Consider the following 91,088-nt stretch of genomic DNA (forward strand, 5'->3'; position numbering starts at 1 on the left):
CAGCACTGATGCAGACTTTTTGAGACCCGGAAATATTCCGAATCCACTAATGTATTCTTTTAGATGCTTTTTCCATTTTGTGCTGTATTCATTTTCAATTAAAGAAAAATATTCCTTATGAACAGTAAGCCTCGTTTCCCAATTATTGTATACTAGACCCCTGAGTTTTCTTTGTTTATTATTAGGATAATTTTTAAACTCTTCAAATCTTTCAGATATTTCATTTAGAAGTAATTCCATACCATGCAATGAGATAGAATCAGGCACAATGGGGATTAAAATACTATCACAGTAATAGAGAGCATTTATATTTAGGAAATTTATATTTGAAGGCGAATCAATTATAATGTAATCATAATTTTCTTCAACATCTTTCAAGCAATCTTCAAGAAAACTATAAATGTAAACAGGATCTTTTTTAGTTTTGATAGAAACTTTACTATCCTTAAAGCCTCTCTGAAAAATATCAATTTCAATTTTACTCAATTTGGGATGCGATGCTAGTAAATGGAGTGTTTCATAAGATTGCAAACCTTTTCCGGAAAATATCGGACTTTTTTCATTCATGCCTATAATGACATCTTTTGCGTGTGCAGGAGCCGATCCATCAATTCGAGTTTTAAAAAGATGATATAAAGTTAACGATGAATTTTGAGCGATATTATTTAAGTAATACTTTTCGCTGAGTAAATAAGTAGAAGCTGACTTTTGAGGATCAACATCAACCAATAAAACTCTTACTTGTTTACCTTTAGAGTTAATTTGAAGCGAAAGAGCTGCGGCAAGATTTACAGAAAAAATAGTTTTTCCTACCCCGCCCTTACTATTAGCTATATGAATTCTATGTGCTGGCATATTACGGTTAATCCCTCCATATTATAATTTTACATCTAATAATTTCTATAGATTTTTTCTTTTGAAATTACTTTTTCCATCTCAATTCTCCTTTTTATTCTCTGGAGCTTAGCTTAATTTTGCTACCCTAAAATTCCGGTTTCATCTGAACTGGAATACTTTAATTTAAAAACTTTTAATCAATCTTATGTTTAGGATTTCGATAATATTGTAACTCTAGATCATACATTGGCTGTAATCTAGACTTAATTTCTCCAATTTCTTTTGTAATGGAATTTTCTTTATTCATGGCATCCTCATACTTTTCATTATTTAATTTTATTCGATTTATTTCTTCCTTACTAATTTGATTCTTTGGAGGGTTCTTTGAATAGAAGTTAAAATATCTTTTCTGACCGTTCTTCATTACAAAAGGCACTTCCCCATGAAAATACATTTCTGTGATTAATAACATTGGCATTTGTGTAACGACTAAATCTTCTCTACTAATGATATAATAATTTTTACTTATTATCGCTCCATCAGTATTAAAATTACCATTATCAGGAACTGCAAGTCCATACATGTAAATTTCATTCTCACCTTTAGAGTCAATTTCACAATATAGTTTAAAAGTTTTTAATGTTTTTTTATTCCTTTCTACAATTTTTTCCAATTCCATTCTTTCATCTTGTATATGTAATAGTTCTTCTTCTCTTTGCTCCAAACGATTCATTAAATTTGCATTTTCTAATCTAAGTGAGTCGATTCTCTTTTTTAAATCTTTGAAGTATTTAATTTCATTTTTGAAAGGTGGAAGATTGCTGCCACATACGTGTGAGTAGTGCATTATAAAATCCGAATAGTCATTATAATTATTTATTTCGGAAACTGCATTTTGAGCCACATTTAAAGGTTCCTTGTGAGGAATAAAAACAATTCCGACTTTACTCTCTGAAAAAATATATTCTAAACCTTTTCTGTTATCAATTGTTTGTTTTCTTTTTAATAAAACACTTAGCACCTTTCTATTTCCTTCATTCATTATATTGCTTTCAGGAATATTTTTTAAATTACCAAAATTAGGGCAAGCATCACTATTTTTCATCGGTGAAGAAGTGCTACATTTTAAAAGTAATACTAAGGATAATATAATGATTTTTTTCACAGTATTCAGTATGTTTAGCTATTATTAACATATGTCAACTATTAATTTGATTTTTTTTTCTAGGAATTTACCGGATCTTCTTTAATCCAAAAAATCTGATTAAATGTATTCGTTCTAAATTCAAGGATTAGAACATAAGGACTAATTGTCTGCAAACAATAAAAGGCTTACTTGCTGTGTAAGAAATTTTCATTGAACAATGATTATCTATCATAATAGAGGATTGCCTTCGTTTTCTGTTGAAATTAGATACAAAAAACCTTATTACCATCATTCAATATTACACATTGATAAGCTCTCGCGAAGGTTAACTTTGAGAGAGCATTTGGAAGAAAAAAGAATAGTGAAGGAAAACAAAAAATAGTCAATCCCAACAACATCGAGGATGTTTTTAAAAATCCCGATTTTTTACCCCTACCCAATACCTACCTTCCGATACATCAAAGACACTATCTATGATACTATCAAGGATACTATCAAAAATACTGTTTTCGCCTTTTTGAGTATGTTTGATAGAAGACCTGACAGTGTAATTGATAGTAACATAGATGCATCGTCAATAAGAATCATCCAGAAGCTAAAAACACGGATAACCTTAAAATCCCAAACCTTCTATCGGTGTCCATCGGTGGTAATCTTTGAAAGTTTTCTCTAACCTGCTAGCAATGTCATTAAGTTAAGAAAAACCAAGAAAAATTTAACCACGAAGGGCACGAAGAACGCGAAGAAAAGACAGGATTTCTTCATAAACCCCTTCGTGAACTTCGTGCTCTTCGTGGTGAAAAATTCTTATCTTAATGACATTGAACGTGCTAGCATCCGACACACTATTATTACCTAACAGGAAAAAGAGTGGAATTTATTTACAACAAATGATTTATTGAGTCGATTGGACATAATGGGGAATAATTGAAATGATAAGCCAGGAAATTGATTACTATGAGGACATGAAATACCAAGATTTTCTTTTGTCTTCTAGACGAAAAATAATTTGCCCTCATGAAAAAATCATGAAGTATATTGAAATCAAAGACGCGATGAATGTGGCTGATTTTGGAATGGGAAAAGGTTTTTTCATTCACCATTTGAAAAAGAAAATGGATAAAGATGCACATCTCTGGGGAATTGACTACCAACAAGAACTCTTGGACTTGGTGTTGAAGAGGAAAGTAGAAGAGAGTATCGCAAACTTCACTGTAGTTCATATTGATAAAACAGAACATCCGCTTTTACCAAATTGGATTCCTTTGCCAGATGTAATATTTACAGCGATGTGTCTTTCTACTTTTCCTGATCCTGGATTTGCAATGGATGGACTCATTCGTTCTATGAAGCCAGAAGGTAGACTTTTTGTGATTGATTGGGCTAAGGTCGAGTTTCCGGAAGGTCCTGCTATTAAAGATAAAATTTCTTTCGACAAAATGAAATATCTAGCAGAGTATCATAAACTCAAAGTTGTAAATGCATTTACAGTCAATGAGTTTGTATATGGAATGGAAATTGTTGCAGGTCCTGAATTTAAAACACAGTTTTATGATTATAGGGAGTAGACATGAAAGAAAATAGAATCCTCGAATTATTAAATCAGAAAGATTGCACCATTGCGATTATTGGAGCGACTAACGACTCTAGCAAATATGGCAATATCATTTATAAAGATTTAAAAAGAAAAAATAGAAAGGTTTACGGCATTAATCCCCGCGCGACAACGATTGATGGGGATAAGGCGTATCATGCGCTAGGTGATCTTGGTTTTATTCCTGATATCATTGATATGGTTGTTCCTCCTAAGATTGGACTACAAACTATCAAAGAAGCAGTGGCTAATGGCTACGATAATTTCTGGTTACAACCAGGTGCGGAAAGTGATGAAATCATTCAATACTTAGAAGACAATAAAAAAAACTACCTGGCTCATGCTTGCGTTATGGTAGAGTGCAGGTAGAGGCAAATTATGAGTAACTTCACTGAGTCCATATTAAATGAACTTGAGAACAAAGAAAACGGTTCCTTTCAAATCAAGAACGAAAACAATCATGCAGTTCTTGCTGTGTTTAAGCCCGGAAAGAATGGTAGACATGTCACCAGACAGGATGTATTTCAAAGGTTAAAGCTTTTTAATATTGATGGGTATGATAGAGCACAGGTAGAAGTTATTGTTGCCAATGCGGATGGAAGAGACCATCAGATTGCCGTTTGGACTGGTGGAAATCCAGTTGATTCTAAATTAGAATTAGAAGTTACTCCTGATAAGATGCAGGCATATATCATTGTTTATCCGGCGCTTCATGGAGGAAAGACTTTACGAAAAGAAGAAGTCGTTGAATCCTTGCGGACAAACGGTGTTATCTTCGGACTCAAAGAAGAAGTAATCGCTCACTTGCTTGACAATCAAAAGTTTTTCATGAAGACTCTTGTTGCAGAAGGAATTGCTCCAACTCCAAGTCTAAACGGATATATAAAAGTTTTATTTGAGCCTCATAATAAACCAAATCTTCATGAAGATGCTCATGGAAGAGTTGATTTCAAAGATATTCAAGTCATTAAGAATACAAAGCAAGGGGATGTCTTAGCAGAGAAAATGGATCCAAAGATTGGAACTGCGGGTAAGAATATTTTTAGCGAAGAGGTATTACTTGAAAAACCCTTAGAGGGAGAATGGAAAGTAGGGGCTAATTGCAAGTTGTCGGATGATTCTAAGAAGCTATTAGCGTTAATACCGGGAAGACCTATTCTTGAAAGAGATGGAACGATTCGTGTGGATGAAGTTTGCTATTTAGAGAACGTAGATTATTCTACGGGTAATGTTGATTTTCCGGGAACGATCATTGTAGATGGAACGGTAGCGGATAATTTTACTCTCCGCACAAAAGGCTCTCTCATGATTAAGAAAAGTGTTGGTAGAGTATTTTTATATGCCGAGAGAGACATTGTATTATCCGGAGGGGTTATGGGACGAAACGGTGGAGTCATAGAATCCAAGGCAGACGTATATGCAAGGTTTGTAGAGCAGGGAAATATTAGAGCCGGTAAAAGCATATTCATCGAAGAAGCATCTCTTCACTCTGAACTTGTAGCAGGGGATTCGATTACAATTAAAGGGGGAAGAGGAGAATTGATCGGAGGAGAAGCCATTGCCGGGAAAATGATTTCTGTCAGTAAACTAGGCGCGGTAGTGGAAACGAGAACAGAGTTAATTGTTGGTTTGCCTCCCGAAATTTTAGATGAATTAAGAAAGATGAAAGAAGAAATTGCTTCTCACGCGGATGTTCTAAAAAAAGTAAAGCAAAGCATGGCAAGACTCATTGATCCTAAAAAAGAAAACACTCCAGACGAGAAGCAAATGCTCCTTAAACTCTATGAGGTAGAAAAAAAATATATAGACCTACTTGCCAATACAAAGACTCAATATGAAACGTTAGTCGTAAGTTATGAGCCTGAAGCCTCTGCCTATGTAGAGATTGAGAAAAATTTATTTCCAAAAGTAAGCGTCAATTTAGGAAAAGGAAAAATCTATAACTCTGAGCTAAAAAATTATAATGGTCACTGTTTTATCTATAATAACGATGAGGGAATTCCTTCTAGAACATCTCTACCACCTAAAAAGAAGGATAATAAGGAGTAACTGTTGAAGGACTCAAAGGGAAATATCTAAACTATGAAGCTATCCATTTCACTCTTTTCCATTCTATTCTTTCAGTCGTGCATTTCTTTCTTTCTGGATGCACTATCCCCTGAAAAATCCAAATACAGTTTCGGTTTTATGGATAGGACTGGAAAAGTCTTGATATTGCAAGAATACGAAGGGGCAGATAGATTTAGTCATGGACTTGCGCCCGTAAAAAAAAATGGACTTTGGGGATACATTGATACTAAGGGGATAGTTGTAATTCCATTCCAATTCCAATCCGCAAAGCCTTTTTCCGACAATCTAGAATTAGCCCCAGTTGAAAAATTCGATGCAGGTGAGAAGGCATGGGGTTATATTGATCTAAAGGGTAATTGGATTATACCCCCGTCTTATTATAATGCGACTCCCTTTTATGATGGAGTAGCGGAGGTAGCCACAGAAAAATTTAAATACAAATCTGTTTCCAAAAGATACGATAAATACTTTCTTACCAAAGATAAAAAATATATTTATCATAATGGCTTGTATTCGTATGGTTCAGGTCCGGGAAGATTTTCAGAAGGATTAATGCCTTCTTGTAAAGATGGGAAATGGGGATTTAAAGACAGTAGTAATAAATGGATCATTGAGCCTAAGTATACAATTGTAGGAAATTTTGAAAATGGACTTGCCCGTGTGCAGCTAACAAAGCCTAACCCCTATAATGATTGTGAATGGATTTCAGAAGAAGAGCCGAGTGGACTTTGGGGTTATATAGATAAATCAGGAAAAGAAGTTATACCATTAAAATTTAAAGCGGCAAGTAACTTTAGCAAAGAGGGATTGGCACTTGTAGATGATATGTTTGCAGCAAGGACATTTCAACGAGGGACTGTCTTTTCACGTTATTTCATTAACCGAGATGGAAACAAAGCATTTGATTTAAGTTTCCAAAAAGCAGAACCTTTCTCTGATTTTGGATATACGATAGTAGGTCAGGATGAAAAAAATACTTTAAACATCGAACCAAATAAAACTGCTTTTATAGATAAGTCAGGTAAGAAAAAAGAATTTATCCTAGGAAGTGGAGAAGAAATTTTCAATCTACGAATGGGAACAAACGAGATGTTTCGAGTTACCATACAAATTAAGCCTGATCCAAACAAATACGAGCATAAATATGTTAGCCGCTACTATTCTTCCAAAGATTTAACTCAGAGTATTTCGCAAGACTTCCCTCCTTGCTTTGGTTCCTTTGCATCTCCTCCGAACTGTATGTCTGATAACTTCTATGAAGGTCTTGCATGGATTGCAAAAGAAGCACCCGATAGTAATAAATGATATTTTAGTTTTGACTAAAAAGCGTGTAGAAAAGGAAATATACAAACTGTGGAAAAACTTAGATACGAAGTAATCATCTCCGGCACCGATTTTGGAAAGCGAAAGACTGATGTAATTCCAGGGCTTTATCGTGACACTGACGGCAAGTTATACTTAGACGCTTTAGAGCTAGAAAATCTAAGCCAACAAGCTAGAAACCTAAACTTGCTCATTGACTCTGCTAGATCTATCATGGCGGAAATTAGTTTAGATGCACTTCTTGATTTAATTATCCAAAATGTGAAAAGCGTCATGAATGCAGATAGAGCTACTTTGTTTTTAGTTGATAGAGAAAAACGAGAACTCTTCTCAAGAGTAGCGATTGGTAGCAAAGAAGAAATACGAATTGCATTTGGGGCAGGTATTGCAGGCTTTGTTGCACAATCAAGGGAAACAGTGAATATCCGCGATGCTTATTCCGATGCAAGATTTAATTCAGACAACGATCAAAAAAGCGGTTATAGAACAAAGTCAATTCTTTGTATGCCAGTATATAATTCTCAGCAGGAGATAATAGGCGTTATTCAGGTGTTGAATAAAGTGTATACAGACCATTTTACTGAAAAGGATGAAAAGCTACTAAGTGCCTACGCATCCTTAGCCGGTATTTCTCTTGCCAATGCGCAAGCCTATGATGAATTACAAAAAGAGAGAAATACTCTCGAAGCAAGAGTTAAAGAAAGAACAAAAGATTTGGCACGTGCTTTAGAAAAATCAGATAGTCTTCTTTTAAATATTCTTCCTTCGGAAGTAGCAGAGGAACTAAAAGAAAAAGGAGAAGTGACTCCTGTGCATTTTGACAATGTTACAATCATGTTCACTGACTTCAAAGATTTTACTCATATAGCAGAAGGAATGTCACCTTCTCAACTCATCCGCGAGTTAGATGGATATTTTACTCAATTTGATAAGACAATAGATCGTTATCACCTAGAAAAACTAAAAACAATAGGTGATAGTTATATGTGCGCTGGCGGTATACCACGAATAGGCGACACACATCCGATTGAGGCTTGCCTTGCTGCCTTAGAAATTCAATCCTTCATGGATCAAATGAAAAAAGTAAAAGAAAAAATGAATGAGCCTATCTGGGAGTTACGACTTGGTATCCACACAGGCTCTGTTATGGCTGGAGTTGTAGGCGAAAGAAAATTTGCTTATGATGTTTGGGGGGATACTGTAAACATAGCCAGTAGAATGGAATTTTCGGGAACACCCGGCAAGATTAATATTTCGAATGCAACCTATGAACTAGTGAAAGATTTTTTTGATTGTGAGTATCGCGGGGAAGTGGATGCAAAGAACAAAGGCAAAGTCAAAATGTATTTTGTGAATCGAATCAAGTCAGAATACTCTCTCGATTACGATGGCTTTGTTCCCAATCAGAAATTATTAAACCATCTAGAAAATCAAAGAAACAAAGACTAAGTTTATTCTTTTGTTGTAATTTGAATTTGGCGATAGAAATATCATAGAGGTAGACGATGGGCAAAGAAAAAAAGAATAAACCTTTCTCGGAAGACTATGAGAAAATATACAACGCAATTATAGACGATATGACAGAAGAGTTAGAGTCTTTAAACGATGATGAACAAAATCGTGACAAAGACAAAGAACTATTAAAATTTCCAATTGGGGGAGACATTACTCATCACACTCAATCGTATTTAAAAGAGTTACTTAAGCTACAGATTCAACTTGTTAAACTCCAAGACTGGGTAAAGGAAACAGGTTATAAATTAGTAATTCTATTTGAAGGAAGAGATGCAGCAGGAAAGGGGGGAGTCATCAAGCGGATAACGCAAAAATTAAACCCGCGTATTTATAAAGTAGTAGCTCTCACAGCTCCATCCGAAAGAGAAAGAACTCAATGGTATTTTCAGCGGTATATAACTCATTTGCCGGCGGCGGGTGAGATTGTAATGTTTGATAGAAGTTGGTATAATAGAGCTGGTGTAGAAAAAGTAATGGGCTTTTGCACAGAGAAAGAATACCAGGAATTTTTAAGCACAGTTCCTGAATTTGAAAGAATGATTTGTCAATCAGGAATTCATTTAATCAAGTATTGGTTTTCGATTTCAGATAAAGAGCAGGAGTTTCGGTTCAATTGTAGAATTCATGATCCTTTAAAGCAATGGAAATTAAGTCCAATGGATTTGCAATCTAGGATTCGTTGGGAAGATTATACAAAAGCAAAAGAAGTCATGCTCGAAAGAACCCATATTCCAGAAGCTCCCTGGCATATCGTTCCCGCGATTGATAAAAAATTGGCTCGTTTAAATTGTATCTCTCATCTACTTTCTGAAGTTCCGTATAAAGAAATTAAAACAAAACCAATCACACTTCCGCAAAGAAAACGAAATGAGCATTACAGGCGTAATCCTACACCGAAAGATTTAATCATTCCACAGGTGTATCTGTAAGAATTTCTTTCTCGTATCGTAGAAATACTTCGTTGTCTATTTTTTCGCAGTGAGTTAAATTCCATTTATCCTCTGCGAAGTTAGGAAACTCGAATTCACCATCTACGATAGAGGGAAGATTTTTTTTGCCGATAAGAAATGGAACTATTGTGAGATTGATTACATCAATAAGTCCTGCTTTTTGGAAGCTATAATTTAAAGTAGGACCGCCTTCTAATAATACTCGGTTCAGATTTCTATTTTTTAAAATGGAAAGGATTTCTTTCGGTTCAATTGTGTTTCCTTCTAAGACTAGAATTTCTGCAACGCCAGATAATTCTGCTTTGACTGAAAATTCATTTTCTTTGAGGCAAATCACAAGTGGTCGAACGTCTGGATTGGAAAACACTTTTCTATTTTTAGAAACAATTCCCTTTCGTAGCAAAATTACGGGTAACGGGTTTTTGCCTTCTACATATCTGAGTTTAATTACGGGATCATCATTGATAAGTGAATTCTTTCCAAGAATAAGAGCATCTGCTTGGCTTCGAATTCTGTCCATTTGTCTTTTGTCTTGCCTTGAGGAAAGACCATACCATTTCCCGTCCGGTCTTGCTACTTTACCGTCGAGGGTCATAGCCATGTTAATCGCTAATTGAAATTTCATTTGGTTTAAGAAATCCTCGATTTCTTCTTATCCATCTCTCTTTGGAAGATTACAAGAACCGAGCCTGCGCAGTTCCCACAATTTGTAGATGCTCTGGTTGTATCGATTAGCTTTTCCATTGTATCGCATCCATTTTCTATTGCTGTCACTAGCTCGGACTCTGTGACTGACTTGCAAAGACAAACTTTTTTAGGACGCATCATTGCATAAAGACTGGAAAGATCTATTTCTTCTGACATGAAGGACTCCTTGTATATTAGATAGGACACCAATATAAAATTTAGTAAATTTCTTTCCAAGCTCAGGTGTGATTGTAATGTAGCAAAAAAGAAACATCAAATACAGTAAATACTTCTTGCTATTTGGCAAGTAAATTTATGCGATACAGAAAGGTATTCTTAGTTTAAAAAATGAGGTCAGAATGGAAGTAAAAGAAAGGGTTTCCTTCAAGGAACTTTTCGGGTGGTGTATGTTTGATTTTGCAAACTCCTCCTACACAACGGTAATTATTAGTGTAATCTATTGCGATGTATTCAGTCGTCTTGTCGTTCCAGCAGGGACTAATCCTGATAATCCTTATCAGGAAGGAAATCTACTTTGGGGTATTGCTCTTTTTATTTCTTATATGCTAGTGGTAGTTACAGGACCTATTCTTGGGGCAATCACAGATTTTTCCGCTCGTAAGAAAAAATTCTTATTAGGAAGTTTTCTAGGATGTATCAGTGCAACGGCACTTCTCTGGTTTGTTTCTGAGCCAGGCTTTGGTTCTATCGGTCTTGCATTCTTCTTAATCGTTGCATCTAATTTCTTTTTTGCTTCAGGAGAAAATATTGCTTCTAGCTTTCTTCCCTTTCTTGGACCAAAAGATGATTTAGGAAAGATTTCCGGTTATGCTTGGGGGATTGGATATTTTGGTGGTGTAGCAAGTGTCGCAATTGTGTCTGGATTGGGTGAGATCACAACAGAAAATTTCCAAGCTCTACGGATGGTTGGACCTTATACCGCAGCTTTCTTTTTAATAGCAGGACTTCCTACTTTTTTATTCTTAAAAGAATACGGTGCAGCCGTTAAAAAGCCACCAGGAAAATCCTATGTTCGAATCGGATTTGATACTGTGGTTAGAACGTTAAGAGATATTGCAAAATTTAAAGATATGCAGATTTATCTACTCTCTCTTTTCTTTTCGATGGCAGCCCTTGGCGTAGTAATTAGCTTTGCTTTCATCTATGGAGCACAAGAAATTCATATCGAAAATAAACACCGCCAAGCCATGTTCATCTTGATTCAAATTTCAGCAGCATTAGGAGCAGTAGCATTTGGATTCTTACAAGACAGGATGGGTGCAAAGAAAACGTTTAACGTTACTCTTGTCATTTGGATTATTTGTCTAATGGCGATTCACCAGGTTGTCAATATTACAAGTTTACTGAATTCAACTTTGTCTGTAGGAATTTCGGTTCAGTGGATGTTTGTGATTATTACTTCTCTTGCAGGAATGGGGCTTGGGTCTACTCAGAGTTCTAGTCGTGCCATTGTGGGAATGTTTGCTCCTGAATCTAAAACGGGGGAGTTTTTCGGATTATGGGGATTATCCGGTAAACTCGCAGCAGCACTTGGAATATTCTCTGTCTCTCTTCTTCAGACAATGTTTAGCCTTCGAAATTCTTTTATTGCCATTGCAGTCTTCTTTATTATTTCTTTAGGAATAAACTTTTTTGTCGATGAAGAAAGAGGAATCGCCACAGCGAGAAACTATAAGGATTAAGAATGCTATTAACCGAAGATGAAGTAGAACTCTATCAGAACCAACGAAATTTGGCGCTGTCTACAATTGATGATTTGACTGATTTAAAAATATCCCTTTTAGAATCAGGAATGCCAGTCCCTCAATTTGTAAATAATTCTATCGGTTATTTAAAGAAGAAGTACCTGATCCAGGATCATACGATTGGTCAGGTACTTAGGACTCATGCAGGTGGACCTGCAAGCACTGGTTCTGGGTTTTAGAAATTAATCTCTGTCATCTTTCTGATGATGGTTCTTTGGTTTAATTCTATCGCTTTTACTTTTTTCTCAATCTCTCTATTCAACACCTTCAATACAACTCTATATGTATCAAATATATGCTTTTGACTTGCAAAAGGCAAAAGCTCATTTGGGTCATTGAGTCTGTTGTTCATGGAAGCAAGATTTGTCATATCGGGAGAATCATTCACCCAGGGTAAATCTTTTGCTTTGTATGATGAATCGCGCGGCTTACTTGGAGTTTCTTTTACTTGCGGTGTTGTTTCTGGTTTTACATCCTTTGCTTCTGGCTTAGCTTTGTTATCCGCTGTAGGAGTAGGAGCAAGCTTTGGTGCTTCTAAGGCAGGAAGATTTTTATCATGTCCGGAATAATACTCAATCACTATATCGTTATTAGTATCAGGGGCAACGTTATCGTCTGTAATATTTTCCTCTTGGATTTTCTTACTGCCATTTTCTTTTTCTCCCTCTCTTTTTACAGGCTCAGTGGTATAGGGTGTTGGATTGATAATACGACGAACTTCTTTTACATAAGTTGTCCCTGTGTAATTAACTTTTGAGAATTGAAAGATAACTTTAGAGAGAGACTTTCCATCTTCACTCAAATAGACAAATGCTTTTGTGTCGTAGATATGTCGATTCGGATAATCCTCGTAAGTTACACCTTGCCCTAAGTCCAATTTTAAATACGGTTTGTTGTCTTTGTCTTTGAAAAAGAGTTCATTTTTATTGATGATGGATTCATCTATTGGTTCATGTTGAATGTATCTATACCCATTCTTCAAATAATTCTGATCAGCAAGTGTTTTGATTCGGGTTACGTTTAGCGCAATTGAATTGTGAAGTCGATCTAAGATTCGATCTGCAAATCCATGTGTCCGAATCGCGTCTATATATTTTAATTCGTCGATTTCAGATTGCTTGGGTGTGGTAGGTTCCGCAAATATTCCAAGAGCGGATACTAATAGTATGGCGATAAAAAATTTCATTTCATTCTCCTTTATGTATTATCGTTTTTCAGAGAGGCAAAATTAATAAAACTCACCAAGATATTTCTTTTCAAGTGTTTTAAAATCTTCTGCTTCGACTACTTTGGAAGATTCTAGCTTTCCTTTAGTCAAAATTTGAAAGATCATCTTAGAGCCAACTTCTTTAGAGACTACACTTACTTCTTCCAATTTGCCTTTATTATCTTTGAAAATCTTACCCGGTAGAGAGCGAAGAACTACAAACTTTTCAATATGCTCTTTATTTACGAGTTCTATGTTCAAGCGTTTTCCAAAATTCAGATAAGTAAGAGTCAATGAATCACTGTCTTTTTGGAAATTCTTTACATAGATTCCATCTTTATCGAATTCATTGAGTCCAATTAAATTATTATCCGTCCAGTATTCGATTAAGTTAAATACGAGTGCATCAGAGAATAATACGACATAGACAGGAAATATAAAATAAACATAAGCAACTACAGTTCTGAGTGTTTTTCCAAAGAAACCTTCGCCGCCTAACGTTTCATTGAATGCATATGCCTTTCGGGTCAATGCAAATTTACCGAAACAATTTGCAGTGGATGTGAATGTAAAAAGAGTGATGAGTAATAATAACGTTAGCCGTTTAATGTTCTTGGTCATGATTGTATTCCTTGTTGTAGTATCGAAAAAAGTTGGCACTTTAAATGATGTCACCCAGATTGTCATTCCCAGAATCTCTGTCCCCGAAATCGCTCAATGCTGCATAATTAAGAATTTTTCACCACGAAGGAAACGAAGATCACGAAGGAGTTTATTATAAAACTCTATCTTTTCTTCGCGTTCTTCGTGCCCTTCGTGGTTACTCTCTTCTTGGTTTTCCGACAGCATTGGACATCGCTTGGAGGCAGTGTGTGATTCAAAAAGCTAACTCACCATGACATCATTTATAAAGCTAAAAAATTTATTAGTAAATTTCGCCAGCGTATTTTTGTTCTAGTTGTTTGTAATCTTTTACTTCGATTACTTTGGATGATTCTAACTTGCCTTTTGTTGCCATACGTAAAATCATTTTAGAACCAATGTTTTTAGAATCGACTGTAATCTCTTCTAGCTTATCATCTGTTTCTTTAAAGAATTTTCCTGGCTCAGATCTAAGAACCACAAACTGATCTGATTTTCCGTTTTTGGAAACATCGATTACAAGTTTTTGTCCAAAGTTTAGGTAGGTTAGTTTTAATGACTCTCCTTCTTTTTGGAAACTCTTTACATATTTGCCTTCTTTATTGTATTCGTTTAGTCCGAGTGGATTTGAATCTGTCCAGAATTCAATCAAGTTCAAGATAACTACGTCAATAAACCAAACGATACCTGCAATGATTGGAATAAAGAAATAAACATACATAAGAATTGTTTTAACAATCTTACCTGCCCAATCATTTCCCATAAGCCCTTCATTTAATCCATAGACTTTTCTAGTTAACGCAAATTTTCCAAAGCAATTTGCAAACGAAGTCAAGCTCACTCCTACAATTAAAAGTAATAGAGTAAGTTTTTTAAACAATTTATTCATATCGAAATCTCCTATATTATGTTACAGTTGGATAAATTCCCTATTCAGACAAGAAAAAAACTTTTTTAGGAAAAGAGAAAAACTATTTTGCCACAGAGGCACAGAGAAATTTCTAGAGAGTCTTATTCAAAAAAAATTGCTTATTTTCGTTATTCAGGTTAACAATATTCAGTTACAGCTTGCTTATTTGCTCCAACTCTTTTTGGCTTTCCTTTATATGATGCACATGAATAAAATTGGCACAATTCCATAACCCTCTGTGACTACTCTGCGCCTCTGTGGCAAAACATTCTGATTAGATACAAATACATTGCACTTTTTTCCTTGACTGTAAATTTTCAGTGAAACAAGTAGTAAGGCATGAACTCAAAAAAAATTGACATCAAAGATTTTCTTCTCGGATTTTTAACTTGCCTTTGCCTATTGCTACTCACTAGCATATCAGGCTGTGGACGAACACTCTCAAGACTCGGACTGGGAGATCAAAAACTCAATTTACCGAAAGATTTTAAATCCATGGTGAGCGTTAGCTTACACAAAGACTCAACAGGTGACACGGTCAAAGATTTAACCTACGAAACCTTAGAGGGAAAATTTAGATCCGTCGAATACAGAGATAAAATCTGGCACTTAGAAGGTGGAATTGTCTGGGAACAGGATAAGTAATAGTAGCCGATGCTGGAGAATCGCAACTGCGTCGGGAGTAGCTAATCTATGTTATTCACAAGTGTAGAATTTTTTATTTTCTTTGGGCTAGTCTTTTTTTATCAATGGTATGTGCATCCGTTGTTTACCAAAAAAGACGGAGACGAAGCTAGCACTTCCCTTCATGTATTCTTACTCATAGCTAGTTATTATTTTTATATGAGTTGGGACTATCGTTTCGGTGCCCTGATTCTAATTTCTACACTCATAGATTATTTTCTAGCAATCGAAATTGGTAAGTCAGAAGACCAAAAGAAAAGAAAGTTTTTTCTAATACTCAGTCTTTTTTTAAACCTAGGTTGTATCTTAGGATTTTTTAAATATTACAATTTTCTCGCTCACTCTTTTAATACGGCAGGGGAAACTCTCGGTTATTCTCCCTTCGTTCCTATTTTAAATATTATCCTTCCCGTAGGCATTTCTTTTTTTACGTTTCAGTCTTTGAGTTATACGATTGATGTATATCGAAGAGTAATTCCAGTAGAGAAGAGTCTAATTAAATTTGCACTCTTCGTTTCTTTTTTCCCGCAACTAGTAGCGGGACCGATTGTAACGGCTAAGACATTTATGCCGCAATTATTCAAGAAAGTAAAATTAGAAGATGTAAATTTCAAAAAAGCAATTCGGTATTTTCTCATGGGTTATTTTAAGAAAGTAATCATCTCGGATAATATTTCGCCTATTGTAGATGTTATCTTTAAAAATCCAGAGAGTTATGGAACCTCTGCTCTATGGCTTGCCAATGCACTGTTCGCCGTTCAGCTTTATGGAGATTTTAGCGGATACACTGATATGGCATATGCTTCTGGACTTCTACTGGGATACGAACTACCGGAAAACTTTCATTTGCCGTTCAAGGCAACTAGCGTGACTGACTTCTGGCGAAGATGGCATATCTCTCTTTCTACCTGGCTTAGAGATTATATTTATTTTTCCCTCGGTGGAAGTAAAAAAGGCTACGTGCGTCACAAATACAATTTATTTATGACGATGTTTCTTGGCGGTATCTGGCATGGAGCGAACTGGACTTTTTTCTTGTGGGGAACTTTCATGGGATTCTTCCTAGCAGTAGAAAGTGTATTCAGTGATTTAAAAGAAAAGTATTTTAAAGAAACCTTTTTGAAATACAATGTAATCGTAAATATATTCGGTTTTATTTACGGAATTGGAGCGGTTACACTTGCTTGTGCGCTCTTTCGCGGCGAGAGCATTGAAAAATCTCTGCTGATGATAAAGAATATGCTTACCTATGTAGCAGGAAGTCCAAGACCTTATATGATAAAGACGGGGGCTACGATGTTTGCAATCATTTTCATAGGTCACTACTTTGGACATTGGATATATGAAAATAAAAAAGATTATAAAATTCCTTATTGGCTTGAAGTTGCAAGTTATCCAATTATTATTTTAGGAATAGCTTATTTCACAAATGATAACGAAGCTCCATTCGTTTACTTTCAGTTCTAGTTCTATCTCGTCTAACGTATCGGTTGTGGCAAACCAGTAGTATTCGGCGTAAGACTTGTGCCGCCTGTGGTGCCAGTTGGACTTGTTGGATTTTGAGGAGTATCCGCAGGTTTAAATTTAGACGGTGGATCTTCTCCAATGAAGGTTAATTTTGTTTTCTCTACACGCTCATATAATTTATCCTGAATGTTTCTAAACACAAAAGAACATTTCTCTGGATTAGAATAATCTTCTTTATAAATAAACATTGTGTCAAGAAACCAAGCAAATTCTCCGCGATTGACGAGAGGATTTTGAGATTTGGTAGTTCCTTTTATTTTTTTATCGAAAATACTTGTATCGTCGGGGGAAGTTGATTTTGCTTCACTAAGGGATTTTTTGAACTCATCGCTTTTCTGTTTTGCTTTCTCGGAGTCGCTAGCTCCTTCTTTTTCAAAATCTCTTTGCTTCCTATTCCAATCGTCTTCCATTGCGATTTTTTTTAAGAGTGGGAGAATAATTCCATCTCTTTTTTTGAGTGCTTCTCGCTGACAGGATTTTCGCTCTTCTAAAATTGTTAGCTCGTCTTTGGTAAGAGGCACTTCCACAACAGCCTGAAAAAAATTACGCGAAATGAAACCGGTGTAATCTGTGTTCTGTAGCGGCTTAGAACGATAATTCGGATCAGCCGGTTTGCACAAAGAAAATAAAAAGAAAAGAAAAAATACAAGTTTCATATTCTTGCATCATCAAATTTGTTTTGAGTAGGTCAAGTTTTAAATCAGAGCAGTTAAATTCGCACCTCATTGCAGTTCATCTTGCAGTTTATGTTGCAGTCCAAATATACTTACAAATTTTTGTGGGTAAAGATAAACTGCAAGATGAACCGCAACATGGACTGCAAGTTGGTGTATCGGTTGTAAGAATTTAACACGCTTACGCTAAAGCGCACAAAGTAAAAAGCCACAAAGGGCACTAAGGACTTAGTGTTGGAAAAAGAAACTTTGTGAGCCTTGTGAAATCCTTTGTGTTCTTAGTTTTAAAAAAAGTGGAATAAAAGATTCGGAGACAAGTTTCGGAAGTCATGGAGCGATAATTCTTTTAGTTTACAAAATAGTGTTATCCGATTACAATTGAAAATTATGGAAACTACAATGTCTTTAAAACAAATATCTAAACAGGCACTTTCTTTAAATGGAATACAAAGAGCAAAGCTCGCAGAGATGTTAGTCATTAGCCTTGATGTAAAAACATTATCTTCTATTGATAAATCTTGGATACAAATTGCATCAGATAGAAGAGAGGAGTTGACTTCTGGGAAAATAAAGAGTATAGAAGGAAAGAAAGCTCTCGCTCAAGCTAGAAAGCGATTAAAATAATGAGATTTGAATTTCATCCTGAAGCTTTACAAGAATATGAGGAGGCAATAGATTATCATTTACAAATAAACAAAAAGCTTGCGAATCTATTTGTTAGCGAAGTAGAGAAAAAAATAAAACTAATTTTAGAAAGACCCAAATCATATCCAATTCTTAGAAAAGACGTTAGGCGATGTCTATTGAATATTTTTCCGTATTGAATTCTCTATTCATTGGAAGAACATAATCCTGATTCAACAATCTTAATTTTAGCAGTAATGCATTGTAGTAGAAAACCAAGTTACTGGAAAAGTAGAACGAAAAAATGAAAAAAATATTCTCAAGAAATAAATCAATTGCGCTCTTGCTATTTTTGTTTGGGTATAATAATTTATTTGCGGTTAGTGTGATGACAAGTGCTACCTGTCAAGCACAACAAAGATTGACTCGAGAAATAGAAACTGCTCGTGAACTAGACATTTGTAAGAATAGAACTAGAACATTTGAAGAGCGGCTAAAGGATAAACATGCTTTCTTATATTTAAAAATGCCGGAGTTAGGCGATGAGTATTTAGATTACGATATTGACTATAGCCCTGAAGGTAAATCAAGAAAAGAGCGAGCCTTACCAATTTATATTGAACTAACCGGCGGGGCAGTGCTATTAAACCCTCCGAAAGAAGATAGAGAAAAATATCAGGTAAGTTCTGAAATAAAGGAAAGAATAATTTCAGAGAATTCTAGCATCACAAGAAGAAATTGCACCTTTATGGCAATAGGGTCTGAGTATTTATTTCCAATTCCAGCGAGAGAGGGAATACTCAGTGTTAAACTCTATTTCGATTATACGAATGATGAGGCGAGATACTCGTATTTGAAGAAAAATCCATTTTATAAAAATAGAATTCCGGAGAAATACTTTGATCAATTTGTTCACAGAGGCTTACAGACCCCCGTTAATTTTGAATCTGGTAAAATTTATCAGTTAGAAATACTTATTGACCCGAACTCATCAATTCCTCGCGGATCTTATAACGCAACTGCCCATTCTCCTTTTGAATGGAAACAGGAAACAGTCCCCGGCTTCACAATCACCCTCAAAGAACTACCGCCTAATACCAAGTTTGCGTTCGATGGGAAGGATGATGTTGGGAAAACTTATGAGCAAGTGAAAAAGGAATTTATTTTGTATGATAAGAGTGCAGAGGAAAAATAGGTTTAGCCTGAGCTTGAAAATAGAAAAAGATTTTAACACGCTTACGCTAAAGCACACAAAGTAAAAATCCACAAAGGGCACTAAGAGCTTGGTGTAAGAAAAAGAAACTTTGTGAGCCTTGTGAAATCCTTTGTGTTCTTAGTGGTATAAAAAGTGGAATAAGATATTCGGGTAATTTTGTATTAGCTGCTAAATGGAAAATCTTTTACTCCAATAACAATCTCTTTTTATTCTCATCGAATTGTTCTTTGGATTTATTTCGGATGGTTTTAAATGCATCGCCAGCGCTTTCGGATAATACAGAGCCTATCATGGCACCTACAGGACCACCGACTGTCATGCCTGCATAGACACTGGCTAACCATACTTTGTCGATACTCAGTGGAACGTAACTTGATTTAGAATAGACGAGTGGAATTTTTATACCTGCTCCGGCGATGCGTGTGGATACTGCTAAGTTGACTCGAATGTCTTCTGTTGGATTTTCTAAGCCAATATCAGCTGTTCCTTTTGTATTAAATACAAAGCCTTGCATATCTAAGTTTTTTACTTTGAATCTTTGGTTCTTTAGAGCGAAGTCAATGTCGATCGAATTAAACTTGGAAATGTTTGAGTTTAATTTGTCGTCTGTTGGAATGATTTTATTTAAGAATCGAATTGGGTAAAGAATATCAGCTTGTTCGAGTAGCACTCCTTCTTTCATTTGACTGTAACCGCTAAGGGTTAGATTTTTTAGGAAGTCTTTTTCGCCGTATTTATTGTCTGTTTGGAGTTTTACGTAGGTAGATAGAGTTCCTTCGGCAAATTTCTTTTTTAGGATTTGCTTTGTTATTTTTTCTAAGTTTACTCCTTCGATTTCTAGATAGGCACTTGTCGAGACTCCATCTCTTAAATCTGCTTCCCCGGATAATAGCAAATTGCCTTCTGCTAGCTTTCTAAGCCCTAGATTGTAATTGAGAGAAGTATTCTTTAAAATTGTATTTGCATAGAAATTATATACGTCAATATTTTCATAGCTGATATGATTTGCTGTATACTTTAAGTCAATGAATGCTTCTAGGTTCTTTTGCTCGGATTGTTTTTGTTCTGATTTTGGCTGTTCGGTTTTAGTTTCTGGATTGGAAAGAGAATTTACTAATTCTAAAATCGGCGTGATGTGAACAAACGAAGAGTTTGCGCTTGCACGAATATTAGGACGATAAGTAAAATCCAAATCAGAATCAAGCTTTAAATCGAGTAGAGTCGGAAGAGTTAATCGTAAATCTTTCGTTTTTACTTTTTTAGAAAGTAGGGGATAGTCTATATTACCTGCTAAACTAATCGGAGCAATTCGTTTTAAAAGGTTTTCTTTTGTTTTATACAAAATTGAATTTATTTTTAAATCTAGATTGTTTACTAAAAGCATTTGCTCTTTTTCTTTTTTTGTTTTGGCTTTTAGATTTAGATTTGAACCTACCACGCTTAGCGAAGGAATACTCTTTAGATAATGAGCGTATTCTTGCAATGGCAGGTTACTTAGAATTAGCTCCGCATCGAAGAATAAAGATTCTAAGTCTAGCTTATCTGGAGAAATCCCTGCATTGCCTGTGAGGATAATATTCGTTTTCCCATAATCTACATTGAGCGAAATTGTAGCTTCTTGAAAAGATTCGTAGCTTAGTTTGATTTCTTTAGCAATTGGTTCATGGAGAATTTCTCTAGAGAAAGTTTTTACTTTTACTTCTACATTTTCTAGTAGAATCTGTTTTACTCTTAGGCGTGTATTTAATAAATCAATGATTTCTTTTGGATCAGTTTCTGTTTCTTCTTTTACTTCCTCTTTTGTTTTGGGAAATGAATTGAGCAAAGCAGCTATATCGATATACCCATTTTTAAAAGAGAGATCGTCTACTTGTAATTTGCCGCCAGCAAATAAGGGAAGAAAAAATACAGCTAGATTTGCTTCTTGTAATTTTAAAATTTGTATTTCTTCTTTTTTTGTTTTTAGCTCTACTTCCTGTAGACCAAGTCGTAAATCTGGATAAACAGAAAGGTTTAATTGATTTAAGCTTAATTTATAATCAGAATAGTTTTCTACATTCTGCGTTATTAAGTCTTTGTAAAAATTCTTATCAAACAAAAGAGGAACATAGAGAACGAGTGGTAACGCAAGAAACAAAAGAAATAAGATTGCAAAGAATTTTAATAGTTTTTTAATAAACTTCATTGTTGTTAGTACCTAGTGGAAGGCTTGCTATCTAATGCTGTAAACTTAAGATTTTTTAACCACGAAGGACACGAAGATCACGAAGGGATTTTGTAATGAGATCCTGTCTTTTCTTCGCGTTCTTCGTGCCCTTCATGGTTAATTCTTTTTTTCTTTTCCTTAAGTCAACAGCATTAGGCATTCGCTACTACAGGCTAATGCATATAAAATTAAAGTTATAAGGAATATCAAATTGTTTTTATTTAAAAATATAGTGCATTTATTAATTATAACAGTTTTATTTTCCTGCCAGTTAGCTTCTAGATTGAAAAATCTAAATCAAAAAACTTTGCCTTCTATCAAAAATTCTATTTCGATGGAACTGGTTGAAATTCCAGAAGGAGAATTTCAAATGGGTTGTAGCAATGCGGATTCTAGCTGTGATGAAGATGAGACACCAGCTAGAAAAGTTTCCATTGATAAACTTTTTTTTATGGGCAAATACGAGGTAACCAAAGGTGAGTTTTCAAAATTCATTTTTGATACTGGCTATAAGACAGATGCGGAAACTCTTGGTTTTGCGAACTCCTGGAAGAGTTGTCATGGAATGAAACAAAAAGAAGATCATCCTGTAATTTGTGTAAGTTGGAACGATGCAAAAGAATTTACAAATTGGCTAAGCACAAAAGAAAAAAAGAAATACAGGCTACCTACAGAGGCAGAATGGGAGTATGCGGCGAGGGCTTCGATTGCTCTTTCTGTATCGACTAATCTAGTCGATACTCGATACTATTGGGGAATTGATATGAACGATAATTATGTATGGTATAATAAAAATTCAAATAAATCCACACACCCTGTAGGAACAAAAAAGCCAAACGGGAACGGACTCTATGATATGGCGGGTAACGCTTCTGAATGGTGTGAAGACGATTACGATCCAGACTATTTTAAGAAAAAAGAAGTGAATTCATCAAAAAAAAAAGAGGAAAATAATAAAGTCCTGCGGGGTGGAAGTTGGTTTGATTCTTATTTAATGCTGAGAGTATCTGCTAGAGTTTTTGCTCCCAAGGATGCGAGAGAAAACTATTACGGCTTTCGGGTCGTAATGGAAAAATGAACTCTGAATTTTCATATATTTATTTTGAAAACAAAAACTAAATGACTCTCAAAATTTCACAGGAATTGCAAACCGTGTATGAGCAAACGAATTATCGAGTAATCCTAGAACATAAAGAAATTTTACTGCGTGTTGGAGTGATTTCAGAAGAAATGAATTTACTTTTAGAAGAGTCAGAAAAAGAAACCTATGTATTCGTCACAGCGGCTAATCCATATTCCGTGCTAAAGTCCGAAGAGGAAAATGTAAGATTAACCCAGAAACTAGAAGATAAAATCAAAGAGAAAGAGTATTTTTATATCAAAGGAATCGGAGAGTCACCTGACGGCAATTGGAAAGAAGAATCCTTTTGTATCTTGGGAATTGATTTAGAAGAAGCCAAACTTTTATCAAAAGAATTTTCCCAGAATGCATTTTTATTTGGCAAAAAAAATACTGTAACTGAACTTATTTGGACTGTTTAAAAAACTTTTGAATCTCTTTGTCTTTCATAAATTCATAATCATAGTCGGGACCGTAGTCTACATAAAGCTCCTCACCGGCCTCTATTACGCGTAACGTTTTTATAAGAGCATAAGGAGGATCACATATCTTTTCAAATTTTACATTTTGGAATTTTACTGGAGCATAATTCATTCTAGTAAATACATTGCCTTCCTGCCTGCCATCAGCGCCTACATAGTTTTCGAGATAAGGCTTCGCACAGTCTTTAAACCACATTACATATTGCCATTGGTCTTTGTCTACTAACGCATTGTATTCCTCCTCTGTAATCAATTTACCCTTATACGATCCAAGAACAATTCCAGCCTCTAATCTCTGAGAGGTAAATACCCCTTTGCCTGACTTTGGAATCAGGGAGGTTTTAATCTCAAGAGAGGATTCTAGGTTTGGAATCTCTTTTTGTTTAGGAAAAGACGCACAAAATAAAAGGGGAGTGATTAAAAGAAGTAAGATTGTTTTTTTCATTGACTTATCCAATTGAAATTCCAATCTTTTGGGAATCATAAATTTGAAAACAAAAGAAGTTTTTTAAGTTAATAAATACCAAAATGAGATTAAAAAAAGACCTATTGGTTTTTCGAAGTTCATCTTGTAAATCTTCATAATCCTGTCAATAAGATATTTTTGGTTTAACCAGTTCTTTGGATAATCGATATTATCCGTTTCATATACTTTGATTTCTAGGATAAGAATAAAATCAGATTGATTTACTAGAATTATTATAAATTCTGGATATAGAAGTAGCGAGGAATAAAAATCATGATATTTGAACTGATACTTAAATTTTTTGGAATAGAAAATCATCAAGTCGGTGGAACAATCGAGACATTTCATACGATTCCAGAGATCATTGCTTTCTTTCAAAGAATATATCCAGAGGCAAACGTTGAGAAAACGCCCGAGGATTCAGAAGAGCTAGGAATTTATATCAAAAGAAAAGATGTAAATCGGATTTTTATACCGATTCGAGAGAGTCAAAAGAGTGGCTATTTCTTAATAGAAGTTCCCAGTGAATCGAGTTTGAGTTAGATTAGCTCTTACACGGAAATCGCAATGGATAAAAAGGATGAATTGCAAATTAAGATGGTAGAAGTTTTTCCTTGGAATACTAATTTTGAAACTGGTATTTCTAAAATAGATGAACAGCACAAACGTCTTGTTGAATTGCTAAATATGTTAGCAGGACATTTGGCATTCAGATCCGATACAATCGCTCTCAATTCAATTTTTGTTGAGCTAACAGAATATGCTCTCTATCATTTTCAATACGAAGAAGATATCTGGGAAAAATATCTCGGAGAGGATACTTTAAATTATGCGCACAAGCAAGAGCACTCTGACTTTGTAAATGATATTCTAAAACTCAAAGCAGAAGAAGGTTGGAAACCAATAGATGATATTTTAGAAGATGTCCTTTCTTTTCTAACTCATTGGTTAGCGTTTCATATTTTGCAAAGTGATAAGCGTATGTCAAAAGTTGCCTTAGCAGTAAAATCCGGGTTGACCCTAGAAGAATCTAAGAAAACGGCAGACGAAGAAATGAGTGGAGTATTAAAAGTGCTCATTGAAACTATTCTTTCTATGTATGATAGTCTTTCTAGTCGCACACTCGAATTATTACGAGAAGTCACTGAGCGTCAAAAAGCAGAGGCTAAGCTTCGTTTGGCGGCAAACGTATTCGACAATACCTTAGATGCAATCTGTATCACCGATTCAGATTTTAAAATCATGGAAGCCAATCCTTCTTTTTGTCAGGTAACAGAATTTGCCTTTGTCGATGTGATTGGAAGAGACTTGAGTGATATAAAGTCTGGCTTGCAGGAAAAAGAACAAATTGAAGGCTTCTGGAGTATGCTAAATGAGTCCGGTCATTGGAGTGGAATTATTAGCAATCGCCGTAAGACAGGTGAAGTAGAAGCAGAATGGCTTACACTATCGGTAGTGAAAAATGAATCAGCAGCTATTAGCAATTATGTGGCAGTGTTTTCGAACGTCAGCCATTTGATTCAACAACAAACTGTGCTTGAAAAAATCGCACATCACGATGCGTTAACCGGTCTACCGAATCGATTATTACTCAAAGATAGATTGAGTCTGGCTGTCGCTCATTCCGAAAGAACAAAGACTTCACTTGCAATCTGCTATATTGACTTAGATGGATTTAAACCAGTGAATGATAAGTTTGGTCATGCGGTAGGCGATATAGTCCTAAAAGAAATAGCAAATCGTTTTCGTAAAATTGTGCGTAGCCAGGATACTGTGGCTAGACTCGGTGGAGATGAATTTGTAATTTTAATCGGAGACTTAAAGAATACACAGGATTACAAAAGAGTTTTAGGAAAAGTATTGGAAGATGCAAGTAAACCAGTCGGCTTTGGGCAAAATCAATCAGTAAATGTAAGCGCAAGTATTGGAGTTACCGTATTTCCAGACGATGCGAGTGTTGCAGATACATTGCTACATCATGCAGACCAAGCTATGTATGAGGCAAAACGATTGGGAAAAGGTCGTTTTTGCTTGTATCAACTCAAGTAATTGGCTTTGAATTGCCCAAAAATTGAATTTACTCCATAGTCCCTTTTACAGCCATAGTATAAGAATAGAAATTTTAAAAAATACGCCCATAGGATTTCAGGGCAAGAGGTAGATTTATGGCAAAATTAGAACATCCACGTTCAGCATTATTTTCGGGAGAAAAACCATTCCCTATCATCCCAGCTTGCGAGCATTTCGCTGGTTCTGAGAAACTCATCACCAAAGCACTCGAGCTTCAAAATAAAATGGGCGGACTCTTTGACATCACTATGGATTGCGAAGACGGAGCACAAACAGGAAAAGAAAAAGAACACGCAGAAATGATCGTGCGAATTCAAAATTCTGATCTAAACGTTCACAAGATGAGTGGGGTTCGTATTCATGATTATTCAAACGCACATTGGAAATTAGATGTTGATATCGTTGTTCCTGGTGCTGGCGAAAAAATTGCCTATATCACAATCCCAAAACCAACAAAAGCTGCACAAGTAGCTGAGATGATTTCTTACATCCAAGACGTTGCTAAAAAAGCAAACATCAAAAGAGAAATTCCAATTCACGTATTGGTAGAAACACACGGAGCACTTCTCGATGTGGAAGCAATTGCCGCGCTACCTTGGATGCAAGTTCTTGACTTCGGGCTAATGGACTTTATCTCCGGTCACCATGGGGCAATTCCTGCTTCTGCAATGAGAAGCCCGGGACAATTTGAGCACGAATTATTACGTCAGGCGAAAGCGACAGTTGTTGCAGCAGCTCTTGCACACGGAGTGATTCCAGCGCATAACGTTACATTAGACTTAAAAAACCAATACCAAACTTATAGCGATGCAAGCCGTGCTAGAAACGGATTTGGATTCTTACGTATGTGGTCTATTTACCCAACTCAAATCCAGGCGATCTTAGATGCGATGACACCTGACTACAGCGAAGTAAAAGTTGCTTGTGAAATTTTACTCGCAGCACAAGACGCAGAGTGGGGACCAATCCAACACGCAGGCGAACTCCATGACCGCGCAACTTATCGCTACTTCTGGGAACTAGTCCAAAAAGCAAAAATCACAGGACAAAAATTACCAGACGAAGTAGTAAAGAGATTCTTCTCGTAATCTGCTGGGCGTTGCGGCGAAATCAATCGTCGTAGGGAACGGTTTCAAACCGTTCCCTACACCGTAAAACCGCCGCCGCGCTTTCGGCTACTGTCAATAAATCGCATCCGCGATTTAATTGCACCCGCCTCAATCGCTAACGCTAGTCCTAAAATGAAATTATAATTATTTACTAAAAATACTACAAAGGAAAATAAACATTACCCTCTAGGGAAGGGGGCCTCCGTGCAGGCCAACTGAGAGCGGGGTCGAAGTCAAAGGCAAAAACAACAAAACTATGAAACTATCCTATAACTGGCTAAATGATTTTGCGGATTTTAAATCCATACCGTTTGAAAAGATTTACGAAAAGATAAGTCTATCGATTTGTGAAATAGATGATGTTTCTGAATATAGAGAGCATCTGTCTACGATTGTATCGGCGAAAGTGGTCGAAGTAAAAAAACATCCCGATGCAGACAAACTAAGTGTATGCGTTGCCGACATTGGAACAAGGAAGATTCAAATTGTCACCGGAGCCCAAGTAGCAGAAGGAGAAATCGTTCCGCTTGCAATGATTGGAACTGTATTCCCCGATGGAAAAGAAATCAAAGAGGGAAAGCTTCGCGGTGTCGATAGCTTTGGGATGTTTTGTTCCGAAAAGGAACTTGGTCTAAGCGAAGAAGCAACTGGACTAATGAAATTAGCCGCTTCTACAAAGCTTGGAGTTAGTCTACGTCAACTACTCGATTCAGAAGATAAAATCATTTTAATCGATAACAAATCCATTACTCATAGACCCGATCTTTGGAGTCATTTTGGTTTTGCTCGTGAGCTTGCCGCCCAACTAGGAATTAAAATAAAATACGATCCATTTGAAACAGAGTTTCTATTTTCAAATGATCTAAGTCCTAAAGTATTTGAAAATGACAACGCACACTCTTATTTTGCCGCTAGTGTAAAGGGATTTACAATCAAAGATTCGATTCCTAAAATCAAAGACAGACTTTTGAAATGTGGGATTAAATCCATCAACAACGTTGTGGATATTTCCAATTATGTAATGCTTGAAATGGGACAACCAACTCATTTCTTTGACAAAGCAAAGTTAGGCGACGTTGCCATAGAAGTAAAATATGCAAAGAATAAGGATAAAATTTCCCTTCTAGATAAAACAGAAAGAGAATTGGATTCTGCTATATTAGTCATTTCTAATGCAGGAGTTCCTGTTGCCATTGCAGGAGTAATGGGTGGCGATACATCGGCGATTTCAAATACAACCATTGAGGCTATTTTAGAGTCAGCAGTCTTTAAACGAGAAGATGTTCGTAAGACTATTCGTGCGACAGGGATTAGAACTGAGTCTGCTGTCAGATATGAAAAGGGACTTGATTCCCATTCGAGTCTACCCGTTATTAACCGCTCATTGGAATTGTTAAAAGAAAATGGTTGTCCTGCATTGACAGCAAGTAAGCCGGCAGGCTTTGAGCATAAAAAAGAAAAACAGGAAATCAGAACTACATTTACTTTCTTAAATGCAAAGCTAGGAACTATTTTTGAAAAGAAAGTAATCGTAGATATTTTACAGAGACTAGGATTTCATGTTAGCACAAAAGAAGATGATATAGTAGTTATCGTTCCGCATTATCGTCATAATTATGACATTACCATCGAAGAAGATTTGGTTGAAGAAGTAGGTCGATCTCTAGGTTATGCGGCAATTGAACGTAAGCCACTACTTTCAGATGTGAAACCTGTAACAAAGAATTCCAAGCGAGAAATAGAACGTGCGATAAAGCAAATCTTTACGCATAATCTTGGTTATTCGGAAGTGTTTAATATTCCTTTGCTTCAGAAGAAGATACGAAATTTGAATCAGAAGATTCCACTGCATTGGGAATTGCGAATTCGATGCCGGATGAATTTAAGTTTCTTAGAACTTCCATTTACCCTTCCATTTTAAAACATATTGCTGTTAACGCAGACAGATTTGAAACTGTTAAAATATTTGAACTTGGAAGAACCTATCACAAGATTAAAAGCAGATGAGCTTGCTTCTGAAAAAAGATTTTTCGGATTTGGAGTTTTGCGCAATCGTAAGTCAAATGAGCTTGTCGATGCAGAGAATGATTTCCTCGCAGTTCGAAATGATATAGATACTTTGTTTCGATTATTCGGATTTAAGAATATTGTTTTAGAAAAAGGAAGCCTATCTTATTTTCATCCAAATGCTTGTCTACAATGGAAATTAAACGAAGAAGTAATTGCCGAGCTTGGCTTTCTTCATCCAAAATACAACGATGCCTATAATGTAAAACGAAGAGTTTTAATCGGCAAACTTTTTTTTGATGCCATTGAAAGACTTAACATTCCAGAGAATAAAAAATTTACCTTTGTCCCACCTTCTCATTTCCCGCAGGACCAAATGGATATTTCTCTTGTAATGGACAGAGCTGCGACTACTGAAAATTATGCGCAACTGGTAAGTAAGCTTGGAGTCTCCGAGATTCAATCTGTTTGGGTTCACGATATTTACACAGGACAAAATATTTCTCCTGATAAAAAATCAGTCACCTATCGAATTGCTCTTATGAACTACAAAGAAACTTTTACACAAGCAGCAATCAAAGAGATTACAGACAAACTAATAAATCTGGCAAAGGATAATGGATATTTGCTGCGGTAAATGAAATGTTTTATTCTAGCAGCCGGTTTTGGAAAGCGCATGGGGGATTTAACGGCAAATTTTCCTAAGCCGCTATTGCCTTATCGGGGTAAAACATTATTAGACCACACGATTGACTTTGCGGCTGAGTTAGGAATTACTGAATTCATTGTCAATACACATTACCAGGCAGATAAAATTCAGGAGCATCTAAAGAAGAACTCTAAGTATACTTTTCATATTTCTTATGAGCCAGAGATTTTAGGAACCGGCGGTGGCATTAAGCAGGGGATAAAAACAAGTATCCGCGAGGACGAAAACTTTCTTACTCTAAATCCAGATGTTCAATTGACCGCAAGACCAGAAGATCTAAGATTAACGATTCAAAATTATACAGGCGATTGTTTGCTTTTTTTGTCTCGTCTTGAAAGAGAAGCAGAGTATACCAGTTTAGATTTGCAAGACGGGAAGGTTTATTTTAAAGAGGGCAATTATTTTTATGTTGGGATGAGTCTGTTAAAAGCTTCTATCCTAAAAGAAATTCCAGAAAATAGTTTCTATGATTTGGCTCTCATTTTTAAAGCTTTGAGTAAAGAGAATCGTTTAGATGGATTTGTGCTTCCCGGGGAAGCCATTGACTTGGGTGACAAAGAGAAATACTTTAAATTAACCGCAGTGCAATAAAATAATATGGTTGCAAATAGCAACAAATTCTGTGAAAATGTAAGAAGTTCGAACTGAGGCGCACAATGGAAGATAAAAAAGAAAAACAAATCAAGAGAAAACATGTAGAAGAGTTAGTGCGTAAAAAATTGGATAGCCAAGGCTATAAGATGAATCACCACAAAGACATAGTTGGAGTGAGTCCCGACATTATTGCTGAAAAAGATGATGTCGTTCTCTATGTTGAGGTAATTGGCTATAAGTCGACAGCACGTGCGGCTACCCGTGATTTCTATGAAGTTTTCTTTCGAGCCTTTGCTCAGTTAGAGCAACCTGATTCAGATCATATCATCATTGCAATGCCTATTCAATATTTGAAAGACATGAAAAAAAGAATTGAATCCATGAAGAATGGTTGGGTTCGTCTTTGCATTGCCTTTCCCGAAATCACTGTCTACTTCGTTGATCTAAAACAAGAAAAGATTTATAAGAAGAGACTTCCAGAAATACTTCATACAGAAGAAGAAGTTTAGCCACAGAGGCACGGAGAAATAAAAATTAGGTTTTTCCTTGTCATCCCCGAAATTTTTTGTCGGGGATATCAATGAGTAGGAATTTTCAACAGAAAATTTTTAGAATGACAGCTTCAATGTAATGCCGATTATTAATTTCAAATATGAACTTTTTTATCCATTTACTCCCAATTCTATTCATAATTTTTACGTGTGCGGATACTCCTAATAAGCCGGTAATTCGAAAAGAACTTTTTGGATGGGCGGGTGCTCCTGAGGATATTAATAAGAAGCCGCATGAGTGTTTTTATGCTAAGTTTTATGGTAAGGTTGAAATACTTTCTTCTAAACTTAGAGCAGAAGATTATAAAAATAAATGTATTCAGTCTGCGACAAAGCAAGCGAAGGAAGAAATGCTTTTAATGGCATTGCATTACTCCTTTCTGGGAGGTAACGATATAGATGGAGTATATTTAGATTTGCCTATCTTTGAGAAAAATATGAAAAAAAAATCGATGCAAAATTACTCAACTGTAAGCCGAATGCTTATTCGTTCCATCAGATCGCAGTATCAGCATCTTCTTTTCCAAAAGCTTCGGAGGGGATAATATCGGGTAGTCCGTCAGGGTATCTAGTTGCTTCTGTTCTTAATTTTTCACTGCTCATAGAGAACAATACCTGTTTTATTGATGGATTGAATAAACTTGCGATTACTCATCATTATCCATTCAGACGGAGTATATAGGAGCAGGTCAAGTCGATCATTAAAGATTGGATATAAAGCAGAAAAGTCTTCGTATCTATCAAAAAATCTTTTTGCAGTTTCATATATTAAAACTAAGTCGAAGTCACTTTTTTTAGATTCATCATTGGTTGCATGAGAACCAAATAGAATTACTTTTTTAATATCTTTTACTGAACAGAAAGCCTTTAATTGGTTTAATTTTTCTGCGGAGATCATAGTTAAATATTAAAGTCAATTAAGACTCTGTCAAGTAGTATTTTACTCATACCAAACAAGCGGGTCTTCTTTGTATTTGAGATCGTCTTTTATAAGCTTATAACGTTTAACCGCAAGAGTGTTCTCTTTTAATTCTCCCACATGAAAGCCAGTCTTATGCTTGTTGCCGGATAATCTGGTGCTAGATGCAGAGTTGATGATATAATAGGGAGTATCCGCTGTTTTGTTTCGAATCCAATTGGAATGACAATGTCCATGAAAAAAAGCAAGCGGAGGTTGACTCAAAAGAGAGCTTGTTACTTCATCTCGATTTTTCATCTTGTGGTACTCGGATTCAAATCCGTCCGGGGGATTCCAGATAGGATGATGACAAACGATTGCATACTTTTTAATTTGATTTGCTTTGAGATAGTTCTGGGTTATATTGATTACTTTTGATTTTACAAATCCTGTGGCGATTGCGATGGGTGTAGGCTCGTTCGAATCCCAACCAATGAGAGTGAGGTCTTTGATTTTTTTTACTCGAATGTATTCGCCATCCGCATTTGGAATTACATTGCCTGAAAATTCACCGAAGTATTTCATATACAAGTCTACTGGTTCAACAGAACTTGTCATATAACGATCGTGATTGCCTGGAATTAAAAATGCCTTTTCATTGAGAATGGGGGCTAGAATTTTTCTAGTCTCAGCAAATTCTAATTCGTGCGAAACGTTAGTTATATCGCCTGACAATAGCAAGCAATCGTAATCAGATTTCTGAATGAATTCTATTAGTCTCTCAATGGCTTGAAATGGGTGCAGCTTGCGTCTTCTTAAAGCAAAATTCAAATAGCCACTGATCATTTTGCCTCTGAGAGCAAAAATCGGGATTTTGGTGGGAATATGTAAATCAGAAATATGGATGAATTTCATTAGGAGGTGAGTTCCATGACTCCTAAGATTTCATACTTTTGAACAACAGAGCCTTCTGGAACTCGAATTTCCGAAAGGATTCCGCTAACCGGTGCTTCCACAGGGAACGCTGCTTTGTCTGTGACTAGTTCGAGGATTTCTTGCCCTTCTTTGATATTTTCTCCTACTTGCGTATACCACTTGATAAGCTCAATCTTATCTGTGTCTCCCAAGTCTGGAGTTTTTAACTCAAAGTATTTTTTTATTTCCATAAATGTAAATCCTACTTGCAGTATTGGCGATACTATTTAAAGTATAGGAAATTTAATTTTGACCTAGTACTATAAAAACCAATGTAATGAACACGGGAATATGGCAAATCAGAAAAAATTCTTAAACAGCAAAGAGATTTCAGCCAATCTGGATGAAATCATTCAACGAAATCATATCCATTTGGAGCTTAAAGGGCTTACACGTGACACCAGGGATTTGATTTCAGCCATTATCAATGGAATTTTAGAGCGCATTGGTGCCGATCCGCTTTCATCGTTCCATCTTTTTAGTGGGCTCATGGAAGCTCTTCTCAATGCCATTAAAGGGAATATTCGCTTCACTATCTTTAAGAATGAGCTAGCGAACAAATTGAGAGATGTGGAAAATTCCGATAAGGAAATCGATAGACTCCTTCAAATTATTCTAGATACAAGTGCCCTAAGAGATGCAATGCAACGCTATGTTGTTCCTGAAAAAGTAAAAAAACTTGTTCAAAGCATTTTATCTTTAGAAGATAAGGTTCGAGTAAAAAAACAAGAAATTTCTGAATCAGACAAAGAACTTCTTTTTTCGATTCGGGAAAAAATGAAGTTAGAAAATCGCAAGATTTCTATGAAGATTCGTCTAGATGAGAAGGAACTTTATATTCGAATTAAAAATGATTCTCCCATTATGGAAGGCGATATGGATAGAATCAATGAGTCAAGAGAAAAGCATTACCAACTCTTTTTAGAAGGACGCTCTTCTGATTATTTCCGTCCAGAGTTTTTGGATGAAAAAGAATCTGCCGGGTTTGGAATTGCGATGATTGACGAAGGCTTTTACAATATGGGACTTAACCCAATCGAGCATTTTACTTATACGCAAGCTAAAACAACTACGACAGTTTATCTCATTTATCCGTTAGATAAATTGAGATCCGGTGCTTTCGGCTAATTGAAATTAGCTTCAATTTGTTAAAGATTTCTTTTTTAGTGCAAATGTCGTTTAGAAAAAGTTCTACTGGAAATGAAAAAGAATAGAGATTTAAAATTTCTATTCTGGAATCATATTCGCAACATCATGTCTAGTAGTATTAAAGTATTCTACAAAAGTTATATTGTTCAATTCTTAATTCTTTTATTTCCTACTTTTCTTTTTCCAATTGAGTTACTAAAGAACCTAGATTATGAAAATGAAGTTCTTAAAAAACTAAGAAGTGAAGTCAAATTTAACTTAAGAGTTTCCAAATCTAAGAGTCAATCGGATGATTATATTCCACTTGAGTTTTACAAATACACAGTAGTGCAAGGGGATAATTTCTTTCGCATCATGGCAAGAACTGGAATGAATATAGATACGATTTCATCGGTCAATGCTCTTAGTTCACCACAAGATATACGAGTGGGGATGACGCTTCTTATCCCCAATATGCGAGGAGTCTATGACACAGAAAATCTTGCCGAGTCAGAGCGTAGTCGCGGCAAGCTTGCAGAAAAATATAGTATGCCGAACCATTTGATTATCTTTGATAAGCGTCGGGATGAATGGTTTGTTCCAGGAAAGACACTTGGTAAAATAGAAAAATCTTTTTTTTATGGACTCGCTTTTCATCCTCCGCTCAATGAAGGCTATCTAACTTCTGGCTTTGGACATAGACTAGATCCATTTACAAAAAAGAAAACCTTTCACGGAGGGCTTGATATTGCTGCGCCAAAAGGCACTGATGTAATAGCCTCTGCGGACGGCGAAGTTATATTCATGGGACGAAAGGGCGGCTATGGCAAATTAATTGTTGTTAAACATATCATGGGCTATGAAACTAGATATGGTCATTTGGACAAAATGTCTGTTAGCCTCGGTGACCATGTAAAGAAAGGACAAAAAATCGGTAGCGTTGGTAACACAGGAAGAGCTACTGGCTATCATCTACACTATGAGGTTAGACGTTTTCAAAAAAATGAAAAGCCAGTTTTTTATCAACATATGTAACAGACTCAGCCTATGCTATTTCTATCCTGTTTCTTCCATTCTGTTTTGCTGCATAAAGTTTATTGTCCGCATCTTTAAATAAGTCTTCGACCCGAACTAAATTCTGATTGAAACTCGCTATTCCAATGCTGATTGTGCACTGCAAGTCTCCGTGTTTTTCTGAATGATATTTTTTTTGTTCTATATAGTTACGTGTTTTTTCGGCTATCGTCAAAGCGATATCTAATTTTGTATTGGGAAGTAGAACGCTAAATTCTTCTCCTCCATATCGACCTACTATATCTAATTCTCTACAACATTTAAGAATTCCTCTTGCTACAAGTTTAATAACTTCATCGCCACAATCATGACCATATGTATCATTAAATTTTTTAAAGTGATCTATATCAATCATCATTAACGATAAATCAAGATTACCCTCTTTTGCAATTTCAAATTCTTTATTCGCCTGCTCGAATAGAAAGCGTCGATTGTTTAAGCCAGTGAGTGCGTCTGTGTTAGCTAGCTTGGCATTATCTATGGCTTCTCTAACTGATTTTTTTAACGAGACTAATGTTCTCACTCTTGCTAAAAGTTCACTCTTTTCGAATGGCTTAATCAAATAGTCATTAGCCCCCATATCAAATCCGACAACTATATCCTGCGGCTGATTCTTTGCAGTGAGCATAATAACTGGTAAATCATAAAGAGAGTTTTCAGCGCGTAAATTATTGCAAACTTCATACCCAGACATCTTTGGCATCATTATATCTAAAAGCACAAGATCGTAGTCCATATTTCTTATTTTTTCTAATGCTTCAATGCCATCAGATGCTGTATCGACGCTATAATTTTGTAATGATAAATGATTGGTAAGAATTTGAACATTGATTCTTTCGTCGTCTACAACTAAAATTCGAATATTGGAATTGTTTTTCTCTTCTTCATTTAATGTCAAAGACTTTGTTAAATCAATATTATCCTCAACTTTCACTGGCTCTTCAACCGGAACGATAGGATTAATACTTGGTTCAATGGAGTTTTCTTTTTGCGTCTCTTTTCTTTGATTCTGACTTTTAGGAAGAGTAAAATAAAACTTTGTTCCTTTATCGACTTCTGATTCGAGCCATATTTTTCCTGAATGTAATTCGATTAATTTTTTAGTTATACTAAGTCCAATTCCAGTTCCTCCGTAACTACGAGCGATAGAACTATCAGCTTGTTCGAAAGATTTGAATATGATTTCGAACTTTTCTTCCGGTATACCGATTCCTGTATCTTCCACGCATAGCTCGATAAAGTCATCTTTTTCCAGAGCGAATACTTTGATGTAGCCCGTGCTTGTGAATTTTACAGCATTTCCGATTAGATTATAAATAATTTGCTGAATTCTATTTTCATCACCGTAGATGAGAGGAATTGAATCAGGAATTTCATTGTATAATAAAACATTATCTCGTTTAATAGTAGACTTAATGACGGAAATTACAACTTCAAATAATTGTTTAATGTCTGTCGGTTTACTTTGCAATTCGATTTCTAGATTTTTGAGTTTTGAGAAATCTAGAATATCATTAATTAAGTTAGATAGGCGTTTGCCGCTAGCTACGACCATTTGTAAGTTATTGATTGTTTCTTCTGTAAGCTTGCCAGTTGCTCCATCTATAAGTGATTCGCTAATTCCGATTATTCCATGAACAGGCGTTCTTAGTTCATGAGAAGTGTTTGACAAAAATTCATCTTTGATTTTATCAATTTTCATTAGCCTTTCATTTAGTTGCTTTTCTCTTTTTAGTTCTATATTGTTTATATGAATAAAATTTTTTCTATAATAATATTCAAAATAATATACTGCAAACATTCCAATGATATTTGAGCTTAAAAAAAAGAATAAATAATTTAGGAAAAGCGCGGGTGATGAATTGAGTATATTATGAATAAAAATGATCACAAAAAAATAGGAAGTAGTTACGATCCAAGCAGAGATAGTTGCTAAGACAAATCGCAATCTTGAAAAAGTATAAATCCACATGATGACCAAAAGTAAACCGGTAAAATAATAATTATGTCCTAACTCTTGTTCTTTGGCAATGCCGATCATGGCTACGATTCCAATTCCAAGTACAGTGCTAGTAAATGCAAATAGGAGTTGATTGATTGTTTTAAACAAAGGATAAAAAGTTGAAAAAAAAGTAAAAATCAAAATAGGAACTACGATTCCAAATCGAATGAACCATATCTTTTCTTTTGAGTTCGGCGACATCCATACATCTAAATATGCAAAAAGAGCATAGAGAATAATTGCAAGAATGATCGCAAATCTATGAATAAGAAGGGAGCCCCAATAATAATTATCCCGAAAACTTTCTTCAAAAAGTTTGTCATTAAAATTAAGATTAAACCGATTTATTAAAACTGGCTTAGTAAAAGTTTCATTAGTCATTTCCAATTACAAATTTGAATAAACGCGAAATTTACGATAGCAAAATTTATTGACGGAGAATTGAAAATATGGGACGTTAGTTTTTTATAAGGACATAAAAATGAAAGAACCAGTTTGCACTGCGCTATTATTTGCAGATCGAATTATTGTAGAGAACAATGGTAAGAAAGGAATCATTGGAACATTTAGTAAAATTTTTGCACAATCTTTTCCTGTTCAAACTGCACCGTGGGGGGTATATGCCGCCGCAACGAACGTTGTAGGCAAACATGAATTTGCCTTAACCCTGACAAATGTTGAAACAAATCAGGATGTGTTACCTATTACCGGTCAACTTCAATCGCAAAATCCAGAAGAAGTAATTGAATTAACATTTAATACTGCCGGAGTGACATTCACGTCGGAAGGAAAGTATTCTCTTTCTTTTACCATTGATGGTGAACTTTTAAGTTCAATTATTTTATATGCAGAAATTTTAAAACAATAGAAATGGAACTCAATTAAAAAAATTCTTAAAGGAGAATCAATATGATTCAAAAAATTTTAAAGTTGGTAGCAATTTGTGCTTTGTTTAGTTTCGTATATGCAGATGAAGCATTAGACACAGCTCAGCAAACAGAAATGGTTGCTGCACATAATAAGTATCGAAAAGAAATTGGAGCACCTGGTATGAAATGGTCGGCAACTCTTGCGGCAACTGCACAAGCTTATGCTATTAAACAAAAAGGCGAAGGATGCAAAATGAAGCATAGTGGAACCAAGGGACTTGGAGAAAATATTTATTGGGCAAGTGCAATTTCTTATTCCAATGGCACATCTAAACCACAAAATATTACATCTACAAAAGTAACAGATGCTTGGGGCAGCGAAAAAGCAAATTACACTTATAGTTCCAACAGTTGTGCTTCCGGTAAAGTTTGCGGACATTATACACAAATAGTTTGGAAAGATTCTACAGAAGTGGGTTGCGGCAAAGCGGTATGTGCCGACAATTCGCAATTCTGGGTTTGTAACTATACACCACCGGGAAATTATAACGGACAAAAGCCTTATTAAGATTAGTTCATAAATCTATGACTCACTCTAGCCGATACTAATAACATGTCATACAATGCTGTAAAACATTTGATCAGTTGGAGTGATTGGTCAGATGATGAAATTCAATCCATATTAGATTTTGCTGTTTATGTAAAACACAACCGCGTCTACTTTGCAGGCCATATGGCGGGACGCACAATGGCTATGCTATTCCAAAAGACTTCAACTCGCACACGAGTCTCATTTGAAGCAGGAATGACTGAGCTTGGAGGTCATGCGATTTATTTAGATTGGAGAGCTTCTAACTTTCAACTCTCTGATATCGACTTTGAGGCAGAATATTTATCGCGCAATGTTTCTATTATCATGGCACGCATGAAAAAAAATGAGGACTTACTTACTTTAAAGTCTGGCTCCCAAGTTCCTGTAATCAATGGCTGCTGTAATTTATTTCATCCCTGCCAAGCTTTAGCTGATATGCTTACCATATGCCTTGATCGAGGCAGTATAAAAGGGGCTACTCTTTGCTATGTGGGTGTTCACAATAACGTAGTCAATTCTCTTATTGGGATAACTGCCGCACTTGGAGTGCATCTAACACTTGTTACCCCGATTGCGCCAAAAGACGCTGTAATTGATCATATTGTAAAACGAGGAACAGATCACAAGACTCTCACTTGGGAAACTGATTTAAAACATGCAGTGAATAACAATGAGTATGTTTATACAGATACTTGGGTGGATATGGAATTTTTTAATGAGCCTTCTTATGCAAAAGAAAAAGAAGAGCGAATTGCTATGATGATGCCCTATCAACTTAATTCTGAGTTATTAAAAAATTCTAAAGCAAAAGTAATGCACGATATGCCAATACACGCCGGCTATGAAATTTCTAGAGAAATTGTAAAGAGCGAGCGCTCTATTATTTTTCAACAAGCCGAGAATCGTCTGGATGCTCAGAAGGCGGTGATACTGAGGCTTTTAAAGAGTTAGAATAGTCAGCCTAATCAATCTTATCCCCGACTCCATTAAAGGAAATATTTTTGCTATTTACTTTTACTTTGTATTTAATCTCTTCTTTGATGGAATAATATTCTTTTGGCGTAGGTTGGCTTTGTCTTAGATTGCGACTAATTGTCTTTGTTATTTTTTCGATCTTAAATTTCTCATCAAAGTCTGATTCTAGTTTTTCATTTATTTTTTTGAGGATAGTATTCGAATCTACTAGCTTGACTGGTTCTTTGATACGGATAATAACAGAGTCCTCGTAATAGTTCCATTCGAGTCCATCCGAGTAAGACTGAAAGGAAAAGAGAATTTCTCCTTTTTCTCTTTCGTTTTGATACATAACCTTATAATCAAAGTAATGGGTAACGGCTGTATTGCGATACCAATCTGCATCCTTTGCATTCGGGTGGTAATGCTGAATGTATTTGTATGCGAGACAATCTGCAAAGTTCTTTGTTTTGCAAATCGATGCATCCAATGGCTTCTTGTATTTCTCAAGCATTTTGTTGTCATCAGGGGAAATTGTAAGTGATAGTAATAAGAATAGGAGTAGAGATTTCATTAAAACTCTTTCCTATCTTTGATTCTTCTAAGAAGACTATTTATATAAACGGTTTCGTCTAATTTGTGTTCTTTAGTATAACCAAAAAAGTATTCCCGCAAATCCTCTTCTAGATAAATCGGAATATTAAAATCCTTGGGAGACTTGATTAATGGAGGACGAATCTTTGCATTCATAAAATCATAGTTATCTTTCATTTCGAAATCCATTTCTTTTCTATACTCCTCTTCAAATTCTTTTTAACTTGATTTAGTTTTTTGTATATTCCTTTTTAATTTTGCTCAATGTCAGTAAGATAAGGATTTTTCACCACGAAGGGCACGAAGACCACGAAGGATTTTATCAAGGAATCCTGCCATTTCTTCGCGTTCTTCGTGCCCTTCGCGGTTGATTCTTTTTTCTCTTTCTAAATTTAATGTTATTGCCCGCTCCTCCATTTCTAGAAAATTTCTTTATTTAAGAACAAAGATTAGCTATGAACCTAAATGATCCGATTATGAAAACGAAATGGGCAAAATGTATCAAAAATGACAATCACAAAGTATCGCTGACAGTTGCGGATTGTTACATTGTAGAGGCTTCTAAGAAGAATGATCCAGTTCATCGTATTCGGATTATAGATATACAGGAGAAGAGTATTTATTCCCTGAAAAATATTTTGAAATCTATTGGGAATAAACTCACCTAAATACATTTACATCAGAGGTTACGTTGACTTTACCGAATAACAATCCTTTTTCAGTAAATTCTTACTGGTTCCACTCTTTTATCTGCTCATATACTTTTGGATCATGCATGAGTTTTAGATGTGCGAAGCCCGGAAATTCTTTGTGATTTTCTTCTGGAATGGGTAATGTGTGTATGCCGCTTTTGTCTTTTCCGAGGACGCTTGGTTTACGAACCAAAGCATCTCCAAACCAAACAGAAAAAATACTCTCAGGATCTTCGGTGACTGTTCCTGAAATGATATAATAAGATACGCCTTCTAGAAGAGGGACTAAGTTTTTAGAATTCTTTAAGAGAGTATCTGGATCTTTCCCTTTCCAATCTTCGTCTAGTAAATAGCCATAGCGCAAATCTTTAATACCCGCACTGCGAAGATTGATTACGTCTTTAGTCATTTTTACAAATGTATTTGGTATATGCTCTAATACGTTAGTTACTACATTGCCAAATTTTTCTAATGGTGCTCCTAGATGGGGAGAGCCAAGGAAGAAAACTTTTCGAATTTTGTAAATCCAGGTTACATTTTGTTTGTCGCCATAATAGCAAGCACTGCGAACAACGAGTCCACCCATGCTATGCCCAATTAGGATTAACTCTTTTATATTGGTTGGATAATTTTTAAATAGAGTATGAATGAGAGTCGAGAGATGCTTTCCATTTTCAGAAATGTGAAGTCCAGAATTGTATCGTAGGTAAAATGGTGTATACCCCATCTCTTTTTGCAGCAAATTACCGTAATTCTCTTTGCTATTTGGAAAATTCCACATCATTTCATCGCAGGCAAGACCATGAACGAGAATGCAAATTTTAGAAGTAGGCTTTGGATAAGCTTTTATAATATCTTCTTTGGTCAGGTTAATCGGCTTCCCGCCTTTATAAAATTGCATCTTACGAGCTAGAGAGCTTGCATTTTCTTCCAATGCATCACCGACGACACCATGTAGAATCGTAGCTCCCTTAATAGCACCTGTTTTTACAACGGAAACTGTTTTATCGAAAGTCTCTTTTATTTTAATTGATTTTTCCTTGATTGAATTCTTTTTTTCTTCTGGTTTATTTGTATTTGCCGCAGAAACCGTTTTCTTTGAGTCTGAGGATTTTTGGGAGTTGGCAGTTCTTGATCTGGGATTTGTTTTCTGTTGTGGCATTATGCAAGTTTACGAATCTATCTTATCTCAGGCAAATCATATTCAAGGCAAGGAAAAATATTTCGAGATAGGATACAAAGAAAAATGAAAAGTCCAATGTGGAGCTTATCGGGATCGAACCGATGACCCTCTGCTTGCAAAGCAGATGCTCTCCCAGCTGAGCTAAAGCCCCAATGAATCGGGATATTGTTCCTGGGCCTGACAAGATTTGAACTTGTGACCCCTCGCTTATCAAGCGAGTGCTCTAACCAGCTGAGCTACAGGCCCTTAAGATTACTGTCAGTTTTTTTGAATTAGGATTTTTATCAAATGATTTTTACACAAAATCCAATTTATTTTTAATTTCTACGCTTTCCTTCTTTGTGATAATGAACGAGACGATCCAAGAGTGCCAAGTCAGAGCACATAAGAATTTCTCCATCGAGATGAATGAATTTATTATTGGTCATGAACTTCATAATTAAATTTGTATCTCTATCAGTTAGCCCTAACATTTTTAGAAGGTCAAAAATTCCCAGTTGAAAATTGTGCTCTGCTTTTGGAGCAATCTTTACGCGGTTCTTTTCGACTAACGTTAAAAGCATATCAGCAATGCGCCCGTTAATATCTTCAATCATCGAATTCGCAATTTTTTTATAGGCATTCCAAACTCGCTCGGATAGAACGGTGATAATTTTACTCATAAGTTGAGGCTGTGTTTGCACCATTGTTTCGAAATTCGCTTTATTGATTGCAAGAAGGTCTACATCTTCTGTGGCGATTGCGGAAGCAGAACGAGGCTTATTATCAAGAAGAGCCATCTCTCCGAATATATCTCCCGGTTTCATAATGTTTAAGAGAACATCATTGTCTTTGATAATCTTTGTGATCTTGACTTTTCCTTTCTGTAAAATGAATAAATCCTGACCGGGCTCATTTTCACTGAATATCATTTGATTTTGCGTATAACTTCTGTTAGCCCCATTGACTTTTTCCATTTCAAAGGGTTTGTGAAGCATTTTTAATTTCTCTTTTGCTTTGCCCGCAAATTCTCCTTTGGGAACATACTTTAAATAGCTTTGATAAAGATAAACCGCACTATCTGTGTTGCCTTGAGAAAAATAATTTTCCGCCATTTGGTAAAGAAGTGCGAGGTCTTCTTCTCCTGATACTTTAGAGCCAATTGTTTTATTTGTTTGTCCTTGGTCAAATTCGCGCAATTTTTTGGAAAAGAATCGAATGATTTTCATTGCAAGTGCAGCATTCTTTTGAATGAGTTCTCCAAAGCGATTTTGACCAACAGAAATAAGGGTTACATTGCTCATAGCGATTGCAGATTCAATTTGCGGATATTGACTCATAGCAGAAATGACGCCGAAAAAATCTCCAGGTCCGATTACTTCACTCGATTTTTCATTGGCGACAGGAAAGGTTCTCTTTAGATTCACTTTGCCTTCTTTGATGATAAAAAACTGAGTCGATGGTTTTCTTTCGCCTTCGAGCGTGATATAGGATCCGGGGGTAAAGGTTACAATTTTAAAAAGGGAGTTATCCATAAGGTGCCTTACATAACTTTAAACTATTCTGCCAGAAATTTTACAATCAAAACTTTTGTTTTTCGAAAATCAACTGGTCTTTGATGTGTATTGAACAATTTTTTTATAAAGAACATCGGGCTTGAATGGCTTTGTGATGTAATCGTTCATGCCTGAAAGCTTAACTCTTGTAATTGTTTCTTGGATAGCCGAGGCTGTGAGTGCTATGATCGGGACTGTTTTATATTTATTGTTTGGAAGAGAGCGAATTAAACGCGTTGCTTCATAACCATCGATAATCGGCATTTGTAAATCCATCAAAATGATTGTATACTCTTTTTTATCTGCCATTTCCACTGCGATCTTACCGTTATCCGCGATATCTACAGAAATATTCCAAATATTTAAAAATTCTTCTACCACCATTTGATTTAACTTATAATCTTCTACTAGTAATAGTTTCACATGAGAAAGAGAAGGTTCTATTTCTTTCTTCTCTTTCTCAATGCTCGAAAATTCTTCAACGGGTAAGTCAAAGTCAAGACCAAAATAAAAATTAGTTCCAATGTCTGGCTGGCTTTCGACAAAAATTTTACTGCCTTGCAATTCTAATAGGTTTTTTGTAATGGAGAGTCTTAATCCAATTTCTACATCTGTGTTTTGAATTTTCGACTTTGGATCCGTAAAATCGTCAAAGATGAAATCCAATTCATGGGAAGGAATTCCAATACCAGTATCTACAACCGAAAAATCTATTTTTACACTAGATTTAGACGAAGAGTTCAATTTCAAGAACAAATGAACGCCTCCGCTTGAAGTAAATTTTATTGCATTGAGAATAAGGTTATTAAGAATTTGATACAAACGAACAGGGTCACCTATAACTTTCTTTGGCAAGCGCTCATCTACCTCAACTACGAATTCCAAGGGCTTATCTCCTCGCATTAGAGCAAAAGAATCACGCATACTATTGACTAGCAGTGAAAGGTTAAACTCCTTCTTTTCAAATTCAATCGAACTGGTTTCAATCTTTGTATAGTCAAGGATGTCATTGATTATAACTAATAGATTTTCTGTTGAGAATTTAAGAATCTCCAAATTGGAAGTCTGTTCTTGTTTAGGCTTGTTTCTGAGTAAGAGATTGGTTGCTGCAAGAATGGAATTCATCGGGGTTCTGATTTGATGACTCATATAGGCAAGCAAATCACTCTTAGCCTTTGTAAGCTTTTCTACATTTTCTTTTACTTGTATATATTCTTCCGTTTTATTTTGTATTTCGAGTTCTAAGTTTCTCGCAAGTTCAATCGCTTTGTTCTTTGCTTGTAGTATTTCTGCATTTGTCTCGTGAATTGATTCAATGTAACGGATGGAAAAATTTGCAAAATAGAATGTAATGATTAGAGTAGAAATCAATGTAATAATAAACACTTTCGAGGCAGAATTGATACCTATTTCTTTCGCATCAGAAATATCTTTTTTAGATAATTCAGTTTTAATTATTTGATTTGCGTGGATTTTTTCTAAGTGAATATTGATAGAACTCTCATAAAAGAAAAATCCAAGTAGAGAAGAAATAAAGAGGGATAATAGCGTTATACCCAAGAAAAGCTTTATACGAATTGTTTTTTTCATACGGGTAACATCAATTAACTAAATACTTTTTTGTATTTATCCACTTTGGCTTTGACTACATAGGCACAATAAGAGTTGTAAGGATTATTGCGGAAGTAATTTTGATGATAGTCTTCTGCCGGATAAAAAATTTCAAGAGGGACAATTTCTGTAACGATGGGATTCGCCCAATTAGCCGCATTTGTAGAAATGGATGCTTCGGCGATTTTTTTTTGTGACTCATCCTGGAAGAGAATGATGGAGCGATACTGTGTGCCTGCGTCATTGCCCTGACGATTGAGGGTAGTAGGGTCGTGGACTGTCCAGAAAATATCAAAGATCTTTTCGAGTGAAATAATACTTGGCTCAAATTCAATCTGCACCACTTCCGCATGACCTGTTGTTTCATTGCAGACTTCTTTGTAAGTGGGATTTTTTGTATGACCACCCGCATAACCGGACGTAACCGCTTTTACTCCTTCTACTAATTGATATACTGCCTCTAAACACCAAAAGCATCCACCGCCAATCGTTATTGAGTTCATATTTATTCCACCTGTTACTTACATACCTGACTTACTGTTTATGTGCAAGATTTTTTCATAAGATTCCAATTAGTTTTTTAAGGAGTTGTGTTTCTGAAATCGTCGTAGATAAATACAGAGTATATATTCATTAACTCAGAATCACTTTTTTTTTCATCTCGATCTAGGAGTATTGACCTAAATTTTTCATAATCCTGTGTTAGATTGTTCGCTTTTGTAAAGTATAAAATTGCAATTAAAAATTCTCGATTGTTGTTAAAGTTAACTCTCAGAGAATTCCATTCAGCTAAATCTGGCTTGTCTTTTGTTTGAAAAATTTCTAATAGAGAAAGACAGGCTCGCACATCATTGGAAAGATTCAAATTTGCATAGCATTCTTTTAAGAATAAAATTGTTTCTGTGTCCAGGGCAAAACCATCTTTAGCAAGGGAAAGATAAAAGACCCGTCTGAATAAGTTCAATGCCTGCCAATACAATTTCTTTTCTTTGTAAAAATAGGCAAGACGTAGCGAATACTTTTGGTTATCCGATAGCAGAACCGCTGTGTCGATGAGAGCGGATTCCATGTCCTTTCCTTTGCTGTCAAAATTTCTTTCTGAGATTTGTAAATCATTGTGTAATTCTTCTTCCAATGGAAAATAGGGTAGATATTTCTTAGATTCTTCTTTTGCTTCTTTAAATTTCTTTTTAGAAATAAGGTTTTTTATATTTTCAAAAATCTTTTTCTTATCGTCGCCATAGGTATTCTGTGTTTGAATTTTCTTTAGCGCAAAACGAACGTATTCCTCGTTGCCCAATCTTTTCGCAAGAATCAATGCTCTGTATCGCATGGAAATATCTTTTTCATTTTGACTTAAATAGAGTCTTATATAATCAAAGGATTTTACTGGTCTACGGATTTTAAAGTTTAATTCATATAATTTTTTGAACACTTCGCTCTGTGCGGGATTTAATGCAATGCTGAACGTATAATGCTCAATAGCCGCATCTTCCTCTCCTAAAGCTTCATGAGTCTCGGCACGGATAGAGTAGTAGCGCCAATCTCTTTCTTCCTGTTTTGTAAAAATTAAATCTAGTTTTTGAATTGCGCGCTGGTAATTTTTTTCGGTAAAGGCAGCGTATGCGCGTGCAAGTGTTTCTTCATAAAAATCGTCAGCCAGGACTGGTAAAATAAATAGAAGAAATAAAAGTATAAATTGCATAGTAAAAGTATCGGCTTTTTCTTTTTTTAAACAACCCCACTTAAGCTAATGTTTTTTGCTCAACTGCGTAAATATTGTAAGAAAAACTGAACAAATTATTTTTTTTAAACCTAGTAATTTAGAAGCCCAAAGTTGGGAAGTGAGGATACAAAATGCCAGGCACTAAAACAAAAGAAAAAAAGCGAAAAGCAAAGAGCAAATCTGCATGGTTTGAGTTAGTCGAGAGAAAAGAGGATTTTAAACACATCGTTCATATTCTAAATCGGTATTATGATTTGCATTCACCGGTTAATCATCCTTCGCCGGCACATTTATTTCGACAGGATATCGTGAGTTGTGATTTGGAAAAACTGCATATCTATCTTAAAAAATTTGGAAGCTTTGAATTCTTAGTCGTAGTCGAGATTGGTTCTGAAGAAAGTAAACGAATGGATTCCTGGATTCACATCGATGGAATTGCGCAGGAAAGAATTTTTATGAAAGAGAAAGGAAAATTAGAACACCCCGTTTTTAAAATTACAAGTCTAGATGATTTATTTCAATCGCACACAAAAGAAGTAGAAAAAGGATTTCGACCAGCAGCAGAGGATGCATTAATATTATGATTAAAACTCCACAAATTATGTTTGACAAATACGATACCATATCGTATTTTAATAGAATGAAAGTAACCGCACTCATTCCTGATACTATTATTGATGAAGTAAAAAAGTATTCGAATGGCAAGAATATTACAGACTCCCTTATGATTGCACTCGAAGATTGGATTGCTTTGCAGAAGTTGAAAAAATTAAACTCTCTTGTCCTAGAGACTCCTCTTACCTTTGAGCGAAATTTTTCAGCAGAGAAAGTAAGAAAGCTAAACCAAAAAAGATAAATGGTGGTTCTTGACACAAGTATTTGGATTGAGTTTTTTAAAGCCAGAGATCCTTATTATAAAGTTGTAAAAAAGTTAATTGAAGAAAGAGAAGTTATCGCACTAGAAATAGTCTTCTCAGAATTAGCGCAAGGCTGTAAAAATGAAAGAGAGCAAAAAATAATAAGTGAGTATTGGAAGAATTTAACAAAATACTCCGAAGACAATCTTTTATTCAATGCGGCTAATTTATCTTATTCGAAGAAGCTAATCAGCAAAGGTGTTGGACTGATTGATTCAGTAGTTATTTACGCTGCTTACAAATTAGAATGCAAGATATGGACATTGGATAAAAAAATTCTTTCTGTAATTGATAAGAAGAAGAATCATTTTATTCTTAAGTGAGTTCTACAATTAAGAATTCAAAATTTTGAATTCTTAATTTGAGTTGTTGAAAAATTAGAAAAACGGTGTCATGGTGAGGCTCTAGAATCCATGACTTTATTGAGTAAAGTCGCCCTTCGAGAGCCTCAGGGTGACAATTTTTCAACAACTCAATTATTCATTTTAATTTAAATCTCGAATGCTTTGTGAATTTCTTGTAGTGCTTTTTTTGCATCTGCTTCTGTGATTACACAAGAAATTTTGATTTCAGAAGTTGAGATCATTTCGATGTTGATGTTGTTTGCAGCGAGCGCCTTAAACATAGTAGCCGCTACACCGACGTGAGATTTCATTCCAACACCGACTGCCGATACGATTGCTATCTTATCGTCGATGTCTACTTTTCCTGTTCCATGGTGTTGAGCAAATTTTTCTAGTATTGGTGTTGCATCCTTTAAAGATTTGCGCGAGATTGTAAATGAAATTGTATTTTTTCCATTGGCAGGCGAAGACTGAACGATTACGTCTACTATAATATCTGCGGAAGATAAATTTCCAAATAACTCAGCCGCCATACCGGGCTTATCCGGAACATCGGGAATGGTTACTCTTGCTTCTTCACTCTTGATTGTGACTCCACTTACTCTTACATTTTCCACTAATTTATCCTCACTTACAACTAACGTTCCGGGATTATGATTAAAACTTGATCTAACATGAATGACTACGTCATAATTTTTTGCAAACTCCACACTTCTAGAATGAAGAACACCAGCACCAAGGCTCGCGAGTTCTAACATTTCATCGTATGTAATTCTAGCATGTTTTTTTGCGCCTGCTACTTTGTTTGGGTCAGCGGAATAGACTCCATCTACGTCTGTGTAGATTTCGCATTCTTTTGCGCCGAGTGTTGCGGCTAACGCAACGGCAGACGTATCACTTCCACCACGACCAAGAGTTGTGATATTTTCATTTCGGTCGATACCTTGGAAGCCTGCGACAATTACTACTTTGCCCAAAGCAAGTGCTTCATCGATTCGAGTGCGATCAATCATTTCTATTTTGGCGTTTGAAAAATTTCCATCTGTGATAATTTTCACTTGAGAGCCAGTAAAAGATTGAGCAGGGACGCCAACCGCTTCTAAAGCCATTGCGAGGAGGGAAATCGAAACTTGCTCGCCCGTAGAGAGTAGCATATCCATTTCACGTTTGCTAGCATTTGGATTTACTTTCTCAGCTAAATCGACTAATTCATCTGTAGCATGACCCATAGCAGAGACAACTACTACAACATGAGAGCCGTTTTCATGATAACCTTTGATTCGATTTGCTACGTTTTTGATTTTATCCGTAGTTCCAACCGAAGTTCCACCGTATTTTTGAACAACTAGATTTTGCATAAATTCTAGTTCCATATTCTTACGAGAAGGCTAAGGGTCAAACCGAAAACTTGCTTTAGAAAAGGAAGGACTAAGAATCTTAAACGCAAAAGTGGAAAGGTTTTCTCCTTTTTACTTTAAAAGAGCAAGGTAAATAATCTTTAGTCTTTTGCGTTTAAGAAAGAATTAAATAATCTAATCTATTTAATCTCCGTAGACTATGATGCAAGTTTTCGAATAAACTGAGAAAAGAAAATTTTCTTGCTCAAAGTCTACTAAGCTAATTTGCGTGATGTTGCCATTGTCTGCTGCTGTTTTCACGGAATTATCTCCAATGATAAAAAAAGGAAGATACGATAATCCGACCATTAAACTACAGGTCTTCCCTACTTTTTTTCCTATTTTGTTTGGGAATACATGCATGGTTCCTTTGTTATTTCCATAAATCATAGAAAGGGGGAGTGGGGAAGTTACGCAGGCAGAGAATGTCAGAGCAAAGGAAATTAGGAAAAAGAGTCTTAACATTTTTTTCATGTTCTTACCCATCCTATTCTCCATATACAGTAATGCAATCTTTCATATAAGGTCCGATCATTAGTGTAAATGGAGTTGCAAATACCCTTGTCTTCTCATATGTAACATGATTAACTACCTTAACATTGCCCGCTGCCTTTGCTGCAGGCAACGAAGCATCGCCAAAAGCAAATAAATAAAGCACCATACTTTGGCAAGCTGTCCCTTTCTTTGTACCAATGCTGTCTGTCACGGATTCTGATCTTGAAGTATTTGAATAAATAAAACCACTATGGTCGTACCCATGCAATCCTTTGGTTGCACTCAAGGCATTAATAAAAGTTCCACAATTACCCGATGCAGAAACTGCAAGGAATAAAGCCAAAGTCATCAAAATTTTTCTTAACATAATTTGTCTCCTAGTTTTTTAACAAGCTAAAGCTCAAAACAGGCCTTTACTTATTATGCCTAATAGGATTTATTCAAGGAAAACTGTCAAACTTTTTTATAAATCTAGAACTTTAATAGGTTCTCGTTAGTTTACTTTTGTACCTTAGGAACACCAGATTGCAAGGTCGTTAAATTGAATACAAGACCTATCTGAACATGCGTTGTGTCCAACGTTTTCGAACTAAAATTAGTAGAGGATAGGTATTGTCTGTAATGTTCGAGTTCAAATTTAATTCCCATTTCTTCAAGAATGAAGAAATTAACTCCAGCACCAATCCCTACAATCTTACTAAGACCGGAGAAGTCACCAGTTTTTAAAAAGTATTTATCATCATCGTATAAATTTCTATGAGAGCTACTTAAAAAAGTACCTCCTCCTGCTTTTAAATGAACATACGGATCCAAGACTGATTTTGAAATGAAATGGTAACTGCCTGACAACATCATATTGGTTCCGCTGTACATTAAATAGCTACCTGGAACAGAATATAAAGTCTGATCCTTAGTGCGAACGTAATTCGAATTCCCGGAGGCTCCTGTATTTGAATAGTTTTGATACCTACTTTGCCCATTTCCGTGAATCGAAAACTGTAACATAGAAACACCTACCCCAATATTATCTGTGAGAGAATATTCTAAACTTCCACTATTTGACCCACTGGGTTTATACTTAAATGGAGTTACAAAGGGTTGTGTCTTGTTTTCTATTAAGCCTAATTGGGATTGTGTAGATAGAGTATCATTGTATGACCTATCAGTATCAATCAAGGATCCACTGGCAGTTAGCAAACCAGTTGACGCTGATAAATAGAACTGTCCTTTCTGGAAGCCTATGACTGCCTTCTTTGGAGGTGCAGCGTTGACGCTGGGCTGGGTATCCTGTGCAAAAGTCATGGTGGAAAAAAATGCTAATATTAGTATTAAGTAAGTCATAGGGAAACACTAGGTTGACATGGTTTTTTTGTCAAGGAATAAACGATTAAACAAGATATACCTTAAAAAGAAAGCAAGGGCGATTTTATAAAACCTAGCGATGTAAGGAATACAAAGAATCTAATTGGATATTAAAACGTCTTTTCTTGCTAAATCAAATATTTGAACTAAGAAATTGGATAGCTCTTCCCCGGCTTCTTTGGAAGGACGAATTTTATAATTAAAAACTTTTAGTCCGAAGCGGATAAAGAAGTTATCCACAAACTCACTTTCGGAACGAAGAGAGAAATTCCAAGCGGAAGGTTTCTTTTTCCAGCTTAGTTTTAGAAAACTTCCTTTCTCCTGATTGGCATGGACTAATACAGTGGTGAAATGATAAATCAACTCTTCTAAATTTCCGGGAATCGCAAGGTCAATTGCCCAAGAGGGAATTAAGTAAGAGAATCCACCGGAAACAGATGTCTTAGAAAAATCTTTTAGCGCAAAAGATAGATTACCCTCTCCTGGTTTGTTTGAAAAGATTCCATTTACAGTAATTTCTTTATTATCAAAATCAAGCCCATAGATGGTAGCTTGAAAGGAAATCAGAATCTTAAAATTATAAAGACTTAAAGTAGGAAGAGCAAATGCTTTTGAAAAATCTAATTCGTCGTTTCCGTCATTTGTGGAATAGGGAATAATTTTTCCGCCGGCAGTATAGAATTTACAATAGAGTAGAAGTGACTTACTCTCCATATTTATTTCCAAAATTCGACTACCCGAAGAATTATAGAAAAGCATTTTAATATTTCCCAATTCACTTATATCGTCGAAATACTCAGCCAGGTAGGGATATTGATTTTGCACATAACGATTGTTAATCCTTCCATTTAAGATAACCATTGTTACCCGCTTGTCATTTTTATTTTGATCTTTGAGAAGGGAGTCAGCAGCAAAGTATTGATTCAGGAATCGACTTACAGAAGGAAGATCATGCATGAGTAGATCTAATACCTTTCTATTTTCTGAATTTTTTAAATTCGAAAATGTCTTAGAGGCTGGTAGATTCACTTTATCTAAGTTTTCCATGTCGAGTAGGGATAATAAGGAGCCCAATAAGATTGCTCCTTTTTCATGCGATAAGACTCCGAGATATTGATCTAACTTTAAATCTCCTGAATAGGAATTTGACTTCGCATAAGATCCACTAGCCACAGAAGATGATTCATTCTTTCGAAGTGAAAACTCTACGCCAAAGTCACCGAATTTCTGGATAGGAATTTTTTCAAAGCTGCTATCTATTAAATCCACGTTAAAGCCTTCGGGCGAATTCACTCCTGCATATGTAACTGACTTATAGCCATTAGCCGATGATTTCATATACTTGGAATTATATAAATCTTTAAAGTCAAATTTATCGAGGGACTTACTTAGATAGCCGTGAAACTCCTCGGCTGATTTATTGAATTTAGTTTTGCTTGCGTAATTCACTAGAAGATTTAAAAAATCTCCAACTGATCCTTTGTCTTTTCCTTCTACTGATTTTACAGTTGTTAGAAATGTCACTGTCTCTGAAAAAAGAAAAATCGGAAAAAGTAAAATGACCGCGGTTAATAAATATTTTGCTTTCATTTTACTTATCTAACTTAAAGAAGCTCATTTCCTTTTTTAGCAAATCTGCTGTGTTTGCAATTCCCTGTGAGCTGGCATTTAGCTCTTCTACACCGGCTGCTGTTGACTGGGTAATTTCATTTATCCCGTAAATAGTCTTAGCCACTTCTTCAATAGCAATTTTCTGTTCTTGCATCGCTGTTCGAATTAAGGAAGTCATTTGATTTAAGCTGTTTACTTCTTCATTTGCAATCGAATTGATTGACTTTTGCATCTTTACTTGTAATTCCAGGGTTTCAGCCATTGACTGAAAAGAGTTTACTCCTTCAATAACTTTGTGGATAATCTGAATTGTATCCTGAATGATTTTACTACCCATTGCAATTTCAGTCTGGTTTGTGCTAACTAAAGAAGAAATGTCTTTGATACTTCGAGAGGTTTTATCTGCGAGTTTTCCAATCTCATCGGCTACTACTGCGAAACCTCTACCGGAATCACCGGCTCTTGCTGCTTCGATGGCAGCATTAAGTGAAAGCAGATTGATTTGTTGCGAAATGCTGGTGATTATTTCCATTACGTTTGTGATCTGCTTGGAGCTAGAACTAATATTCGAAATGCTTGCATTCATCTGATCGAGAGATTTTTCTCCCTTGCTTGCATCTTTTACAATTGTTAATACGTTTCGGCTAATGCTTGTTATCTCATCCGCCATCGAGGAAATAGTTTCTGTGAGTTCTGCCATTTTACCATCTAGAATTGTCACTTTAGAAAATTGATCTTCTGCTCTTGCGTTTACACTATCAATACCGGCAGAAATTTCCTCTATCGAAGCAGAAATTTCCTCAGACGAAGCTGCTTGCGTTTGCGTATTGCTCGAAAGATTATCTAGTGCTGAATGCATTTCATCGGCTGAGTTTGCTAGATTGTTTGCTATTTGAATATCACTGTGGATAATGGAAGATAGCTTATTGGTGAATGAATAGAGGCTTCTTTCAATGTTTCCTATTTCATCCATGGAGATAATATTAATTTGCCCTGTTAGATTTCCTTCTGCCATTTGTTTTAAAATAAAAGAGCTGTCTTCGAGTGGTTTTAATTTTAAATTCAAAAGATGATAGATAAAAAAGCCAGTGGCTACTAAAGTAAGCAGTGTAATGATAGAAATATCGCGTATACTTACTAGGGCAGGCTTTTCTAAGTCTTCTTGTAAAATAGTGCTGACCACAATAAAATTATACTTAGAGCTAATTTGTTTTAACATGGCTCTGATGTTTCCATCATCGGTATATAGGAATGATTTTTTATCTTCAAAGTCTCTAAGATAATCAGCAAAAAATTCAGTTTGTTTATTTTTCATAATTTGCTTTGGATCTTTGTGGGCAATGACTGTTAGGTTCTTTGTTAATACAAAAGGAAATCCATTTGATCCAATGTTTACATTTTTGATAATTTCCTGTGTGAAATCCCCAATCATAAAAGCAAATCCAACTCCAGCGATTACCTTTCCGTTTTCTTTGATTGGAGCGGTAATTAAAATATTTGGATGAAAAGTGATAGGAGAAATTTGTAAATCACTAAAATGAACTTTGCCATTTAGAACTGCTTCTATGTTTTTTTGGGAACTAAGGACTTGCTTCATTTGAAGACCAATGCCTTCTTTTTTTGTGGAGCTATTCGCAACGATTGTGTAGCTTGAGTCGAGGGTAAAAATAAATGTTCCTTCGTAGTAATTTTTGGAATTAACCATGTAAAGAGACAAATATTGATTTAATGCATTCCAGTTATTCTCTTTCACTAAATTTATAATTTCTGGATCTGTTGCAAATTTAGTTATATCTTGTTCTCTGGCACCGTAGAAATTTTCCAGAATTTGCACATTACTTTCGTTTATATTGTTCATTTGATTTTCAAATGCTTTTGTGAGAGTTTTGGAATTGAGATTGAAAGATACAATTAAAATGGAAACGGATAATAAAAATAGGGCAGAGCCAATTTGAATGCTGAGAGATATAAAGAGTTTACTATTGTTTTGTCCCTGATCTTTAATACTTTTGTTAAATATTCCTGTGCTTGCCACGCGAGCAATTAGATATTCGTTCACAGAAAAAGCCCAAAGTCCATTGAGGACTCCACCGAAAAGTCCGATTCCAATTAAATTAGTAAGTTGATAGATTCTGGTATCCGTAAATAAGTAGAGGCTAATGGAAACAGATATTATTCCTATGATCCATCGAATTAAAATTTCAAAAGCATGAAATTTTGGAATCAAGGTAAATTTACGTTGAGCAGTAGAATATACTTCTTCGGAAACTTGCTTTTCATCAGCAGAAAGATTCAAATATTCAATGAAAGGGTTTAGAGTTTTAATATTCAAAAAATATGATATCACTAGCGCGAGTAACGTTATGAAGGTAGAAACAAAGAGTATTATTTGAATTTGCAAAACGTTGAAGTCAATAAAGGCAATTGCGAATACTATGACAGTTGGAAGGATCATCGCTATTCCTAATGCCTCTGCGTATAACCAGAAATTTATTTTATAGTTTCGTAATAGTTTTTTATGTGTTTCATTCATCGTAGTTTCAATTTCTTTTTTGGCGTTAAGATTCCTAGTATTATTCGAAGTTAATCGATGAAACTTCTTTTTTTTCGTTTATGATTTTCGTTGAATTCGGATAGACTTTGCAAACTAAGTATGGGAAAAATCATTCGTGATAATCCCAAGCACTTTCATACGAATCGTGAAGCTCCACATGCTCTAAGAATTTTTTGTAGAATTCGTGGTTGCCGATTGTTCCACTATCCCCCAGAACGACTAATCGCAATTTGGCGCGTGTCATGGCTACGTTCATTCGTCGGATGTCGGAGAGAAAACCAATATCTGCTTCGTCATTGGAGCGAACGAGGCTAATATATATTATGTCCATCTCTCTTCCTTGGAAAGAGTCGATTGTCGAAATTTCAATGCTGTATTCTTTTTGTAAATTTGTTTTATCAAATAAATCCCGCAGAGTTTTAATTTGATCGTTATAAGGAGAAAGGATACCAATTTTAATTTCGGATTTTTGCTTTGCACTCCAATTCCATTTTTCTAAACAAAGCGTTAGGTGCTTCAGTAAAAGCTCTGCTTCTTTTGTATTGGAAATGCTTAAAGTCTCTTCATTTAACTCTTCGTCAGAGTCTGTGCCTGCTGTATCAATAAAACAAAGCGGAGAAATTCTCTCCGAGTAACCACATACTGCGTCTAACGTCTTCTCTTTTACAGAAGAATGAGCCTTTAAGTGACCATGATAAAACAATTCATTCGAAAAATCCATTATCTCTTCATTCATTCTATACTGAGTATCCAATAGAACAAATGGAGAATCCGATACCGAATCTAAACTCTCCTTACTCTGGGTCGGAGCCTGTGGTGAGCTTGTCGAATCCATGCCTCTGTGGCCAATATTCCCTTTTTCCAATCGGAATATAATTTTCTCAAATAAGGATACGTCTAGTTTGCCGCGCACGGCTTCTGTAGATTTTACTACTGGTGGAAGTTGTTTGTGATCTCCGCAAAATATCACTCGGCTGGCTCGCATAACAGCAATCCAAGCAGCAGGCTCTAAGGCTTGCGTTGCTTCATCAATGAAGACTGTTTTAAAATGCATTTTACTTGCAGGAGAATTTGTAATTCCTACGAACGTGGAACATATTGCTTCTGACTTTTCTAGAATATCTTTTTGAATCGAAACTTCTAGACTGCGGATAATGGAAAATAGCTCTTTTGCTTCATTACGAAGTGCAGTTCTCTCTTCTCTTTCTGCTTTTCCAAAATTTCTTTTGAACTTGAAAGCTTTCTTCTGGATTTGCAAAGCTTCTTTTTTATACTTTTGAATTGTATCGTAATCAGGATGCGAAAGAAGTTTTGCGTCAAATGTATACTGCTCAGAATTTTCAGAAACACGGGCAGGATTTCCCATTCGAAGAACATTTACTCCCAGAGCTGCCAATTTTTCTACGAGCAAATCTACTGCGTTATTGCTTGCCGCACAGACTAGAACTTGTTTTTCTTCTCTAACGGCTTCTTTGATTATCCGCACAAGAGTTGTAGTCTTACCTGTTCCCGGTGGACCTTGTATGAGAGCGAAGTCATGAGCGTTTAGAGCAAGCGAATAAGCCTTGTTCTGTGAATCGTTCAACTCTGTCAAAGGTGGAAATTTCTGATCTTCAAAGTAGGCTTGCCTGTAACCGAGTAAAATTTCTCTTAAATCGGCGAGTCTATTTTTACTAGCCGCAATGACTTTCGATAAAGCGAATTTCATCTCGTTGTAACTTGTCTCGTTGTAGAATAAGTCTACACCCAATTTGCCTTCGTCAAACCAATCTGGCATCTCGGACTCAGAAATCATGACTAGCATCGTTTCATCTTTTAGTTTACGAATCGTTCCATAGACGCGATATTCTTTTCTTTCTTCTTTCGAAAGACCTTCTTTGTTTGTAAAAATAGAAACAGTCTGACCCGAATGAAATTTATGATCCTTGGCTTTCTCGGGATTTGTGCGGATATTTAGAATTAGACGCTCATTAGACGTGACTTCTTCAATATCAATTTGGACAGGATACCAGGTTACACCATTCTTTTGTCTCTCTGCCGGACTTGTTTCCGTAAGTAATGTCTCGTATTCGCTACGCTCATATTCCTGCTCTATTTCGAGTAGGTGGAGTGTCTGTTCTAATTCTTCGATGGAGTTTATTTTTCGCACCAAACTTCTTGTGGCATATTATTTGCAAATTTAATGAAAATAATTTCTTTGGGTGCACAAATAAAAGAAATGTCTTCTTCCTCATGGTAGCCAGAACCTCGCTCTTGCCTGATTGGAACTTTTAATTTTACAATTTTGGATTCGTCTATGCCCTTTTTGTTTATGACCTCATAGCTATAACACGAGAATAAAAATAGAATAATAAATAAAATTATTTTACGCATTCAACACCTACCGTATGGGGGCAAACAAGAAAAAGACTCAAACCGCAAAACGCTCCATCTAGCATACTATCATATATATTGATCATCCGAATTCTTTCTCCCGGACAAACAGTTTCTGGATTCAAATCATTGTAAATCGGAACTGCACCAAAGATTGTAAAAAATCTGAGTTTGATAGATTCTTCTCTTCTAGGAGCTTCACTCTTTGTAATTATATATGGATGACTAAAACATCCAGAGAGGGTAAGAGTGATAAAAAAAAATATTGCGTATCTGTTTATACTTTGCATAGATTTTCAGGCTAGAATTTTTTAAATGGGTTGACAAGTATTTTTTTATTTTCTTTTAATAATCTAGGAGCCATTATGAAATCTTTAAAAAACTTTTTTTTGTTATCCGTTATTCTCTTATTCGTAAATTGTGCAACAGGCCTTCGAAGCGCCTTACACGAGAATATGAGCGTTATCGACTTTCAAGCAACAACTCCTATTGGCAACTCGGTATTTATCCCCTTTGTGACTGGGGCAGATAAAGATATTTTATTAACCAATGTAGAAATCACTCAAGCACTTAGAAAATCCGTTATTGGTTCTAAATTTTTTAAATCTCTAAATGATAAAACAAAGGAAGATTGGGATTTGAAAGCAGAAATTATAAGGCTTGATAAACCGACATTTGGCGCTGATTTTACAGTAACCGCTGAAATAAAATATACACTTTTCAATAAAGGCACAGTCGTCAAAGACTTCGTCATCACTGAATCAGGCACTGCAACTGTCAGTGAAGAATTGGTTGGATTTAAACGAATGAAAGTTGCCGATGAAAGGTGCATTCAAAATAACTTAAAAAAATTATTACTTGAACTAAACAATTCCACAAAAGGAAAGAAGTAATTATACGAATAAAAATGGCAGTATAGGATTAAATTATTTTTACTCGTTTGTAAACATCGAAAAAATTAAATTCTATATGAAGAGAGGATAATACAAAATTACCTTCGATAGAATTATATTCCATTAATTCCCAATTCAATCTTTCATTTCGAATAAATTGCTCTATATGAATTCTTTCTTGGTCAACCAAAATGTATTCTTGAATGCTGGGAACTGACCTATACATTTCGAATTTTTCTCCTCTATCATAATTCTTGGTAGATTCAGAAAGAACTTCAATTACACAAATTGGATTGGTGAGAATATCTTGATTATCCGCTTGAAACTCTGGCTCACCTGAAATGACCATTACATCTGGATAAACAAAGGCTTGCTTTGAAGGAATCCAAAGTTTTAAATCGGCAGTCATAACGTAATAAGATTCATCAAGTAATTGAGTTAGAAGATGACTTAAATTTGAGACAATTAAATTATGAATAAAGCTAGCACCAGTGAATGGAAATACTTCTCCTGCGATGAATTCACTGCGAGAATCACTTAGTCTTTCTTTCTCTAAGTATTCATCTATCGTAATTTTTTTATCTTGGACTTTCATAAGCAATTAAAAACTCACCTTACGCAAGGTGAATGACCAGCGTGCCCATCGCTGGATTTGGGTCTACACCTAACGGTGGGTTCGCTGCCGCCGGGCTATTAATTTATAAGCTTTATCTAATATTCTTAATTTCATAAAATGATTCATAGTTTTACTCTTATACGTAAGGTGAACTCAAAATAAATATACTCAAGTTATAATGGTTTTCGAAATGTGATCATCCTGTAAATTTTGTTAATCCTGTCTAAAAAAAAAATTCCAATGAACCAGAATAGCTATTATGTTTCAATTCCAGTATTCAGTCTTGAAAGAAAAATGTAAACTAACTTTTTCTAAACTCCCAATACAATATTCTTATAAAGCTCCAATTGTCCTTTTCGAATTTTGACTTCTTTTTCTTCGATGAGCATTTTGGTGAGTTGGATTCCTTCGTGTCGCTTTTCTTTGATGGTTTGGGAAAACTTTTTATCTTCGAGGGCGATATGAGAGAAGAGCCATTCTTTTAAGTCGATTGCGAGAAGATTCGCGGCGCGGTCGTTGCCTGCTTCGATTTCTGCTTTTCTTTCTAGAACAGAATAAACAAGAGTCGCATGTTTTTGTTTGTGACCTAGCAGATACGGATAATTTAGTTTTTCCATTAAATATTCTTCTGTGTGAAAATGCTCAGTGACATAGAGAATTGCTTCCTGCAAAAGCTCCTTGATCTCTGCTTGTCTATTGTCTGATTTATCGTGCATTGTCATTTCTAACTGGAAGGCAATTTTGATTAGCCACAGGTGCTGGATGTCAATGAGTGGAATATCTAATTTTAATTTAAATCTTGTCCAGATGTCTTTGATCTTGTGGCGAAGTAATCCTTCTCGATCTAAAGTTTCTTTGGAGTCTTTGGCTGAAAAAACTTGATTGTATAATTCCATTTGTTCAAGGGATAATATGAATATGCCGTCAATCGCACGTTCTTCAAAAAAAGCTTCCAGATTAGATTTTCTTTGAATGAGAAACTGCGCATACTTCTTGTCTTCCTTTAAAATATGCTCTGATAACCAATGACGCAAATAACGAAATAATTTTTCCGCCATTGTGCGATCTATCTTTTGTGCTTGAGAAACTAATTTTTTAAGTGAGTGAATAAATGCCCCGTGTTGTTTGATATGCGCATCTCTTTCCGGGAAAAAAAAATGCAGTGAACAAAGTTTCTTCTGCTCTGAAATGAGAGTCTGCATATTCGAATGCTTCTGCAATTGCTTTCTTGAATGTGTCTGCTAATTGGTCATCGTGTTCTGTTTTGATAATCGCATTTAGGTGAAGAACCAATGATACCAACCAAACATGCTGTGTGTCGATAAAGGGAATCCCTAGTTGGAAGTTCTGAAATTTCCAGAATTCTTTTACATTTGATACATGTTGAGGGTTTAATAGTTCAGTTTCTGTTAGCATCTCGCTATGATTTCAGATATTGCGACGAAATCAATAGGAAAGAACACCATCTAATGCTTCTAAAATATGATAAATATCATATTTTAATTTCTTGAATTTGCAAACCCTAACCCAAAACTGAGACTAGAGACAACTATGAAATCAATTTATTTAATTTTAATTTTAATTCTATCCCAAAGTTTTTTACAAGCAAAGACTGACGAGGCTTCTCTTGGTTTATTGAGTGCAGCGATTAAAGGAGATTTGCCGCAAGTGCAAAAGGAATTGCAAGATGGTGTGGATATTAACGCTGGCGATGAACAAGGAAATACTGCTTTACATTTTGCGACCATGAAAAGCAATTTTGAATTGACTAAGTTCTTGTTAGAGAAGGGTGCCAATATAAACCAGAAAGATGGAAACGGTGACACACCTCTTGCGAATGCATCCTCTGTTGGTAATATGGATTTAGTCAAATTCCTAATTGAAAAAGGAGCCGAGGTAGATTCAAAAAATCAAACTGGTTGGACTCCTCTTCGTTGGGCGTCTAATGAGGGTTATCTTCCTATTGTAAATTATCTTCTAGAGAAAGGAGCGGATAATACTCCCTTATACTTAGCAGATAGATATTTTGTAGAAGCCGCGAAGGATGGCAATTTAGAAGAGATGCAAAAATACTTGAGACGTGGTGCTAGTATTGATGCTGTAGACGAAGAGGGATTTACAGCAATCCTTTATGTTACAAAGAATTCCTCTCTGCATCTAACGGACAAGTCTAGAACGGACAGTTTAGAGATAGTGAAATTTCTTTTAGAAAAAGGAGCGAGTTTTAACGATAGAAGCCCTGCTGGTATTACACCTCTCCTCTATGCAATTGAAAATGATTACTCTCGAGTCATTGATTATCTGATAGAGAAAAATGCGAACTTAGAAGACGGGGATGCAAATGGAAATACAAGTCTCATGATTGCGACGAGAACTGGAAATGTAAAACTAGTCTCTTTTCTCTTAAGTAAAAAAGCAGATGTCAATGCAAGAAACGAGATTGGACAATCTGCATTTCATCTGGCAAGTCTCACTGGTAAGTTAGAAATTTTAAAACTACTTAAATCAGCAAAAGTGGAAATTGATTCTGAGGATAATAGCAAAAATACTCCCTTACTACTCGCTTCCCGCGAAGGCAATGAAAACGTAGTAAAATTCTTACTTGAATCCGGGGCAAAGATCAATCATAAAAACGAACACAATAATACTGCTTTAATGTTCGCAGCGCAAAATGGACATTTACCGGTAGTAAAACTTCTTACCGTATCGGGAGCAGATAGAACGATTGAATCTAGTTATTATCCATATGGAACTGCTCTAATATTAGCCAACAGAAATAAGCATCAAAAAGTAGCAGAGTATCTGCAGTCTATGGATAGTGTAACTCCTAAGACAACGACTAAGGCAGCAACTACAAATCCTACTTTAGAAAATAATAAAATAGAAGATCTAATCAAAATCCAAGCTCTTCTAAAAGAGCAAGTCAAGGGTAAAAACAAAGATGGATTTACTGCTTTGCATTGGGCATGTAGTAATGGGAATGTGGAAATGGTAAAATTTTTACTCTTACCAGAGGCTGTAAATGAAAAAGATAAAAACGGCTACACTCCATTACACTTTGCAGTTCAGTCAGGCAAATTGGATATAGTAAAGTATTTACTACAAAATGGTGCCAATAAAAAAGCAAAGGATAGTAAAGGCAAAACCCCACTCGATCTATCTACTGAGAAACTAAAAGCAACGCTAATTAAGACATTTAATACAACTAAAGTATCTCCTCCTGTTAAACTTTCGCCTAAGAATGATAAGCCGCAAGCAGAAAAAACCAAGGTAAAAGAAACAAATGACTTGGAAGATGACGAAGACGATGAGGAAATCCTGGAAGACTAAAGATTTGCCAAAGAGGGTATTGGATTGTCTCATTTTTTCTCTGTGCCTTATTGCCTTTGTGGCAATCATTGATGCTGATTAGTTGTCAATTTTGTTTATGGAAAAGGTTTTACTATTTACAAAAAAGGAATACTCTGTATCAATGAGTGACTATGAATTTTCTAATGACAAAGATTATAAGCAACATACTTTTGTTTTTATTCTTTGCCTTAGTGTCTATTCAAGTTAGCGCAAAAGAATTTGACATCCAAGTAATTGATGTAACGAAAGAAATGGAAGACTTGAATACTCCACCAAAGGAAGAGCATACCTGGTGGGTAACATCAAATGAAATTAATCCAGAGGTTTACACAAAGTATCTGCTGAACCAATTCAAAGATAAAGATAAACAAGATGAAGCGTGGAAACCCGCTCTTGTTCCCGGAAATCCGATAGGCGAAAAGCTTGTCTCGGTAGATACACAGATTATTTGGTATCTAAAGGTATTCACTCTTCACAATATTCCTGACGAAGATCAAATTCTCTATCTCAAAAGAATTTCCGATAGAGATGAAACCTATCTCAATGGAGTCTTGATTGGTAAAACGGGAGATTGGGATTCTGATAAAGCGCAGGGTTATGATAAGAGTAGACTCTATAAGATTCCCAAAGAAACTCTAAAGATTAATTCGCCTAACGTTCTTCTTATACGTGTTCGTAAATACTTCCGTGATAGTGTTGGCGTATGGGGAGAGAATGTTTTTCTTGGTGGAAGTAAGGCAGTTTTAAGGGATTATTATTTTTCCATTTTAAAGCCTGTTATTTTTTTGATTTGCTATTTTACAGTGGGGGCTTATTTCATTTTTCTCTTCCTGCGTCGTCGTAAGGATAGAGAGAATTTTTATTTTGGAATGTTTGCTATTTTGTTTGTAGTATATCAGCTTCTTCGTAGTCAATGGAGGTTTGAATTTGGATATAGCTATTATGCTTACAAGAAAACAGAGTATGCAATTTTAATGCTTCTCTTTCCGGCGTTGTATTTATTCTTCCGTTATTACTTCGTAAGAACAGAAAATAAGTTTATCCGATATTTTCACTACTTTAATTTAATCCCAATTACTATTTTAGTTTCGATTTTCGGCTACATATTATTTACCTCTGATATTAATTTATGGAATGATTTTTTAAATCAATTAGTGCTTCCTTTTCTTTATCCACCGCTTATTTTTCTTATTTTCGTTATTATTATCTATAATGGTTTTATTAAAAATAGCATTGATGCAAAAATCATGTTTACCGGTTGGATGATTCTAATCGCGGGTATGATAAGTGACATTCTTGTTCACTTAGAAGTGATTCGTTTTGAAAGAACTTTAGAATACAGCTTCTTTGTCTTTATTTTGAGTCTTGCCTTTATTCTTTCTAATCGATTTGTGAGAGTTCATCAGGAAGTAGAAGACTTGAATTTGAACTTAGAGAAAAAAGTAATTCATAGAACAGAAGAATTACAAACTGCTCTTACAAAAGTAAATGAATTAAAGCTCAGTCAAGATGGTGATTATTTTTTAACTTATTTGTTATTGGAGCCGTTATGCGTGAAAGCCGTTACAAATCAAAATATAAAAGTAGATTTTTTGATTAGTCAGAAAAAGAAATTTGTATTTCATAAGAACAACCATGAGATTGGGGGAGATACTTGTATTGCGCACAGTATTTTCCTTCAGCATAGACCTGTCACTGTTTTCTTAAATGCAGATGCAATGGGTAAGTCTATGCAAGGTGCCGGCGGAGTTCTAGTTCTCAATTCTATTTTTGAAAGCATTGTGAAACGAACTTCATTGCAACCCGGCTTTGCCGAACAATCAGCAGAAAGTTGGCTTACGAATGCGTTTATCGAACTGCATAATGTGTTTATTATGTTTGAAGGTTCGATGATGATTTCTCTCAACATGGGAATCATTGATGATGCATCCGGTCGAATGGTTTATGTCAATGCAGAGCATCCTGCGATTGTTTTGTTTCGAGATGAGAATACCAGTTTTCTTCCTTTACTTGAGATGAATTGTAAATTAGGGTCACCGCTTATGGAAGAAAGGGTTCATATCAATTCTTTTTTATTGGCGGATAAGGATGTTTTGCTTCTTGGCTCAGATGGACGAGATGATATAATACTCTCAAGCGGAGAGATGAACAATGATTATGATTTATTTCTCACTCATGTAAAGAATGCAAGGACTGATTTAAAAAAGATATTCACTGAGATTTTAAAAACTGGAGAGATATACGATGATTTGTCGCTCTTACGCATTGAATACAATAAATTTTAACGGAGTCTAAAATGGAAAAGTATCGAAAGAATGTTGGTGTAGTAGTATTTAATGCAAAAGGACTTGTTCTTTTGGGAAATAGAATTCCCCATCGAAGTTCCTGGCAGTTTCCGCAAGGGGGAATGGATGATAATGAAGATCCGTTAGTCGCCGCTAAGAGAGAACTTTACGAGGAAGTTGGAATTGATAATGCAGAGTTCGTATATGAAGTGTCTGATTGGTTGAGTTATGACTTTCCGGCAAATTTAGATTTACCTCATATGAAAGGATTTAAAGGACAGACTCAAAAATGGTTTCTTGCGTATTGGGATTATCCTGCTTCTAATTGTAAATTAGATTTGCATGAGAGAGAATTTGAGACAGTTCAATTCTTTCCACTCAAGAACGCGGCAAATACAATCGTAGATTTTAAAAAAGAAATCTATAAGAAGCTAATTGAGATTTTGCGTCCGGAAATTGATAGATATCTAAAGAATCGCAATGAAACCAGATGAACTAGCAGAATTCTATTCTAAAGTATCGCAGATGAATTCTCCTGAGAATTTGTTTGGAGAGCTAAGTGGTAATACTAAGATTGAAACACTTCAATCTCTAAATGAAATATACAAAGAGCTAATTAAGAAATTTCATCCCGATAAGTATTCTCTTGCTGATGCGTATACTCGCTATTTGGCTGGTGAGATCAGTGGGATCATAAATGATTTCAATTCACAGGCAAAAAAACAAATAGAACTAGAGACGTATGGCAAAGGAATTTCTTCTTCGGCAAATGAAGTTTCATTCGAAATCAAAACGAAGCTTAGAGTCTATCGTATCTTTGAGCATTTCATGGAAGCAGATTATGCAAATCTTTTTAGAGGTGAGTTTAGGACATCTAAGTCAGGTGTCGAAAGAGTCTGTGTAAAAATCATTCGTGATAGAGCCGATAACGATTTAATTCGAAGAGAAATTCAGATTCTAAAATCGATTCAACATAAATCACTGCCTGTATTCTTTGACGAGTTTAGAACTACAGAAGGAGAATTGGGACTCATTGAACGATTTATTGAAGGTCACGATTTATTCAGTATTCTAGAAAAATATCCAAATGGACTTCCGGTCGAGCATGTATGCTGGATTATGGAGAGGCTACTCAGTGTTCTAGGCTTTTTGCACTATAATAAAATTATCCACGCAAATATTGAACCGGGCAATATCATTGTTAGACCGGAAGATCACAATGTATTCTTGATTGATTTTTTATTTGCTATTCCAAATGCAAATACAACGAATGAAACATACGGTTGTTTGAATGAGCCTTACAGTGCACCAGAAGTGAAACTTAAAAAAAGACCCATTCCTGCTTCTGATATTTATTCTATCGGCAAATCCATGTTATTCCTTCTTGGGGGAGATGTGGATAATAAGAAGTTTCCTTCGCATGTAGATAAACGGATCTCTTCTTTTCTTGCTGAATTGATAGAACCAAGTCCCCTCAGGAGAGCGAAGGATGCATGGATTTTATGGCATCGCCTGTCTAATCTGCGAGAAGAAGTCTTTGGAGCGAGGCATCAATTTTTAGAATTAGAGTTATGAAATCATAAAAAGGAATGGAAATAAATTGACTAAATTATTAGTCTGTTAAATTGCTATGACAGAAATTGCATTAGGAATTAATCGAAAGAAACAAAAACCATACAATACTATGATTTTATGCCATTCTGCTTTAGAGCGAAGGCTCTTAGAGCAATACTTTCGCATCGCTGAATTCAAAGTAATTGATGCAGATGAAAAACTGATTTCTTTTTTTGAAGGGAATGTTGCAGATAAGCCAAAGCCAGCCAAAGAGAAAGCAGAAACTGAGATAGAAACAGATGAAACTGAAATAGAGGAAGATGAATTTAGCGAAGAGGAGATTAAAATAAACGAAATTCTTCTCTCCTTTGAAAAGATAGACATTCTTTTGATTGATTATAAACCCGATTCCAATGCGTTAGTTCTTATACAAAAAATTCATCAGATGTATTCTAAAATGATAGTCATTCTCATGATTGATTCAATTAAAAAAGACTTAATTGAAAATATCTTGCAGACAAAGGCAAATGCCTATTTGGTGAAACCAATTTCTAAAAATGTAATCTATGATAAATTGAAGATCATACTAAAGAGAGATGATTTGACTCAAAAAGTTGTAATCGGATACAAACCGAAAGGAGTCAATTTTCAGGAAATGCATATTCCTCCACTGCCCACAGTTCTAAATAAAGTAATTTTATTTGACACAGAAAAAATGGGCGGAAGCGAAGAGCTAGAAAATATAATTGCCCCGGATAAATCTCTAAGTGCGGATCTAATGAGAGTAGCCAATTCTGCCTATTATGGTAGAGCAGGTAGTATCAATACACTGCGAGACGCCATTACCCTTATGGGGCTCAAGACAATTAATAATATTGTTTTGGTAAAGTTTAGACAGAGATATACGGCTAAGCTTCGTCATCCGCTTTATAAAAAATACTTAGAAGAGTTTCCAATTTTAATTGGACTCATTGCTCTTGACTTAAGTGCACCTCTCAACTTGAAACCATTGAATAAGGAAATATTTATTCATTCCATTCTAATGAAAATTGGAATGACAATGCTTGCACTCAATGAGCCAGAAAAATATTTACATGTATTGGACCAATACGGAAATGGAGCAAGAACTCTAGTCAGTATAGAAAGGGAAGAGTTTAATACGGATTATGTGCAAATAGGTTTAAAAGTCTTTAAAACATGGCATTTTCCTAAGTCTATGTCAGATTTAGTGGCGGATCAAGAATTTTTTGTAGCGGATATTAATAAAGTAGGGGATTTAGATAGACTTCTTCGCTTATCCGAAATCTTTGCTCTACGTCTAATAGGTCGTAGACTCATGAAAGAGGAAATTGAATTAGTGAGTGCGATTCTAAAATTCTATCATGTGAAAGAGAATATTACTGACCTGTTCAACCAAGATTATTATCACCATATCCAGAACCATCCTTTCTTTGAACTTTTATAAAACTAGTAACTCATTTTTGGCTAGAGAATTCAACTGTGAACCTTTAAATCAAAGTAAAAATATTAGAAAGATATAATGGGTTATTAAAGCTAATAGCCTGCGGCAGCAAACCCACCGTTAGGTGTAAAACCCACCTTCAGCGCTGGGCACGCTGGCACTCACCTTGCGTAAGGTGAGTTTTCCGTTTCTATCTCGATTGAAATGTCCGCTTTGGAATTCTTTTCCTTGTAAGAAATTCTTCTTCTTTCCTTTACATCCAGGCGTGTATCCTGTCGTCCGATCCTTCGATCTTTTAAATCATGAACATTGAGTGGCTCACCATTTCTGAGTCGATCGTATAGAATCCAAAATCTAAAAGAAGGAATGCGGCATTCCTCATCGAGACAGAGCGCACTTCGAATTCCGCGCACATAATACATTTCTACATATCCTTTGTTCTTTGCGGGTATCTTTCCTCGATATTCACAATGAAAAAAATCTTTTACAATTTCGTATGTTGATTTAGAAATGTTTACCATTTCAGGAGTGCCACTTGCTTCCATTCGTGACGCAATATTAACAGTATCTCCCCAGACATCATAGGCAAATTTCTTCTCTCCAATCACGCCAGCGATTAAGGAGCCTGTGTGGATACCCAGGCGTAACTCCCAAAAAGGAAGATCCATGGATAGTCTTAATTTTTTTGCTTCGTTCATGACTGCTTGAATTTCTAAGGCAGCGAGAATTGCATCTACTGGATGTGTATTATTGATAATAGGAATTCCTCCGGCGCACATATAGCTATCGCCTATCGTTTTTAATTTTTCCAACTTAAATCTATCCATGAGAGAATCAAAATAGGAGAAGCAGCTATCAAGTTCGTTGATCAATTCATTTGGAGTCATCGTCTCTGCAATTTGTGTAAAGCCTTTGAAATCAGTAAACATTACGGAAACTGACTTGTAATGAACCGGAGCAGTTGAACCATTTTCTCTTAGCTCTCTGGCTATTTCTTCCGGGAGGATATTAAGTAGTAGCTGGTCGGATTTAATTTTCTCTTGCTCCATTTCTTTTTGCGCCATCAGTGCAATCTTTTCTGCGATCTCAGCGTCTCGCTTTGCTTCTTGCATTTCTTCTACTAGATGTGCGTTGAAGATGACTCCTGCAATTTGATCTGCAAAGCGCATTAATTTTTTAATATCTTCACTTTGTATTTCAATGATTTTATCCTGGACTGTGAGATTTAAAATTCCAATTACTTCGTCTTGTAGAATCAGTGGAATTTGTAACATGGATTGAAGGTTGCCTTTTCGTTGAATCTCGAAATCAGTTCGTCTCAATTTATATTGTTCGCCATTGTAAACATTGGTTACTGTTCTCTTGAAATTGTAAGCATTGGAGAAATAAAATGGGACACGATTTTTATAGGTTTGATAAATGACACCAAGGGATTCATTTATTTTTTTTCTAAAATGACTGAAGTAGTCGAAGTCCAATTTCTCAGGAGAACCGAAAATGGAAAGTGTTGAGTCGGAAAAAACTTGATTCTTCTTTTTATTTACCAGCAGTATCCATACAATATCAAAACCGGTTCGTTCGCAAATATAAGTATAGATTTCTTTTAAGATTGTAGCGGTGTCTATCGTCGAATTGATAATGCGTGTAAATTCATTTAGTTTTTCTAATTCTGCTTGCTGCTCTAATACTTTTGCTTCTACTCTGCGCTGCTCTGTAATGTCATCATACAAAGCGAGGTAATTTATTGTATTTCCTGCTTTATCAAAGATGGGTGAAATAACAGCATTTTCAATGTATTCATCGCCATTTTTTTTTCTATTGATGAACTCTCCTCTCCAAGTCTTTCCGTTTAGAATCGTAGACCAAAGTTCTTTGTATACTTTTGGGTCTGTTTTTCCTGACTTCAAAGCACTTGAATTCATTCCAAGGGCTTCTTCTGCGGTATATCCAGTTAGTTCAGTAAACTTGGCATTCGAATACTCAATATTACCCCCTAAATCAGTTATTACCATGGCTGCTGGATTTTGCTCAATCACGATGGATAGCCTCTGGTCTTCTGGAAAGTAACTTTTTTTATTGAGGTTTTTTGTTTTCATTTCAGTTTGCCTTAGGTCGCATTTAGGAATAATAAACCTGCTGGTAGAGTAATTTCCAGATTGTATGTAAACTCTCATTGCTTTAAAGGAATAGTGGAGTAAATGTAAACCCAATTTTCTTTTTTGTCAATAGGCAAATTTGGTTTTTTAAAAAAATCCACTCTTGTTAAATAAGATTTTTTTTTATTATATATAGAGATTCTAAAAAAATGGATTTGTTTTTTTTGATTGCAAAGAATAAAGAAACTGTTATACTACTCGCAAAATTTATGAATATAATTCAAACTCAAATTCAATTTAGCCCAGTCTTAATTCGGAAAGCAATTAGGTTTATTCGGAATTCTATTCTTCTGTCTTTTCTTTTTTGTTTGCATTGCGATCCTGCCAAGTATGAAAATCCCTGTTCTCCAAATTCGAGTTACTTCCAAAGGACATTTCAATTAAAAATAATCTTAGGGGATAAGTCTTCTTTTTGTGGAGTTTCCAGCGCAGATCCTTTGCTGAATAATTCTTCCGCGAATACAGGCTCTTCTACAAATACAGGAAATTCCAATCCTACAGGTAATAATCCGGCTAATACCGTTACGCCTCCGACTTCTCTAAGTTATCCGCAAAACTTTTATACATTTACACAGGGAGTCTCAATCGTTTCTGTAACTCCTGCGATAACAGGGACTGTGACAAGTTGTGCGGCAAATCCTGTTTTGCCGGTTGGGCTTTTCATTGACAATGCAACCTGTGCGATAACAGGAACTCCTTCTGTTGGAACTGCGCTTATTGACTATGTGATTACGGCAAGCAACTCGGCAGGTAGCGTAAGTGCTACATTGAAATTACGCTCGCTATTCGGAACGGCTAAGTTTGCTTACGTTCCCAATTTTAGTACCAATAATATTTCTGTATACACAGTCAATCCGAATACAGGTATATTGACTGCAGGACCTACCGTAGGATTTGGATCTGGAACTAGAGATATTGCAGTAGATCCTTCCGGCAAATACCTATATGTCATTGGAAATACAAGTAATAACATTCAGTTATATTTAATCAATAATACTAATGGTGATTTGATTCCCTCTGGTTCGGCATTAGCCACAGGGACAGGTCCAAATTCAGTAACAGTTGATCCAACGGGTAAGTTTGTATATGTAGCGAATAATAGCGGAACTATTTCTTGCTATAAGGCCGATCCAACGACTGGACTTTTAACGGCTGGCGCAAATGCTCCGGCTGGTGCGACTACTCGCTGGATTCGAGTAGCGCCTAGTGGAAGGTATGCGTATGTAGTCAATGGCGGGGCAAATAATATGTATATTTATTCGATTGACCCAATTTCGGGATCTCTTACACAAGTGGGAGTGCCAATCATAACTGGTAATGATCCTAGAAGTGTTGCTATTTCGCCTGACGGTAGATTTTTGTTTACGGCTGAACTGAACGCAAACCAAGTTACTCCCTATTCAATCAACTTAGCTACTGGAGCTGTGACCCCGGGAAGTTTTATTACATTCGCAAATGCTCCTGAATCCGTGTTTGTTCATCCTACGGGCAAATATGTGTATGCCGCGTATAGTGCAGGAGGCACAATCGGAACCGTTGTGACAAATTCTATTAACTTTACGACAGGTGCAATCACTGCTGGCACATCAGCAAGCAGCGGAGGAATAATGCCTAACAGAATTATTGTTGACCCTTCGGGAAAATTTGCCTATAGTTCAAGTTACAATGGGAATAACATTACTTTATATAACTTAGATCCGACAAATGGAAATATTACACTAGTCACGTCCTATTCTCCCGGAACCAATCCAAATGGCATTTTCGTAACAGGTGGTAATCCTTAAGAGAAAATCTACTTGCTTAATTATGTCCGATGTAAGAATAAGGATTATGCCAAAGGAACGTCATATTGTTTCTCTATCGGGTGGAAAAGATTCCACTGCTCTAGCCATATTTCTACAGAAGAATTTTCCTGACAAGGCGTATGAATTTGTATTCTGCGATACAGGAGAAGAACTCCCCGAAACATACAGCTACTTAGAAAAGATAGAAACTTACCTCGGAAAAAAGATCGTTCGTTTAAGAGCAGAGAGAACCTGGGATCAATTCTTAGAAGACTTCTCCGGCTACTTACCATCTGCCCGTAGCCGCTGGTGCACGGCAAATATGAAGATCAAACCTTTCGAAGACTATATCGGTGATGATGTGGTAATTAGCTATATAGGAATTCGCGCTGACGAAAACCGCGAAGGATATATTTCGAGCAAAACAAACATAACGCCTAAATACCCATTCAAAGAGCACGGCATCGACAAAGAAGGCGTTATGCGCATCTTAGACGAGAGTGGTCTTGGTCTACCTGATTATTATAAATGGAGAACTCGCTCGGGCTGCTACTTCTGTTTTTTCCAACGCAGAAAAGAATGGTTGGGGCTAAAGGAAAATCATCCTCACCTATACGAAAAAGCAAAACAATACGAAACCTCTAACAAAGACGGCTCGGCTCAAAACTTCACATGGATCCAAGGGGGCACTCTTGAACAAATCCTAAAAGACGAAGACGGAATCAAACGCCGCCACGATCAATATGAAACACGCGTTAAGCGCGACAAACAAAAGAAAAGCAAACGCCTCATCGACGTATTCAGCTCTGAACTCTCATTCGAAGATGCACTCAACATGGAAGATGATGCTGAGGGTTGTTTGGTTTGTCATGTTTGATTTTTAGATGTTGAAGTGATTTTTAATCTTTTAATTTATGGATGTTGATTTGATTTTTGTTTTTTCATCTTTGAATTTATAAATGTTGAATTGATTTTTGTTTTATCGGATTACACTGCATAGTCCTATCAGACTATGCAGGAGGTATTTCGCCCCGTTGGGGCTTTCCTTTTAACTATAGCTCCAACGGAGTGAAATATCTCCTGATATGGGTGCTAGCCCATATCAGTCTAGTGAATTGATTTTTGATTTATCAGGTTTAAATTTATCGATGATGAATTAATTTTTGTTTTATCGGATTACACTGCATAGTCCTTGCAGACTATGCAGGAGGTATTTCGCCCCGTTGGGGCTTTCCTTTTAACTATAGCTCCAACGGAGCGAAATATCTTCTGATATGGGAGCTAGCCCATATCAGTCTAGTTATAAAGATTAGTCTAAAATTAAAAAGAGGAATTCTATGGCACAGTCATTAGTTAAAAATTATATTCATATTATTTTCAGCACTAAGTATAGAGAGCCTTTGATTCTTGAATCTGTTGAAGAAGAACTTTTCAGTTATATAGGTGGAATTTGTAAAGAATATGAATGTCAGCCCATTAAAATTGGAGGATATCTAGATCATGTGCATATTCTTTGTTTTCTATCCAGAAAAATTGCATTGATGAAATTAGTGGAAGAAATTAAAGCTCATTCCTCTAAATGGATGAAATCAAAAGATCCAAAGCTAAAAAACTTCTATTGGCAAAATGGATATGCGGCTTTCTCTGTTAACCCCCGCGGAGTAGATAGAGTTAGTAAATACATCGAGAACCAAAAATTTCATCATAAAAAATTCGAATTTAAAGAAGAATTGATTCATTACTTTGAACAATACGAAATCGAATACGATGAAAAATACGTGTGGGATTGAAATAGATTCGAAAGGAAAATTTCCAATACATTCATTCGATGATTCTTTCATTGAAGAATATTTCATTTTGAAAAATATTCCTATCCCTTGCAGGATAGGGCTTAGATATTACGCTCCGTTGGAGCTATAGTAAAAAGCCAAGCCCCGAATGGGGCGAAATATCTCTTGATATGGGTGCAAGCCCATATCAATCAGTGTATTTGTAAAGATTCATCAATCTAATTTATTTGTAAAAATTAAATCTATACTTCAATTTATCTGTAAAAAAACTATTTGTTAAAACTACAATGAATTCTTCCAGCCTTCGGTCTGCCTTCGATTAGCCTTCGGTTTGGGTTCGATTTGGCAATGACCAGGATTTGAGATGAATCTGTGAAAAATCGATCAGAAAACGAATGCAAGTGACCGATATACTATAGTAATCATACAGTTATTATAGGAGTAACATATACTATGGCAAAACTTACAGGAAATGTTTTAGGTGGCGTAAAGGGCAAACTTGGAAATGTGTATTTCGCAGAATACAAGGGAAATACAGTTATTAGGGCAATGCCTAAACCTAAAAAGGACAAGCCTTCTCCCAACTAGAAGAAGATAAGAAATGAATTCAAATTGGGAAATTCTTTAGCAAGTAAATTTAAGGCTTTATTTCATTTTATTAAATTGGCGAATCCAGAAGCAAGTCCTAGAAAGGATTTTTTTTCGAGAGTAAATTTAGCAATGATTCAAAATGAATCTGATCTAAGTGTTGATTATGCAAAGCTGGAATTTACAAGAGGACTTCTAGATATTCCAAACGAATTTACCCTGCAATCACAATCAGGTAAAATCAGTGCAAGTTGGAAAAATGTTGAATCACAGGAATTACAGGATGATATAGTGATTTGCCTCTTCGATCCAGCTTACCCAACTCCAATCATCCTCTCCACCAAGCGGCAAACCGATTTTATCCACTTACCTGTCCCTTCTTTTTGGAAAGGACATCTAATTCACGGCTACATTTTCGCCAAAAACGACAAAGGTAAATTCTCTGATTCAAGATACTTCGGGGTTGTTTATTGATTTTTGCTTTATCATCTTTGAATTTATTGATGGTGAATTGATTTTTGTTTTATCAAGTTTGAAGTATATAGATGTTGAATAAATTTTTGTCTTATCATCTTTGAATTTGTAAATGTTGAATAAATTTTTGTCTTATCGGATTACACTGCATAGTCCTTGCAGACTATGCAGGAGATATTACGCTCCGTTGGAGCTATAGTAAAAAGCAAAGCCCCGAATGGGGCGAAATACCTCCTGATATGGGAGCAAGCCCATATCAGTGTAGTTGTAGAAATTCATTTTCAATTTGAATGTATTTATAAAAAGTATTTCAAAACCTATAAAGCCTGTGAATACTTCCAGGTATCCCCTGGAACGATATTTTTAAGTTTAGAGAAATTGTTAAAGATATGATTGCTTATAATTTCCACCTTCTCGGTATTAGCCGCTTTCAAGATGGTATCAGAGGAAGTGAGTTTATAAGAAAGTTTACGAATATCTCGCTGGATAAATGCATCTTCAAAATTTAAGCATTTGTCGATATGGGATTTAATTCTTTGTGTTAAAGCCTCATCTAAATCTAAATCTGGAAGATGATTTGATTTTTTACTATTAAGACTGGTATCTCGAATAGGGTAAAGATTCCAAAATGAATTATTTGGAAAAAAGGAATAAGGTAGAAGATGGTCTAACGGGAATTCACCACTGCATGGATCATCGGAGTAAATACACTTTGTTAGCCCGTGTTTTCGATAAACATTTTTGTAGTGTAGAATTGTATTTTGATCTCTGGTTTCTTTTAAATCAAAGAGAGAACTTAAATCATCAAATACATTTTCACGACCAGAACTCTTTGCAAACTCCATACTCTTTTCAATCCAACGATACGAAATAGAATCTCTTAAGAGAACTCGCATTTCTGCTATTTCCTCGTAGATTCTTTCCGGAAAAGTGATAAAAGTATTTTCTGTATCGAGTAAATCTTTCCAAGTCTTAGCATTCTGGATAATGCTTGTTCGCCTACCAGATAATATTCGTGCATTTTCTCTGGTGTATTCATAATCAATTGAGAATAATGAGTATACTCCGCTATCTTTGGATACTTCTGATTCACCGCTAACAGGCTGATAGAATAAATTAAATAGTTTTAAATTACTTCCTTTTAGATTTGGAATATACTGTAATGGTTGTTCTAGAATAATATTTCGAACTTCAATCATGAGATCAATCATAGTAGGACTAATTTCTTTTTCATCATCCAAATGACTCATAAAATTAAAGATGGATTGCTCATTCTCTGGAATTAAAATACCGGATTCTTTTTTTATAAATGCATTGATACTAGTTTTAACTCCAACTTGCCTTCCTCCACCAATTTGTGGAATTCCTTTTTCAGTTAATATCCAATAATAATAAATGAATTTTCGAGTCACTTCCATGAGAGGAATAAAATAATAACCGTATTTTGGTTTTGCATCTAAATTTTCAAATGTATAATCAATGAGCGAGCGCAGCAAACAAAGCTTATACGTGCTCGTTAATTTTCCATAGTCTAAAATATTTAGAATGTCCTTGATGATGTTCATATGGATACACTTTTCATCCCTTCATTTTCGATTTTATTTTTCTTCTGTCAATCCTTTTCAATTCTGTAAATTTCTGCTTTATCGATTACACTGCATAGTCCTATCAGACTATGCAGGAGGTATTGCGCTCCGTTGGAGCTATAGTAAAAAGCTAAGTCCCGAATGGGGCGATATATCTCCTGATATGGGAGCAAGCCCATATCAGTGTAGTTGTAAATAGCCAAATTTCTTACTACAAAAATTCTATCCTTCTTGCGGACAGGCTAGGAAGCCTATCCTACCTCTTATTAATATCCCGCCTTCTCACTTTCCCCAATAAAATCTTATCAAAACCATAATAAAATTACCCAACGTACTTGACAACAATAGTAAGCTTCGGTTATCCAGTAAGTCAGCACTATGGGAATAAATACAATATTACAATCTGCTAATGAGCCTTTGCCTTCTGTCAATCTTGGATTTGATGGACAAGACCCGACTCCTCGTCTAGAGGACTTTTATCTTTCTAAAAAAGGCTCTCTTGTGATTCGGACTGTCTTAGAATCACTCGGAGGAAACGAAAAACGAAAACGAATTGGGACAATTACGGCACCGCCCGGCTCGGGGAAATCCTATCTTGCTTTGTTTCTGGGAACTCTCCTTTACAATCACAAGCCCTGGAACAAAGACTTACTTGCTATTCTAGAATCACAAAATAAATCCTATCGCGCTGAAATCGAAAAACCACTTCGAGAATACTTGGCTTCCTCTGAGAGACTCATTCCTGTTTATATGGTAGGCGAGTCAGAGAATCTAAGACGAAATCTACTCGATGCAATTCTTAGCGGGTTACAGATATTTGCCGGTCGAGAGAATTTTTACGATGAACTGTTTTCTTTTTTTAAGACAGATATGGATTGGCAAAAAAAGACTGGAGACGCGAAGAGACTTATTTCTAAAATCGCAGAGGCTTATTCTAAACCGGATGATTTCTTTCTGGGTTATAAACTTATATTGGATTTTTGTTCTTCTCTTGGTTTTTCTGGATTTGTTATCTTTAATGATGAGTTTAATCGACTATTGGCGCGAGAGCAAGCTGTGTCTTCGGGGGATTTAGATTTCTTACAAGACTTCGCAGAATACAATTTACGACTTAAAAATTTTACAGTCCTACACTACTTACTTTTACACAAAGGAATTTCCCAATATCTAAATGGAATTTCTTCTGATCGTCGCAAGGAATGGTTAAAGATAGAAGGCAGATTCTATCAGATTAATTTTCAAGAAGAGTTAGCAGACACCTACGGGCTAATTGCGAATTACCTCCGTAAGAATACAAACTTTAAATTAACCGAGAGACGAGATGAAATTCTTTTAGGGGAAATAAAAAGAGCCTGGAAAATCAATCCATTCTTAGAAGAAGAAATCGGACCTGAGTTAAAAGAAATTTCTCATAAAGCCTATCCTCTTCATATATCGAACTTGGTCGCACTTCCTCTTTTATGTAATCTACTCGGACAAAATGAAAGAACCCTTTTTGGTTATCTTTCTGATATTCCTTCTCGCAAGAAAACAGAGCATTTATACCTAGACGATCTATTTGATTATTTTGATACCACAATCGACAAATTGGGATTAGACGATTCCTTACTTACGCGCTGGCATTATGGAAGAAGTGCAATTGCAGAGACAACGGATAAAGATAAATTTAGAATCATAAAAGCACTCACTGTATTATCTGTAATCAATCGACCGAATCTACTTCCCGCAACAGTAAAGTGGATTGCATTCTCCCTTGGACTAGAAGAGGCTAATTGTAAATCACCTCTAAAGGAATTAGTCACATCAAACCTTGCTCTTCACAGAGAGGCTAATAAGACGTATCTGATCTATTACGGAAGCTCGATTGACTTAGCAAGTAAAATAGAAGAGCTTGCTCCTTCTATGTCAATAGGCTCAATCACAAGAACACTCGAAGAGACATTTCGACTAAGCCCCGTCTATGCAAATTCGTATAACGCCGAATTCTTCACATCTAGATTCTACGCGCGAAAATTTATTTTAGAAGAAGACATTCGTGAATTCATTCAATATAAATTAGACGAAAATTCTGATCGATCGATTGATCGACAGACAGACAGACAGACAGACAGACAGACAGACAGACAGACAGACAGACAGACAGACAGACAGACAGACAGACAGACAGAAGTATCTCTCTCTATATCTAAATGATTTACTAGAAAAAGAAAAACGCACCGGTGCAAGTGGGGTAATTCTCTATTACCTCGGAAATCCAAATACAGAGTCCGCAAAAACACTACGTAAAATTATTTCCGAAGAAGAAACAGGAAAAAATTTCCTAGCTGTATTCTCCGAGCATAACTTCCAAGACTTTTCTTCTCTAAGAAAGTATTCTGCTTGTATTAAAATTTCAGAAGATCCCGAAATCATAAGGCAAGACTCGCGTGTAAAAAACGATGCCCGTATTTATCTAAATGATCTATACGAAAAACTTCAATTTACAATTCGAGCCCTATTCAGAAGAGACGAATCAAAATTAGTCGCACCAATTGGTTATGAAAAACAAGACTCTCTCCAAAAAATAGTTTCTGAGATTCTAACCAAACGATTTCCTCTCTGTCCAAAGATAAACTCCGAGTTCATCAACCGCGAGCAGATATCACCAATTATCCGCAATACTAGAAAAAAAATCCTACGGGATATGATCTCAGGAGATACAAGTCTAGGTCTACGCGACAAAGGTTATGGTCCCGATGTAGCCATCTTTCGCAGTCTATTCAGTGTAAAAAATGTTTTTAGAAAAGAAGACAAACGAATTGAATTCAAGTTTACTTCCCCCGAAGACTATCTAGGCAGAAAAGACGAAGGTTTGAAAAAAGTATTTGAGGCTATTCACAAGTATCTACTCGAAGAATCCGAAACTCGCAATCTAGACAGGCTCTACGAAATTCTCACTTCCGAGCCTTATGGAATGTATTCAGAGATGATTCCATTTTACTTTCTCGCCGCCCTTCTCGAAAAGTCGTATTCTTTTTCTCTCTATGAAGATGATAGATACGAAAAGGAAATCAATTCCGATATACTCGAAAAGCTACACTCGAATCCAAAGAATTTCAAAATCCGTATTATCCGCTCGAATGCAGTCTTAGAAAAATACCTTTTAGAAATTCCAAAGATATTTACCCCCGGAGAATCGGCTCGTCTATCAAGCCAAGAAGAAGCACGCATTCTAGAAACACGTAAGATCAATGAAAATAAAATCTATCGCTCTGTGATTTCTCTTCTCTACTGGTATACCAAACTTCCCGAATGCACACGTCAGACGAAAGAGCTTTCCGAGGTTAATTCCCGTTTTCTCCAAGCAATCTCTCATTCGGTGAATCCAGAAATTCTTCTCTTAGAAGAAATCCCCGAACTCTTCGGCTACGACCTAAACACTCTAAACGAAAAAGGTCTAGTCCAATTCATCACCAAACTAAGCCGAGCCAAACAAGAAATTGCCAGCCACTACGAATCTCTTCTCTCTCGTATGTCCGCCGACACTGTAAAACTCCTAAGCGCCTACATTTCTTCCCCATTAGCGCATAAAGACTTGTTATCCTCTCTCGCTCAATTTCGCTCGGAAAACGAATACAAACTTGGTCTACTCAAAACCCACGACGCCAGTTTCTTAAAACTATTCGAGCGTCTCTCTTTTAAATACGACTCCGAAACCGCACTCCTAGAATCCCTTGCCTCTCTTCTATGCGACCTCCACCCCCGCTACTGGAAAGACAATACCATTCTAGAATACGAATTCAAACTCACAAGTGAGCTTTCGAAGCTACATATCGCAACATTAATGTCTTCGCCTGGGGAATCGTCCCACTTGAAGATCGAGCGGATACTCACGGAATACCGTTCTCTTAGGAAAGAAGAGCGTCAACTGTTGATTAGTCGGTTGAAAGAGGAGGGATAATGGTTAATGGTGAATTGTTAATGATTAATGGGGTGGTTCACGCAAAGCCGCAAAGACGCGAAGGTGGGGGTAATAATGATTAGTTGTGAATTGTTAATTATCAATGAAGAATTGTTTCGCGTAGGGGCTGAATACATTCAGCCCTGTAGTGGGAAAGAGGATTAATTAAATGCCTGAACCTAAAAATCTAATGCAAAGTCAATGGTCTGTAAATCGCTCTTATAGAACTGGAAGCGATGAAGAGCCTTTGCAATGTTACTTAGAAGGTTTAGTTAATAGTAATAATTTTGATTTGTTGTTAGGGTATTTTAGTTCTTCTGCAATAAATGTTTTATCTATTGGGTTTGCAAATTTTTTACATTCGAACGGAACTATGAGAATGATAATTAACAATGTCCTTTCTCAAGAAGATAAAGATGCAATCAGTAAAGGACAAGAAGGAAGTATTAAAAATAACCTAATAGATATTACGGATATTAAAAGGTTAAAGAGTATACTTGATGATTACGGTAAACATTTTTTTGAATGCTTAGCTTGGTTAATTGCAAATGAAAAAATTCAGATAAAAATTATTAAGCCTAAAAATGAAAAAGGAATAGCGCATTACAAATCCGGAATATTTTCTGATGGGGAAAATCAGGTTCGGTTTAAAGCATCCTGCAATTTTACTTCATATGGATTATTAGAAAATTTAGAAGAGTTAGATATTCATCTAAGCTGGGAAAATAATCCTTCCAATAGAAATATAATTAATAGCCAACAAGAATATTTCAATACAATATTTTCCGGCAATGCAGACTTCGTTGATTACTTAGAGGTTAATGATATATTAATCGCAATCAAAGATGAATTTGGAAATAAATCCTTGCATGAATTGATAGTGCAAGAAGAAGAATTGATCGCACAAAAAAATCAGATTATTGATAATAAGCATTTAAAAAAGTTATTCGCAAAGCTAACTGAGAAATTTGAAAAAATAACGAAAGAACCAAGATTTCCTTATCCAAGTGGTCCGCGAGAGTATCAGATTGAAGCATATAAGAAATGGGTATAGAATGGTAAAAAAGGAATATTTTCGATGGCAACAGGGACAGGAAAAACAATTACTGCACTGTATTGCTTACTCAAAGAATTTCATGAGGAAAAAAGATTCAATGCGGTTATAATAGTTCCAACTCTTTCCTTGCTTAACCAATGGTATGAAGAAGCAAAAAAGTTTAATTTTAGAAATTTTGTTTTAGTGAGTTTAGAAAGTAAATGGGAACAGGGATTAAAGAGTTTCATTAATAGTGCTTCATTACCAAATTCTTCTTTTATCATCATTGTAACATATGCATCTTTCAAAAAAGAGAGACTACAGGAATATTTTAGAAAACTTCCGCCTTCCACTTTATTAATAGCAGATGAAGCTCACAACTTAGGGTCTAAGGATACTCTTAGATTGCTTCCAAAGATAGCGATCAATAGAAGAATTGGTCTATCCGCTACTCCAAATAGAAAATATGATGAAGCTGGAAATGGAGAAATCGAAAGTTTTTTCAATGATAATAATCCATATGTTTATTCATTTTCAATGAAAGAAGCAATACAAAAGAATTTCCTGTGCACTTACACATATCATCCTTATTTGGTGCAATTAACTGATGAAGAATTTGAAGAGTATCTTGAAATTACTAAAAAGCTAGCTAGATTTTTTAATGATAAAGAAGGTTTTAAAAATTCGCCTGAGGCTGAAAAGCTTTTACTTTTAAGAAAAAGAATTATACATAAAGCGAACAATAAAAAAAAGGCCTTTCGAGAAATTATAGAAATTGAATTCAAACGAAAGGGTAATTTAAAGTATACTCTCGTTTATGCGCCAGAGGGAATTGAGAATAATTATTCAGATGTTGAAACAGAAATAGAGAGTCAAGATGATATTAAACTCTTAGATGAGTATTCTCGAATTGTGAGAGATATAGATAAATCAGTAATGATCTCACAGTTTATTGCAAATACGTATAATAGAGATAATGTGTTAAAAGAATTTGAACAAGGTGATAGACATGTTTTAGTCTCAATGAAGTGTCTAGATGAGGGGATTGATGTTCCTCGTTCCGAAGTTGCTATTTTTTGTGCGAGTACTGGAAATCCGAGGCAATTTATTCAAAGAAGAGGTCGTGTTTTGCGACCCCATATTGATAAAACATACGCCAGAATTTATGATCTTGTCGTCATTCCTCCATCAGCGGGTATTTCAACGTATGCGATGGAACGCAATTTAATAAAAAATGAATTAGAGAGAGTAATTGAATTTTCTGATCTATCAATGAATAAAATGGAAACTTATACTAAATTACAGAAAGTATTAAATGATTATAATTTATCATTCACAAAGTAAAGGAGAGTAAAATGTCAAAAACAGATAGAATCTTAACTGAATTTCTGAAACATGAATTGGTTTTAAGTGAAACTAAACTTAATAAAGAAACCATACCTAAGAAAGTAGAAGAAGCAAAGAACAGCGGCAACTTGCTGATATCTGCTATAGCAACTATTGTTGAACAGGTCGAAAAAGGATCCGGTGCAGTTGGTATCGATACACTTATGATGAAGAAAATTAATACCGTAAAGGATATGATATGAAAATAAATCGAATTATTATAGAAAATTATTTATGTTACTATGAAAAGAAAACATTTAATCTTTCTGATGGTCTGAATATTATTATTGGGGAAAATGGTGAAGGAAAAACTAAGTTTTATGAAGCACTTGATTGGATGTTTACAGGTTTAATTGATGGGAAAGAGCCAAAGCTATTAGAATTAATTTCAGCAAAGAAAAAAAAAGATTCCTCAGTTGGTGGTAAATTTGAAGTATCCGTATCCATTGAAGTGAGACAATTTAATGAAGTTAAATATGTAAAAAGATCTTATGTTGTAACAAAAGAATCTGATTTAAATTTTATTACTTCACAGGTAATGCTAACTGCCACTGTAGATAAGGTAAACGGAGAAAGAGAGCATGCCCGTGCTGAGCAGATTTTTAGTGAGATATTTCCTGAAAGATATCGTAGATTCTCGATGTTTAAAGGAGAACAAGAATTTAGAATTTTAGAAAAACCGGACTCGTTCAATGAGCTAGTGGCTGCCTTTTCTGAATCATCTGACTATGAGAATTATACTAAGGCTATTTCTGAGATGAGAAAAATAAGAGAGAAAAGTATTAGCGAAGCAGGTAAACGATCTCAAAAAGATAGTATAAATTACCAGATAGCTAAAACTAAGATTGAAGAGAAAGAAAAAGAAGTAAAGAGTTTCAGTGATCGACTTTATATAATTAAAAATAATAAAAATATATTAGAACAGCAAATAAAGCTTCATGAAAGTTCTGTTGCAAATTCAGAAGAAATCGAAAAATTAAATAAGAGGATTGCTGAATTAGAACAAGCTATCAAATCAAAGCAAGATTTAATTGATCAAGATTATACAAAGTATTTATTTGATGAGAAATGGATTTTACGTGATTTTGAATCTGTTTTCAATGAATACTGTCGAAAAATTGAAAATTTTTCAAAAGAGAAATGGGAGCAGGAATCGAATTATCAGAAAAAAATTGCATACGAACAAGGGCAGGCAGACTTAATAACAGCGCATAAAGCTAATTTACCTTTTGATGTTCCATCAGTCGATCTAATGCGTGATATGTTAGAAGAGGAAATTTGCAAGGTATGTAATCGATCAGCGCCTATCGGCTCGGATGCATATATATTTATGAAAAGTAGATTCGAGAAATACAAGAAAATAGTGGAAGGAGGAGCGAAAAAGAAAAAGGAACAATTTCTTTTTTCAAACGATTATTTAGGTAAATTAAGATTTATTATGGATACTCATAGAAATAACCGTTTGCTAGCGGAAGATATAATGGAAAGCATTGAACAAAAAAAACAAAGTAATCACTCATTGTTTGAAGAAATTAATGACCTAAATAATAAGTTAGCTTCGGAAAAAAAAGAAAAGTCCAGAATTATTTCTTTTTCGAATGAATCCGAAGAAAGGTCTCAAAACAAATTAACAGATTATAGAAGCTGGATACAAGATTTATGGGATTGTAAAAGAGAAGAAATAACATTTACTGAAAAATTAAATGGTCTAGTAAATGAATTGAAAGATTTGGAGGAAGAGGCTACGCGATATAATACGACAAAGGATCCAATTTTAGTAAAGGCAAGAGATTTATACGATACAATTTCAAAAATTTTCAATGATACAAAAGAAAGAAAGTTTGATGATTTTATAGAAAAATTGCAAAGAGAGACAAATGAAATATTCGGGAAGATTAACCTAGATGCATTTAAAGGATATATTAAATTTGAAAAAAAATTAATAGGAACAAAAGCTAATATAAACGTTTTATTAATTGAGGACAATGGTATATTTGAAAATCCAAATGACTCTTTAAAGACATCTATGCACATTTCAATATTATTTGCAATCTCAAAGCTTGCAAAAGAGTTTAGTTCGGATGATTATCCCATGATCTTCGACGCCCCTACATCTACTTTCGGAGAATTGAAAACTACAAATTTCTTAAATGTTTTGAATGAAGTTGGAAATCAGAAAATACTGCTCATTAAAGATTTTATAACAAGAGATTTGAAAAATGGAAATTTAACAATCAAAAATGAGTTTCGAAATATTAAAAGAGACAAAGCCTTTTGGGTTAAATTACAAAGACCTTTTGATGAGCATAACCTAAGTACAATTAATACAGAAGTAGTGGAGTTATAAAATGGAAGATTTTGATTTATTTAAAAAATGGGCAAGTAAGACTCCGAAATATGATAAAAAATACTCTGATAACTTATTTGATAAGATAACTAAAAAAGGCGGGGGCTCTGATAGAACCCAAAAAGATAGGGGTAAACTATTTAATACAAATTATGAGCTTTATATCTATTGTTTTTTTCTTGGTCTATATAATAACGAAAGATTGAAAATTCCAGTAGATTCAATAAAGCAAGATTTTAGTCATCCGATTCAACATTGGGGAAGCAAAGGAAATAGAAAAGATCGAGGTGAGTTTACCGTTTTACAAGAAAGTATTTTTATAGCATGTGTGGCTAAAACAGAAGTTGACTTCATAGAGTTAGAAAAAGGCAGTATATCTCCGAACCATATTGTTGATGCTTTAATCGAAACATTGGAAAGTTATACAAATGGAGGATTAATTTTATTACAGGAAGAAATGGATAAAAACGTTAATTTCACACTTCTCGACATGGCATTTCTCGATTTAATTTTTAAACATCAAAGCCATTAAATCGGCGACTAACCATCACACCATGAACCTAGCTAAACTATTTTCACGTGCGGATGATGAGATCATCCAAGATATAATCGGGCATACATCGATTAGCCTGTTACAGAAGGTGATGCCGGAAAAGGCTACGCCTTCGCAGTTGAAGAAGTTGGTGGTGGAATTATTTCATTATGAAGGGTTGTTATTAAAGGATGATACGAGAGCGCATATCATTGATTTGCTGCGGACAGATGAGATACAGAGTTTGCATGGTAGGTTGGGATTACGAGCGAATGGAAGTTTGTATGAGAGCTTAAAGAGATTGAAGTTTGAAAGAGGATCGGAGAAAGAAGAGATTCTCTTTACATTCTTTGAATTAAAAGTTCCAGAGTTAGATAAGAAAGTTGTCGTTCTGCCAGTGGAAGAGGCTGATACTAGTTATGCGCTATTTTCTCATCAAAGAAAAGCGATTCGGGAATTAGAAGACCGATTGAATCATGGGGCTGAGAGGATAATTCTGCATATGCCCACGGGGTCGGGTAAGACTAGAACTACGATGAATTATATCTGTGATTTTCTTCGTAAGAAGGAACCGTCAGTTGTTATATGGCTTGCATATAGTGAGGAATTATGCGAGCAAGCGGTGGGTGAGTTTAAGAAAGCATGGAAGTCGATTGGAAATAGAAAGATTAAAGTGCAAAGATTTTATTCTACTTCGCAGTGGGAAGATGGAATGGAAGACGGAATCATAGTTGCCGGACTTGCTAAGATGTATAGTGCGATTCGAAAAAATGAAATCCAGTTTATCAATGATTTATCAGATAAAGTTTCTCTTATCATAATGGATGAGGCTCACCAAGCAGTTGCCGAGTCTTACAATCGAATCTTACAAATCCTAAGTCGCAAACAAAATGTATCTATCATTGGATTAACAGCAACTCCTGGCAGAAGTTATTTGAATATAGAAGAAGATGAAAAACTAGCGAGCTTCTTTCATCGAAATAAGATTACTTTAAAAGTAGATGGATATAAAAATCCAATCGATTATCTTACGGATAATGGATATTTGGCGAAAGTTACCTTTGAGCCATTGATGCATAAAGGTGGTAACACTATCTCAGATGCGGATATTGCAAAAATAGAAAAAGAATTAGATTTAAGTGAAGAAGTTTTAATCAAGCTAGGAAAAGACGAGATTAGAAATGCAGCAATTCTTTCTAAGTTAAAATCTCTTGTTCTTCGTCATAAAAGAATTATGTTTTTCTCTGCCTCTGTGGAACATTCCAACTTAATTGCATTTATGTTACGAGCCATCGGGATAACAGCATTTTCCGTTACAGGGCAGACCCCATCAAGCGAGAGAGCCAAAGTAATTCGTCAATACAAATCAGATGAGGATACTTCGTTTGTCCTCTGCAACTATGGAATCTTTACTACAGGCTTTGATGCGCCTAAGACAAGTTGTGCTATGATCGCAAGACCAACTAAATCGCTTGTTCTTTATTCCCAAATGGTAGGAAGAGCGATACGCGGAATAGAAGCCGGCGGAAATGAAGAAGCAGAAATTATTACAGTAGTAGATATTAAACTGCCAGGGTTTAGAAGTATGGCAGAAGCATTTATGAATTGGGAAGATGTATTTTAAAAAATAAAGCTAATTATTTTTAGGAGAAAACAATGACAGATAGACATGATATAGTTCCAGCTCACTTAGCAATTCAAGCAATGAGAGACAACGGGTATAAGAATACAGCCTACGCAATCGCTGAATTGATTGACAACTCCTTACAAGCGGGAGCTAAGAATGTGCAACTTCTTTGTGGCGAAGAAGAAGTGGATGGCAACCGGAATAATAAAATTACCCGCATCGGTCAAATAGCCATTTTAGACGATGGGGGTGGAATGGACGAAAAGACTCTACGCCTATCACTACAATTCGGAAATGGAACTCACTTAGAAACCGAAAATCAACAGGGCATTGGAAAGTTTGGAATGGGTCTACCTGCTTCTTCTATCTCGCAGTGCACACTAGTCGAAGTCTGGTCATGGCAAGATGGAGTGGATAATGCAATATATACCTATCTTGATTTGAATCAGATTAAGAAAAAAGAATTAATCGAAATACCTAAACCTAAGAAACATAAAATTCCTAAAATATATTCTAGAATCGGAAAAGATTTTGGTAAATCAGGAACCTTAGTTGTTTGGTCTAGATTAGATAGAATTCTATGGCGAAGAGCAGATGCGATCATTACCAATTCTGAATTTTTAATCGGACGTTTATACAGAAAATTTTTAGACAAGAAGAAGTGCAGCATACGCATGGTAGCCTTTAATTTAAATGATTTAATTAACATTAGAATTGATCGGTATGCTCTGCCAAATGATCCTATGTATTTAATGGATAAAACTTCTTGTCCTGCTCCATTTGACAAAAAACCAATGTTTGAAGAGTTCGGCGATAGAGAATTTAAAATGCCTATTAAATACAATGGCAAACAATATCCAGTTAAAGTTCGATTTAGCGTTGCCAAGAAAGAAGCAAGAAAAGGAGAAGGTGCGGGAAGTAGAGATCATGGGAAACATGCTTCCAAAAATATTGGAGTATCACTTCTTCGCGGCAATAGAGAAATTGAATTAGATAAAACATGGACAATACAATATGATCCAATGGAAAGATGGTGGGGAATTGAATTAGATTTTCCATCGGAGTTAGATGAACTATTTGGTTTAACGAATAACAAGCAGTATGCGACAAACTTTTCTCATCTCGCAGAAATTGATTACGAGGAAATTGCGAAAGGAAAAATGACAATCGCAGAATACCAAGATCAATTAGAAGCTGATGAAGATCCGATTGCTCCGATTTTAGAATTAGGAAATAGAATTAAAAAAAATTTATATTCCATGAGAGCGCAGATTAAATCACAAAATGCCGGGGCTCATTCAACACGAGCAGAGACTCAAACAGAAGATACTCCTGAAGCAATTGCGACTAAAGCAACTAGAGAAATGATTGAAGAAGGCTTTACTTCTAAGAATGATGAGTTAGAAAGTCTACCTATAAAAGAAAGAACGCAGCAAATAGAAAAGGCATTAATCGATCAAGGCTTAGATGTAGAAGATGCAAAGCAAATTTCTAAAACGGCAACAGACTTTGGTTTAAAGTATGTATTTGCTCACGCAGATATTCAGACACCTGCTTTCTTTACCGTTAGACCGAAAGCGGGAACAATCATTATTACCCTCAACACCGAGCATCCCGCTTACGATAAGTTGATGGAAATAGTGGACGAAGACATTGAGGATGCTTCTAGAGAAGAATTAATTGATCGTTTGTCCCGTGCAAGAGACGGACTAAAATTATTACTCGAAGCCTGGGCGCGCTACGAAGATACTTTGCCAGATGGAAACATCAAAGACAAAGCCCAAGAAGTTAGAAACGACTGGGGAAGAATGGCAAAACGATTTATGACTTCTGATTAAGGAAGTTCTAACGGTATGATATACATCCCTTTCCGTTCATGAAACAGGCAGGGATGCCTGTTCTCCTACTCATTGCATCACATTTAGTTCTTAGGTTAACGACATCGTGGGAACTATATAGAGATAGATTTTTTGTTTGCTAATAAGTTGAATAGGAAAATAATATTTCTGATAAGACTGTTAATTGATTGTAGATTCGCAGAGGATTTTTTTGAAATAAATATTTTTCTTGAAAGATTATCTTTTTGAAAGAAAATTTCTTTTGAAAATATATTCCTTTTGAAAAATATTCCTATCCCTAGCAGGATAGGGATTAAATATTCCGCCCCGTTAGGGCTTGGCTTTTTACTATTAGCCCCAACGGGGCGAAATCATTCGTGGTGTGGGTGCTAGCCCATACCACACAATTCCGTTGGAGCTTTCCTTTTAACGATAGCTCCAACGGAGCGAAATCCCTCCTGGTATGGGTGCAAGCCCATACCAGTGTATTACCAACCAGACTTTATTGTAAAGAACCGAAAATAGATTTACCTTGACAAGAGTCACAAAGAAAAATAGAATTGTTGAAAGGGAAAAATATGCCAGTAATAGCTCGCTTTTACGGAATAACAATCAAGATGTACTTTAATGATCATTTGCCTCCACATTTTCACGCAATCTACGGCGAGTTCAATGGAATATTCTCAATTGATAATTTATCTATGATTGAAGGCGATTTACCATCTCGGTCTATTCGTTTAGTAGAAGAGTGGGGAAGTAAATACCAAACAGAATTAATTAGAATGTGGGAAACGAAAGACTTTATCAAGTTGCCGGAGCTAGACTAATGGCTAACGATAATAATCCAACACAATTAAAACCTCCTAGAATCAATAAAATTTACATCGACAAACATACTATTTATGTATTATTTCTGGATAATGCTATCAAGAAATATGATATATCTCCCTTGTTAGAAAAAAAAACATTTAACAAATTAAAAAATCTTTCTTACCTGAAAACGGCAAAGGTTGATTCCGGAGGTTATGGAATAAGCTGGGATGATGATTGCGATCTGAGTGAAAACGAACTGTGGACAAAAGGTGTATCTGTCACGGATACAAAAGAATTAGCTAAACTTCATTTGCTATTTGTAGAGCCGAAAAGCTAATAGCAAATGTATCGAATAGACCCTCTCGCACCTAAAAATAAAAAAGACTAACACCAATGAACCACAACGGACGCAACCTCAAAGAATCAGTATTAAAATTTGTAGAGGAAGCAGAAACTCTAGCGATTTTCGTGCCGTATATAAAGCTCAATGTATTAAAAGAAATCCTAAGCCAAACAAAGAATTGCCGTTATATAGTGGTGAGGTGGGAGGTGAAGGATTTACTCGAGAGAGCGAGTGATTTAGAAATCTACGAAGTATGCAAAGAAAAAAAGATTTCGCTTTTTCGAAATGCTAGACTTCACTTGAAACTATACTTAGATGCGGATAAGGCATATTTGACTACGGCGAATATTTCGTCACGGGCGTTAAATTATGGGAAGTATGAAAATTACAATTACGAAATGGGAGTGAAGATAGACAAACTCGAATTAGAGGATAGAATCTATTTACAAAATATTTTAGATGAAAGCCAATTGATTGATGATAGAATGATGGAAGCAATCGAAGAACAATTATCCCTTCTGGCACTCGATGAAGAAGGGGGCGACTTTGAGTTTAAGAATATAGCGGATAAGAAGGATTTTCTCCTATCGTCTCTTCCAATGTCAGAGGATATAAACAAGCTAAAAGAATTCTACAAAAATAAATCAGCACCGACACAGGTAGAATATGATTGTATGGTGCATGATTTGAGTCTATATACAATTCCAACGGGATTAAAGGAAGAAGAATTTCTAAATCGACTTCGCGTATTTTTCTTCGAACATCCTTTTATCCAAGCCTTTCTAAAAGAATTAAACTCCGCAGGCGGAGAGCTTTACTTCGGAAGAGTCAGACAGTGGCTTGCGGCTAACTGTGCAGACTCCCCAACTCCCAGAGCCTGGGAAGTAACAAAAAATGTCCAGATACTCTACCACTGGATAGAAACCCTCGGAAGCGGCAAATACGCAGTAGACGTTCCGGGGACGCATTCACAGAGGATTTTTTTAAGTAATATTTTTTGAAAAATTATCTTTTTGAAAAAAAATTATCTTTTAAAAAAAATACTTTTGAAAATATATTCCTTTTGAAATATATTCCTTTTGAAATATATTCCTATCCCTAGCAGGATAGGGAT

General features: G+C 35.6%; 85 protein-coding genes, 2 tRNA genes and 3 pseudogenes (1 of these 90 running past the window's edge). 52 read left to right on the forward strand and 38 right to left on the reverse strand.

The window, feature by feature from the left end:
• Together IPH52_26400 and IPH52_26405 are read right to left on the reverse strand one after the other, a co-directional pair.
• Positions 1-855: the 5' portion of an AAA family ATPase gene (locus IPH52_26400; protein MBK7058518.1), read on the reverse strand. 108 nt of this gene lie to the left of the window's left edge; 855 of the gene's 963 nt are visible here — the first part of the coding sequence; the start codon lies at positions 853-855; the stop codon falls past the left edge of the window.
• Between the two features lie 175 nt (positions 856-1,030).
• Positions 1,031-2,002, reverse strand: coding sequence for a hypothetical protein (locus IPH52_26405; protein MBK7058519.1), 972 nt, complete (start codon positions 2,000-2,002; stop codon positions 1,031-1,033).
• A gap of 914 nt (positions 2,003-2,916) precedes the next feature.
• Here IPH52_26405 and IPH52_26410 point away from each other — a divergent pair.
• From IPH52_26410 to ppk2, 6 genes are all read left to right on the forward strand, one after another.
• Positions 2,917-3,552 (forward strand): methyltransferase domain-containing protein, encoded by a 636-nt coding sequence (locus IPH52_26410; GenBank protein ID MBK7058520.1) that lies wholly within the window; start codon positions 2,917-2,919, stop codon positions 3,550-3,552.
• 2 nt (positions 3,553-3,554) lie between these two features.
• Positions 3,555-3,947: a CoA-binding protein gene (locus IPH52_26415; protein ID MBK7058521.1), complete on the forward strand. Its 393-nt coding sequence runs from the start codon at positions 3,555-3,557 to the stop codon at positions 3,945-3,947.
• A gap of 9 nt (positions 3,948-3,956) precedes the next feature.
• The gene (locus IPH52_26420; protein MBK7058522.1) at positions 3,957-5,627 is read left to right on the forward strand and encodes a DUF342 domain-containing protein; all 1,671 of its coding nucleotides are present in this window, start codon (positions 3,957-3,959) and stop codon (positions 5,625-5,627) included.
• Between the two features lie 33 nt (positions 5,628-5,660).
• Positions 5,661-6,953, forward strand: coding sequence for a WG repeat-containing protein (locus IPH52_26425; protein MBK7058523.1), 1,293 nt, complete (start codon positions 5,661-5,663; stop codon positions 6,951-6,953).
• A 231-nt stretch (positions 6,954-7,184) separates the two neighbouring features.
• Positions 7,185-8,420 carry a GAF domain-containing protein gene (locus IPH52_26430; protein MBK7058524.1) on the forward strand — a complete coding sequence of 412 codons (1,236 nt, stop codon included), beginning with the start codon at positions 7,185-7,187 and terminating at the stop codon, positions 8,418-8,420.
• A gap of 56 nt (positions 8,421-8,476) precedes the next feature.
• Positions 8,477-9,415 carry a polyphosphate kinase 2 gene (gene ppk2 / locus IPH52_26435; GenBank protein ID MBK7058525.1) on the forward strand — a complete coding sequence of 313 codons (939 nt, stop codon included), beginning with the start codon at positions 8,477-8,479 and terminating at the stop codon, positions 9,413-9,415.
• Here the strand turns inward: ppk2 and IPH52_26440 are convergent.
• Positions 9,393-10,037, reverse strand: a complete 645-nt coding sequence (locus IPH52_26440; protein ID MBK7058526.1) for a RibD family protein — start codon at positions 10,035-10,037, stop codon at positions 9,393-9,395. The genes ppk2 and IPH52_26440 overlap by 23 nt on opposite strands.
• A 29-nt stretch (positions 10,038-10,066) precedes the next feature.
• On the reverse strand, positions 10,067-10,261 hold the full coding sequence (locus IPH52_26445) for a (2Fe-2S)-binding protein (protein ID MBK7058527.1): 195 nt from the start codon (positions 10,259-10,261) through the stop codon (positions 10,067-10,069).
• Positions 10,262-10,482: 221 nt separating this feature from the next.
• Between IPH52_26445 and IPH52_26450 the strand changes: the two genes are divergently transcribed.
• Together IPH52_26450 and IPH52_26455 are read left to right on the forward strand one after the other, a co-directional pair.
• Positions 10,483-11,826 (forward strand): MFS transporter, encoded by a 1,344-nt coding sequence (locus tag IPH52_26450; GenBank protein ID MBK7058528.1) that lies wholly within the window; start codon positions 10,483-10,485, stop codon positions 11,824-11,826.
• A gap of 2 nt (positions 11,827-11,828) precedes the next feature.
• Positions 11,829-12,068, forward strand: coding sequence for a hypothetical protein (locus tag IPH52_26455; GenBank protein MBK7058529.1), 240 nt, complete (start codon positions 11,829-11,831; stop codon positions 12,066-12,068).
• On the opposite strand, the gene IPH52_26460 is transcribed toward IPH52_26455, so the two are convergent.
• The 3 genes from IPH52_26460 to IPH52_26470 form a co-directional block, all read right to left on the reverse strand.
• Entirely contained in the window at positions 12,065-13,075 is a 1,011-nt protein-coding gene (locus tag IPH52_26460) for a hypothetical protein (protein ID MBK7058530.1), read from the reverse strand. The genes IPH52_26455 and IPH52_26460 overlap by 4 nt on opposite strands.
• Before the next feature lie 42 nt (positions 13,076-13,117).
• Positions 13,118-13,717, reverse strand: coding sequence for a DUF3332 family protein (locus tag IPH52_26465; protein ID MBK7058531.1), 600 nt, complete (start codon positions 13,715-13,717; stop codon positions 13,118-13,120).
• Between the two features lie 304 nt (positions 13,718-14,021).
• Entirely contained in the window at positions 14,022-14,627 is a 606-nt protein-coding gene (locus tag IPH52_26470) for a DUF3332 family protein (protein ID MBK7058532.1), read from the reverse strand.
• A gap of 360 nt (positions 14,628-14,987) precedes the next feature.
• Here IPH52_26470 and IPH52_26475 point away from each other — a divergent pair, with 360 nt between their 5' ends.
• Positions 14,988-15,293, forward strand: a complete 306-nt coding sequence (locus tag IPH52_26475; GenBank protein ID MBK7058533.1) for a hypothetical protein — start codon at positions 14,988-14,990, stop codon at positions 15,291-15,293.
• Between the two features lie 48 nt (positions 15,294-15,341).
• On the forward strand, positions 15,342-16,799 hold the full coding sequence (locus IPH52_26480) for an MBOAT family protein (protein ID MBK7058534.1): 1,458 nt from the start codon (positions 15,342-15,344) through the stop codon (positions 16,797-16,799).
• 11 nt (positions 16,800-16,810) lie between these two features.
• Here the strand turns inward: IPH52_26480 and IPH52_26485 are convergent, their stop codons facing one another.
• Complete coding sequence (locus IPH52_26485; GenBank protein MBK7058535.1) at positions 16,811-17,515, reverse strand: hypothetical protein; 705 nt, start codon at positions 17,513-17,515, stop codon at positions 16,811-16,813.
• Positions 17,516-17,920: 405 nt separating this feature from the next.
• On the opposite strand from IPH52_26485, the gene IPH52_26490 reads away from it, so the two are divergent.
• The 3 genes and pseudogenes from IPH52_26490 to IPH52_26500 all read left to right on the forward strand — a co-directional run bounded on the left by IPH52_26490 (position 17,921) and on the right by IPH52_26500 (position 19,352).
• Positions 17,921-18,157, forward strand: a complete 237-nt coding sequence (locus tag IPH52_26490; protein ID MBK7058536.1) for an addiction module protein — start codon at positions 17,921-17,923, stop codon at positions 18,155-18,157.
• Positions 18,157-18,465: pseudogene (locus IPH52_26495) on the forward strand (type II toxin-antitoxin system RelE/ParE family toxin). The gene IPH52_26490 and the pseudogene IPH52_26495 overlap by 1 nt, the downstream one beginning before the upstream one ends.
• Positions 18,462-19,352 carry a hypothetical protein gene (locus IPH52_26500; GenBank protein MBK7058537.1) on the forward strand — a complete coding sequence of 297 codons (891 nt, stop codon included), beginning with the start codon at positions 18,462-18,464 and terminating at the stop codon, positions 19,350-19,352. Before IPH52_26495 ends, IPH52_26500 begins: the two are co-directional and overlap by 4 nt.
• A 205-nt stretch (positions 19,353-19,557) precedes the next feature.
• Here IPH52_26500 and IPH52_26505 read toward each other — a convergent pair whose 3' ends face one another.
• Positions 19,558-21,558 (reverse strand): hypothetical protein, encoded by a 2,001-nt coding sequence (locus IPH52_26505; GenBank protein MBK7058538.1) that lies wholly within the window; start codon positions 21,556-21,558, stop codon positions 19,558-19,560.
• Positions 21,559-21,790: 232 nt separating this feature from the next.
• On the opposite strand from IPH52_26505, the gene IPH52_26510 reads away from it, so the two are divergent.
• Entirely contained in the window at positions 21,791-22,657 is an 867-nt protein-coding gene (locus tag IPH52_26510; protein ID MBK7058539.1) for a formylglycine-generating enzyme family protein, read from the forward strand.
• 41 nt (positions 22,658-22,698) lie between these two features.
• The gene (locus tag IPH52_26515) at positions 22,699-23,121 is read left to right on the forward strand and encodes a DUF3293 domain-containing protein (GenBank protein ID MBK7058540.1); all 423 of its coding nucleotides are present in this window, start codon (positions 22,699-22,701) and stop codon (positions 23,119-23,121) included.
• Here the strand turns inward: IPH52_26515 and IPH52_26520 are convergent.
• Positions 23,105-23,626 (reverse strand): hypothetical protein, encoded by a 522-nt coding sequence (locus tag IPH52_26520; protein MBK7058541.1) that lies wholly within the window; start codon positions 23,624-23,626, stop codon positions 23,105-23,107. The genes IPH52_26515 and IPH52_26520 overlap by 17 nt on opposite strands.
• Positions 23,627-23,920: 294 nt before the next feature.
• Between IPH52_26520 and IPH52_26525 the strand changes: the two genes are divergently transcribed.
• The 7 genes and pseudogenes from IPH52_26525 (at position 23,921) to IPH52_26555 (ending at position 31,232) form a co-directional block, all read left to right on the forward strand.
• Positions 23,921-24,190 (forward strand): hypothetical protein, encoded by a 270-nt coding sequence (locus IPH52_26525; GenBank protein MBK7058542.1) that lies wholly within the window; start codon positions 23,921-23,923, stop codon positions 24,188-24,190.
• 24 nt (positions 24,191-24,214) lie between these two features.
• Positions 24,215-25,696, forward strand: a complete 1,482-nt coding sequence (locus IPH52_26530; protein ID MBK7058543.1) for a bacteriohemerythrin — start codon at positions 24,215-24,217, stop codon at positions 25,694-25,696.
• Between the two features lie 116 nt (positions 25,697-25,812).
• The gene (locus IPH52_26535; GenBank protein ID MBK7058544.1) at positions 25,813-26,805 is read left to right on the forward strand and encodes a CoA ester lyase; all 993 of its coding nucleotides are present in this window, start codon (positions 25,813-25,815) and stop codon (positions 26,803-26,805) included.
• A gap of 277 nt (positions 26,806-27,082) precedes the next feature.
• Positions 27,083-29,470 (forward strand): annotated as a pseudogene (pheT, locus tag IPH52_26540) (phenylalanine--tRNA ligase subunit beta).
• Entirely contained in the window at positions 29,471-30,133 is a 663-nt protein-coding gene (locus tag IPH52_26545) for an NTP transferase domain-containing protein (protein ID MBK7058545.1), read from the forward strand.
• A 65-nt stretch (positions 30,134-30,198) separates the two neighbouring features.
• On the forward strand, positions 30,199-30,645 hold the full coding sequence (locus IPH52_26550; protein ID MBK7058546.1) for a hypothetical protein: 447 nt from the start codon (positions 30,199-30,201) through the stop codon (positions 30,643-30,645).
• 143 nt (positions 30,646-30,788) lie between these two features.
• Complete coding sequence (locus IPH52_26555) at positions 30,789-31,232, forward strand: hypothetical protein (GenBank protein MBK7058547.1); 444 nt, start codon at positions 30,789-30,791, stop codon at positions 31,230-31,232.
• 47 nt (positions 31,233-31,279) lie between these two features.
• Here the strand turns inward: IPH52_26555 and IPH52_26560 are convergent, their stop codons facing one another.
• Genes IPH52_26560 through IPH52_26570 form a run of 3 tightly spaced genes read right to left on the reverse strand, consistent with a single transcriptional unit; the run spans position 31,280 to position 32,751 of the window.
• The gene (locus tag IPH52_26560; GenBank protein MBK7058548.1) at positions 31,280-31,585 is read right to left on the reverse strand and encodes a nucleotidyltransferase domain-containing protein; all 306 of its coding nucleotides are present in this window, start codon (positions 31,583-31,585) and stop codon (positions 31,280-31,282) included.
• A 42-nt stretch (positions 31,586-31,627) separates the two neighbouring features.
• Positions 31,628-32,500, reverse strand: coding sequence for a metallophosphoesterase (locus IPH52_26565; protein ID MBK7058549.1), 873 nt, complete (start codon positions 32,498-32,500; stop codon positions 31,628-31,630).
• Complete coding sequence (locus tag IPH52_26570; GenBank protein MBK7058550.1) at positions 32,500-32,751, reverse strand: hypothetical protein; 252 nt, start codon at positions 32,749-32,751, stop codon at positions 32,500-32,502. Before IPH52_26570 ends, IPH52_26565 begins: the two co-directional genes overlap by 1 nt.
• 100 nt (positions 32,752-32,851) lie before the next feature.
• Here IPH52_26570 and IPH52_26575 point away from each other — a divergent pair, with 100 nt between their 5' ends.
• Together IPH52_26575 and IPH52_26580 are read left to right on the forward strand one after the other, a co-directional pair.
• The gene (locus IPH52_26575) at positions 32,852-33,688 is read left to right on the forward strand and encodes a hypothetical protein (protein ID MBK7058551.1); all 837 of its coding nucleotides are present in this window, start codon (positions 32,852-32,854) and stop codon (positions 33,686-33,688) included.
• Positions 33,689-33,814: 126 nt separating this feature from the next.
• Positions 33,815-34,723, forward strand: coding sequence for a M23 family metallopeptidase (locus IPH52_26580; GenBank protein ID MBK7058552.1), 909 nt, complete (start codon positions 33,815-33,817; stop codon positions 34,721-34,723).
• Between the two features lie 10 nt (positions 34,724-34,733).
• On the opposite strand, the gene IPH52_26585 is transcribed toward IPH52_26580, so the two are convergent.
• The gene (locus IPH52_26585) at positions 34,734-37,145 is read right to left on the reverse strand and encodes a diguanylate cyclase (GenBank protein MBK7058553.1); all 2,412 of its coding nucleotides are present in this window, start codon (positions 37,143-37,145) and stop codon (positions 34,734-34,736) included.
• Positions 37,146-37,245: 100 nt separating this feature from the next.
• On the opposite strand from IPH52_26585, the gene IPH52_26590 reads away from it, so the two are divergent.
• From IPH52_26590 to IPH52_26600, 3 genes are read left to right on the forward strand one after another with little or no spacing between them, the layout of a single operon-like run.
• The gene (locus IPH52_26590) at positions 37,246-37,632 is read left to right on the forward strand and encodes a hypothetical protein (GenBank protein MBK7058554.1); all 387 of its coding nucleotides are present in this window, start codon (positions 37,246-37,248) and stop codon (positions 37,630-37,632) included.
• A 53-nt stretch (positions 37,633-37,685) separates the two neighbouring features.
• Positions 37,686-38,201: an SCP-like extracellular gene (locus IPH52_26595; GenBank protein ID MBK7058555.1), complete on the forward strand. Its 516-nt coding sequence runs from the start codon at positions 37,686-37,688 to the stop codon at positions 38,199-38,201.
• A 45-nt stretch (positions 38,202-38,246) separates the two neighbouring features.
• Positions 38,247-39,176 (forward strand): ornithine carbamoyltransferase, encoded by a 930-nt coding sequence (locus IPH52_26600; GenBank protein ID MBK7058556.1) that lies wholly within the window; start codon positions 38,247-38,249, stop codon positions 39,174-39,176.
• Positions 39,177-39,186: 10 nt separating this feature from the next.
• Here IPH52_26600 and IPH52_26605 read toward each other — a convergent pair whose 3' ends face one another.
• The 3 genes from IPH52_26605 to IPH52_26615 all read right to left on the reverse strand — a co-directional run bounded on the left by IPH52_26605 (position 39,187) and on the right by IPH52_26615 (position 40,190).
• On the reverse strand, positions 39,187-39,753 hold the full coding sequence (locus tag IPH52_26605; protein MBK7058557.1) for a hypothetical protein: 567 nt from the start codon (positions 39,751-39,753) through the stop codon (positions 39,187-39,189).
• Positions 39,753-39,962 (reverse strand): hypothetical protein, encoded by a 210-nt coding sequence (locus IPH52_26610; GenBank protein MBK7058558.1) that lies wholly within the window; start codon positions 39,960-39,962, stop codon positions 39,753-39,755. The genes IPH52_26605 and IPH52_26610 overlap by 1 nt, the downstream gene beginning before the upstream one ends.
• Positions 39,963-40,040: 78 nt before the next feature.
• Positions 40,041-40,190 (reverse strand): hypothetical protein, encoded by a 150-nt coding sequence (locus tag IPH52_26615; GenBank protein MBK7058559.1) that lies wholly within the window; start codon positions 40,188-40,190, stop codon positions 40,041-40,043.
• 38 nt (positions 40,191-40,228) lie between these two features.
• Here IPH52_26615 and IPH52_26620 point away from each other — a divergent pair, with 38 nt between their 5' ends.
• A complete protein-coding gene (locus IPH52_26620; protein ID MBK7058560.1) occupies positions 40,229-40,441 on the forward strand; it encodes a hypothetical protein in 213 nt (70 codons plus the stop codon).
• A gap of 61 nt (positions 40,442-40,502) precedes the next feature.
• Here IPH52_26620 and IPH52_26625 read toward each other — a convergent pair whose 3' ends face one another.
• From IPH52_26625 to IPH52_26655, 7 genes are all read right to left on the reverse strand, one after another.
• Positions 40,503-41,627: an alpha/beta hydrolase gene (locus IPH52_26625; protein MBK7058561.1), complete on the reverse strand. Its 1,125-nt coding sequence runs from the start codon at positions 41,625-41,627 to the stop codon at positions 40,503-40,505.
• A gap of 99 nt (positions 41,628-41,726) precedes the next feature.
• Positions 41,727-41,799: transfer RNA gene (locus IPH52_26630), tRNA-Ala, on the reverse strand.
• Between the two features lie 21 nt (positions 41,800-41,820).
• A tRNA-Ile gene (locus IPH52_26635) sits at positions 41,821-41,894 on the reverse strand.
• A 71-nt stretch (positions 41,895-41,965) separates the two neighbouring features.
• On the reverse strand, positions 41,966-43,162 hold the full coding sequence (locus IPH52_26640; GenBank protein ID MBK7058562.1) for a cyclic nucleotide-binding domain-containing protein: 1,197 nt from the start codon (positions 43,160-43,162) through the stop codon (positions 41,966-41,968).
• Between the two features lie 69 nt (positions 43,163-43,231).
• Positions 43,232-44,773: a response regulator gene (locus IPH52_26645; GenBank protein MBK7058563.1), complete on the reverse strand. Its 1,542-nt coding sequence runs from the start codon at positions 44,771-44,773 to the stop codon at positions 43,232-43,234.
• A gap of 14 nt (positions 44,774-44,787) precedes the next feature.
• Positions 44,788-45,297, reverse strand: coding sequence for a peptide-methionine (S)-S-oxide reductase MsrA (msrA, locus tag IPH52_26650; protein ID MBK7058564.1), 510 nt, complete (start codon positions 45,295-45,297; stop codon positions 44,788-44,790).
• A gap of 77 nt (positions 45,298-45,374) precedes the next feature.
• Complete coding sequence (locus tag IPH52_26655; protein MBK7058565.1) at positions 45,375-46,499, reverse strand: hypothetical protein; 1,125 nt, start codon at positions 46,497-46,499, stop codon at positions 45,375-45,377.
• A 152-nt stretch (positions 46,500-46,651) separates the two neighbouring features.
• Between IPH52_26655 and IPH52_26660 the strand changes: the two genes are divergently transcribed.
• Genes IPH52_26660 through IPH52_26670 form a run of 3 tightly spaced genes read left to right on the forward strand, consistent with a single transcriptional unit; the run spans position 46,652 to position 47,760 of the window.
• Positions 46,652-47,104: a hypothetical protein gene (locus tag IPH52_26660; GenBank protein MBK7058566.1), complete on the forward strand. Its 453-nt coding sequence runs from the start codon at positions 46,652-46,654 to the stop codon at positions 47,102-47,104.
• Positions 47,105-47,160: 56 nt separating this feature from the next.
• A complete protein-coding gene (locus tag IPH52_26665; GenBank protein ID MBK7058567.1) occupies positions 47,161-47,376 on the forward strand; it encodes a DUF2191 domain-containing protein in 216 nt (71 codons plus the stop codon).
• Positions 47,377-47,760, forward strand: a complete 384-nt coding sequence (locus tag IPH52_26670) for a PIN domain-containing protein (protein MBK7058568.1) — start codon at positions 47,377-47,379, stop codon at positions 47,758-47,760.
• A 167-nt stretch (positions 47,761-47,927) separates the two neighbouring features.
• On the opposite strand, the gene IPH52_26675 is transcribed toward IPH52_26670, so the two are convergent.
• The 9 genes from IPH52_26675 to IPH52_26715 form a co-directional block, all read right to left on the reverse strand.
• On the reverse strand, positions 47,928-49,139 hold the full coding sequence (locus IPH52_26675) for an aspartate kinase (GenBank protein MBK7058569.1): 1,212 nt from the start codon (positions 49,137-49,139) through the stop codon (positions 47,928-47,930).
• Between the two features lie 183 nt (positions 49,140-49,322).
• On the reverse strand, positions 49,323-49,652 hold the full coding sequence (locus IPH52_26680; GenBank protein MBK7058570.1) for a hypothetical protein: 330 nt from the start codon (positions 49,650-49,652) through the stop codon (positions 49,323-49,325).
• A gap of 13 nt (positions 49,653-49,665) precedes the next feature.
• Positions 49,666-50,040 carry a hypothetical protein gene (locus IPH52_26685; GenBank protein ID MBK7058571.1) on the reverse strand — a complete coding sequence of 125 codons (375 nt, stop codon included), beginning with the start codon at positions 50,038-50,040 and terminating at the stop codon, positions 49,666-49,668.
• Between the two features lie 131 nt (positions 50,041-50,171).
• Complete coding sequence (locus tag IPH52_26690; GenBank protein ID MBK7058572.1) at positions 50,172-51,014, reverse strand: hypothetical protein; 843 nt, start codon at positions 51,012-51,014, stop codon at positions 50,172-50,174.
• Between the two features lie 120 nt (positions 51,015-51,134).
• Positions 51,135-52,625, reverse strand: coding sequence for a hypothetical protein (locus IPH52_26695; GenBank protein MBK7058573.1), 1,491 nt, complete (start codon positions 52,623-52,625; stop codon positions 51,135-51,137).
• 1 nt (position 52,626) lies between these two features.
• The gene (locus IPH52_26700) at positions 52,627-55,179 is read right to left on the reverse strand and encodes a methyl-accepting chemotaxis protein (protein ID MBK7058574.1); all 2,553 of its coding nucleotides are present in this window, start codon (positions 55,177-55,179) and stop codon (positions 52,627-52,629) included.
• A gap of 130 nt (positions 55,180-55,309) precedes the next feature.
• Complete coding sequence (locus IPH52_26705; GenBank protein MBK7058575.1) at positions 55,310-57,349, reverse strand: AAA family ATPase; 2,040 nt, start codon at positions 57,347-57,349, stop codon at positions 55,310-55,312.
• Positions 57,337-57,573 (reverse strand): hypothetical protein, encoded by a 237-nt coding sequence (locus IPH52_26710; protein MBK7058576.1) that lies wholly within the window; start codon positions 57,571-57,573, stop codon positions 57,337-57,339. The genes IPH52_26705 and IPH52_26710 overlap by 13 nt, the downstream gene beginning before the upstream one ends.
• Positions 57,561-57,863, reverse strand: coding sequence for a hypothetical protein (locus IPH52_26715; protein ID MBK7058577.1), 303 nt, complete (start codon positions 57,861-57,863; stop codon positions 57,561-57,563). Before IPH52_26715 ends, IPH52_26710 begins: the two co-directional genes overlap by 13 nt.
• A 75-nt stretch (positions 57,864-57,938) precedes the next feature.
• Here IPH52_26715 and IPH52_26720 point away from each other — a divergent pair, with 75 nt between their 5' ends.
• Entirely contained in the window at positions 57,939-58,466 is a 528-nt protein-coding gene (locus tag IPH52_26720) for a hypothetical protein (protein MBK7058578.1), read from the forward strand.
• A 28-nt stretch (positions 58,467-58,494) separates the two neighbouring features.
• On the opposite strand, the gene IPH52_26725 is transcribed toward IPH52_26720, so the two are convergent.
• The 3 genes from IPH52_26725 to IPH52_26735 all read right to left on the reverse strand — a co-directional run bounded on the left by IPH52_26725 (position 58,495) and on the right by IPH52_26735 (position 60,498).
• A complete protein-coding gene (locus tag IPH52_26725) occupies positions 58,495-59,067 on the reverse strand; it encodes a Uma2 family endonuclease (protein MBK7058579.1) in 573 nt (190 codons plus the stop codon).
• Between the two features lie 326 nt (positions 59,068-59,393).
• Complete coding sequence (locus IPH52_26730; protein MBK7058580.1) at positions 59,394-60,140, reverse strand: bacteriohemerythrin; 747 nt, start codon at positions 60,138-60,140, stop codon at positions 59,394-59,396.
• 37 nt (positions 60,141-60,177) lie between these two features.
• Complete coding sequence (locus IPH52_26735) at positions 60,178-60,498, reverse strand: hypothetical protein (GenBank protein MBK7058581.1); 321 nt, start codon at positions 60,496-60,498, stop codon at positions 60,178-60,180.
• Positions 60,499-60,633: 135 nt separating this feature from the next.
• Here IPH52_26735 and IPH52_26740 point away from each other — a divergent pair, with 135 nt between their 5' ends.
• The 5 genes from IPH52_26740 to IPH52_26760 all read left to right on the forward strand — a co-directional run bounded on the left by IPH52_26740 (position 60,634) and on the right by IPH52_26760 (position 67,737).
• The gene (locus tag IPH52_26740) at positions 60,634-62,412 is read left to right on the forward strand and encodes an ankyrin repeat domain-containing protein (GenBank protein MBK7058582.1); all 1,779 of its coding nucleotides are present in this window, start codon (positions 60,634-60,636) and stop codon (positions 62,410-62,412) included.
• Between the two features lie 152 nt (positions 62,413-62,564).
• Positions 62,565-64,718, forward strand: a complete 2,154-nt coding sequence (locus IPH52_26745; GenBank protein MBK7058583.1) for a SpoIIE family protein phosphatase — start codon at positions 62,565-62,567, stop codon at positions 64,716-64,718.
• 11 nt (positions 64,719-64,729) lie between these two features.
• Positions 64,730-65,212, forward strand: coding sequence for an RNA pyrophosphohydrolase (locus IPH52_26750; GenBank protein MBK7058584.1), 483 nt, complete (start codon positions 64,730-64,732; stop codon positions 65,210-65,212).
• The gene (locus IPH52_26755) at positions 65,199-66,293 is read left to right on the forward strand and encodes a protein kinase family protein (GenBank protein MBK7058585.1); all 1,095 of its coding nucleotides are present in this window, start codon (positions 65,199-65,201) and stop codon (positions 66,291-66,293) included. Before IPH52_26750 ends, IPH52_26755 begins: the two co-directional genes overlap by 14 nt.
• A gap of 55 nt (positions 66,294-66,348) precedes the next feature.
• Entirely contained in the window at positions 66,349-67,737 is a 1,389-nt protein-coding gene (locus IPH52_26760; protein ID MBK7058586.1) for an HDOD domain-containing protein, read from the forward strand.
• Between the two features lie 158 nt (positions 67,738-67,895).
• On the opposite strand, the gene IPH52_26765 is transcribed toward IPH52_26760, so the two are convergent.
• The gene (locus tag IPH52_26765; GenBank protein ID MBK7058587.1) at positions 67,896-69,830 is read right to left on the reverse strand and encodes a PAS domain S-box protein; all 1,935 of its coding nucleotides are present in this window, start codon (positions 69,828-69,830) and stop codon (positions 67,896-67,898) included.
• 209 nt (positions 69,831-70,039) lie between these two features.
• On the opposite strand from IPH52_26765, the gene IPH52_26770 reads away from it, so the two are divergent.
• From IPH52_26770 to IPH52_26785, 4 genes are all read left to right on the forward strand, one after another.
• On the forward strand, positions 70,040-71,674 hold the full coding sequence (locus IPH52_26770) for a beta-propeller fold lactonase family protein (protein MBK7058588.1): 1,635 nt from the start codon (positions 70,040-70,042) through the stop codon (positions 71,672-71,674).
• 22 nt (positions 71,675-71,696) lie between these two features.
• Positions 71,697-72,551 carry a phosphoadenosine phosphosulfate reductase family protein gene (locus tag IPH52_26775; protein MBK7058589.1) on the forward strand — a complete coding sequence of 285 codons (855 nt, stop codon included), beginning with the start codon at positions 71,697-71,699 and terminating at the stop codon, positions 72,549-72,551.
• Between the two features lie 460 nt (positions 72,552-73,011).
• Positions 73,012-73,464, forward strand: coding sequence for an IS200/IS605 family transposase (gene tnpA, locus IPH52_26780; GenBank protein MBK7058590.1), 453 nt, complete (start codon positions 73,012-73,014; stop codon positions 73,462-73,464).
• Positions 73,465-74,076: 612 nt separating this feature from the next.
• A complete protein-coding gene (locus IPH52_26785; GenBank protein MBK7058591.1) occupies positions 74,077-74,526 on the forward strand; it encodes a hypothetical protein in 450 nt (149 codons plus the stop codon).
• Between the two features lie 317 nt (positions 74,527-74,843).
• Here the strand turns inward: IPH52_26785 and IPH52_26790 are convergent, their stop codons facing one another.
• A complete protein-coding gene (locus IPH52_26790) occupies positions 74,844-76,091 on the reverse strand; it encodes a hypothetical protein (GenBank protein ID MBK7058592.1) in 1,248 nt (415 codons plus the stop codon).
• A gap of 2,089 nt (positions 76,092-78,180) precedes the next feature.
• On the opposite strand from IPH52_26790, the pseudogene IPH52_26795 reads away from it, so the two are divergent.
• The 11 genes and pseudogenes from IPH52_26795 (at position 78,181) to IPH52_26845 (ending at position 90,975) form a co-directional block, all read left to right on the forward strand.
• Positions 78,181-78,279 (forward strand): annotated as a pseudogene (locus IPH52_26795) (glycosyltransferase family 8 protein).
• Positions 78,280-80,221: 1,942 nt separating this feature from the next.
• Entirely contained in the window at positions 80,222-81,106 is an 885-nt protein-coding gene (locus IPH52_26800) for a hypothetical protein (GenBank protein ID MBK7058593.1), read from the forward strand.
• A gap of 24 nt (positions 81,107-81,130) precedes the next feature.
• A complete protein-coding gene (locus IPH52_26805) occupies positions 81,131-82,432 on the forward strand; it encodes a DEAD/DEAH box helicase family protein (protein MBK7058594.1) in 1,302 nt (433 codons plus the stop codon).
• A gap of 11 nt (positions 82,433-82,443) precedes the next feature.
• Positions 82,444-82,677, forward strand: coding sequence for a hypothetical protein (locus tag IPH52_26810; GenBank protein MBK7058595.1), 234 nt, complete (start codon positions 82,444-82,446; stop codon positions 82,675-82,677).
• On the forward strand, positions 82,674-84,821 hold the full coding sequence (locus IPH52_26815; protein ID MBK7058596.1) for an AAA family ATPase: 2,148 nt from the start codon (positions 82,674-82,676) through the stop codon (positions 84,819-84,821). The genes IPH52_26810 and IPH52_26815 overlap by 4 nt, the downstream gene beginning before the upstream one ends.
• Before the next feature lies 1 nt (position 84,822).
• Positions 84,823-85,353 (forward strand): hypothetical protein, encoded by a 531-nt coding sequence (locus tag IPH52_26820; GenBank protein ID MBK7058597.1) that lies wholly within the window; start codon positions 84,823-84,825, stop codon positions 85,351-85,353.
• A 22-nt stretch (positions 85,354-85,375) separates the two neighbouring features.
• Complete coding sequence (locus IPH52_26825) at positions 85,376-86,977, forward strand: DEAD/DEAH box helicase (protein ID MBK7058598.1); 1,602 nt, start codon at positions 85,376-85,378, stop codon at positions 86,975-86,977.
• A 32-nt stretch (positions 86,978-87,009) separates the two neighbouring features.
• Entirely contained in the window at positions 87,010-88,818 is a 1,809-nt protein-coding gene (locus IPH52_26830) for an ATP-binding protein (protein ID MBK7058599.1), read from the forward strand.
• A 578-nt stretch (positions 88,819-89,396) separates the two neighbouring features.
• Positions 89,397-89,645, forward strand: coding sequence for a DUF4160 domain-containing protein (locus IPH52_26835; protein MBK7058600.1), 249 nt, complete (start codon positions 89,397-89,399; stop codon positions 89,643-89,645).
• A complete protein-coding gene (locus IPH52_26840; GenBank protein ID MBK7058601.1) occupies positions 89,645-89,968 on the forward strand; it encodes a DUF2442 domain-containing protein in 324 nt (107 codons plus the stop codon). Before IPH52_26835 ends, IPH52_26840 begins: the two co-directional genes overlap by 1 nt.
• Before the next feature lie 56 nt (positions 89,969-90,024).
• Positions 90,025-90,975: a hypothetical protein gene (locus IPH52_26845; GenBank protein MBK7058602.1), complete on the forward strand. Its 951-nt coding sequence runs from the start codon at positions 90,025-90,027 to the stop codon at positions 90,973-90,975.
• Positions 90,976-91,088: the final 113 nt, after the last annotated feature.

Source organism: Leptospiraceae bacterium, from assembly GCA_016708435.1.
Classification (GTDB): domain Bacteria; phylum Spirochaetota; class Leptospiria; order Leptospirales; family Leptospiraceae; genus UBA2033.

Bases quoted from the DNA above. Each gene is read 5' to 3' on its own strand.
- IPH52_26410 (MBK7058520.1), top strand. From the start codon at position 2,917: ATGATAAGCCAGGAAATTGATTACTATGAGGACATGAAATACCAAGAT.
- IPH52_26415 (MBK7058521.1), top strand. From the start codon at position 3,555: ATGAAAGAAAATAGAATCCTCGAATTATTAAATCAGAAAGATTGCACC.
- IPH52_26420 (MBK7058522.1), top strand. From the start codon at position 3,957: ATGAGTAACTTCACTGAGTCCATATTAAATGAACTTGAGAACAAAGAA.
- IPH52_26425 (MBK7058523.1), top strand. From the start codon at position 5,661: ATGAAGCTATCCATTTCACTCTTTTCCATTCTATTCTTTCAGTCGTGC.
- IPH52_26430 (MBK7058524.1), top strand. From the start codon at position 7,185: ATGGCGGAAATTAGTTTAGATGCACTTCTTGATTTAATTATCCAAAAT.
- ppk2 (MBK7058525.1), top strand. From the start codon at position 8,477: ATGGGCAAAGAAAAAAAGAATAAACCTTTCTCGGAAGACTATGAGAAA.
- IPH52_26440 (MBK7058526.1), bottom strand. From the start codon at position 10,037: ATGGCTATGACCCTCGACGGTAAAGTAGCAAGACCGGACGGGAAATGG.
- IPH52_26445 (MBK7058527.1), bottom strand. From the start codon at position 10,261: ATGCGTCCTAAAAAAGTTTGTCTTTGCAAGTCAGTCACAGAGTCCGAG.
- IPH52_26450 (MBK7058528.1), top strand. From the start codon at position 10,483: ATGGAAGTAAAAGAAAGGGTTTCCTTCAAGGAACTTTTCGGGTGGTGT.
- IPH52_26455 (MBK7058529.1), top strand. From the start codon at position 11,829: ATGCTATTAACCGAAGATGAAGTAGAACTCTATCAGAACCAACGAAAT.
- IPH52_26460 (MBK7058530.1), bottom strand. From the start codon at position 13,075: ATGAAATTTTTTATCGCCATACTATTAGTATCCGCTCTTGGAATATTT.
- IPH52_26465 (MBK7058531.1), bottom strand. From the start codon at position 13,717: ATGACCAAGAACATTAAACGGCTAACGTTATTATTACTCATCACTCTT.
- IPH52_26470 (MBK7058532.1), bottom strand. From the start codon at position 14,627: ATGAATAAATTGTTTAAAAAACTTACTCTATTACTTTTAATTGTAGGA.
- IPH52_26475 (MBK7058533.1), top strand. From the start codon at position 14,988: ATGAACTCAAAAAAAATTGACATCAAAGATTTTCTTCTCGGATTTTTA.
- IPH52_26480 (MBK7058534.1), top strand. From the start codon at position 15,342: ATGTTATTCACAAGTGTAGAATTTTTTATTTTCTTTGGGCTAGTCTTT.
- IPH52_26485 (MBK7058535.1), bottom strand. From the start codon at position 17,515: ATGAAACTTGTATTTTTTCTTTTCTTTTTATTTTCTTTGTGCAAACCG.
- IPH52_26490 (MBK7058536.1), top strand. From the start codon at position 17,921: ATGGAAACTACAATGTCTTTAAAACAAATATCTAAACAGGCACTTTCT.
- IPH52_26500 (MBK7058537.1), top strand. From the start codon at position 18,462: ATGAAAAAAATATTCTCAAGAAATAAATCAATTGCGCTCTTGCTATTT.
- IPH52_26505 (MBK7058538.1), bottom strand. From the start codon at position 21,558: ATGAAGTTTATTAAAAAACTATTAAAATTCTTTGCAATCTTATTTCTT.
- IPH52_26515 (MBK7058540.1), top strand. From the start codon at position 22,699: ATGACTCTCAAAATTTCACAGGAATTGCAAACCGTGTATGAGCAAACG.
- IPH52_26520 (MBK7058541.1), bottom strand. From the start codon at position 23,626: ATGAAAAAAACAATCTTACTTCTTTTAATCACTCCCCTTTTATTTTGT.
- IPH52_26525 (MBK7058542.1), top strand. From the start codon at position 23,921: ATGATATTTGAACTGATACTTAAATTTTTTGGAATAGAAAATCATCAA.
- IPH52_26530 (MBK7058543.1), top strand. From the start codon at position 24,215: ATGGATAAAAAGGATGAATTGCAAATTAAGATGGTAGAAGTTTTTCCT.
- IPH52_26535 (MBK7058544.1), top strand. From the start codon at position 25,813: ATGGCAAAATTAGAACATCCACGTTCAGCATTATTTTCGGGAGAAAAA.
- IPH52_26545 (MBK7058545.1), top strand. From the start codon at position 29,471: ATGAAATGTTTTATTCTAGCAGCCGGTTTTGGAAAGCGCATGGGGGAT.
- IPH52_26550 (MBK7058546.1), top strand. From the start codon at position 30,199: ATGGAAGATAAAAAAGAAAAACAAATCAAGAGAAAACATGTAGAAGAG.
- IPH52_26555 (MBK7058547.1), top strand. From the start codon at position 30,789: ATGAACTTTTTTATCCATTTACTCCCAATTCTATTCATAATTTTTACG.
- IPH52_26560 (MBK7058548.1), bottom strand. From the start codon at position 31,585: ATGATCTCCGCAGAAAAATTAAACCAATTAAAGGCTTTCTGTTCAGTA.
- IPH52_26565 (MBK7058549.1), bottom strand. From the start codon at position 32,500: ATGAAATTCATCCATATTTCTGATTTACATATTCCCACCAAAATCCCG.
- IPH52_26570 (MBK7058550.1), bottom strand. From the start codon at position 32,751: ATGGAAATAAAAAAATACTTTGAGTTAAAAACTCCAGACTTGGGAGAC.
- IPH52_26575 (MBK7058551.1), top strand. From the start codon at position 32,852: ATGGCAAATCAGAAAAAATTCTTAAACAGCAAAGAGATTTCAGCCAAT.
- IPH52_26580 (MBK7058552.1), top strand. From the start codon at position 33,815: ATGTCTAGTAGTATTAAAGTATTCTACAAAAGTTATATTGTTCAATTC.
- IPH52_26585 (MBK7058553.1), bottom strand. From the start codon at position 37,145: ATGACTAATGAAACTTTTACTAAGCCAGTTTTAATAAATCGGTTTAAT.
- IPH52_26590 (MBK7058554.1), top strand. From the start codon at position 37,246: ATGAAAGAACCAGTTTGCACTGCGCTATTATTTGCAGATCGAATTATT.
- IPH52_26600 (MBK7058556.1), top strand. From the start codon at position 38,247: ATGTCATACAATGCTGTAAAACATTTGATCAGTTGGAGTGATTGGTCA.
- IPH52_26605 (MBK7058557.1), bottom strand. From the start codon at position 39,753: ATGAAATCTCTACTCCTATTCTTATTACTATCACTTACAATTTCCCCT.
- IPH52_26610 (MBK7058558.1), bottom strand. From the start codon at position 39,962: ATGGATTTCGAAATGAAAGATAACTATGATTTTATGAATGCAAAGATT.
- IPH52_26615 (MBK7058559.1), bottom strand. From the start codon at position 40,190: ATGGAGGAGCGGGCAATAACATTAAATTTAGAAAGAGAAAAAAGAATC.
- IPH52_26620 (MBK7058560.1), top strand. From the start codon at position 40,229: ATGAACCTAAATGATCCGATTATGAAAACGAAATGGGCAAAATGTATC.
- IPH52_26625 (MBK7058561.1), bottom strand. From the start codon at position 41,627: ATGCCACAACAGAAAACAAATCCCAGATCAAGAACTGCCAACTCCCAA.
- IPH52_26640 (MBK7058562.1), bottom strand. From the start codon at position 43,162: ATGGATAACTCCCTTTTTAAAATTGTAACCTTTACCCCCGGATCCTAT.
- IPH52_26645 (MBK7058563.1), bottom strand. From the start codon at position 44,773: ATGAAAAAAACAATTCGTATAAAGCTTTTCTTGGGTATAACGCTATTA.
- msrA (MBK7058564.1), bottom strand. From the start codon at position 45,297: ATGAACTCAATAACGATTGGCGGTGGATGCTTTTGGTGTTTAGAGGCA.
- IPH52_26655 (MBK7058565.1), bottom strand. From the start codon at position 46,499: ATGCAATTTATACTTTTATTTCTTCTATTTATTTTACCAGTCCTGGCT.
- IPH52_26660 (MBK7058566.1), top strand. From the start codon at position 46,652: ATGCCAGGCACTAAAACAAAAGAAAAAAAGCGAAAAGCAAAGAGCAAA.
- IPH52_26665 (MBK7058567.1), top strand. From the start codon at position 47,161: ATGAAAGTAACCGCACTCATTCCTGATACTATTATTGATGAAGTAAAA.
- IPH52_26670 (MBK7058568.1), top strand. From the start codon at position 47,377: ATGGTGGTTCTTGACACAAGTATTTGGATTGAGTTTTTTAAAGCCAGA.
- IPH52_26675 (MBK7058569.1), bottom strand. From the start codon at position 49,139: ATGCAAAATCTAGTTGTTCAAAAATACGGTGGAACTTCGGTTGGAACT.
- IPH52_26680 (MBK7058570.1), bottom strand. From the start codon at position 49,652: ATGAAAAAAATGTTAAGACTCTTTTTCCTAATTTCCTTTGCTCTGACA.
- IPH52_26685 (MBK7058571.1), bottom strand. From the start codon at position 50,040: ATGTTAAGAAAAATTTTGATGACTTTGGCTTTATTCCTTGCAGTTTCT.
- IPH52_26690 (MBK7058572.1), bottom strand. From the start codon at position 51,014: ATGACTTACTTAATACTAATATTAGCATTTTTTTCCACCATGACTTTT.
- IPH52_26695 (MBK7058573.1), bottom strand. From the start codon at position 52,625: ATGAAAGCAAAATATTTATTAACCGCGGTCATTTTACTTTTTCCGATT.
- IPH52_26700 (MBK7058574.1), bottom strand. From the start codon at position 55,179: ATGAATGAAACACATAAAAAACTATTACGAAACTATAAAATAAATTTC.
- IPH52_26710 (MBK7058576.1), bottom strand. From the start codon at position 57,573: ATGCGTAAAATAATTTTATTTATTATTCTATTTTTATTCTCGTGTTAT.
- IPH52_26715 (MBK7058577.1), bottom strand. From the start codon at position 57,863: ATGCAAAGTATAAACAGATACGCAATATTTTTTTTTATCACTCTTACC.
- IPH52_26720 (MBK7058578.1), top strand. From the start codon at position 57,939: ATGAAATCTTTAAAAAACTTTTTTTTGTTATCCGTTATTCTCTTATTC.
- IPH52_26730 (MBK7058580.1), bottom strand. From the start codon at position 60,140: ATGGCGGAAAAATTATTTCGTTATTTGCGTCATTGGTTATCAGAGCAT.
- IPH52_26735 (MBK7058581.1), bottom strand. From the start codon at position 60,498: ATGCTAACAGAAACTGAACTATTAAACCCTCAACATGTATCAAATGTA.
- IPH52_26740 (MBK7058582.1), top strand. From the start codon at position 60,634: ATGAAATCAATTTATTTAATTTTAATTTTAATTCTATCCCAAAGTTTT.
- IPH52_26745 (MBK7058583.1), top strand. From the start codon at position 62,565: ATGAATTTTCTAATGACAAAGATTATAAGCAACATACTTTTGTTTTTA.
- IPH52_26750 (MBK7058584.1), top strand. From the start codon at position 64,730: ATGGAAAAGTATCGAAAGAATGTTGGTGTAGTAGTATTTAATGCAAAA.
- IPH52_26755 (MBK7058585.1), top strand. From the start codon at position 65,199: ATGAAACCAGATGAACTAGCAGAATTCTATTCTAAAGTATCGCAGATG.
- IPH52_26760 (MBK7058586.1), top strand. From the start codon at position 66,349: ATGACAGAAATTGCATTAGGAATTAATCGAAAGAAACAAAAACCATAC.
- IPH52_26765 (MBK7058587.1), bottom strand. From the start codon at position 69,830: ATGAAAACAAAAAACCTCAATAAAAAAAGTTACTTTCCAGAAGACCAG.
- IPH52_26770 (MBK7058588.1), top strand. From the start codon at position 70,040: ATGGATTTGTTTTTTTTGATTGCAAAGAATAAAGAAACTGTTATACTA.
- IPH52_26775 (MBK7058589.1), top strand. From the start codon at position 71,697: ATGTCCGATGTAAGAATAAGGATTATGCCAAAGGAACGTCATATTGTT.
- tnpA (MBK7058590.1), top strand. From the start codon at position 73,012: ATGGCACAGTCATTAGTTAAAAATTATATTCATATTATTTTCAGCACT.
- IPH52_26790 (MBK7058592.1), bottom strand. From the start codon at position 76,091: ATGAACATCATCAAGGACATTCTAAATATTTTAGACTATGGAAAATTA.
- IPH52_26800 (MBK7058593.1), top strand. From the start codon at position 80,222: ATGCCTGAACCTAAAAATCTAATGCAAAGTCAATGGTCTGTAAATCGC.
- IPH52_26805 (MBK7058594.1), top strand. From the start codon at position 81,131: ATGGCAACAGGGACAGGAAAAACAATTACTGCACTGTATTGCTTACTC.
- IPH52_26810 (MBK7058595.1), top strand. From the start codon at position 82,444: ATGTCAAAAACAGATAGAATCTTAACTGAATTTCTGAAACATGAATTG.
- IPH52_26815 (MBK7058596.1), top strand. From the start codon at position 82,674: ATGAAAATAAATCGAATTATTATAGAAAATTATTTATGTTACTATGAA.
- IPH52_26820 (MBK7058597.1), top strand. From the start codon at position 84,823: ATGGAAGATTTTGATTTATTTAAAAAATGGGCAAGTAAGACTCCGAAA.
- IPH52_26825 (MBK7058598.1), top strand. From the start codon at position 85,376: ATGAACCTAGCTAAACTATTTTCACGTGCGGATGATGAGATCATCCAA.
- IPH52_26830 (MBK7058599.1), top strand. From the start codon at position 87,010: ATGACAGATAGACATGATATAGTTCCAGCTCACTTAGCAATTCAAGCA.
- IPH52_26835 (MBK7058600.1), top strand. From the start codon at position 89,397: ATGCCAGTAATAGCTCGCTTTTACGGAATAACAATCAAGATGTACTTT.
- IPH52_26840 (MBK7058601.1), top strand. From the start codon at position 89,645: ATGGCTAACGATAATAATCCAACACAATTAAAACCTCCTAGAATCAAT.
- IPH52_26845 (MBK7058602.1), top strand. From the start codon at position 90,025: ATGAACCACAACGGACGCAACCTCAAAGAATCAGTATTAAAATTTGTA.